This window comes from Nonomuraea bangladeshensis (assembly GCF_039529455.1).
In the GTDB taxonomy this organism is placed as follows: Bacteria; Actinomycetota; Actinomycetes; order Streptosporangiales; family Streptosporangiaceae; genus Nonomuraea; species Nonomuraea bangladeshensis.
This window is the reverse complement of sequence record NZ_BAAAMV010000006.1, coordinates 440,122-552,634: the sequence shown is the minus strand read 5'-3', so window position 1 is coordinate 552,634 and position 112,513 is coordinate 440,122. Positions and strand designations below refer to the sequence as shown.

The 112,513-nt window shown below is 72.7% G+C and carries 103 protein-coding genes, 1 other RNA gene and 2 pseudogenes (2 of these 106 running past the window's edge); 61 read left to right on the top strand and 45 right to left on the bottom strand.

Annotated elements, in window-relative coordinates; genetic code table 11:
- Positions 1 to 71, bottom strand: partial view of a DUF8094 domain-containing protein gene (locus ABD292_RS22025; protein WP_344210094.1) — the start only. The gene continues 961 nt to the left of window position 1, outside the view; 71 of the gene's 1,032 nt are visible here — the first part of the coding sequence; its start codon is at positions 69 to 71; its stop codon lies beyond the left edge, outside the window.
- 47 nt (positions 72 to 118) lie between these two features.
- Between ABD292_RS22025 and prfB the strand changes: the two genes are divergently transcribed.
- Positions 119 to 1,237 carry a peptide chain release factor 2 gene (gene prfB / locus ABD292_RS22020; protein ID WP_344210092.1) on the top strand — a complete coding sequence of 373 codons (1,119 nt, stop codon included), beginning with the start codon at positions 119 to 121 and terminating at the stop codon, positions 1,235 to 1,237.
- Between the two features lie 69 nt (positions 1,238 to 1,306).
- Here the strand turns inward: prfB and ABD292_RS22015 are convergent, their stop codons facing one another.
- Positions 1,307 to 1,498, bottom strand: a complete 192-nt coding sequence (locus ABD292_RS22015; RefSeq protein WP_329584570.1) for a hypothetical protein — start codon at positions 1,496 to 1,498, stop codon at positions 1,307 to 1,309.
- Positions 1,499 to 1,700: 202 nt separating this feature from the next.
- On the opposite strand from ABD292_RS22015, the gene ftsE reads away from it, so the two are divergent.
- The 5 genes from ftsE to ssrA all read left to right on the top strand — a co-directional run bounded on the left by ftsE (position 1,701) and on the right by ssrA (position 6,382).
- A complete protein-coding gene (gene ftsE, locus ABD292_RS22010) occupies positions 1,701 to 2,390 on the top strand; it encodes a cell division ATP-binding protein FtsE (protein ID WP_020541427.1) in 690 nt (229 codons plus the stop codon).
- A 20-nt stretch (positions 2,391 to 2,410) separates the two neighbouring features.
- Positions 2,411 to 3,319 (top strand): permease-like cell division protein FtsX, encoded by a 909-nt coding sequence (gene ftsX / locus ABD292_RS22005; RefSeq protein WP_344210089.1) that lies wholly within the window; start codon positions 2,411 to 2,413, stop codon positions 3,317 to 3,319.
- A gap of 23 nt (positions 3,320 to 3,342) precedes the next feature.
- Entirely contained in the window at positions 3,343 to 3,810 is a 468-nt protein-coding gene (smpB, locus tag ABD292_RS22000) for an SsrA-binding protein SmpB (RefSeq protein WP_344210087.1), read from the top strand.
- A gap of 20 nt (positions 3,811 to 3,830) precedes the next feature.
- Positions 3,831 to 5,684: a penicillin-binding transpeptidase domain-containing protein gene (locus ABD292_RS21995; RefSeq protein ID WP_344210085.1), complete on the top strand. Its 1,854-nt coding sequence runs from the start codon at positions 3,831 to 3,833 to the stop codon at positions 5,682 to 5,684.
- Positions 5,685 to 5,998: 314 nt separating this feature from the next.
- Positions 5,999 to 6,382: a transfer-messenger RNA gene (gene ssrA / locus ABD292_RS21990) on the top strand.
- A 7-nt stretch (positions 6,383 to 6,389) separates the two neighbouring features.
- Here the strand turns inward: ssrA and ABD292_RS21985 are convergent.
- The 5 genes from ABD292_RS21985 to ABD292_RS21965 form a co-directional block, all read right to left on the bottom strand.
- Positions 6,390 to 7,601: a serine hydrolase domain-containing protein gene (locus ABD292_RS21985; protein WP_344210083.1), complete on the bottom strand. Its 1,212-nt coding sequence runs from the start codon at positions 7,599 to 7,601 to the stop codon at positions 6,390 to 6,392.
- 42 nt (positions 7,602 to 7,643) lie between these two features.
- Positions 7,644 to 8,021 carry a hypothetical protein gene (locus ABD292_RS21980; RefSeq protein ID WP_344210081.1) on the bottom strand — a complete coding sequence of 126 codons (378 nt, stop codon included), beginning with the start codon at positions 8,019 to 8,021 and terminating at the stop codon, positions 7,644 to 7,646.
- A gap of 100 nt (positions 8,022 to 8,121) precedes the next feature.
- A complete protein-coding gene (locus tag ABD292_RS21975; RefSeq protein ID WP_344210078.1) occupies positions 8,122 to 8,721 on the bottom strand; it encodes a hypothetical protein in 600 nt (199 codons plus the stop codon).
- A gap of 32 nt (positions 8,722 to 8,753) precedes the next feature.
- Positions 8,754 to 9,491, bottom strand: a complete 738-nt coding sequence (locus ABD292_RS21970; protein ID WP_344210076.1) for a trypsin-like serine protease — start codon at positions 9,489 to 9,491, stop codon at positions 8,754 to 8,756.
- Between the two features lie 93 nt (positions 9,492 to 9,584).
- A complete protein-coding gene (locus tag ABD292_RS21965; protein ID WP_344210074.1) occupies positions 9,585 to 9,983 on the bottom strand; it encodes a hypothetical protein in 399 nt (132 codons plus the stop codon).
- Positions 9,984 to 10,083: 100 nt separating this feature from the next.
- On the opposite strand from ABD292_RS21965, the gene ABD292_RS21960 reads away from it, so the two are divergent.
- The 3 genes from ABD292_RS21960 (at position 10,084) to ABD292_RS21950 (ending at position 12,455) form a co-directional block, all read left to right on the top strand.
- A complete protein-coding gene (locus tag ABD292_RS21960) occupies positions 10,084 to 11,052 on the top strand; it encodes a GlxA family transcriptional regulator (RefSeq protein ID WP_344210072.1) in 969 nt (322 codons plus the stop codon).
- Between the two features lie 283 nt (positions 11,053 to 11,335).
- Positions 11,336 to 11,926: a lipoprotein gene (locus tag ABD292_RS21955; RefSeq protein ID WP_344210069.1), complete on the top strand. Its 591-nt coding sequence runs from the start codon at positions 11,336 to 11,338 to the stop codon at positions 11,924 to 11,926.
- Entirely contained in the window at positions 11,910 to 12,455 is a 546-nt protein-coding gene (locus ABD292_RS21950) for an OmpA family protein (protein WP_344210067.1), read from the top strand. The genes ABD292_RS21955 and ABD292_RS21950 overlap by 17 nt, the downstream gene beginning before the upstream one ends.
- A 4-nt stretch (positions 12,456 to 12,459) precedes the next feature.
- Here the strand turns inward: ABD292_RS21950 and ABD292_RS21945 are convergent, their stop codons facing one another.
- Both ABD292_RS21945 and ABD292_RS21940 read right to left on the bottom strand, forming a co-directional pair.
- Positions 12,460 to 13,548 carry a S1C family serine protease gene (locus tag ABD292_RS21945; protein WP_344210065.1) on the bottom strand — a complete coding sequence of 363 codons (1,089 nt, stop codon included), beginning with the start codon at positions 13,546 to 13,548 and terminating at the stop codon, positions 12,460 to 12,462.
- A 30-nt stretch (positions 13,549 to 13,578) separates the two neighbouring features.
- Entirely contained in the window at positions 13,579 to 15,009 is a 1,431-nt protein-coding gene (locus ABD292_RS21940; RefSeq protein ID WP_344210063.1) for an AMP-binding protein, read from the bottom strand.
- Between the two features lie 461 nt (positions 15,010 to 15,470).
- Here ABD292_RS21940 and ABD292_RS21935 point away from each other — a divergent pair, with 461 nt between their 5' ends.
- Together ABD292_RS21935 and ABD292_RS21930 are read left to right on the top strand one after the other, a co-directional pair.
- Entirely contained in the window at positions 15,471 to 16,367 is an 897-nt protein-coding gene (locus ABD292_RS21935; RefSeq protein ID WP_344210061.1) for a hypothetical protein, read from the top strand.
- Between the two features lie 69 nt (positions 16,368 to 16,436).
- Positions 16,437 to 18,614, top strand: a complete 2,178-nt coding sequence (locus tag ABD292_RS21930) for an acyl-CoA dehydrogenase family protein (protein ID WP_344210059.1) — start codon at positions 16,437 to 16,439, stop codon at positions 18,612 to 18,614.
- Positions 18,615 to 18,621: 7 nt separating this feature from the next.
- Here the strand turns inward: ABD292_RS21930 and ABD292_RS21925 are convergent, their stop codons facing one another.
- Positions 18,622 to 20,490, bottom strand: coding sequence for a hypothetical protein (locus tag ABD292_RS21925; protein WP_344210057.1), 1,869 nt, complete (start codon positions 20,488 to 20,490; stop codon positions 18,622 to 18,624).
- A 41-nt stretch (positions 20,491 to 20,531) separates the two neighbouring features.
- Between ABD292_RS21925 and ABD292_RS21920 the strand changes: the two genes are divergently transcribed.
- From ABD292_RS21920 to ABD292_RS21900, 5 genes are all read left to right on the top strand, one after another.
- Positions 20,532 to 22,082 (top strand): MmpA family trehalose lipid delivery protein, encoded by a 1,551-nt coding sequence (locus ABD292_RS21920; RefSeq protein WP_344210055.1) that lies wholly within the window; start codon positions 20,532 to 20,534, stop codon positions 22,080 to 22,082.
- Between the two features lie 104 nt (positions 22,083 to 22,186).
- On the top strand, positions 22,187 to 22,321 hold the full coding sequence (locus ABD292_RS21915) for a hypothetical protein (RefSeq protein ID WP_329584535.1): 135 nt from the start codon (positions 22,187 to 22,189) through the stop codon (positions 22,319 to 22,321).
- 12 nt (positions 22,322 to 22,333) lie between these two features.
- Positions 22,334 to 23,155 carry a glycosyltransferase gene (locus ABD292_RS21910; RefSeq protein ID WP_344210053.1) on the top strand — a complete coding sequence of 274 codons (822 nt, stop codon included), beginning with the start codon at positions 22,334 to 22,336 and terminating at the stop codon, positions 23,153 to 23,155.
- The gene (locus tag ABD292_RS21905) at positions 23,152 to 24,279 is read left to right on the top strand and encodes a glycosyltransferase family 4 protein (protein ID WP_344210051.1); all 1,128 of its coding nucleotides are present in this window, start codon (positions 23,152 to 23,154) and stop codon (positions 24,277 to 24,279) included. Before ABD292_RS21910 ends, ABD292_RS21905 begins: the two co-directional genes overlap by 4 nt.
- Positions 24,276 to 28,466, top strand: a complete 4,191-nt coding sequence (locus ABD292_RS21900; protein ID WP_344210049.1) for an alpha-(1->3)-arabinofuranosyltransferase domain-containing protein — start codon at positions 24,276 to 24,278, stop codon at positions 28,464 to 28,466. Before ABD292_RS21905 ends, ABD292_RS21900 begins: the two co-directional genes overlap by 4 nt.
- Here the strand turns inward: ABD292_RS21900 and ABD292_RS21895 are convergent.
- Complete coding sequence (locus ABD292_RS21895; protein ID WP_344210047.1) at positions 28,387 to 29,532, bottom strand: acyltransferase family protein; 1,146 nt, start codon at positions 29,530 to 29,532, stop codon at positions 28,387 to 28,389. The two genes, ABD292_RS21900 and ABD292_RS21895, sit on opposite strands and share 80 nt — an antisense overlap.
- Positions 29,533 to 29,700: 168 nt before the next feature.
- Between ABD292_RS21895 and pgfA the strand changes: the two genes are divergently transcribed.
- On the top strand, positions 29,701 to 30,621 hold the full coding sequence (gene pgfA / locus ABD292_RS21890) for a cell envelope lipid trafficking protein PgfA (RefSeq protein ID WP_344210045.1): 921 nt from the start codon (positions 29,701 to 29,703) through the stop codon (positions 30,619 to 30,621).
- A gap of 160 nt (positions 30,622 to 30,781) precedes the next feature.
- Entirely contained in the window at positions 30,782 to 31,888 is a 1,107-nt protein-coding gene (locus ABD292_RS21885) for an NAD(P)H-dependent flavin oxidoreductase (protein ID WP_344210043.1), read from the top strand.
- Between the two features lie 6 nt (positions 31,889 to 31,894).
- On the opposite strand, the gene ABD292_RS21880 is transcribed toward ABD292_RS21885, so the two are convergent.
- The 3 genes from ABD292_RS21880 to ABD292_RS21870 all read right to left on the bottom strand — a co-directional run bounded on the left by ABD292_RS21880 (position 31,895) and on the right by ABD292_RS21870 (position 33,444).
- The gene (locus ABD292_RS21880) at positions 31,895 to 32,299 is read right to left on the bottom strand and encodes a type II toxin-antitoxin system VapC family toxin (protein WP_344210041.1); all 405 of its coding nucleotides are present in this window, start codon (positions 32,297 to 32,299) and stop codon (positions 31,895 to 31,897) included.
- Positions 32,292 to 32,564, bottom strand: coding sequence for a type II toxin-antitoxin system Phd/YefM family antitoxin (locus ABD292_RS21875; RefSeq protein ID WP_344210039.1), 273 nt, complete (start codon positions 32,562 to 32,564; stop codon positions 32,292 to 32,294). Before ABD292_RS21875 ends, ABD292_RS21880 begins: the two co-directional genes overlap by 8 nt.
- A gap of 70 nt (positions 32,565 to 32,634) precedes the next feature.
- Complete coding sequence (locus tag ABD292_RS21870) at positions 32,635 to 33,444, bottom strand: crotonase/enoyl-CoA hydratase family protein (protein ID WP_344210037.1); 810 nt, start codon at positions 33,442 to 33,444, stop codon at positions 32,635 to 32,637.
- 112 nt (positions 33,445 to 33,556) lie between these two features.
- Here ABD292_RS21870 and ABD292_RS21865 point away from each other — a divergent pair, with 112 nt between their 5' ends.
- From ABD292_RS21865 to ABD292_RS21845, 5 genes are read left to right on the top strand one after another with little or no spacing between them, the layout of a single operon-like run.
- On the top strand, positions 33,557 to 35,107 hold the full coding sequence (locus ABD292_RS21865; RefSeq protein WP_344210035.1) for an acyl-CoA synthetase: 1,551 nt from the start codon (positions 33,557 to 33,559) through the stop codon (positions 35,105 to 35,107).
- Positions 35,097 to 35,996, top strand: a complete 900-nt coding sequence (locus tag ABD292_RS21860; protein ID WP_344210033.1) for a Zn-ribbon domain-containing OB-fold protein — start codon at positions 35,097 to 35,099, stop codon at positions 35,994 to 35,996. The genes ABD292_RS21865 and ABD292_RS21860 overlap by 11 nt, the downstream gene beginning before the upstream one ends.
- On the top strand, positions 35,993 to 36,988 hold the full coding sequence (locus ABD292_RS21855; RefSeq protein WP_344210031.1) for a lipid-transfer protein: 996 nt from the start codon (positions 35,993 to 35,995) through the stop codon (positions 36,986 to 36,988). Before ABD292_RS21860 ends, ABD292_RS21855 begins: the two co-directional genes overlap by 4 nt.
- A gap of 1 nt (position 36,989) precedes the next feature.
- The gene (locus ABD292_RS21850) at positions 36,990 to 38,138 is read left to right on the top strand and encodes a thiolase domain-containing protein (RefSeq protein ID WP_329584518.1); all 1,149 of its coding nucleotides are present in this window, start codon (positions 36,990 to 36,992) and stop codon (positions 38,136 to 38,138) included.
- The gene (locus tag ABD292_RS21845) at positions 38,138 to 39,724 is read left to right on the top strand and encodes an acyl-CoA synthetase (protein WP_344210029.1); all 1,587 of its coding nucleotides are present in this window, start codon (positions 38,138 to 38,140) and stop codon (positions 39,722 to 39,724) included. Before ABD292_RS21850 ends, ABD292_RS21845 begins: the two co-directional genes overlap by 1 nt.
- A gap of 22 nt (positions 39,725 to 39,746) precedes the next feature.
- Here the strand turns inward: ABD292_RS21845 and ABD292_RS21840 are convergent, their stop codons facing one another.
- From ABD292_RS21840 to ABD292_RS21825, 4 genes are all read right to left on the bottom strand, one after another.
- Positions 39,747 to 40,169, bottom strand: coding sequence for a hypothetical protein (locus ABD292_RS21840; RefSeq protein ID WP_344210027.1), 423 nt, complete (start codon positions 40,167 to 40,169; stop codon positions 39,747 to 39,749).
- Positions 40,166 to 41,920 (bottom strand): SGNH/GDSL hydrolase family protein, encoded by a 1,755-nt coding sequence (locus ABD292_RS21835; RefSeq protein WP_344210025.1) that lies wholly within the window; start codon positions 41,918 to 41,920, stop codon positions 40,166 to 40,168. The genes ABD292_RS21840 and ABD292_RS21835 overlap by 4 nt, the downstream gene beginning before the upstream one ends.
- A 118-nt stretch (positions 41,921 to 42,038) precedes the next feature.
- The gene (locus ABD292_RS21830; RefSeq protein ID WP_344210023.1) at positions 42,039 to 42,665 is read right to left on the bottom strand and encodes a LysE family translocator; all 627 of its coding nucleotides are present in this window, start codon (positions 42,663 to 42,665) and stop codon (positions 42,039 to 42,041) included.
- A 21-nt stretch (positions 42,666 to 42,686) separates the two neighbouring features.
- Positions 42,687 to 43,550 (bottom strand): LysR family transcriptional regulator, encoded by an 864-nt coding sequence (locus ABD292_RS21825; protein ID WP_344210021.1) that lies wholly within the window; start codon positions 43,548 to 43,550, stop codon positions 42,687 to 42,689.
- A 111-nt stretch (positions 43,551 to 43,661) separates the two neighbouring features.
- On the opposite strand from ABD292_RS21825, the gene ABD292_RS21820 reads away from it, so the two are divergent.
- The 3 genes from ABD292_RS21820 (at position 43,662) to ABD292_RS21810 (ending at position 45,108) form a co-directional block, all read left to right on the top strand.
- Positions 43,662 to 44,192 carry a cysteine dioxygenase family protein gene (locus ABD292_RS21820; RefSeq protein ID WP_344210019.1) on the top strand — a complete coding sequence of 177 codons (531 nt, stop codon included), beginning with the start codon at positions 43,662 to 43,664 and terminating at the stop codon, positions 44,190 to 44,192.
- 95 nt (positions 44,193 to 44,287) lie between these two features.
- Entirely contained in the window at positions 44,288 to 44,884 is a 597-nt protein-coding gene (locus tag ABD292_RS21815) for an ArsR/SmtB family transcription factor (protein WP_344210017.1), read from the top strand.
- A gap of 20 nt (positions 44,885 to 44,904) precedes the next feature.
- Entirely contained in the window at positions 44,905 to 45,108 is a 204-nt protein-coding gene (locus tag ABD292_RS21810) for a hypothetical protein (RefSeq protein ID WP_344210015.1), read from the top strand.
- 12 nt (positions 45,109 to 45,120) lie between these two features.
- Here ABD292_RS21810 and ABD292_RS21805 read toward each other — a convergent pair whose 3' ends face one another.
- Together ABD292_RS21805 and ABD292_RS21800 are read right to left on the bottom strand one after the other, a co-directional pair.
- Positions 45,121 to 45,984 carry a phosphotransferase family protein gene (locus ABD292_RS21805; protein ID WP_344210013.1) on the bottom strand — a complete coding sequence of 288 codons (864 nt, stop codon included), beginning with the start codon at positions 45,982 to 45,984 and terminating at the stop codon, positions 45,121 to 45,123.
- A complete protein-coding gene (locus ABD292_RS21800) occupies positions 45,981 to 46,673 on the bottom strand; it encodes a class I SAM-dependent methyltransferase family protein (RefSeq protein WP_344210011.1) in 693 nt (230 codons plus the stop codon). The genes ABD292_RS21805 and ABD292_RS21800 overlap by 4 nt, the downstream gene beginning before the upstream one ends.
- A gap of 54 nt (positions 46,674 to 46,727) precedes the next feature.
- Here ABD292_RS21800 and ABD292_RS21795 point away from each other — a divergent pair, with 54 nt between their 5' ends.
- From ABD292_RS21795 to ABD292_RS49000, 3 genes and pseudogenes are all read left to right on the top strand, one after another.
- Entirely contained in the window at positions 46,728 to 47,180 is a 453-nt protein-coding gene (locus ABD292_RS21795; RefSeq protein WP_344210009.1) for an NUDIX domain-containing protein, read from the top strand.
- Positions 47,181 to 47,269: 89 nt separating this feature from the next.
- Entirely contained in the window at positions 47,270 to 48,517 is a 1,248-nt protein-coding gene (locus ABD292_RS21790) for an AAA family ATPase (RefSeq protein WP_344210007.1), read from the top strand.
- A pseudogene (locus ABD292_RS49000) lies at positions 48,514 to 49,113 on the top strand (RloB family protein); the annotation flags it as partial. The gene ABD292_RS21790 and the pseudogene ABD292_RS49000, both read left to right, overlap by 4 nt.
- A gap of 238 nt (positions 49,114 to 49,351) precedes the next feature.
- Here ABD292_RS49000 and ABD292_RS21785 read toward each other — a convergent pair.
- On the bottom strand, positions 49,352 to 50,701 hold the full coding sequence (locus ABD292_RS21785; RefSeq protein ID WP_344210005.1) for a M20/M25/M40 family metallo-hydrolase: 1,350 nt from the start codon (positions 50,699 to 50,701) through the stop codon (positions 49,352 to 49,354).
- Positions 50,702 to 50,968: 267 nt separating this feature from the next.
- Between ABD292_RS21785 and ABD292_RS21780 the strand changes: the two genes are divergently transcribed.
- Both ABD292_RS21780 and ald read left to right on the top strand, forming a co-directional pair.
- The gene (locus ABD292_RS21780) at positions 50,969 to 52,351 is read left to right on the top strand and encodes an aspartate aminotransferase family protein (RefSeq protein ID WP_344210003.1); all 1,383 of its coding nucleotides are present in this window, start codon (positions 50,969 to 50,971) and stop codon (positions 52,349 to 52,351) included.
- A gap of 52 nt (positions 52,352 to 52,403) precedes the next feature.
- The gene (gene ald / locus ABD292_RS21775) at positions 52,404 to 53,513 is read left to right on the top strand and encodes an alanine dehydrogenase (protein ID WP_344210001.1); all 1,110 of its coding nucleotides are present in this window, start codon (positions 52,404 to 52,406) and stop codon (positions 53,511 to 53,513) included.
- A 3-nt stretch (positions 53,514 to 53,516) separates the two neighbouring features.
- Here the strand turns inward: ald and ABD292_RS21770 are convergent, their stop codons facing one another.
- From ABD292_RS21770 to ABD292_RS21750, 5 genes are all read right to left on the bottom strand, one after another.
- Positions 53,517 to 54,902 (bottom strand): tetratricopeptide repeat protein, encoded by a 1,386-nt coding sequence (locus ABD292_RS21770; RefSeq protein WP_344209999.1) that lies wholly within the window; start codon positions 54,900 to 54,902, stop codon positions 53,517 to 53,519.
- A 65-nt stretch (positions 54,903 to 54,967) separates the two neighbouring features.
- Positions 54,968 to 55,852, bottom strand: a complete 885-nt coding sequence (locus tag ABD292_RS21765; RefSeq protein ID WP_344209997.1) for an urease accessory protein UreH domain-containing protein — start codon at positions 55,850 to 55,852, stop codon at positions 54,968 to 54,970.
- 64 nt (positions 55,853 to 55,916) lie between these two features.
- Entirely contained in the window at positions 55,917 to 56,669 is a 753-nt protein-coding gene (locus ABD292_RS21760) for a class I SAM-dependent methyltransferase (protein WP_344209995.1), read from the bottom strand.
- A 42-nt stretch (positions 56,670 to 56,711) separates the two neighbouring features.
- Positions 56,712 to 57,359, bottom strand: coding sequence for a response regulator transcription factor (locus tag ABD292_RS21755; protein ID WP_329584486.1), 648 nt, complete (start codon positions 57,357 to 57,359; stop codon positions 56,712 to 56,714).
- Entirely contained in the window at positions 57,356 to 58,471 is a 1,116-nt protein-coding gene (locus tag ABD292_RS21750; protein WP_344209992.1) for a sensor histidine kinase, read from the bottom strand. The genes ABD292_RS21755 and ABD292_RS21750 overlap by 4 nt, the downstream gene beginning before the upstream one ends.
- Before the next feature lie 94 nt (positions 58,472 to 58,565).
- On the opposite strand from ABD292_RS21750, the gene ABD292_RS21745 reads away from it, so the two are divergent.
- Positions 58,566 to 60,299, top strand: a complete 1,734-nt coding sequence (locus ABD292_RS21745) for a gamma-glutamyltransferase family protein (protein WP_344209990.1) — start codon at positions 58,566 to 58,568, stop codon at positions 60,297 to 60,299.
- 7 nt (positions 60,300 to 60,306) lie between these two features.
- On the opposite strand, the gene ABD292_RS21740 is transcribed toward ABD292_RS21745, so the two are convergent.
- A complete protein-coding gene (locus ABD292_RS21740; protein WP_344209988.1) occupies positions 60,307 to 60,975 on the bottom strand; it encodes a TetR/AcrR family transcriptional regulator in 669 nt (222 codons plus the stop codon).
- A 170-nt stretch (positions 60,976 to 61,145) separates the two neighbouring features.
- Between ABD292_RS21740 and ABD292_RS21735 the strand changes: the two genes are divergently transcribed.
- Positions 61,146 to 61,970: an aminotransferase class IV family protein gene (locus tag ABD292_RS21735; protein WP_344209986.1), complete on the top strand. Its 825-nt coding sequence runs from the start codon at positions 61,146 to 61,148 to the stop codon at positions 61,968 to 61,970.
- Positions 61,971 to 62,020: 50 nt separating this feature from the next.
- Positions 62,021 to 62,146, top strand: coding sequence for a hypothetical protein (locus tag ABD292_RS21730; RefSeq protein WP_344209984.1), 126 nt, complete (start codon positions 62,021 to 62,023; stop codon positions 62,144 to 62,146).
- Positions 62,147 to 62,435: 289 nt separating this feature from the next.
- On the opposite strand, the gene ABD292_RS21725 is transcribed toward ABD292_RS21730, so the two are convergent.
- Both ABD292_RS21725 and ABD292_RS21720 read right to left on the bottom strand, forming a co-directional pair.
- A complete protein-coding gene (locus tag ABD292_RS21725; protein WP_344209982.1) occupies positions 62,436 to 62,987 on the bottom strand; it encodes a GNAT family N-acetyltransferase in 552 nt (183 codons plus the stop codon).
- A 47-nt stretch (positions 62,988 to 63,034) separates the two neighbouring features.
- Positions 63,035 to 63,541 carry an Lrp/AsnC family transcriptional regulator gene (locus tag ABD292_RS21720; RefSeq protein WP_344209980.1) on the bottom strand — a complete coding sequence of 169 codons (507 nt, stop codon included), beginning with the start codon at positions 63,539 to 63,541 and terminating at the stop codon, positions 63,035 to 63,037.
- Positions 63,542 to 63,648: 107 nt separating this feature from the next.
- On the opposite strand from ABD292_RS21720, the gene ABD292_RS21715 reads away from it, so the two are divergent.
- Positions 63,649 to 63,963 (top strand): PLP-dependent transferase, encoded by a 315-nt coding sequence (locus ABD292_RS21715; protein ID WP_344209978.1) that lies wholly within the window; start codon positions 63,649 to 63,651, stop codon positions 63,961 to 63,963.
- Here ABD292_RS21715 and ABD292_RS21710 read toward each other — a convergent pair.
- Positions 63,960 to 65,417 (bottom strand): flavin-containing monooxygenase, encoded by a 1,458-nt coding sequence (locus tag ABD292_RS21710; RefSeq protein ID WP_344209976.1) that lies wholly within the window; start codon positions 65,415 to 65,417, stop codon positions 63,960 to 63,962. The two genes, ABD292_RS21715 and ABD292_RS21710, sit on opposite strands and share 4 nt — an antisense overlap.
- A gap of 108 nt (positions 65,418 to 65,525) precedes the next feature.
- Positions 65,526 to 65,699, bottom strand: a complete 174-nt coding sequence (locus ABD292_RS21705; protein WP_344209974.1) for a hypothetical protein — start codon at positions 65,697 to 65,699, stop codon at positions 65,526 to 65,528.
- A gap of 105 nt (positions 65,700 to 65,804) precedes the next feature.
- On the opposite strand from ABD292_RS21705, the gene ABD292_RS21700 reads away from it, so the two are divergent.
- Positions 65,805 to 66,587 carry an SURF1 family protein gene (locus tag ABD292_RS21700; protein WP_344209972.1) on the top strand — a complete coding sequence of 261 codons (783 nt, stop codon included), beginning with the start codon at positions 65,805 to 65,807 and terminating at the stop codon, positions 66,585 to 66,587.
- 3 nt (positions 66,588 to 66,590) lie between these two features.
- Positions 66,591 to 66,908: a DUF3817 domain-containing protein gene (locus ABD292_RS21695; protein WP_344209970.1), complete on the top strand. Its 318-nt coding sequence runs from the start codon at positions 66,591 to 66,593 to the stop codon at positions 66,906 to 66,908.
- 34 nt (positions 66,909 to 66,942) lie between these two features.
- Here the strand turns inward: ABD292_RS21695 and ABD292_RS21690 are convergent, their stop codons facing one another.
- From ABD292_RS21690 to ABD292_RS21670, 5 genes are all read right to left on the bottom strand, one after another.
- Positions 66,943 to 67,131 carry a hypothetical protein gene (locus tag ABD292_RS21690; RefSeq protein ID WP_344209968.1) on the bottom strand — a complete coding sequence of 63 codons (189 nt, stop codon included), beginning with the start codon at positions 67,129 to 67,131 and terminating at the stop codon, positions 66,943 to 66,945.
- A 111-nt stretch (positions 67,132 to 67,242) separates the two neighbouring features.
- Positions 67,243 to 67,935, bottom strand: coding sequence for a hypothetical protein (locus tag ABD292_RS21685; protein WP_344209966.1), 693 nt, complete (start codon positions 67,933 to 67,935; stop codon positions 67,243 to 67,245).
- Positions 67,928 to 68,464 (bottom strand): RNA polymerase sigma factor, encoded by a 537-nt coding sequence (locus tag ABD292_RS21680; protein ID WP_344209964.1) that lies wholly within the window; start codon positions 68,462 to 68,464, stop codon positions 67,928 to 67,930. The genes ABD292_RS21685 and ABD292_RS21680 overlap by 8 nt, the downstream gene beginning before the upstream one ends.
- 100 nt (positions 68,465 to 68,564) lie before the next feature.
- Entirely contained in the window at positions 68,565 to 69,635 is a 1,071-nt protein-coding gene (locus tag ABD292_RS21675; RefSeq protein WP_344209962.1) for a protein kinase domain-containing protein, read from the bottom strand.
- Between the two features lie 57 nt (positions 69,636 to 69,692).
- A complete protein-coding gene (locus tag ABD292_RS21670; protein WP_344209960.1) occupies positions 69,693 to 70,565 on the bottom strand; it encodes an arylamine N-acetyltransferase family protein in 873 nt (290 codons plus the stop codon).
- 72 nt (positions 70,566 to 70,637) lie between these two features.
- Here ABD292_RS21670 and ABD292_RS21665 point away from each other — a divergent pair, with 72 nt between their 5' ends.
- The 7 genes from ABD292_RS21665 (at position 70,638) to ABD292_RS21635 (ending at position 80,271) form a co-directional block, all read left to right on the top strand.
- Positions 70,638 to 71,321, top strand: a complete 684-nt coding sequence (locus tag ABD292_RS21665; protein ID WP_329584468.1) for a response regulator transcription factor — start codon at positions 70,638 to 70,640, stop codon at positions 71,319 to 71,321.
- Positions 71,318 to 74,767: a DUF4153 domain-containing protein gene (locus ABD292_RS21660; protein ID WP_344209957.1), complete on the top strand. Its 3,450-nt coding sequence runs from the start codon at positions 71,318 to 71,320 to the stop codon at positions 74,765 to 74,767. Before ABD292_RS21665 ends, ABD292_RS21660 begins: the two co-directional genes overlap by 4 nt.
- Positions 74,768 to 74,775: 8 nt before the next feature.
- Complete coding sequence (locus ABD292_RS21655) at positions 74,776 to 76,377, top strand: N-acyl-D-amino-acid deacylase family protein (protein WP_344209955.1); 1,602 nt, start codon at positions 74,776 to 74,778, stop codon at positions 76,375 to 76,377.
- A 54-nt stretch (positions 76,378 to 76,431) separates the two neighbouring features.
- Positions 76,432 to 77,499 (top strand): alanine racemase, encoded by a 1,068-nt coding sequence (locus tag ABD292_RS21650; RefSeq protein WP_344209952.1) that lies wholly within the window; start codon positions 76,432 to 76,434, stop codon positions 77,497 to 77,499.
- A 15-nt stretch (positions 77,500 to 77,514) separates the two neighbouring features.
- Positions 77,515 to 77,895 (top strand): RidA family protein, encoded by a 381-nt coding sequence (locus tag ABD292_RS21645; RefSeq protein WP_091080659.1) that lies wholly within the window; start codon positions 77,515 to 77,517, stop codon positions 77,893 to 77,895.
- 9 nt (positions 77,896 to 77,904) lie between these two features.
- Positions 77,905 to 79,101 (top strand): hypothetical protein, encoded by a 1,197-nt coding sequence (locus ABD292_RS21640; protein WP_344209947.1) that lies wholly within the window; start codon positions 77,905 to 77,907, stop codon positions 79,099 to 79,101.
- 189 nt (positions 79,102 to 79,290) lie between these two features.
- Complete coding sequence (locus tag ABD292_RS21635) at positions 79,291 to 80,271, top strand: MBL fold metallo-hydrolase (RefSeq protein WP_344209945.1); 981 nt, start codon at positions 79,291 to 79,293, stop codon at positions 80,269 to 80,271.
- Here the strand turns inward: ABD292_RS21635 and ABD292_RS21630 are convergent.
- Together ABD292_RS21630 and ABD292_RS21625 are read right to left on the bottom strand one after the other, a co-directional pair.
- A complete protein-coding gene (locus ABD292_RS21630; RefSeq protein WP_344209943.1) occupies positions 80,268 to 80,807 on the bottom strand; it encodes a TetR/AcrR family transcriptional regulator in 540 nt (179 codons plus the stop codon). The genes ABD292_RS21635 and ABD292_RS21630 overlap by 4 nt on opposite strands.
- A gap of 5 nt (positions 80,808 to 80,812) precedes the next feature.
- Positions 80,813 to 81,430 carry a LysE family translocator gene (locus ABD292_RS21625; protein ID WP_344209941.1) on the bottom strand — a complete coding sequence of 206 codons (618 nt, stop codon included), beginning with the start codon at positions 81,428 to 81,430 and terminating at the stop codon, positions 80,813 to 80,815.
- A gap of 102 nt (positions 81,431 to 81,532) precedes the next feature.
- Between ABD292_RS21625 and ABD292_RS21620 the strand changes: the two genes are divergently transcribed.
- Positions 81,533 to 84,283, top strand: a complete 2,751-nt coding sequence (locus tag ABD292_RS21620) for an ATP-binding protein (RefSeq protein ID WP_344209939.1) — start codon at positions 81,533 to 81,535, stop codon at positions 84,281 to 84,283.
- 9 nt (positions 84,284 to 84,292) lie between these two features.
- Here the strand turns inward: ABD292_RS21620 and ABD292_RS21615 are convergent, their stop codons facing one another.
- Together ABD292_RS21615 and ABD292_RS21610 are read right to left on the bottom strand one after the other, a co-directional pair.
- Complete coding sequence (locus ABD292_RS21615) at positions 84,293 to 85,702, bottom strand: hypothetical protein (RefSeq protein ID WP_344209937.1); 1,410 nt, start codon at positions 85,700 to 85,702, stop codon at positions 84,293 to 84,295.
- 38 nt (positions 85,703 to 85,740) lie between these two features.
- Complete coding sequence (locus tag ABD292_RS21610; RefSeq protein WP_425565139.1) at positions 85,741 to 86,691, bottom strand: AraC family transcriptional regulator; 951 nt, start codon at positions 86,689 to 86,691, stop codon at positions 85,741 to 85,743.
- Between the two features lie 124 nt (positions 86,692 to 86,815).
- Here ABD292_RS21610 and ABD292_RS21605 point away from each other — a divergent pair, with 124 nt between their 5' ends.
- The 6 genes and pseudogenes from ABD292_RS21605 (at position 86,816) to ABD292_RS21580 (ending at position 92,701) form a co-directional block, all read left to right on the top strand.
- Positions 86,816 to 87,373, top strand: coding sequence for an NADPH-dependent FMN reductase (locus ABD292_RS21605; protein WP_344209933.1), 558 nt, complete (start codon positions 86,816 to 86,818; stop codon positions 87,371 to 87,373).
- A 27-nt stretch (positions 87,374 to 87,400) separates the two neighbouring features.
- Positions 87,401 to 88,189 carry a MerR family transcriptional regulator gene (locus ABD292_RS21600; RefSeq protein WP_344209931.1) on the top strand — a complete coding sequence of 263 codons (789 nt, stop codon included), beginning with the start codon at positions 87,401 to 87,403 and terminating at the stop codon, positions 88,187 to 88,189.
- Between the two features lie 44 nt (positions 88,190 to 88,233).
- On the top strand, positions 88,234 to 88,719 hold the full coding sequence (locus ABD292_RS21595; protein ID WP_344209929.1) for a MarR family winged helix-turn-helix transcriptional regulator: 486 nt from the start codon (positions 88,234 to 88,236) through the stop codon (positions 88,717 to 88,719).
- Positions 88,720 to 88,827: 108 nt separating this feature from the next.
- A pseudogene (locus ABD292_RS21590) lies at positions 88,828 to 89,718 on the top strand (LLM class flavin-dependent oxidoreductase); the annotation flags it as partial.
- A gap of 12 nt (positions 89,719 to 89,730) precedes the next feature.
- Entirely contained in the window at positions 89,731 to 91,911 is a 2,181-nt protein-coding gene (locus ABD292_RS21585) for an LLM class flavin-dependent oxidoreductase (RefSeq protein WP_344209925.1), read from the top strand.
- A 34-nt stretch (positions 91,912 to 91,945) separates the two neighbouring features.
- The gene (locus ABD292_RS21580; protein ID WP_344209923.1) at positions 91,946 to 92,701 is read left to right on the top strand and encodes a methyltransferase domain-containing protein; all 756 of its coding nucleotides are present in this window, start codon (positions 91,946 to 91,948) and stop codon (positions 92,699 to 92,701) included.
- On the opposite strand, the gene ABD292_RS21575 is transcribed toward ABD292_RS21580, so the two are convergent.
- Together ABD292_RS21575 and ABD292_RS21570 are read right to left on the bottom strand one after the other, a co-directional pair.
- Complete coding sequence (locus ABD292_RS21575) at positions 92,684 to 93,658, bottom strand: threo-3-hydroxy-L-aspartate ammonia-lyase (RefSeq protein WP_344209921.1); 975 nt, start codon at positions 93,656 to 93,658, stop codon at positions 92,684 to 92,686. The genes ABD292_RS21580 and ABD292_RS21575 overlap by 18 nt on opposite strands.
- Positions 93,659 to 93,701: 43 nt before the next feature.
- Positions 93,702 to 94,598: a hypothetical protein gene (locus ABD292_RS21570; RefSeq protein ID WP_344209919.1), complete on the bottom strand. Its 897-nt coding sequence runs from the start codon at positions 94,596 to 94,598 to the stop codon at positions 93,702 to 93,704.
- A gap of 153 nt (positions 94,599 to 94,751) precedes the next feature.
- Between ABD292_RS21570 and ABD292_RS21565 the strand changes: the two genes are divergently transcribed.
- Positions 94,752 to 95,723 carry a helix-turn-helix transcriptional regulator gene (locus tag ABD292_RS21565; protein WP_344209916.1) on the top strand — a complete coding sequence of 324 codons (972 nt, stop codon included), beginning with the start codon at positions 94,752 to 94,754 and terminating at the stop codon, positions 95,721 to 95,723.
- Between the two features lie 5 nt (positions 95,724 to 95,728).
- Here the strand turns inward: ABD292_RS21565 and ABD292_RS21560 are convergent, their stop codons facing one another.
- Positions 95,729 to 96,085 (bottom strand): STAS domain-containing protein, encoded by a 357-nt coding sequence (locus ABD292_RS21560; RefSeq protein ID WP_344209914.1) that lies wholly within the window; start codon positions 96,083 to 96,085, stop codon positions 95,729 to 95,731.
- 133 nt (positions 96,086 to 96,218) lie between these two features.
- On the opposite strand from ABD292_RS21560, the gene ABD292_RS21555 reads away from it, so the two are divergent.
- The 9 genes from ABD292_RS21555 (at position 96,219) to ABD292_RS21515 (ending at position 109,824) form a co-directional block, all read left to right on the top strand.
- Positions 96,219 to 100,385: a SpoIIE family protein phosphatase gene (locus ABD292_RS21555; RefSeq protein WP_344209912.1), complete on the top strand. Its 4,167-nt coding sequence runs from the start codon at positions 96,219 to 96,221 to the stop codon at positions 100,383 to 100,385.
- Entirely contained in the window at positions 100,382 to 100,690 is a 309-nt protein-coding gene (locus ABD292_RS21550) for an STAS domain-containing protein (protein WP_344209910.1), read from the top strand. Before ABD292_RS21555 ends, ABD292_RS21550 begins: the two co-directional genes overlap by 4 nt.
- Before the next feature lie 47 nt (positions 100,691 to 100,737).
- Entirely contained in the window at positions 100,738 to 101,082 is a 345-nt protein-coding gene (locus tag ABD292_RS21545; RefSeq protein WP_344209908.1) for an ArsR/SmtB family transcription factor, read from the top strand.
- On the top strand, positions 101,066 to 103,720 hold the full coding sequence (locus tag ABD292_RS21540) for an HAD-IC family P-type ATPase (RefSeq protein WP_344209906.1): 2,655 nt from the start codon (positions 101,066 to 101,068) through the stop codon (positions 103,718 to 103,720). The genes ABD292_RS21545 and ABD292_RS21540 overlap by 17 nt, the downstream gene beginning before the upstream one ends.
- Positions 103,721 to 103,763: 43 nt before the next feature.
- On the top strand, positions 103,764 to 104,429 hold the full coding sequence (locus ABD292_RS21535; protein ID WP_344209903.1) for a rhomboid family intramembrane serine protease: 666 nt from the start codon (positions 103,764 to 103,766) through the stop codon (positions 104,427 to 104,429).
- 214 nt (positions 104,430 to 104,643) lie between these two features.
- Positions 104,644 to 105,111, top strand: a complete 468-nt coding sequence (locus ABD292_RS21530) for a DoxX family protein (protein ID WP_344209901.1) — start codon at positions 104,644 to 104,646, stop codon at positions 105,109 to 105,111.
- 46 nt (positions 105,112 to 105,157) lie between these two features.
- Entirely contained in the window at positions 105,158 to 107,380 is a 2,223-nt protein-coding gene (locus ABD292_RS21525; RefSeq protein ID WP_344209899.1) for a PucR family transcriptional regulator, read from the top strand.
- A gap of 143 nt (positions 107,381 to 107,523) precedes the next feature.
- Positions 107,524 to 108,885, top strand: a complete 1,362-nt coding sequence (locus ABD292_RS21520) for a type III PLP-dependent enzyme domain-containing protein (protein ID WP_344209897.1) — start codon at positions 107,524 to 107,526, stop codon at positions 108,883 to 108,885.
- A 15-nt stretch (positions 108,886 to 108,900) separates the two neighbouring features.
- On the top strand, positions 108,901 to 109,824 hold the full coding sequence (locus tag ABD292_RS21515; protein WP_344209894.1) for an aminoglycoside phosphotransferase family protein: 924 nt from the start codon (positions 108,901 to 108,903) through the stop codon (positions 109,822 to 109,824).
- Between the two features lie 4 nt (positions 109,825 to 109,828).
- On the opposite strand, the gene ABD292_RS21510 is transcribed toward ABD292_RS21515, so the two are convergent.
- Together ABD292_RS21510 and ABD292_RS21505 are read right to left on the bottom strand one after the other, a co-directional pair.
- The gene (locus ABD292_RS21510) at positions 109,829 to 111,400 is read right to left on the bottom strand and encodes an amidohydrolase family protein (protein ID WP_344209892.1); all 1,572 of its coding nucleotides are present in this window, start codon (positions 111,398 to 111,400) and stop codon (positions 109,829 to 109,831) included.
- 106 nt (positions 111,401 to 111,506) lie between these two features.
- Positions 111,507 to 112,513, bottom strand: partial view of an ABC transporter ATP-binding protein gene (locus ABD292_RS21505; RefSeq protein WP_344209890.1) — the 3' portion only. It continues 727 nt past the right edge of the window; the window shows 1,007 of its 1,734 coding nt (coding positions 728-1,734); its start codon lies off the right edge, out of view; its stop codon occupies positions 111,507 to 111,509.

Genomic DNA, 112,513 nt, shown 5'->3' with positions numbered 1-112,513 from the left:
GAGCAGGCGCCCGCCCCGGCCAGGACGCCGGCGGCGAGCGCCAGGAGCCACCGTCGCCCGTATGCACGCACCTCGCCATGTTATTGGGGCCCGCGACGGTCGCGTACCCTTGGGAGACGTGGCAGGCATCGATCCGGCAGAAGAGATCAACGAGCTCGCGGGCACGCTCCGCAGCATCCAGGACGTGCTCGACCTCGACGCGATGCGCAAGCAGATCGAGGAGCTGGAGCAGCAGGTCGCCGCGCCCGACCTCTGGGACGACCCCGAGCAGGCCCAGAAGGTCACGAGCAAGCTCTCCCATCTCCAGGGCGAGCTCAACCGCGTCGACGGCGTGGCCCGACGGCTCGACGACCTCGGCGTCCTCTACGAGCTCGCGGCCGAGGAGGGCGACGCCGACACGCGCGCCGAGGCCGACAAGGAGCTGGAGTCGCTGCGGTCCGACATCGGCGCGCTGGAGGTCCGCACCCTGCTGTCGGGCGAATACGACGCCCGCGAGGCCCTGGTCACCATCAACGCGCAGGCCGGCGGCGTCGACGCGGCCGACTGGGCCGAGATGCTGCTGCGCATGTACCTCCGGTGGGCCGAGCGCAAGGGCTACTCCACCGAGGTCTATGACACCTCCTACGCCGAGGAGGCCGGCATCAAGTCGGCCACCTTCACGATCAAGGCCCCCTACGCCTACGGCACGCTGCGCGGCGAGCACGGCACGCACCGCCTGGTCCGCATCAGCCCCTTCGACAACCAGGGGCGGCGGCAGACCTCGTTCGCGGGGGTCGACATCGTCCCGGTCGTCGAGCAGACCGACCACATCGACATCAACGAGGACGAGATCCGCGTCGACGTCTACCGCTCCAGCGGTCCCGGCGGCCAGGGCGTCAACACCACCGACTCCGCCGTGCGCATCACCCACCTGCCGACCAACATCGTGGTCTCCTGCCAGAACGAGCGCTCGCAGCTCCAGAACCGCGCCACCGCCATGGCGGTCCTGCAGGCCAAGCTGCTGGAGCGCAAGCGGCAGGAGGAGGCCGAGAAGATGTCGGAGCTGCGGGGCGCCACGACCACGTCGTGGGGCACGCAGATCCGCAACTACGTGCTGCACCCCTACCAGATCGTCAAGGACCTGCGCACGGGCACCGAGGCGGGCAACCCGACGGCGGTGCTCGACGGCGACCTCGACGAGTTCATCGAGTCGGAGATCCGGTGGATGCGCCGGCAGGAGTCGGGCGCGGCCGAGTGAGGCCCGGCCGCCCGGGATGAGCGGGCGGGCTGAGCGCCCGTCCTGAGCGGCCCGTCCTGGGTGATCCGCCTAGCGGACGACCAGGTGCTCGGCCGCGAGCGTCGCGAAGAGCAGGACGACCAGCAGCACGGCGATCAGGGCGGGCGAGAGCCCGGCGAAGCCGTGCTGGTGCATCCGCTCGCGGTTGGCGCGGCAGAGCGGGCAGCGGCCCTCGATGACGGGGTGGGCGCACTGCGCGCATACGAGGTGTTCGCAACTCATGTCAGCCCCAAGTCTAGCCGCACAATCGTTTTGTTTCCGTTATGGACGTTCCATGCCAGTCTTCCCCCTAGACTGTCGTCTGGCCAATCGGAACGTCGATCATTGGTAAAGCGACGGCCGCCGAGTGGCCGGTGGCGGGAAGTGGGCATGTGCCACCCTCGCTTCCGTCCTGACCCCTAGACTGGCATGCCGTGATGCTCTCGTGATCCATTTCGATAATGTCACCAAGGTCTACGCCAACCAGAACCGGCCCGCTCTCGACCACGTCTCCGTTGACGTGGACAAGGGCGAGTTCGTGTTCCTCGTCGGCCCTTCGGGGTCAGGCAAGTCCACGTTCCTGCGCCTGGTCCTCAAGGAGGAGCGGCCCAACTCCGGGGCGATCCACGTCGCCGGCAAGGATCTGGCCCGCCTCTCCAACTTCAAGGTGCCGCACCTGCGCCGCCGCATCGGCTGCGTCTTCCAGGACTTCCGGCTGCTGCCGAACAAGAACGTCTACGAGAACGTGGCGTTCGCGCTCGAGGTCATCGGCAAGCCCCGGCGGTTCATCCGCAAGGTCGTGCCCGAGGTCATCGAGCTGGTCGGCCTGGAGGGCAAGGCCCACCGCATGCCCGACGAGCTGTCCGGCGGCGAGCAGCAGCGCGTCGCCATGGCCCGCGCGTTCGTCAACAGGCCGATGATCCTGCTGGCCGACGAGCCCACGGGCAACATCGACCCCGCGACGAGCATCGGCATCATGAAGGTGCTCGACCGCATCAACAGGACTGGCACCACGGTCGTCATGGCCACTCACGACGCGGCCATCGTCGACTCCATGCGCAAGCGTGTCGTGGAGCTGGAGGACGGCAAGATCGTCCGTGACCAGTCGCGTGGCGTTTACGGCCAGGCGTACTGACAGGGAGCTGTAGACAGAACATGCGGGCGAACTTCATCTTCTCCGAGGTCTGGATCGGCCTCCGTCGCAACCTGACCATGACGATCGCGGTGGTCATCACCGTGGCGGTCGGAATGGCGATGCTGGGCGTCGGCCTGATGATCAACGCCCAGGTCGGTCTGATCCGCGGTTACTGGGACGACAAAGTCGAGGTCTCGGTCTTCCTGTGCACCAAGGGCTCGGCCGTGCAGACCTGCAACGGCAAGGCGATCACGCAGGCCCAGACCAACAAGCTCCAGGAGCACCTCAAGGGCACCCCCGGCGTCAAGGAGGTCTTCTACGAGGACCAGGCGTCCGCCTACGAGAACTTCAAAGCGGCCTTCGCCTCCAACGAGGCCCTGGTGAAGGCCACCAAGGTCGAGGACATGCCGACCTCGTTCCGGATCAAGGTGGCCGACCCCAACAACTACGCGTCGGTCATCCAGGCGATCCAGGGCCAGCCCGGCGTCTCCCAGGTGACCGACCAGAAGCAGCTCGTCGGGCCGTTCTTCCAGATGCTCGACAAGCTCGCCTACTACGCGCTGGCGGTCGCGATCATCCTGGTGCTGGCGGCGGCGCTGCTCATCGGCAACACCGTCCGGCTGTCGGCGTTCAACCGGCGGCGGGAGACCGGCATCATGCGGCTGGTCGGCGCCTCCAACCTCTACATCCAGCTCCCCTTCATCATGGAGGGCGTGATCGCGGGTCTCATCGGCGGCGTCTTCGCGGCGGTCATCCTGATCGTCACGAAGGTCATGCTGTTCGAGGAGCTCGGCCGCTTCGTCGGCGGCCCGACGGCGCAGCTCGGCTGGGACACGGTGGCGCAGACGATCACCTTCACCATGATCATCGGCGTGGTGATCTGTGTGCTCGCGTCGTTCGTCACCCTCCGCCGATACCTCAGAGTGTGACGGAACGCCGGTAAAGTCGAAGCATGCCACGTGAGACCGGGCGGAAGGTCATCGCCCAGAACAAACGCGCTCGGCACGATTACCACATCGAGGACACCTTCGAGGCGGGGCTCGTGCTGCAGGGCACCGAGGTCAAGTCGCTCCGCGAGGGCCGCGCCTCGCTCGTCGACGGCTACGCCAGCATCGACGGTGACGAAGCGTGGCTGCTCAACGTGCACATCCCCGAATACGCGCAAGGGACGTGGACCAACCACGCCGCCCGCCGCAAGCGCAAGCTGCTGCTGCACCGCAAGGAGATCGACAAGCTCGCCGTCAAGACCAAGGAGGGCGGGCTGACGATCATTCCGTTGTCGCTGTACTTCAAGGACGGCCGGGCCAAGGTCGAGATCGGCCTGGCCCGCGGCAAGAAGGACTGGGACAAGCGGCAGACGCTGGCGGAGCAGCAGGCCAAGCGGGAGATGGCCCGCGCCCTGCGCTACCGCAACCGATGAGAGGCGCGACACCGCCAGCGATGAGACGCGCCCGCCGCACCCTCTCCGCGACCGTCACCCTGGCGATCGCGTGCACCACGCTGACCGGCTGCTTCGAGGAGCCGTCACCGCACGACGCGGTGCGTGACTTCCTCGTGGGCTGGCAGAGCGAGGACTACGACCTGGCCGCCGGCCGCACCGACGGCGACCAGGCGACCGTACGCAAGGCCCTGTCGGACGCCAAGCTGGAGCTCGACGCGGCCTCCTTCCGGTTCAAGATCAAGAGCGTCACCGTGACCGGCGAGGAGTCCAAGGCCGACTTCCGCGCCGAGGTCGACCTGGGCGAGAACAACCCGCTCTGGGAGTACGACGGCGTGCTGCCGCTGCACCTGGTGGACGGCTCATGGAAGGTGCGCTGGTCGCCGTCCGTGCTGCACCCCCAGCTCAAGGAGGGCGAGCGCTTCGCGGTCGACATCGGGCCCAACCCGCGCCAGCCGGTCGTCGACCGCACCGGCGACCCGCTGCAGACCGACACCGTGCTCTACGTCGCCGGCGTCTACCCCGCCCAGCTCGGCGACCGGGCCGAGGAGGTCGTCGACAAGCTGTCGGAGATCACCGACTACGCCCGGGACCGGCTGTTGAGCCGCATCAGGTCGTCCCCGCCGGACAAGTTCGTGCCCCTGGTGACCTTCGGGCGCGCGCGCTACCAGGCGCTGCAGAGCAAGCTCAACATCCCCGGCATCAAGGTCGAACCCCAGGACCAGCCGGTCAACCCCGACGCGCCCCGGCAGATCGTCGGCACCGTCAGCGCGCTGACCCCGGAGACCGAGCAGAAGCTCGGCGGCCCGCAGCGGGCCGGCGACTCCGTCGGCAAGAGCGGCCTGCAGCAGGCCTACCAGAACTACCTGACCGGCTCCACGGAGACCAAGGTCATCACGCTCGACCTCAAGACCGGCAAGGAGGTCGCCCGGCTCAAGGAGTGGCCGGGCCGGCAGAACGTCTCGGTCAAGACCACCCTCGACCGCAGCGTGCAGGCCGCCGCCGAGCAGGCCGTGGCCGACTCCGCCACCAGCTCGCTCGTCGTGGTGGACAAGAACTCCGGCGAGATCCGCGCGGTCGCCACCAAGGGCATGCACCAGGAGAAGGACGCACTGGCCGGCAAGTTCCCCGCCGGCCCGGCGTTCTCGATCGTGGCGGCCGACGCGCTGCTCAAGGCCGGGGTGAGCCCCAAGCAGCGGCTGAGCTGCCCGGCCGAGCGCACGGTCGGCGGTGCCAGGTTCGTGCACGCCGGGCAGCTCGGCGCCAACACGTCGGGCACCTTCCAGGAGAACTTCGCCAAGGGCTGCGTCACCGCGCTCGCCTCGCTGGCCCGCCGGGTCAAGGCCGACGACCTGCGCAAGAGCGCGGAGGCGTTCGGGGTGGGGCAGTCGTGGCGGCTGCCGCTGAGGTCGTTCAACGGCTCGTTCCCGTCGCTGACCGGCGACGCCGACAAGGCCAAGGCGATCGCGGGCCAGAACGTCCAGGTCAGCCCGCTCGGCATGGCGCTGGTCGGGGCGGCGGTGGCGTCCGGCACCTGGCGTCCGCCCGTGCTCGTCACCGATCCCAAGTCGTCCGACGCCGCCACCGACAAGGCGCCAATCGTCCAGCCCGACCCCGTGCCGATGGACGCGAAGGTGCGCACGGCGCTGACCACGATGATGCGGGCCGGCGCGCTCAGCACGCCGGCGCTGGCGCAGCAGCAGGCCAAGGTCTACGGCGTGACGGCGACGGCGGGCAACCAGCTGACCTGGTTCGTCGGCTGGCAGGGCGATCTGGCCGTGGCGGTGCTGTCGAAGAACTACAACGCCTCGGCCGTCGCGGGGAGCTTCTTCTCGGCCCTTCGCACCTCTCCGTGAAAAGGTCGTGACGGCGAGCAACCATCGGCTGCTCGCCGAGCGTCTTCCTTAGTGACTGGGCCCGCTCGGGGGGTTGCGGTCCCAGTCGCCGTGATGAGATCAGGGCTTCATCTCGGGGGAAGCCCTGCCGTCCGGACCGGCTCGACCCTGCCGGTCGGCCCCCGGGAGCGTGTGCTTGTGCGCCGCGCTCCCGGGGGTTTCGGCATGTTCGGGGCGGTCGCGCCACGGGGAATTAAGTTGGCGTCAGAGGCGTTGTGCCGTGTAGATTCATGTTGCTCACCTCACTTCGCGTGGGGTGTGTTGACAACTGCACAGGGGGTGACTGGCTTCGACTTCGACTTTGCAAGCCAGGTGAAGCGGGCCGAGGACTGCGGACATAACCTCGTTAATCCTGTGACCGCAAACAACAAGTGCCAACTCTAAGCGCACTGTGGTCGGCCAGGACTCCCTGGCCCTCGCTGCCTAAGTAGCGAAACCACTGTCAGCCCGGGAGTGCCTTCGGCCCGGTGTCTGGCATCGTCAGAAGGCTCAACCGATCAACCCGGCCACGGGGGCGATCGGGAAATCTAACAGTGGCTGAGCCCGTCGGCGACTCGCCTGCGTGATCGCCGGGGCTGAGAAAAACACAGCAGGCTGCGCCCGGAGAAGCCCTGACTTGGGGTTGAAGGACGCGGGTTCGATTCCCGCCACCTCCACTCATCTGCATCAGCGACGGCGGTGTCCCTTGGGGACACCGCCGTTTTCGCGTTTCAGGCAGGCCCTCACGGCGGCCACCAGGTTCGCCGCTCGCGGGTCCTGCGGGTCGTCCTCGATGCGGTTCATCACGTAGGCGAAGGCGAGGCCGGTCGCCGGGTCGGCGTAGCCGATCGAGCCGCCGTGGCCGGAGAAGCCGAAGGCCGTGGGGGAGTGCCAGAAGGCGTCCGGGGTGGGCAGGCCGAAGCCGGTGGCGATCCGCACCGGGACGCGCAGGATCCGGTCCACGCCGCTGACCTGCTCCTTCGTGGCGGCGGCGAGCGTGGCGGGGGTCAGGACGCGGTGGCCGTCGACCTCGCCGATGAGGGCCGCGTAGAAGCGGGCGAGGGCGCGGGCGGTGCAGACGCCGTTCGTGGCCGGCATCTCGGCGTGCAGTTCCTCCGGGTCGTCGTGGTTCAGCGGAGGCGCGAAGAGGGTCACGGCGCGCGTGGTCAGCGAGGCGGGGTCGGCGAAGGCGGCCATGATCTCGCGCATCGGCTCCGGGATCGCGTCGAGGTCGACGGCGGACAGGGCGGCGAAGTCGATCGGCGTGGTGACGAGCCGGCTCACCCGGTGCGCCTGCGACCTCGGCAGGCCGATCCACAGGTCCAGGCCGAGCGGCGCGGCGATCTCCTCGGCCAGGAACGTGCCGAGGCTGCGCCCGCTCACCCGGCGGACGACCTCGCCGACCAGCCAGCCGTAGGTCTGCGCGTGGTAGCCGTGGGCGGCGCCCGGCTCCCAGTACGGCCGCTGCGCGGCCAGCGCCTCCACCACGGGTGTGCCGGCGATCGCGTCGGCCCTGGTGAGCGGGCGGTCCACGGCGGGCAGCCCCGCCTGGTGGGTGAGCAGCCACCGCACCGGGATATGACCCTTGCCGTGCGCGGCGAACTCGGGCCAGTAGCGGGCCACGGGCGCGTCGAGATCCAGCTCCCCGCGCTGGGCCAGCAGGAGGGCGCAGGCCGCCGTCACCGCCTTGGTCGTGGAGAAGACGACCTGGAGGGTGTCGCGTTCCCAGGGCCGGCCGGTCGCCGGGTCGGCGAGGCCGCCCCACAGGTCGACGACCGGGCGGCCGTGCAGGTAGACGGCGACCGCCGCCCCGGCCTCGCGGCCGCCGGTCAGGTTGGCCGCGAACGCCTCGCGTACGGGTTCGAATCCCGGCGCGGTGTCTCCGCCGATCTCGGGCATGCGTCATCGCCTTCCGTTGCTTCGCGTGATGGGACGCGGAGGCTAGCGGCGCCACTTCCCGACCACCCAGGCGCACAGCTCCTGCTCGGTCATCTCGGGGAACTCCGCGGCGAACGTGGCGAGCGCGCGGACCGCCTCGTCACGGGTGAGACCGCGGGCCGCCGCCTCCTTGAGGTATTCCTGGCGGGCCAGCGTGGGCCGGCCCCCGCCGGAGCCTCGGCCGGGCAGGCCGTCGCGCCAGCGCACGATGTCGGTGACCCGCTCGGGACGCCAGCCCGGGGCGCCGTCGACCTCCACGTCCGGCTCGGGGAAGGGATGGTCGGACCCGGACGGGTAGCGGGTGCGCCACTTGTGCACCGCGTGCCTGCTCACCCCCAGCGCCTCGGCGATGCCGACGACGCCCAGGTAGGGGATGGGCATGGGTGCACCTGCTTGTCGGTCCGGGCCTCCTTCGCGGATCTCCAGTAGTACCACTGCCGGTGCCCTGCCTTCGACGGCCGGGCGCCGAAAACATGGTCTCTCATCGAGACGATGTTTTCAAGGTGCCGAGGATGATGACCGGGCCCTCTTCCTCGTCGAAGCGTTCGCTGTCGATGGCGACGCCCGTCGACGCCTCGACGAAGGCGAGTGCCGCCGCGCGGCGGCCCGTGTAGTCGTCGCGGGGAACGGTGGCGAGGAGTTCGTGCAGGCCGGTCACCGCGGCCGGGTCGCCTTCCTCGGTGATGTGGTCGGCGAAGTGGAAGCGGTCCACGCGCGTTCTGATGCGGCCGCCCGCCGCGTAGAGGAGGGTGCTCTGGCCGCTGAAGTTCCAGCTCGTCAGCCATACCCGGCAGTCCTCGCTGAGTGCGGCGACGATGTCGTCGGAGGCGGGGAAGCCGGACCAGTCCAGGAAGCCCCAGGCGCCGTCGCCCTCGAAGGCGAAGATCAGCTCGCCGTCGGCGTTCGCGTTGGCGTCCACGGGGTCCGGCACGATGCGCTGCTCGGGGTCGTGGCCGCCGTTGAGGCGCCATAAAACGTCGTCGCAGGTCAGGTGCTCGTCGAGGGGCTGGACGACGAGCCAGCAGAGGCTTTCTTCCAGCCAGCCGCGACGCCGGAGGAGGTCTCGGTAGTAGTCGATCACCCGGTCAGCGTTCCATGGGAACGGCCGCCGCGTCAGCGCGGGAGGGTGACGTACTTGCCGAGGAAGGTGCGGGCCGACTGGCTGTCGAGGCGGTAGTCGTAGTTGGTGCCCTTGCAGGCGTCGTCGGCGCCGCTGATGGAGGTGGCGACCAGCAGGTGCGAGTCGGGGCCGCCGAGGAAGTTGGGGCCGCCCGAGTCGCCGAAGCAGGTGCTGCCGTCGCTCTTGACCGACATCGACAGGTTCAGCCAGCGCTTGGTCATCCCCTTGTAGGAGATGGACGCCTGGTTGCGGGTGTCGGTGTAGTGGTAGACCTCCTCGCGCGCCTTCTTGGCCGGCGCGAGGGAGCCGTACCCGACCGGGGTGAAGCGGGTCAGCTTGCCCTCGGCCTTGAGGCGGTCGAGCAGGCCGGGGGCGGGGAGCTGGGCGGGGCGGATGCCGGTGACGGGCTGGTCGAAGACGACCACCGCCATGTCATGCAGGTCCGATTTCTCGTTGAACCGAGGGTCCGGGATGAACCGGCCGCTGTGGAGCGCGCTGCCGGGCTTGTACTGGGCGGAGAAGGTGACCTTGGCGGTCTTCTGTCCCTTCTCGCCGCAGTGGGCGGCGGTCAGGAAGACCGTCGGGGAGACCAGGGTGCCGGTGCAGTACGTCCAGGTGCCGTCGGCGTGCGGCCGGTCGGCGACCATGGCGCCCACCTCGGGGTGGGCGGCACCGTCGGCCGAACCGTTCGTGATGGCGGCCGCGGGCAGGGCGGTGGCGCCTGTCAGCAAAGTGGCAGCAATCATGACAAATGGGACATAACGCATCCACAAAGGGTAGGCGACACCCTGCCCAAAGTGGTAATGGCGGCGTCCCCGGGGTCGTCAGTGGGCGCAGCCCGCGTACTCGTCGAGGCGGCGCAGCATCGCGGCCAGCATGAGCGGGAACATGGCCACGTGCGCGAGCGTCATCATCGTGCCCGCGTCGATCCAGCCGAGCCACAGCATCGGGAAGAGCGGCACGACCGGGACGAACATCGCCGCGCACATCTCCAGCGTCGGGGCCCAGCCGTGGCGGCGGAAGCGCATCCACGCGGCCATGCCGATCGACATGTTGAGCGCCATCACCAGGTAGCCCAGCTCGGGCTGCGCGCTGTGGGAGACGCCGAGGCCGAGCACGTCGAGCAGCGCGCCGAGGGCGAACATCCCGGCGAACATCGCGATGATCATCTCAAGGTAGTGGAGGGCGAATCTGCCCCAGTTGCGGGTGGTCGTCGTGGTCATGGCTCCGACTGTCCACGGGGCGGGCGGGGCGGGCCAAGGCGGGCGGCCGGACAAGTCCGGAAACTTGGGGTCCTGGTCCTTAAACCCTAGAGTCGAGGGCATGGACGTCCGGCGGGTGGTCGTGGTGGCGTACGAGGCGGCCTCGCTGCTCGACCTCGCCTGCGTCACCTCCACGCTGGAGGAGGCCAACTGGCACGGCGCGGCGCCGTACTACGAGGTGCGGGTCGCCGCCCCCGGCGGCAACCCCGTCACCTGCGGCACCGGGCTCACCGTCCAGGCGCAGCTCCCGCTGGAGCGCGTCACCGGGCCGCTCGACACGCTCGTCGTCTGCGGCGGCATCGGGTTCGAGGACGCGGCGGCGAACCCGTCCGTCGTGGGCCACGTACGCAGGCTGTCCAGGGAGAGCCGGCGGGTCGCGTCCGTGTGCACCGGGGCGTTCGTGCTGGCCGCGGCAGGGCTGCTCGACGGGCGGCGGGCCACCACGCACTGGCGGGTCGCCGGCGAGCTGGCCGGCCGCCACCCCGAGGTCGCCGTCGACCCCGGCCCGATCTTCCTCCGGGACGGCGACGTCGCCACCTCCGCGGGCGTCACCGCCGCCCTCGACCTCACCCTCGCCCTCGTCGAGGAGGACAACGGCCCCGACCTGTCCCGCACCGTGGCCCGCCACCTCGTCACCTACCTCCAGCGGCCCGGCAACCAGGCGCAGATGAGCATGTTCGTCGCCTCGCCCTCGCCCGCGGACACCCTGGTCAAACGGACCGTCGAGCACATCGGCGGCCACCTCGCCGACGACCTGTCCACCGCCGCGCTCGCCGCCGCGGCCGGGGTCAGCGAGCGGCACCTCACCCGGCTGTTCCTGCGCCACCTGGGCCGGACACCCGGCCGGTACGTCCGCCAGGCCCGCGCCGAGGCCGCCGCCCACCTGCTGGTCTCCACGTCGCTGCCGATGGCCTCGATCGCGGCGCGCTGCGGGTTCGGGACGGCCGAGACGTTGCGGCAGGCGTTCCTCGACCGGTACGGGACCTCGCCCTCCCGCTACCGCCTCACGCAGCGCTCGGCCCTCGGCTGACCTGGCTGACGCGGCTACGCGCTGCGGTGCCCGCTCGGCTGGGCGGCGCTCGCCGATGGTACGGATGGTGCGGTTGGTGTCCTCGTGCGTGCTGTGGAAGAGTTTGACGGTCTTGGCGAGAGCCACCAGGACGCCCGGACGGGCGCGGCCGAGGCCGCGCGGCTCGCCGAGGAGGCCCGGCGGCGGCGATGACCGGGCCGGCGCGCACCGGCTGTGCGGATGCTGAACGCCGCCTCCCCAGGGTCAGCGCCACATCCCCCGAACGACGAAGGTGATCACGACGATGCGAAAGACGATCGTGCTGGCCGTCGCGGCGGCCGCGCTCGCGGGCTGCGGCGCGCTGCCGGGCGCCCCGCAGGGCGGCGGCGGCGAGGAGCGGCGGTCGCGGCCCGTCTCGGAGAGCACGACCGCGTCCGCCCCCGAGCAGCAGCCGACCCAGGAGAGCGCCCCTCCGCAACAGAGCGCGGTGATCGCCTCCAAGGAGACCAAGGTCGGCTCCGGCGACATGTACGGCGAGGCCCGCGTCGACCTCACCGGCCTCAAGCGGCAGGGCAGGACCGCCACCCTGACCTGGGTCGTCACCGCCCTCGACGGCAAGGTCAACGTGCACAACGGACTCGGCACCGGCACGCTGGACTTCACGGTCTCGGGCGTCGCCCTCATCGACCCGGTCAACGCCAAGCGTTACCGCGTCGCCCGCAACGGCACCGGCGCGGACGCCGAGTGCGTGTGCTCCGGCACCCAGGGGCAGTTCCTGGAGAAGGGCGAGGCGTCCACGCTGTACGCGGTCTTCGCCGCCCCGCCGGCCGACGTGAGCACGATCAATGTTGAGATGCCGGGTATCGGGGTGTTCACCGATGTTCCGATCGCTTAGCGCGGCCCTGGTCCTCGCCCTGGCGTCCCCGACCCCGGCGCCCGAGCCGCCGGCCGGCGCCACCGGGGTCGTCGAGGACCTGGTGCTGCCGGTCGAGGACATCATCGGCGAGGTCGAGTCCATGGACGGCACCGAGAGCGAGACCAAGCAGGGACGCCAGGTGACCCTCGCGGTGACCAGCGACGTGCTGTTCGCGCTGGACAAGTGGCGGCTCACGGCCAAGGCCAGGCAGCGGCTTGAGCAGGTGGCCGCCAAGGTCGACGCGGAGAGCGCGGGCGGTGTCGTCAGGATCGAGGGCCACACCGACGACCAGGGCACGGACGCCTACAACCTGACGCTGTCGCGCCGCCGCGCGCAGGCCGTCCAGCAGGCCGTACGCGGCCTGATCACCGTCCCGGGCGTCACCTTCCAGGCCACCGGGTACGGCGAGAGCCGCCCCAAGCTGCCCAACCTGGTGCAGGGCAAGCCGGTCGCGGCCAACCGGGCGAAGAACCGGCGGGTCGAGATCGTCTTCACCGCGAAGCGGTAGCCGGTCAGTCCCCGGGAAGCTGCCCCAGGGTCACCGTCAGGGTCGCACGGGAGCCGTCGGAGCGGATGATCCCCACCTTGACCTGGGTACCCGGCTGCAGGGTGGCGATGGTCTCGGTCAGGTCGGCGATGGTGGGCGTCTCCTTGTCGTTGACCGAGACGATCACGTCGCCGGTCTCGATGCCGGCCTTGGCCGCGCCGCCGCCCCGCTCCACGCGGGCCACCCCGACGCCGGCCGGCTGCCCGTCACTGCCGAGCACCGTGCTGCCCCGGATGCCGAGCGCGGCCCTGCGGCTGTTGGTGACCTTGCCGTTCTTGATGATCTGGTTGGCGATGTCGACGGCGGTGTTGCCGGGGATGGCGAAGCCGATGCCGGGGGCCGCGCCGCCGCCGAGCTCGGGGAGGGTGGCCGCGAGCGTCGGGACGCCGATCACCTGGCCGGACAGGTTCACCAGCGCGCCGCCGCTGTTGCCGGGGTTGATGGCGGCCGAGGTCTGGATGGAGTTGGCGATCGTCGCGCCGGGGGAACCGGCCTCCTGCGGCTCGGACACGGTACGCCCGACCGCCGAGACGATGCCCTCGGTGACGCTGCCCGACAGGCCGAGCGGGTTGCCCATGGCGAGCACGATCTGCCCGACCCGTACCTTCGAGGAGTCCGCGAACGTGGCCGGCCGCAGCCCGTCGGGGTTGTCCACCTTGATCACGGCCAGGTCGCCGGTGGCGAAGGAGCGCACCAGCCGCGCCTTGCGGTCCGCGCCGCCGGTGGCGAAGGCGACGCTCATCTCGGTGGCCTCGCCGACCACGTGGGCGTTGGTGATGATGTGGCCCGCGTGGTCGAAGACGATGCCGGAGCCGAGGCCGACCTTGGTGTTGATCTGCACGATGGACGGCAGGACGTTCGCGATGACCTGCTCGTACGCCGCCTCCAGGGCCTGGGCGGGGCCGCTGCCCGCCTCGGTCGCCCCGGGTGAGGTCGCGCCGGGTGACGTCGCGGTGGGCGCGGCGGACGGCGAACGCACTCCGGTGGCGGGGAGCGTTCCGCAGCCCGCGAGCAGCACGGCGGCTGCGGCGAGTGCCGCGGCGGTCCTCCTCATGGGCTGCCTCATGGCAGTTGTGTGCCCCAATCAGTGCGAAAGATACGCCTCCCGGACATTCCGCCTACTGAGCTTGCCGGTGGGCGTACGCGGCAGCGACTCCCGGTACTCGATCACCCGCGGATGCTTCAGCCGCGCCAGCCGGGGCACGCAGTGCCGCAGCAGCTCGGCGGTCAGCTCCTCGGAGCCCGTCACCCCGGGCGCCGGCTGGACCAGCGCCACGACCTTGTGGCCCCACTCCGGGTCGGGAACGCCGATCACGGCCACGTCCGCGACCGCCGGGTGCTCCAGCAGCGCCGCCTCGATCTCGGCGGGATAGATGTTCACGCCGCCTGAGATGATCAGATCGGTACGCCGGTCGAGCAGGAACAGGTAGCCGTCCTCGTCCAGGTAGCCGATGTCGCCGGGCGTGTAGTCGCGCCCGCGCATGGCGGCGGCCGTCTTGTCGGGGTCGCCGTGGTACTCGAAGCGGTTGATGCCGCCGATGTAGACGAGGCCGGGCTGTCCGGGCGGCTGCTCCTCGCCGTCCTCGCCGACGATCGTGAAGCGCATGCCGTCCAGCGCCCTGCCGACCGTGCCGGGCCGCTCCAGCCACTCCTGGGACGACACCATGGTGGCCACGGCCGCCTCGGTGGAGCCGTAGTACTCCCACAGCACCGGGCCGAGCCAGTCGATCATCGCCTGCTTGACGGCGGGCGGGCAGAAGGCGGCCCCGTGGTAGAGGTGGGTGAGGGACGACAGGTCGTACGACTCCCGGTCCGGCACGGCCAGCAGCCGGTGGAACATCGTGGGCACCATGAAGGCGTTCGTCACCCGGTGCCGCTCGACGAGCCGCAGCGTCTCGGCGGCGTCGAACCGCTCGGGCGCCACGATCGCGTGCCCGAACTGCAGCGCCATCATGGCCTGCCCGTACGGCGCCGAGTGGTAGAGCTGCGAGCACACCAGGTGCACCCCGCCCATCGGCAGCCCGAAGTGCCGCCAGCTCTTGCGCATGAGGATCGGGTACAGCTCCTCGGGCGTCAGCTCCAGCAGCCGCCGCCGTACGCCCTTGGGGCGGCCGGTGGTGCCCGAGGTGTAGAGCATCATGGAGCCGGCCCAGCGCTCGGCGGGGGCGGTGTCCGGCTGTCCCTCGGCCAGCTCGGCGACCGTGAGGGCGTCGGGGGAGACCACCACCTTGGCGCCGCAGTCGGCGATGATGTAGTCGATCTCCTCGGCGGTGAAGTGCCAGTTGACCGGGACCAGGTAGGCGCCGATCTGGTACGTCGCCAGCATCATGGTGAGCGCGTCCCGGCCGTTCTTCAGCACGGTCACCACGCAGTCTCCGCGGCGGACGCCGCGCGAGGCCAGGCCGTTCGACGTCTGGTTCACCCGGGACAGCAGGGCTCCGTAGGTGAGGCCGTCGTCGCCCAGGAGGGCGGGACGATCCGGGTCTTCGGCGGCGATCTCGTAGAAACCCCTCATGTAGCCAGACCTTACAGAATTAGATTCTGCTGCGGCTATAGAGGAAATAACCCGCTCTGCGGTGACGTAACCTCAAGGTCATGGCGGACGTCGGAGATCAGATACCCTCCTCGAACTCACCCACCACTCCGTTCCGCAAGGTCGTCCTGCCGCCGGCCGAGGAGACGGTGCAGACCCAGCGACCCCCCGCGGCCCCACCCCGCCCCCAGCCCCACCCCACCCCTCAGCCCCCGTCCGGCCCGCAGCCGCAGCCGCAGCCGGGCCCTCAGCCGCCGTCTGGGCCTCAGTCCCCGCCGCAGCCGCCATCGGGGCCTCAGTCCCGGCCGCAGGCGCCGTCCGGGCCTCAGCCCCGGCCGCAGGCGCCGTCGGGTCCGCAGCCGCCGTCGGGTCCGCAGGCGCGCCCCCGGCCGCCGTACGGGCCGCAGCCGGCGTCCGGGGCGCAGAAGCGGGCCGCGCAGCCCATGCCCCCGCCCGCCCTGCGGCAGCCGGGGGTGTCGCCGTTCCCGGGCGGCCGGTCCGAGGACCTGGCGCTGGGCGGCGGCGTGCCGTCGGCGCCGACGCTGCCGCCCGTGCCGCCGGTGCCGCCCCGGCGCGGCCTCGGCGACATCCCGATCAGGGTCGTCTACCTGATCGGCGCGATCGTCGCCACGATCGCCGCCGTCCTGCTGGTCTTCGTGGTCTTCTCCGGTGACGTCCCGGCCAACCAGCAGCCGTCCGGGGACGAGGGCGTCGTCCGCGTCGCCCCGCTGCCGTCCGCCTCCGCCGCGCCGAGTGCACAGCCCTCCGCCTCGGCGACCCCGTCGGCGAGCCCGGTCGTGCTGCCCCCGGTCCCGGCGAGCAGGGCGTTGAAGGCGCTCCCCGGCACCCCGGCGGTGGTCGTCGGCACGATCTCCGACAAGACGGCCGGCATCTCCTACCCGAGGCTCGCCGCGCCGTGGCAGGCCAGGTCCTACCCGCCGTACTCGATCGCGCAGCGCATCGGTAAGGCGGAGCTGCCGTACACGCTGATCGCCTCGGCGATGCACCCGGGCGAGTCCCCGGCGAAGAAGCCCAGCTCGGACGCCGACTATCGGGAGCTCGCCACTGACGCGGTCCGCTGGGCGATGCGCACCCAGTACCCGAAGGGCGCGACGGTCGAGTGGACCGCCTCGCAGAAGGTCCCGGTGGGCAAGGGCTGGACTCTCGGCTACAAGGTCACCTACACCGCCGGCGGCAAGAGCCAGGTCGCCCAGGCCCTGGTGACGGTGGTCGAGGTGGGCAAGACGAAGCCGGCCATGCTCCTGGCCTCGATCCCCGAGGCGAACAAGGCGCGCTGGCCGGACCTGAGCACGATCGCCCGCCAGGTTCGTCCGTTGTAAGGCGTTGGCCAGAAGCATCCTCTAGAATATGGTTCCGGTATTGCACCTGGACCTGCTGGAGGATGAGCGATGGCTATCGGATTGAGCGAGGAGCACGAGGCGCTCCACGAGTCGGTGAGCGGCTGGGCCAAGCGGAACATCACCAGCGACCTCCTGCGCGCCGGCGCCGAGGGACGCCCGCCGTTCTGGTCCGGCCTGGCCGAGCAGGGCCTGCTCGGCCTCCACCTGCCCGAGGAGAACGGCGGCTCCGGCTACGGCCTGCTGGAGGCCGCGGTGGCCGTCGAGGCGCTGGCCGAGCGGATGGCGCCGGGACCGTACGTGCCGACCGTGCTGGCGAGCGCGGTCATCCACGCGAGCAAGCGCCACGAGCTGCTGGAGCGGCTCGCCGACGGCACTCTGACCGCCGCCGTCGCCCTGACCGGCGCGCTCACCGGCAGCAGCGCCGAGGACGGCTCGCTGACCGTCTCCGGCGCCGTCGAGCCGGTGCTGGCCGGCGCGCTCGCCGACGTGCTCGTGCTGCCGGTGGCGACGCCCGACGGCGAGCGCTGGATCGCGCTGGACGCCGTCGCCGCGACCGTCACCGAGCAGAAGTCGCTCGACCTGACCCGCGCGGTGGCCAAGGTCGAGGTGGCCGAGACCGTCGTGCCCGCCGACCGGGTGCTGGAGGGGGTCGAGAGCGCCGACGTACGCCACCTCGCGGCGATCCTGCTCGGCGCGGAGGCCGCCGGCCTCGCCTCCTGGTGCGTCACCGCGGCCGCCGACTACGCGAAGGTCCGTGTGCAGTTCGGCCGCCCGATCGGCCAGTTCCAGGGCATCAAGCACAAGCTGTCGCGCATGCTGGTCGCGCTGGAGCAGGCCCGCGCCACCGTCTGGGACGCCACCCGCGCCGACGGCAAGGAGCTCGCCTACGCCGCCGCCGTGGCCGGCGTGATGGCCCCCGACGCCGCCGTGCAGTGCGCGAAGGACGCCATCCAGACCTTCGGCGGCATCGGCTACACCTTCGAGCACGACGTGCACCTCTACTACCGCCGCGCGCTCACCCTGCGCGCGCTGCTCGGCTCCTCCGCCGACTGGGCCGCCGAGGTCACCGCGCTGGCGCTCCAGGGCGTCACCCGCGAGATGGAGCTCGACCTGCCCGAGGACGCCGAGGCGCTGCGCGAGTCCATCCGCGCCGAGATCGCGGAGATCGCCCAGCTCGAAGGCAAGGAGCAGAAGCGGGCGCTCGCCGAGCGCGGCTTCGTCATGCCCCACCTGCCCCGCCCCTGGGGCCGCGACGCCAAGCCGCTGGAGCAGGTGCTCATCGCGCAGGAGCTCAAGGCCGCCAAGGTACGCCTGCCCGCCCTCATCATCGGCGCCTGGGTCGTGCCGTCCATCGCCGTGTACGGCACCCAGGAGCAGCAGGAGCGCTTCCTGCCGAAGACGCTCAGCGGCGAGATGATCTGGTGCCAGCTTTTTTCCGAGCCCGGCGCGGGCTCCGACCTCGCCTCGCTGCAGATGAAGGCCGAGAAGGTCGAGGGCGGCTGGAAGCTCAACGGCCAGAAGATCTGGACGTCGGTCGCCCACGTCGCCGAGTGGGGCATCTGCATCGCCCGCAACTCCAGCGAGGGCTCCAAGCACGAGGGCATCACGTACTTCCTGGTCGACATGAAGGGCCCCGGCGTCACCGTGCGCCCGCTGACCGAGATGACCGGCGAGAACCTGTTCAACGAGGTCTTCCTCGACGACGTGTTCGTGCCGGACGACCTGGTCGTGGGCGAGGTCGGCGAGGGCTGGAAGGTGGCGCGCAACACGCTGTCCAACGAGCGCGTGTCGCTGTCGTCCGGCTCGGGCGGCACCGGCTCGTCGGTGCCCGACCTGCTCGGCCTGGTGGGCCGGCTCGGCCGCGAGCTGACGCCGGTCGAGGCTCAGCGGGTGGCCGAGGTCGTCTGCGAGGGCCACTCGATCAACGCGCTGTCGCTGCGGGTCACGCTCAAGCAGCTCGCCGGCACCGAGCCGGGCGCGGACGCCTCCGTGCGCAAGCTGCTGTCCACCTCGCACGCCCAGCACGTCTCGGAGACCGCCGTCGAGCTGCTCGGCGCCGCCGCGACCGCCGCGGCGGACATGAAGCTGGGCGACGCGGGCTACTGGAACCGGGCCGTCCTCGCCACCCGGGCCATGACGATCTACGGCGGCACCACCGAGGTGCAGCTCAACATCATCGGCGAGCGCATGCTCGGCCTGCCCAGGGACCCCGAGCCCGGCAAGTGACACGCGGCTAGCGCTCGACCGGCTGCGGCGGGACGGCGGCGGCCGTCTCGTCCGCGGCCGGCACGCCGACCCTGATCTCGCCCACGCACGTGGTGCCACCGCCCACCGTGCGGAGGGCGAGCTCGGGGCCGCCGCCGTCGAGCGTGGCGTACGTGATGCCCAGGTTCGGGCCGGCGGGCACCGAGGTCCTGGCGAGGCCCATCCGCACCTCCAGGGTGGTGGCCTCGCCGTTCAGGTAGGAGATCTGGACGACCTGCTCGCCGCCCTTCGGCGGGGCCGGGATCGGGAAGCGCACCTCCGTCCCGCCGACCGGGCGGCACGCGGCCCCTGCCGGGATCGTCGTGCCCGTGAGGCGCACCGGGCGCAGCCGTCCCTGGGCGTCGAACATCCGGGGGACGGAGATCGGCCCGGCGAGCCTGCGTGCCCAGGTGACGTGGTGCCGTGAGGCCGGGTCGACGACCTTCGAGTGGCGGGCGTAGTCGTAGAAGAACAGCGGGAACGCCACCTTCTCCGGCACGTACGCGTCCAGCACGACCGTGCCCGCGGGCACCCGCGCCAGCGCCGCCTCGGCGGTCTCCACGTAGCTCTTCACGTTGCGGCCGAGCGGCCGGTCGGCGTAGGCGGCGACCGACCAGACCGAGCTCACCGCCACCACGGCGGCGAGCGGCGCCCAAACCAGCCGGAAGGGGCCGACCGGCCGCAGCCACGGCTCCGGCTCGCCCGCCACGGGGATGAACGCCAGCCCGATGACGATCGCCACGACCATGGCGGTCGAGGAGAGGTAGCGCAGCTCGTACCCGCTCAGATCGGGACCGAGCAGCTCGATCCGGCCGAGCATGATCGGCGCGACGTCCGCCAGCAGGAAGTAGCCGAGCAGCGCCGCCCACGCCAGCCAGGCCCGCCGCCGCAGGCGCACCGACACCGCCACGGCCGCGACGGCCACGGCGAGGCTCGCCCACATCAGCGGGGTCGGGGTGGCGGCCAGCGCGTAGTCCTCGCCGATCGGCTGCCAGCGCCAGGGCCCGCCGAGCGAGGTGGGGATGAGCGAGCCGGTCAGCAGCGTCCAGACCGACTTCGCGGCGACCTCTGCGCTCGGCAGCGAGATGGGCGAGGTCTGCTTGGTGAGCTGCACGGTCGTGAGCAGCTGGTGCAGGAAGAGCACCGCGTACGGCACCAGCACGGCCAGGTAGAGCGCCCACACCCGGAGCAGCCGCCGCGCCCCGCCCAGCCAGCCCACGGTCAGCACGAAGGCGAGCACCGGGATGAACGGCGCCTTGACGAAGAACACCATCCCGAACGCCGTCCAGGCCGCCGCCGCGACCGCGTGCCGTAAGCGCCCGGTGCGTACGCAGAGCACGTGCGAGGCGAGCGCCATCGGCAGCGCGATCTGGAACGGCAGCGTCTCGGCCACGACGGCCCACCAGGACAGCCCGGAGATCGTCATCGGGGTGACGAGGGCGAACCCGAACGGCACCAGGATCGCCGGTCGCGGCCCGAACAGCACCCACAGCAGCCGCAGCAGCGCCAGCCCGGCCGCCGCCTGGAGGCCGAGCGTGAGCACGTGCGCGAGCACGTCGTTGTGGACGCCGAGCCGCCCGAGCGCCCAGTGGATCGCGAACGCGCCCGGCATCAGGTGGCCGTAGTCCACCCGCATGAGGTAGTCCCAGGTGAACCCGTTCTCCAGGCCCCTCGCGAGGAACATGAAGTCGTCCTGGCGGAAGTACGTCCTGTTGACCAGGCCGGCCTTCCACACCAGTTGCACGGCCACCATGACCAGCCCGGCGGCGAGCACGGCGTCGCCGCCGCGCAGCCACGGGCGCCCCCCGGCGCTCGCCACGCTCTCCATCACCCCGTCCTCCCGGCGCAACTCAACCATGTCGGGACATAGTGGTGGAAGTGCTGTGATGTCATAGCCGCATGTCGCAGACGACCCGAGCCGGGCTCGCCGCCGCCCTCCTCGGGCTGGCGCTCGGCTGCCTGGCCCTCGGCCCCGGGCTGGGATGGGGGTTCGTGCTGCTGCACGACATGGTGTTCGTGCCGGATCCGGCGTTCTCGGCCTGGACGTTCGGGCTGGCGGGAGGCGCGGCGCGGGTGGTGCCCAGCGACGCCGTGGTGACCGCGCTGGCCCAGGTGCTGCCCGCCGAGCTGGTGCAGAAGCTGATCCTGCTCGGGATCTTCGTCCTGGGGTGCGCGGGGGCGGCGCTGCTGCCGCCGTCGGCCTCGCTCGGGCCGCGGCTGGTGACCGGCGCGTTCTACGTGTGGAACCCGTACGTGGCCGAGCGGCTGCTCATCGGGCAGTGGGCGCTGCTGCTCGGGTACGCGGGGCTGCCGTGGGTGGTCCGGGCCGTGTGGTCGGGGCGGCGGCGCGCGGTCGCGATCCTTCCGGCCGCCGTGGGCGGCTTCGCGGCGATGACGGTCACCGCGCTCACGGCCCTCCCTCTCGCCCTGGCCCGCCGTGGGTGGCGTGAGCTGATCGTCACCGCCGGGGTGCTGGTCGCGTTCAGCCTGCCGTGGCTGGTGGCGACCGCGCTGCGGCCCGTTGGGCTGGCGGGGGACCCGGTGGGGATCGAGGCGTTCGCGGCGCGGGCCGACACGCCGTTCGGGGCGGTGGGGAGCCTGCTGTCGCTCGGCGGGATCTGGAACGCCCGCGCCGTGCCGCCCGGCTACGAGACCTGGGCGGGCGCGGTGGCGCGGCTGCTGCTGGTGGTCGCCGGGGTGGTGGCGTTCCTGCGCTCCGAGCTGCCGTTCCGTCGCGGGCTCGCCGGGGCGGCGCTCGTCGGGCTCGCCGTGGCGTGCGTCGGGGTGAGCGAGCCGGGGCGGGTGGCGTACGAGCAGGTGGTGGGCTGGTGGGGCGGGTTCGCGGTGTTCAGGGACGCGCAGCAGTTCATCGCGCCTCTGGCGCTGGTGGCGGCCCTCGGCCTCGGGACGCTCACCGAGCGGGTGACGGGGCGCGTGGCGGGGCGCAGGGCGTGGGTGGGGGCGATGGCCCTGGTGCCGGTGGCCGTCCTGCCCACGCTGTCCTGGGGCGCGCTCGGGACGCTGGACGCGGTGGCGTACCCGTCGAGTTGGAGCGCCGCCCGCGCGGTCATCGCGCGTGACCCGGAGCCCGGCGACGTGCTGGTGCTGCCCTTCGAGTCCTACCGGCGCTTCCCCTGGAACGGCGGCCGCCCGGTGCTCGACCCGGCCCAGCGCTTCTTCGCCGTGCCGGGCCGGCGGGTGGTGACGAACGACGCCGTACGGGTCGGCGAGCTCGTCGTGAAGAGCGAGGACCCGCGCGCCGTTGAACTAGAACACGTACTAGGAGGGCCTTCGCCCGACCTGGCGGGAGCCGGAATCCGCTACGTGATAGTCAACGCGGGGACAGTTGAAGAGCGGGCACGGTTTGCCGTATGGCTACGCAGAGCACACGTTCTGGTCCAGGACCGTGACCTGCGGTTGTACCGGGTTGACGGGGCGGTAGGCCACTGAGCAGGCAGTTTGTTAAGATTTGGCCTAGCTACTTCCGAGTAGCAAGAATTGGTTCTAAGTTGGGTGCGGCCCCGCTCCTGTCTGCCCGCCGAGGAGGAAGTTCCGTGATCAAGGTCCTCTTAGCAGCGATCATCGGCGTCGCCGTAGCGGCCCTCGTGGCGACGGTCACCACGGTCTCCTTCACCGGCGCCACCGCGACGCCGGTCAACCAGCCGCTCTACAACTACGGCGACCGGTAAGGCCGGATCAGCATGCCGCCCTCTCCGCAAGGGGACGGCGGGACGAGCCGACCACCACTGCTTGAGATCGTCGTTCCGGCGCACAACGAGGAACGGCGTCTTCCCGGGGGGCTCCTGCAGCTGTGCGCGAAGCTTGCCCGCATGCCGTTCCCGGCTGCCGTCATAGTCGTCGACAACAACAGCACGGATCGCACCGCGGAGATCGTCGAGAACTGGCCGGCCGGGCCCGTACCGGTCCGGCTCATCCCTTGCCCGATCCCGGGCAAGGGCGCCGCCGTGCGGGCCGGGCTGCTGGAGACCGGCGCCCCGTTCGTCGGCTTCTGCGACGCCGACATGGCGACCGACCTGGACGCCATCGACGCGGCGCTCGGCCTGCTGCTGTCCGGTGAGCGCGTCGTGATCGGCTCACGTGCCCACGAGGGCTCCGTCGTGGAGAACCGCCACAGCAGGGTCCGCGAGCTGGGCGCCGCCCTGTTCCGTGCCCTGGCCGGCGCGCTCGTGCCGGGGGTGAGCGACACCCAGTGCGGCTTCAAGTTCTTCGACGGCGTGCTCGCCCGCGAGGTCGCCGTGCTGCTCCGCACGCCCGGCTTCGCCTTCGACGTCGAGCTGCTCGCGCGCTGCGCGGCGGACGGCTCGGAGGTGCACGAGATCCCCGTGCGCTGGCTGGACGTGCCGGGGTCGTCGTTCTCGCCGGCCCGTCACAGCTTCGGCATCGTGCTGGAGATGGGACGCATCTGGCTGCGGCTGCGCCCGAGGCCGCGCCTCAGGCCGCGGCACGCCGTGCACCCGGCCTGGGAGCCGCCGGCCGCCCCTGACCCCGTCGGATATCCGTGAAGATCGCCTTCGTCAACTGGCGTGACCCCTGGCACCCCCAGGCGGGCGGCGCCGAGACGTTCGCCTGGGAGCTGGCCCGCCGCCTCGCGGACGCGGGCCACCAGGTGTGGTTCGTCACGGCGCGCGCGCCCGGCCAGCGCGGCAAGGAGGTCGTCGAGGGCGTGCGCTTCGCCCGCATGGGCGCGACGTACACCGTCTACCCGCTGGTGCTGATCTGGCTGCTGGTCCGGCGCGGGCGCTTCGACGCGGTGGTGGACTGCCAGAACGGCATCCCGTTCTTCACGCCGTGGGTGGTGCGGCGGCGGACGAAGGTGGTCTGCGTCGTCCACCACGTGCACGACCGGCAGTTCGGCGTGCACCTGCCGGGGTGGCTGGCCGCCTTCGGGCGGTTCCTGGAGGGGCCGGTGTCGCGGTGGAGCTACCGGCGGCACCCGAGCGTGGCCGTGTCGCCGTCCACCGAGCTCGCCATGCGCGAGCGGCTGGCCTGGAAGGGGCCCATCCACATCGTCCCGAACGGCGTCAGCGTCGCCGATCCGGGCGAGGTCGCCAGGAGCGCCGAGCCCCGGCTGGTCTGCCTGGGGCGGCTGGTCGCGCACAAGCGCGTGCACCTGCTCCTCGACGCCGTCGCCGAGCTGCGGCGGCACCGGCCGGACCTCCAGGTGGACGTCATCGGCCGGGGGCCCGAGGAGGAGCGGCTGCGGGCGCGGCTGCCCGAGGGCGTCACCCTGCACGGCTACCTGCCCGAGCGGGAGAAGAGCCGGCTGGTCGCGCGGGCCTGGCTGCACGTCAGCGCCTCGCAGGGCGAGGGGTGGGGGCTCAGCGTGCTGGAGGCGGCGGCGCTCGGGGTGCCGACCGTGGCCTTCGACGTGGACGGGCTGCGCGACGCGGTACGGCCCGGCGAGACCGGGTGGCTGCTGCCGGAGGGGGTCGAGGGCACCGGGCTGGCCAAAGGCATTGCCGGAGCACTCGACGAGGTGGACGACACTTATTCCGTGAAATGTCGGGAATGGGCTGACCGATTCTCCTGGGACCGCAGCGCCGAACGGCTTCTCGCCGTGCTGGAGGGCCGCGCCCCAGGCGAGGGCTCCTCCGACCTCGGCGAATGGGCCGGGGAGGAGCGATGAGCCGGCCGCCGGCCACCGACAAGCTGGTCTGGGGCCGCCCCGGCACCGGCCGCGTCACCGGCTCCGACAGCGCCGGCTCGAAGACAGCCGCCCCCAAGGCCGCCGGCCCCGCCCCCAAGGGCGGCGCGCGGGCGCTCGGTGAACGGGCCTGGCGGCGCTGGTGGCTGGTCATCTGCTGCCTCGGCTTCGGCCTGCTGGCGTTCACCACCAAGCCCGGCCACCTGATCTCCGACACCAAGATGGACCTCGCGCTCAACCCGGTCGGCTGGCTGGAGCGCGCCGCGCACCTGTGGGACCTGCAGCACTTCGGCCAGCTCCAGAACCAGGTGGCGGGCTACATCTTCCCCATGGGCCCGTTCTTCGCCCTCGGCGACCTCGCCGGGGCGGCCCCGTGGGTGACGCAGCGGCTCTGGCTCACGCTGCTCATGTGCGTGGCCTTCCTCGGCGTGGAGCGGCTGTCCGGGCAGCTCGGCCTCGGCACGCCGGGCACCAGGATCGCCGGGGCGCTGGCGTACGCGCTGGCCCCGCGCACCCTGTCCATCCTCGGCGAGATCTCCATCGAGTGGCTGCCCGCCGCGATGCTGCCGTGGATCCTCATCCCGCTGCTCACGGCCTCCGAGACGGGCCAGCGGGCGCGCGGGGCGATCAGGTCGGCGCTCGCGGTGGCATTGTGCGGCGGCGTGAACGCGGTGGCGGTGCTGGCCGTGCTCGTGGCCCCGGTCCTCTACATCCTGACCCGGCCGCGCCCGGTGCCGCGCTGGCGGCTGCTCGGCTGGTGGAGCGCCGCCGTCGCGGTCGCCACCCTCTTCTGGTGGCTGCCGCTGCTGCTGGTCGGCAGGTACGCCTTCTCGTTCCTGCCGTACACCGAGACCGCCGGCACCACCACCCAGGTCACCTCGCTCACGAACGTCCTGCGCGGCGCCTCCGACTGGGTGCGCTACCTGCCCGTGAACGGCGTCTTCGAGCAGCCACCCGGCTTCGCGATCGCCACCTCGGCCACGATGGTCGTGGTCACCGGCGTGCTGGCCGCGCTCGGCCTGGCCGGGCTGGCCCGCCGCGACCTGCCCGCGAAGGGGTTCGTGCTGGCGCTGTTCGTGGTGGGCGTGGCCGCGCTGGTGGCCGGGCACATCAGCGCGCTGGAGCCGATCACCGCAGAGCCGGTCCGCTGGCTGCTGGACGGGCCGCTCGCGCCGCTGCGCAACCTGCGCAAGTTCGACCCGCTGGTCCGGCTGGCGCTCGCCTTCGGCCTGGCGCACCTGCTGGCGCGGGCCCGGCTGCCGCTCCGCACGCTGGCCGCCGTGGCCGCCGCCGCGCTCGTGCTGCCCGTCTTCAACCAGGGGCTCGCCGCGCCCGGCGACTTCGAGGACGTGCCGCCGTACTGGCGGCAGGCCGCGTCCTGGCTGGACGAGAACGCCGGCGACGACGGCGTGCTGCTCGTGCCGGGCGCCAAGTTCGCCGAGTACGTCTGGGGCCGCCCCATGGACGAGCCCCTCCAGGCGCTGACCACCGCCCGCTGGACCACCCGGCGGATCGAGCCACCGGGCTCGGTCGGCCTGACCCGGCTGCTCGACGTCATCGACCAGCGCCTGGCCGCCGGTCACGGCTCGGCCGGCGTGACGGCGGTGCTGCGCCGCCTCGGCGTGCGCTACCTGCTGGTACGCAACGACCTCATGCGGCAGAACCTCCAGGGCGCCTGGCCGTCCCGAATCTACGAGGCGCTGCGCGAGACGCCCGGCGTCAAGCTCGTCCGCTCCTTCGGCGACCCCGTCGGCGACCGGCAGAGCGACGACGCCCAGCACTCGCTCGACCCGGCCTTCCCGGCGCTCGACCTGTACGAGGTCTCCGACGCGGCCGACCTGGTGTCCGTGCAGTCGGCCGCCGACGCGGTGGCCGTGCGCGGCGGGCCGGACTCGCTGCTCGCGATGGGCGACCTCGGGCTGCTCGGCGACGCCCCGGTGCTGGTCGGCGGCGACGCGGGCAAGCGCGAGCTGCCCACCGTCGTCAGCGACGCGCTGCGGCTGCGCGAGCGCTCGTTCGGCGAGCTGCGCTCCAACCAGTCGCCCACGCTCACCGCCGACCACAAGGCCGACTTCGAGGGTGTACGCGCGCTGGACCTGCTGGAGGACGGCTGGCTGGACGACACCGCGACCGCCGAGTACCACGGCGTCTCCGGCGTCACGGCCTCCTCCTCGATCGCCGACCCCGACGCGGTCGCGGGCAGCGGCGACCCGAGCAGGGGCCCGTGGGCGGCCATGGACGGCAACGTCGCCACCGGCTGGGAGACCAGCGGCACCAGCCGCCCCGAGGGGCAGTGGCTGCGCGTGGACCTGCCGGCGCAGCGGCGGATCGAGCAGGTCCAGGTCATGTTCGGCTCCGGTTTCCTGCTCGGCCGGTCCGTCACGCGGGTGGCCGTCGAGACCGACTCGGGCAGCCTGACGCAGGACGTCCGCGACACCACCGACCCGCAGTGGCTGCGGGTGCCGGAGGGCCCGGCGACCTGGCTGCGGATCAGGATCGTCGCGACCGGCTCGGAGGGGTGGAGCTACGGCCAGCGGGCCGGCGTCATCGAGCTGTCCATCCCCGGCGTCGTGGCCGAGCGCACGATCAGGCTGCCCGGCACGGGCGGCGACGCGTACGTCATGGACCAGGGGCTCGACGCCCGGTCCGCCTGCATGCGCAACCAGGTGCGGTGGGTGTGCAACGACGCGGTGCTGACCAAGCACAGTGAGGAGACCGGCTTCGACCGCACGTTCACGGCCCCGGCCGCCGAGGCCGTGAACGTACGCGGCACGGCCGTGCTCAAGGACTCCGCGCTGGCCGACCGCTTCACCCGCGTCACCACCGGGCTCACGCAGGTGACCGGCTCGTCCCAGCTCACCGACGATCCGGTGGTCTCGCCGCGCTCGGCGTTCGACGGCGACGCGAGCACCACCTGGATGCCGGCCGCCGAGGACACCCAGCCGACGCTCACGCTCACCTGGAAGGGCGAGAAGACGATCTCGCGGATCAAGCTGGGCCGCCCGGCCGGCGACCGCATGCAGCCGCTCGACGTGGTCGTCACCGGCGACAACGGCATCGCCCGCGCCGGCCGGGTGGACCAGGAAGGGAACCTGACCTTCCGGCCGCTGCGCACGACCGAGCTCAAGCTGCGCTTCACGCCCTACTCCAAGCGGTTGCAGCTCACCGAGCTGGTCGTGCCGGGCCTCGACCCGGTGACCAGGCCCGCCGACATCCCGCTGCGGCTGCCCTGCGGCTTCGGCCCCACGATCGAGGTGAACGGCACGCCCATCGCGACCAAGGTCGCGGGCACCCACGCCGACCTGCTGGAGAAGCGGCCCGTACGCATCCAGGGCTGCGCGCGGGCCGAGCTGAAGGCCGGGGACAACCGGGTGCGGGTGGCCGGATGGGACTCGTTCACGATCGACGACCTCGTGGTCGGCCGGCTGCCGGACGAGCCGCGCGGCGTCGAGGGCGCCGCGGTGCGCGGCATCTGGACGGCCTCCGAGCGCGAGGTCAAAGTGAGCGCCCCGAAGGACGCCTTCCTCGTCGTCAACGAGAACTTCAACGCCGGCTGGCGGGCCCGGGTGGACGGGCGGACGCTGCGGCCGGTGCGCGTCGACGGCTGGAAGCAGGCGTGGGAGCTGCCCGCGGGCACGTCGGGGACCGTGCGGCTGGAGTACGTGCCGGACCGCGCCTACGGGCTCGCGCTGGCGTACGGGATGGCGGGGATCGCGCTGCTCGCGCTGGGCGCGCTGGTGCTGCGCGGGCCGCGTCCCGAGCACGTACGCGAGACCGCCCCGGCAGGGAGGGCGCGCATGTCGCGGCTGCGGGCGCCGTACGCGGTCGTGCTCGGCCTGGCGTTCGGCGGCTGGGTGGCGAGCTGGCAGGGCGCGCTGGCGGTGCTGGCGGCGATGCTGGTGACGTTCGCGCTGCGGGCCAGGCGGCTGCCGGCGCACTGGCTGTCAGCCGGGCTGTTCGGCGTGGCGACGGCGTCGCTGGCGGTCCACCTGGTGCTGCGCGAGCACGGGATCGACCTCGCGGTGCTGATGGACCACGTGCCGCAGCTGCTGTCGTCGGCGGCCGTCGGGGCGCTGTTCGGTCAGCACGTCACCCGGCCGGCGCGGCCGGCGCCGCCTCCCGGGCTGCCGGCCGAGGAGCAGGTGCTGGCCGGCGCCGGCTCAGCCTGAGGGCGGTGGCCTCGACGAGATGGTAGCTCCCCACGCTGAGCAGCAGCGTCACGATGAACGACAGCACGGCCACACTCGGGAAGTCGCCCTGGAACGGCTGCGCCCCGGTGAGCTTGAGCTGCAACGTGATCACCGGCGCGTGCCACAGGAAGAAACTGTAGGAGATGCGGCCGAAGTAGGCGACGACCGGGTTGCCGAGCACCCGGTGGCGCAGCGAGTCCGCGCGCGGCGCCAGCGCGAACGGCGCGACGAGCAGCACCGCGACCGCCGCCTCCAGGCTCGTCCTGAGCAGCGACTCGCCCAGGGTGGGCAGCGTGAGCGTGCGCGGGCCGGCGAGGCCGGTGCTCAGCACCCCGTACAGCAGGAAGGCCAGCACGAGGAGCTGCGGCGCGAGCGCGTCGATGGCCCGGCTCTCCTTGAGCCACACCGACAGCACCGCCATCGCCATGCCGCAGGCGAAGAAGACCAGATGGTACGGAAGCCAGAGCCCGAACTCGGGCCGGTCGGTCAGCCGGGCCACGACGATGGTGGCCACCGAGACCAGCGGCAGCAGGCCGATGCCGGTCAGCAGCCGCACCGGCCGGTTCCCGCCCCGCGCCCACCGGTCGAGCGCCCAGGCGAGCAGCGGCAGCGCGACGTAGAAGGCCATCTCGATGGGCAGCGTCCACATCTGGTAGAGGCCGTCGGGCGTGGGGTCGCCGGGGAAGTAGTTCTGCAGCAGGAGCAGCCACTTGACCCAGCCGGTCCAGTCGAGGCCGCCCCACGCCCAGAGCGTCAGCGCGGTCACCAGCCAGTAGACCGGCATGACGCGCAGCACCCGCCGCCACAGGTACGTGACGGGCCGGGGGCGCTCGGTGCCCTCGATGGCCGCGCGCGCCCACGGGCGGTAGAGGAGCAGGCCGGACAGCAGGAAGAAGATGGGGACGGCGATGCCGAGCCGCGCCATCAGCCAGGCGTACATGCCCTCGCGGTACATCACGCCGGTGTTGCTCCCGACGTGCAGCAGCCAGACGCCGAGCGCGGCGCAGGCGCGGACGCCGTCGAGGGCCGCGTCCCTGTTCTTCATCCCTGTCCCCACCTCCGCGGATCCGTGCCGGGAAACCACGATAGAACTTGTTTCTATCGATTTGGTGACGGAGGGAGGCGCGGCGGTGACGCGCACCACCCCCTGTCATACTTTGTTGCTCGACGATCAGACCTGATGACAACACGTTCTACAAATGCGGAGGCCTCGATGGGTCGTATCTCCACGCTCGTCCTCATCGGGTTCGGAGCTTTCTTCATCGCACTGGCCCCGTTGGTGAAATTCTGGGCGGCCGAGAAGATCATCTCCGCGCCGGCGAACCAGTTCGGGATCTCCCGGCTGGAGGCCAAGCAGGCGCAGTACTTCTCCCTCCAGGACCTGAAGGTCCTCACCGGCGACCTCGACATCATCGTCACCACGCGCGGCGACGTGAAGGAGGCCAACTCCGACCGGGTCGTCTGGGACGAGGCCACAGTCGTCAACGACGTCACCAACAGCCGCCCGCAGATCGACCTGTCCGAGCGGCGCAGCGCCTTCAACCGCTACACCGGCGTCGCCGTCAACTGCTGCGGCTCCAGCGTCGACAAGGCTCCGGTGCAGCTCGAGGGCCAGATCTACAAGTGGCCGTTCGACGTGGAGAAGAAGACGTACAAGGTGTTCAACGCGCAGGCGCAGAAGGCCTTCGACGCCACCTTCGTCCGTGAGGACAAGGTCGACGGACTGCCGGTGTACGTCTTCGAGCAGGCCGTCCCGCCGACCAAGACCGAGACCCGCACCGCCCCCGCGAACGTGCTCGGCATGACCGGCACCACCGGTGACGTGCAGGTCGACCGCTGGTACGACGGCAAGACCACCTTCTGGATCGAGCCCGTCACCGGCTCGCCGGTCAAGCAGGAGGTGCAGCGCCACGAGGTGCTGAAGACGCAGGACGGCGTGGAGCGCTCGGCGGCCTTCATCGGCACCGCCGTGATGACCGACGAGACCGTCGACGGCCTGGTCAAGAACGCCCAGGAGGGCAAGAGCCAGATCAACCTGCTGCGGAACATCATCCCGCTGGTGGTGCTCATCGTGGGCGTGGCGCTGGTGCTGGCGGGCGTGGTGCTGGGCCGCCGCCGCCCGGCCGCCGCGTGAAACAACGCGCCATTTTAAGGCCCGCCGAAAGGCGGGCCTTTTTCTTTTTTCGAGATCGATATAGAACGTGTTATAGACGAAGGTTACTCACCGGTACCGACGAAAGGTTCTAGTGTAGAACACGTTGCAGTTCGCGTTGTGCCGGACGTATTGTCGGGCCATGCGGACACGTGTCACGGACATGTTCGGTATCGAGCTCCCGATCTTCGCGTTCAGCCACTGCAGGGACGTGGTCGCCGCCGTCAGCCGCGCGGGCGGCATGGGCGTGCTCGGAGCCCTCTACTTCACCCCGGAAGAGCTCGAGATGGAGCTCAAGTGGATCGACGACCACGTGGACGGCCGGCCGTACGGCGTGGACGTCGTCATGCCGGCCTCGTACGAGGGGGCCGACTTCGCCGCCGACGAGCTGGTCGGCCGCCTCCAGGCGATGATCCCCGAAGGGCATCGCTCGTTCGTGGAGAACCTGCTGGCCGAGCACGGGGTGCCCCCGCTCTCGGCGGACGCCGACGCGGGACGGGTGCTGCTCGGCTGGACGGACGCCACGGCCCGCCCGCAGGTCGAGGTCGCCCTCCGCCACCCCATCGCGCTGCTCGCCAACGCCCTCGGCCCGCCCCCGGCCGACGTCGTCGAGCTGGCCCACTCCCACGGCGTCAAGGTGGCGGCCCTCGCCTCCACCCCCCGGCACGCGCTCAAGCAGGTCGAGGTCGGCGTGGACGTCGTCGTCGCCCAGGGCACCGAGGCGGGCGGGCACACCGGCGAGATCTCCACCATGGTCCTCATCCCGCAGGTGGTGGACGCCGTGGACGTGCCGGTGCTGGCCGCGGGCGGCATCGGCAACGGCCGCCAGATGGCCGCCGGCATGGCGCTCGGCGCGGAGGGCGTGTGGACCGGCTCCCTGTGGCTCACCGTCGAGGAGGCCGACACGCCGGAGATGGCCAAGCGCCGCATCCTGGAGGCCACCTCCCGCGACACCGTCCGCTCCCGCAGCTGGACCGGCAAGCCGGCCCGCCTGCTCAGGAACGAGTGGACCGAGGCGTGGGAGTCCGCCGAGTCGCCGGGCACGCTGCCGATGCCCCTGCAGTTCATGCTGGTCTCGGACGCCCTGCGCCGCATCGGCCGCTCCGACGCCGCGGAACTGGCCACCTTCCCGGCCGGCCAGATCATCGGCCTCATGAACCAGGTCCGCTCCACCAAGGACGTCATCTTCAACCTGATGGAGGAGTACGGCGAGGCCCTGGAACGCCTGGAACGCATCACGGAGGACTGACCGCCGTCACACAGGTACGACGGTCACCAGGCTTTCGAGCCCCACGAAGTCATCGGTGTTACGTGTGTAGAGAGGCATTCCCCGGCTTGAGGCGATGGCGGCGATCATGAGATCCATCCGCCTCGGCCGGGGACCCCGTTTCGCGGCGAGGGTCAGGGCGACCAGGCTGCCGTAACGAGCTGCCGCTTCGGCGTCAAAGGGCAGCGGCTCGAAGTCGAGGACCGCCGCGCCCAGCTTCTCCATGCGGGTTGCTCGGGCGGCTGGACTCCTAGCCATCGCCACCCCCTGCTGCAGCTCGGCGAGAGTGATGGCTGTGAGCTCCGGCGCTGCGGGCAGATCGGCGGGTGAGATCTCGGCGAGATCTATGTAGACACAGGTGTCGATGACGCCCGAGTTGGGACGATCAGCCACGCCGGTCCCAAGGGTCGTCGTAGACACGGTCGTCACCGAACACCTCGTCTGCCTCGCTGCGCATCTCCGCGTAGTCGACGTGCGGAAGCCGTCGATGCTTGGCGACCAGCTCTTCTGCACTCAGGCGGCGCTTGCGCGACAGCGGCCGAATTTCCGCGAATTCGATCCCGTCGCGGGTCACGCGAAAGATCTCGCCTGCCGCTACCTCGCTCATGACGGCGGATGGGTTGTTCCCGAGCTCACCTTGAGTGATGACCTTCAACACACACCTACCGTAGCCTCGCGTAACTCACCGTGCTACCGATTCTAGGTCTCAGCGGCCTCATATAGCTCGTTCAGTGGCCCTGGTAGTTGGCCGGGCGCTTCTCGCGGAAGGCGCGGGTGCCTTCCTTGGCGTCCTCGGAGCCGATGACCGGCCAGCCGAGGTCGTCGGAGACCTTCAGGGCCTCGGGTTCGGGCAGGCCGAGGGTGTCGCGGTAGGTGCGGAGGATGGCCTGGACGGCTAGGGGGCCGGAGGCGGCCACGTCGTCGGCCAGTTCGCGGGCCACGGCCAGTGCCTGTCCGTCCGGGACGACGCGGTTGACCAGGCCCATCGCCAGTGCTTCGGCGGCCGTGACGGCGCGGCCGGTCAGGAGGAGGTCCATGGCGTGGCAGTACGGGATCTGGCGGGGGAGCCGGACGGCGCTGCCGCCCATCGGGAAGAGCGCCCGCTTGGCCTCGAAGAGCCCCAGCGTGGCCGACTCGGCCACCACCCGCAGGTCCGTGCCCACCAGCAGCTCGGTGCCGCCGGCGACCGCGTAGCCCTCGACGGCGCAGATGATCGGCTTGGTGGGCAGGTCCTCGCGCAGCAGGCCCTTCCAGTGGAAGTTCGGGATCCTGGCGGCCCGCGCCTGCACGTCGGGGTCGGTGGACGGCTGGCCCATGGCCTTGAGGTCGGCGCCGGCGCAGAAGGTGCCCTCGGCGCCGGTCAGGATCGCGACCCTGACGTCCGGCTCGGCGCTCGCGTACGCCCAGGCCGAGGCGAGGCCGATCAGCATGTCCGAGGAGAGCGCGTTGCGGGCCTCCGGCCGGTTCATGGTGACGACGAGGACGTGCCCGTCGCGTTCGACCCGGCAGTGGGGGGTGCTGATCGGCAGGAGCTCCACGATGCCTCCGAAGTCTCGTATCAAGCGCTTGCTACGCACTTCGCCCCAGGATACGCTCCCAGCAGCAAACGAGAACAGGTTCCTGTTTTTTCGTCGGCCGCGAGGAGCGCACATGGGCACGCTCGGTTTCTGGAGGCTCGCGCAGGCGGATCCCGATTGGATCGCCGCCGTGGACCCCGACGGCGCGGAACACCGCGCGGGCGACCTCCTGGCCCGGGCCAACCGCCTCGTCCACGGCCTGCGCGACGAGCTCGGGCTCCAGCCCGGCGACGGCGTCTGCGGCCTGGTGCCGAACGGCGCCGACGGCCTCGTGCTGTACCTGGCCGCGCTCCAGGCCGGCTGGTACTACACGCCGGTCAACTGGCACCTCACCGGACCGGAGATCGCCTACATCGTCTCCGACAGCGAGGCGAAGGCGTTCTTCGTGCACCCGCGCTTCCTCCAGGAAGGCGCGCGGGCGGCCGAGGCCATCGCCCCCGAGCGCCGCTTCCTCATGGGGGAGGGGACGGACGGGTTCCGGCCGATGCGCGAGCTGACCGACGGCCGACCCGGCACCGCGCCACCCGACCGCACCGCCGGCCTGACCATGCACTACACCTCCGGCACCACCGGCAAGCCGAAGGGCGTACGCCGCCCGCTCAGCGGCCTGGACCCGGACGACGGCGCCGAGCTGATGACGTTCCTGCTGGGACTGTTCGGCGTCACCCCGGGACGCCCCAACGCGCACCTGGTCACCTCGCCGAGCTACCACACCGCCGTCACCCAGTTCGGCGGCACGGCCCTGCACATGGGCCACACGCTCGTCTACATGGACCGCTTCGACGCCGAGGAGCTGCTGCGCCTGTGCGAGCGGCACCGCGTCACCAGCTCCCACATGGTGCCGACGCACTTCAAGCGGCTGCTCGCGCTGCCGGAGGAGACCCGGCGCGCCTACGACCTGTCCTCGCTCACATGGATGATCCACGCCGCCGCCCCCTGTCCCGTCCCGGTGAAATGGGCGATGTTGGAGTGGTGGGGCGACTGCGTGTACGAGTACTACGCGGCCACGGAGGGCGGCGGCACCCTCGCCACCCCCGAGGGCTGGAAGGCGCACCCGGGCACGGTCGGCACGGCCTGGCCCATCAGCGAGCTGCTCATCGTGGACGAGCAGGGCGAGCCGGTCCCTGCCCGCACCCCCGGCACGATCTACATGAAGATGCTCGGCGCGTCGTTCGAGTACAAGGGCGACCCGGACAAGACCGCCGCCAACCGCCTCAAGGACCACTTCACCGTCGGCGACATCGGCTACCTCGACGAGGACGGCTTCCTCTACCTCTGCGACCGCAAGGCCGACCTCATCATCTCGGGCGGCGCGAACATCTACCCCGCCGAGATCGAGAACGAGCTCATGATCCACCCCAAGGTCGCGGACGTGGCCGTGTTCGGCATCCCGGACGAGGAGTGGGGCGAGCAGATCAAGGCCGTCGTCGAGCCCGCCCCGGGCGCCGAGCCGGGCCCCGAGCTCGCCGCCGAGCTGCTGGCCTCACTGGAGGGCCGGCTGGCCCGCATGAAGTGGCCGCGAACGATCGACTTCATCGCCGAGATGCCCCGCGAACCGAACGGCAAGCTGCACAAACGCAAGCTTCGCGACCCGTACTGGGAGGGACACGACCGTGCCATCTGATCCGCTGGTCGCTCAGCACGTCCTGGAGTTCCCCGGCGGTTACACCCGCTCGACCGGCCCGGTGGTGGGCCGCTTCCTCACCGAGCTGCGCGAGCGCCGCATCGTCGGCGTGCGGACGAGCGAGGGCGGCGTGCTGGTGCCGCCCCTGGAGTACGACCCCGCCACCGGCGAGCCCGTGACCGGCGAGTACGTCGAGGTCGGCCCGGCCGGCACGGTCACCACCTGGACGTGGGTGCAGGAGCCGCTCGACTCCCACCCGGTGGACGTCCCCTTCGCCTGGGCGCTGATCGCGCTCGACGGCGCGGACACGGCGCTCGTGCACGCCGTCGTCCCCGAGCACCCCAAGGCCATGCGGGCCGGGATGCGGGTCCGGCCGGTGTGGCGGGAGCAGCCCACCGGCCACATCACCGACATCCGGCACTTCGCCCCCGAGGTCACGAAGATCGTCTCCCCGGTCCGCGCGGAGTACCGGCTGCGGGCGGGCGGCTCGCTCGGCGTGTTCCTGGCCGGCGTGGAGCGCGGCGTGCTGCTCGGCGGAAGGTGCGAGCGGTGCGCGAAGGTGTACGTCCCCTACCGCACCTTCTGCCCCGAGTGCGGAGGCCCCATCCCGGACACCCTCGAACTGCCCGACACCGGGACGATCACCACGTTCGCCATCAACAACCTGCCCGATCCGCGGGCGCCCGAAGTGCCCTTCGTGTCGGCGTACATCCTGCTCGACGGGGCCGACCTCCCGATGATCGCGCTGGTCGCGGGCGTGCCCGCGCACGAGGTGCGGCAGGGCATGCGGGTGCGGGCCGTGTGGGTTCCCGAGAGCGAGCGTACGGCGTCCATGGCGAACATCCGCTGGTTCGCCCCCACCGGCGAGCCCGACGTGGAGCTGTCATGAGAGAGGTAGCGATCGTCGCGTTCGCGCAGACGCGGCACACCGACCACGACACCGGCCTCAGCGAGCCCGAGCTGATCCTGCCCGTCATCAACGAGGTGAAGGAGCGCACCGGGCTCACCCGGTTCGGCTTCACCTGCTCGGGGAGCTGCGACTACCTGGCGGGCGCGCCGTTCTCGTTCGTCTCGGCGCTCGACGCGCTGGCCGCCTGGCCGCCGATCTCCGAGAGCCACGTCGAGATGGACGCCGCCTGGGCGCTGTACGAGGCATGGGTACGCCTCCAGCACGGCGACATCGACTCGGCCCTCGTGTACGGGTTCGGCAAGACCTCGCTCGGCGACCTGCGCACCATCATGACGTTGCAGCTCGACCCGTACTATCTGGCCCCCCTCGGCCTCGACCAGCTCTCCTACGCCGGGCTCCAGGCCGCCGCACTCGGCGCGGAGCGCGCGGAGCTCGACGAGATCGTACGCCGCAGCCGGGCGGACGGACGGGCGAACCCGTACGCGCTGGACCTGCCCGACCCCGAAGGGGACGGGCTCGTGGCGCCGCCCATCACCGACGGCGCGGCGGCGGTCGTGCTGGCCGCCGGCGACCTCGCCACCCGTCTCACCTCCAGCCCCGCCTACATCAGGGGCCTCGCCCACCGTATCGAGCCCCACTACCTGGGCATGCGGGACCTCGCCCGGTCGGCCTCCGCGGCCGACGCCGCCCGCGCCGCCGGCGTCGGCAAGGGCCCGGTCGAGGTGGCCGAGCTGCACGCCCAGTTCGCGCACGAGGAGATCATCCTGCGCGAGGCGCTGGAGCTGACCGGCGACACCGTCGTCAACCCGTCCGGCGGCCCGCTCGCCGCCAACCCCGTCATGGCGACCGGCCTCATCCGCATCGGCGAGGCCGCGCAGCGCATCCTCGACGGCCGCAACCACCGGACCGTCGCGCACGCCGCCGGCGGCCCCTGCCTGCAGCACAACCTCGTCACCGTCCTGGAGGGCTGAGATGGGCAACCGCTGTGCGGTCATCGGCGTCGGGCAGACGCACTACACGACCCGCCGCCAGGATGTCTCGATCGCCGGGCTGGTGCGCGAGGCCGCGGTGCGGGCACTGGAGGACGCCGGGCTGACGTTCAAGGACATCGACGCCGTCGTCATCGGCAAGGCGCCGGACCTGTTCGAGGGCGTGATGATGCCGGAGGCGTACCTGGCCGACGCGCTCGGCGCGGCCGGCAAGCCGGTCATGCGGGTCCACACGGCCGGCAGCGTCGGCGGCTCCACCGCGCTGGTCGGCGCCTCGCTCATCCAGGGCGGGGTGCACGAGCGGGTGCTGGTCGTGGCCTTCGAGAAGCAGTCGGAGTCCAACGCCACCTGGGCGCTGTCCACGCACCTGCCGTTCAGCGCCTCGCTCGTGGTGGGGGCGGGCGGCTACTTCGCGCCGCACATCCGCGAGTACATGCGCAGGACCGGCGCGCCCGGCCACATCGGCACGCTCGTCGCGGTCAAGGACCGGCTCAACGCGCTGAAGAACCCGTACGCGCACCTCAAGATCCCCGGCATCGACCAGAAGATGGTCGAGTCCACGCCCATGCTCTGGGAGCCGATCCGCTACCTGGAGACCTGCCCGTCCAGCGACGGCGCCTGCGCCATGGTGCTCGCCGCCGAGTCGGCCGTCACCGGCACGCCCGCCTGGGTGCACGGCACCGCCATGCGCTCGGAGCCGATCTTCCGCGCCGACCGCGACACGGTCAGCCCGCAGGCGGGCAAGGACTGCGCCGCCGACGTCTACCGGCAGGCCGGCATCACCGACCCGCGCCGGCAGATCGACGTGGCCGAGGTCTACGTGCCCTTCTCCTGGTACGAGCCCATGTGGCTGGAGAACCTCGGCTTCTGCGCCGAGGGCGAGGGCTGGAAGCTCACCGAGTCCGGCGCCACCGCCCTCGACGGCGACACCCCCTGGAACGCCTCCGGCGGCGTGCTGTCCAGCAACCCGATCGGCGCGTCCGGGCTCATCAGGTTCGCCGAGGCCGCACAGCAGGTGCGCGGCCAGGCCGGCGAGCACCAGGTGGACGGCGCCCGCACCGCGCTCGGCCACGCCTACGGCGGCGGCGCCCAGTTCTTCGCCATGTGGATCGTGGGACGGGAGAAACTCTGATGGAGTTCAACCACGCGGACCTGTTCGAAGGGCTGGCGGACGCGATCCCCGACCGGGTCGCGGTGATCTGCGACGCCGACCGCCGCACCTACGCCGAGCTGGACGCCGAGGCCAACCGGCTCGCCCACTACCTCGACGGCCTGGGCGTCGGCCCCGGCGAGCACGTCGGGCTCCAGCTCTACAACGGGCTGCCGTACGTCGCCGGGATGCTGGCCGCGCTGAAGCTCCGCGCCGTGCCGATCAACGTCAACTACCGCTACGTCGAGTCCGAGCTGCTCTACCTCTACCGGGACTCCGACATCCGGGCGCTGATCTACGACGTCGAGTTCGAGCCGCGCGTCGCCGCCGTGGTGGGCGAGGCGCCGCTGCTGGAGCACCTGATCGCGGTCGGCGGGCCGCCGTCGATCGGCTCGGCGGTGACGTACGAGTCCGCGCTGGAGAGCGGCAAGCCGGAACGGGGCTTCCCGCAGCGCTCCGGCCAGGACGTCTACATCATCTACACCGGCGGCACCACCGGCATGCCGAAGGGCGCGATGTGGCGGGTGGAGGACCTGTTCTTCGGCTTCGGCGGCGGCAACCCCGGCGGCGAGCCGCGGGCCACCCCGCAGGAGGTCATCGACGAGGCGGTCAAGGCCGGGCCGATGACGATGATGGCGGTGCCGCCGCTCATGCACGGGGCGGCGCAGATGGCCACGTTCATCACCTGGTGCATGGGCGGGACCACGGTGTACGTCCGCAAGTTCGACCCCGACGAGGTCTGGCGGACCGTCGAGCGCGAGCGCGTGCTCACCGTCAACATCACCGGCGACGCCATGGCCAGGCCGCTCGCCGAGGCGCTGGCCACGGGCTCGTACGACGTGTCGTCGCTGTTCGTGGTCAGCTCGACGGGCGCGATCCTGTCGGGCGCGGTCCGCGACCGCCTCCAGGAGCTCCTGCCGAACGTCATGATCCTCGACAACTTCGGCTCCACGGAGTCCGGCTACACCGCCTCCGCCGTCGCCGGGTCCTCGCCCGAGAAGGGCCTGCGCTACCAGCCGAACGCGGTGGTCCGGCTGGCCGTGCTTGACGAGGCGGGCCGCCCGGTCGAGCCCGGCTCGGGCGCGCTCGGCACCGTCGCGCGGACGGGACGGGTCGCGTTCGGCTACTACAACGACCCCGAGAAGACCGCCCGCACGTTCGTCACCGACGAGCAGGGCACCCGCTGGCTGCTCACCGGCGACCTCGCCACCGTCGATCCGGACGGCACGGTCAACGTGTTCGGGCGCGGCTCGCAGTGCATCAACACGGGCGGGGAGAAGGTGTTCCCCGAGGAGGTCGAGGCGGTGCTCAAGGGCCATCCCGGCGTGTTCGACGCGGTGGTGACCGGGGTGCCGGACGAGCGCTGGGGCAACCGGGTGGCGGCGGTCGTCGAGCCGCGGCCTGGGGCCGATCTCACGGCGGAGGAGCTGGACGCGCACTGCCGCACGCTGCTGTCGGGGTACAAGGTGCCGCGTTCGTACGCGTTCGTGGACCAGATGGTCCGCTCCCCGGCGGGGAAGGCGGACTACCGGTGGGCGCGGGAGACCGTCGAGGCCGGCGAATCCTGAGCCGGCCCCGACGGTCTCCCGGTCAGCCGAAGTTGATCCAGGCCCGGGTCGTGCCCGTTCCCGGCGCGACGTCCAGGTAGTCGGCCCGGCCGTCGCCGTCGATGTCGGCGAACTGGATCCTGGCGCCCTCCACCAGGACCCCGCTCGCGACCTCGCCGCCCGGCATCCAGTACCAGTCGCCGCCTCCTGGCTTGGGCCCGCCGTTCCGCCAGACCTGCACGGAGCTGTCGTAGGGCTGGGTGCCGGTGTGGTTGTCGTCGAAGCGGCCCATGAGGAGGTAGTCGGCGGACCGGCTGCCGTGGAGCGGGGCGAAGCGGACCCGGTGGCCGGGCTGGCCGACGCCGCTCGCGATGGTGCCCTGGGGGAGCCAGTACCAGTCGCCGCCCCCGGGCTTGGGGCCGCCGTTGAGCCAGGCCTGGACGGAGCTGTCGTCGTTGACCTTCACGTAGTCGGCCCTGCGGTCGCCGTCGAGGTCGGCGAAGCGGATGTGGCTGCCCGGCGCGCCGACGCTGCCCGCGATGGTGCCTTGGGGAACCAGAACCAGTCGCCGCCGCCGGCGGGCTCCTTGGGGTTGGGGCCGCCGTTGAGCCAGGCCCGGACCGAGCTGTCGGCGTTGACCTGGAGGTGGTCGGCCCTGCCGTCGCCGTCGAGATCGGCGTAGACGACCCTGCTGGTGTCCCCGCCGTACGTCCCGGACGCGATCGTGCCCTGCGGGACCCAGCCTCTGACGGGGGCCGGAGCCGGGTTCCCGCCGCCGGGCGCGCCGATCCAGCCGGCCCGCGCCACCTGCACCAGGCCCTGGTAGAACGCCCCCGCCATCTTCAGATAGCCGGAGTCGTTCGGATGCAGGAGGTCGGCCAGGTCGGTGAGCGTCACCGTGGTCAGGTTGACCAGGTAGACGTGCTTGCCGGCGGCCCACCGCGCCCCCGCCTCCAGCCGGATCGCCTCGTTGAACCGCAGGATCCGCTCCTGGGTCGGACCCCAGCCGGACGGGACGACGGTCGAGACCAGGACGGTCACGTCGGGGGCGGCGCGGAAGATCTGATCGATGAGGGCCCCGAGCCTGGCCGGCGCGCCTGCCGGGTTGTCGTTGTTGTTCAGGTCGTTGGTGCCGATGTGCAGCAGCACCACGTTGGGCCGGTACATGGCCAGCGCCGCGTCGACGACGCCGGCGAGCTGGGAGATCGTCCAGGCGGGGTGCCCCTCGTGGGCGTCGGGCGCCGGGCCCGAGCGTTGTGAGCCGACGAACGTGACGCCGGCCCCGTCGTCCTTCAGCAGGTTGTGCAGCGCCGGCCGGTAACCGCCGCCGTTCGAGCTGCCCGCGCCGTGCGTGATCGAGTCGCCGAGCGGCATGATCCGCAGCTCCCGCTGGAGGTTCGAGGAGACCCCGGCCCAGGCCGCCGTCTCCTCGGCGATGAGCCGCTCCAGCTCCTCGAACCGCCAGCCGAGATTCTCCACCCGCTCGGCGACCACGCCGCCGAACCAGCGGTCGAGCCAGGGCACCTGGGCCCTGATCCAGCCGCCGGCCTTCTTGATGGACGTGGCGAGCTGGGCCTTCGCCCACGGGGCGAGGTACTTCTCCCACAGGACGCCGCCCGCCAGCCCGAGGATCCCGGCGATGATGATGTCCCTGGTCGCCTCGATGGTGCCCAGGGTTCCCGCGAACGTGTGCGTCATGATCGCCGTCATGATGCCGGTCACGGTGGTCTGGAGCGGGGTGCAGACCAGCGGGATGATCGCGGCGCCCACGCCGCTGGACGTCAGGAAGCCGATGCACAGCATCCTGAGCCCGTAGCCGATGATCCAGCCGATCGCCGTGGCGGCGATGTCCTGCCAGAAGCTGGAGGTGGTGATCTCACCGGCCGGGATGGTGAGGACCAGCCCACTGCCGTTGGAGGTCAGGTTGACCGTGCCGGCGAAGTTGGGCCACACCGAGGTGTCCACCCGTTCGTGCACCGGGACCGAGCCGTCCGCGACGGCCTGCTTGAGCGCGCCGCCCAGGCCGCCGTGCTCCCTGATCTCCGCCTGCACCTCGGGGACCAGGTCCCGCAGGACGGCAGGGCTCAGGCCGAGGTCGGCGGCGTTGAGGGTGATGGTGACGTCCCGGTCGGCCGCTCGCGCCGGCAGGGCGGGGGCGAGGCACACCACCATCACGACGGACAGCAGGGAGATCAGGAACCGACGCGTTCGTAACATCTGCCACCTTGCTCCGTGGGAACGATGACCGCTCGGAGAAGGTATCGCCGGTCACGAGATGGAGATCAAGAAGCGGATGGCCGGCAGGTGAACCCTGGGTGGCGCGTCCCTCGGCGCGTCAGGCCTTCTCGGCCGTGAGCCAGGCCGCCAGCCCGAGATAGACGACTCCGCTGCCCACCTCCAGCCGCCGCTGCGCCCGCCGGGAGGCCCGCAGCCGCCCGGCGAGGGCTGAGGCGAGCATCGCGTACGTGCCGTCGGAGGCCATGCCGAGCGCGATCCACAGCAGCCCGAGCAGCAGGATCTGCGGCCCGAGGGGCCCGGCGGCCGGGTCGGTGAACTGCGGCAGGAACGCCAGGAAGAAGATCGCCGTCTTCGGGTTGAGCACGTTGACCACGACCCCCTCCCAGAACAGCCGCCGCTTCGACTGCACCCGCAGCTCCACGGCCTCCTCGCCGCCGCCGCGCCGGACGAGGTTGCGTACGCCGAGCCAGACCAGGTAGGCGATGCCGCCCCACTTGACCACGGCGTAGGCCGTGGCGGAGGCGGCCAGCAGCGCGCTGAGGCCGAGCGCCGCCGCGGCCACGTGCACGACCGAACCGGCGTGCACGCCCAGCACGCTGATCAGCCCCGCGCTGCGGCCCTGGGCGACGCTGCGGGTGACGATGTAGAGGACCGCGGGTCCCGGCACCACGAGCAGGCCGAGCGTCAGCGCGCAGAACAGCGCGAGAGTCGCGACATCAGGCATACATGCATCATAAGAAGGGCGTCAACGACTTTTCCTCAGCGTGTGGAGCAGCGCCTCGACGGGCGGCGGGTGGGGCGGCTCGCCGAGGACGGCGGCGTACACGTGCCGGCTCGAACCGGCGATCTCGGCGACCTCGACGCCCGGGTGGCGGTGGGCGCGCAGGGCGAGGCCGGGCAGCATGGTGAGGCCGAGGCCGGACGCCACCAGCGCCTGCACGGCCACGATGTCGTCGCTGGTGAACGAGACGCGCGGGGCGAAGCCCGCCCTGGCGCACACGTCCAGGAGGTGAGTGCGGCAGCGTTCGCAGCCGGCGATCCAGGAGGCGTCGGCGTGCGCCGCCAGGTCGCCGTCCACCGGGCGGTCGGCGACCAGGTAGCCGGGGTCGTCCATGAGGGGGATCATGGTGATCCCGCGTTCCTCGGGGGCGGTGTCGTCATAGCGGAAGATCACGGCCACGTCGGCGCGGCCGGCGCGCAGCAGCCGCAGCGCCTCTGGCGGCCCCGCCTCGGTGAGGTCGAGCCGGAGGCCGGGATGGCCGGCCTTGAGCACCGTGACCGCCCGCGGGACGAACGTCCCGAGCGAGGAGGGGAAGGCGGCCAGGCGCACCCGGCCGGCACGCAGGCCCACGTGGGCGGCCAGCTCCTCGGCGGCGTCGTCGAGCCGGCCGATGATCTCGGCGGCGCGCTCGGCGAGCAGCCACCCGGCCTCGGTCAGCCGGATGCCCCGGCCCACGCGCTGCACCAGCCGGGCCCCGGTCTCGGCCTCCAGCCGGGCCAGGTGGTGGCTCACGGACGGCTGCGAGTAGTGCAGCTCCTTGGCGGCGGCGGTGACCGAGCCCTTGCGGGCGACCGCGAGGAGAACCCGGAGGCGGACGACGTCCAGCATTCATCAACCATATCTATGGGTGAGCCAGAACACTTCTGTTGGACCTATCGATACCGGCGGTAGCACTGTGGAGAGGGAAGGACCACCGTCTGCTCTCCCTGAAGGGCAACCATGGAAGTCGCCGTGACCGCACTCGCCAGGCCGGGTCTGGAGCCGCTCGTCAGCGGCATCTCCGCCGTCGTGGCCCGGGGCCTGGACCCCGAGCGCACCGCGTACGCCGCCGCCGACGTGTTGCGCGAGCGCCTGCCCGGCCCCGGCCTGCTCACGCCGGAGGAGCGGGCGGGCAGGCCCGACACGTACGTCTCCCACCTGCTCCACGCCGAGGAGGGCTTCTCGATCGTCGGCGTCGTGTGGCGGCCGGGCCAGGTCACCGTGATCCACGACCACGTCTCCTGGTGCGCGTTCGGCATCCTGAGCGGGGTCGAGCACGAGACCCTTTACCGGGACATGGGCGACCACCTGCGCGAGCTCGGCCGGACCGACAACCGGCCTGGCGAGGTCAGCGGCTTCGCGCCGCCCGGCGACATCCATAAGGTGGTCAACACCAGCGCCGACGTCGGGGTCTCCGTGCACGTGTACGGGGCCGACCTGAGGCGGCTCGGCAGCAGCGTGCGCCGCGCCTACGACCTCCCTGTGCGATGAGTTCCTGACGCCCCGCCGGTCTCCATGGCGGGACGCGATGCCGGGGACGCGCAACTTTATTTGCGCAAATTAATTTTCGCATCTACGGTGGAGTCATGGCCACCGAGAAGACGCGCCACGTCCGCGACCTCGACACGCTCAAGGCGCTCGGGCACCCGCTGCGCATGAAGCTCTACCGCGCGCTCTACGTCGCGGGCACGGCCACCGCCTCCCACCTCGCCGACCAGGTCGACGAGGCGGTGAGCCTGGTCAGCTACCACCTGCGCAAGCTGGCCGCGCACGGCCTCATCGAGGAGGCGCCGGTGGCCGGCGGCGACGCCCGCGAGCGCTGGTGGCGTCCAGTCGCCGAGAGCATCTCCACCAGGGACGCCGACTTCCGCGACAGTCCCGAGGAGGTCGCCGTCCACGCCGCCGTGAGCCGCGCCCACACCCGCCAGCAGCACGAGATGTACGAGGGCTACCTCGACGCCCAGATGAGCTGGGAGCCCGGCTGGCGCGACGCCGCCTTCTCCTCCGAATACCTGATGTGGCTCACGCCCGACGAGCTGCGCGGCCTCGGCGACGAGCTGCGCGAGCTGGCCGACCGGTGGCGGGCGCGCGGCCGATCGGCCCGCGAGGCGGGCGACACCGAGGGGCGCGAGAGCGTCGCACTCCACATGTACGGCTTCCCGTTCCGCTCATGGCGGCCATGACACCGACCAGGAGGAACCCGATGGACCCCGACCTCTACCTCTACGTCGAGCGAGCCCGCGCCCGCGAACTGCGCGCCGAGGCCGCCCGCCACCGCGCGACCGTCCGCCCCCGGCCGGCGCCGGGCCCGCGTCCCTGGCGCGCCCGGCTCGGCTGGGCTTTGGTCGAGACGGGCCTGCGCCTCGTCCACACCGGCACGCCGCCCCGCCACGCGACCGACCACTGACCTCGCACTGCGTCAGCGATACTCCGCCAGGCCGTCCGCGAGCTCTTCTTCGTCGCCGTCGCGGACGGCGTAGAGGGCTTGCTGCAGGGCGAACGTGCCGCCGATCGCGGCGATGCGGGTCAGGAGTCCGTGGTCTGGCCGGCCGCCCAGGGCGAGCACCCGCTCCAGGAGCTGAGGACCGTGGCCGGCACGGATGGCCGCGAGGTCCTCGGCGGGGTCGCCGAGTGCGACGTCGTCCCAGTCGAGCACTCCGGAGAGGCGCGGCAGGCCGTCCTCCCACTCCCACAGGATGTTCTCGGCGCCGAGGTCGCCATGCGCCACCGCTTCGGTGAGGTGGGGAAGGCTGTCGAGTGCCGCGAGTTCCCGCTCGGCCCGTAGGCGTCCGCTGGGGGACATGAGCGGGAACAACTCCGCGCGAACGTCCTCCGCGAACCGCCGCCACCGGCCTTCCGGTGCTTGAGGGAGAACCGCTCGTGCCGTTTCGTCCGCGCCGGCGCGGGCCAGTGCCGACAGCAGCGCGACACACTGCGCGGCCACGGTGTCCACCACGTGGGCGTCGTCGAGCGCGTCGGTCTTCAGCGGCTCCCCCGGAAGACGGCTGAGCACCAGGAAAGGCGTCTCGCCGGTGCCGGGGGCGCCGCCGTGGAGCAGCGGTTCAGGGATGCGGAAACCGAGGTCGAGACCGTCGAGCGCGCGTAGCGCGGTCACCCGCTCGGGCAACCGGGCGGCCGCCGACCGGGTGCGGGGCAGGCGTACGACGCGGTCCGAGCCGATGACCACGATGTGGAACTGCCCCTGACGCACGGCGAGGTCGTCCGGATCGTCGTCGGGCAGCAGACGGCTCAGCAGAGCGCGATGCGTCGTACGGATGCTCACGGGTGTTCTCTGGACCCTTCGGTGGTGGTCGGAGGCGATGTGCGTGCGGCCCGGCGCAGCTCGTCGTGACCGAGGAAGCGGAACATGCTCTCCCCGGCCGCGAGCGGTCGCGGGCGCCCGGTGAAGCGGTGGGCGCCGACCCCGTACCCGGCCTGCGGCGGCGACACCCACTCCAGGGCGAAGCCGTCCTCCTCGAACCACGTGCGGATCCGCGGCACCAGATCCGGCTCCTCGCGGTGCCGCGTCCAGACGACCGTGCCGCCCACCGCGCACAGCTGCGGGAAGAAGCCGACGGTCCGCCGGACGTCGTCGTCGCTGATGTTGCCGAAGATGCCGCAGGCGAGGACGAGGTTCGCGGGCGCCAGGTCGGCGTACTCGTCGGTCAGGGAGGCGTCCGCCTCGACCACCTCGACCCGGCCGAGCCCGGCCGCCGCGGCGGCGCTCCGCGCGAGGTCGCAGTTGGCGGGGTCCAGCTCCACCAGCCGCGCCCGTACGTCGTCGCGCCGGGGGTGCTCCGCCAGCACGGGGATGAGGTCCCGCCCCTGGCCCGCGCACATGCTGATCACCCGCAGCGGCCCTGCGGGCGCGGCGTCCAGCGCCGCCCTGACGCGCTCCTGGACCGCCACCAGCCGCCGCGCCAGCGATGAGTCCGGCCGATCGTACTCGTCGTGCCACTCGTTCCAGTCCATGACGCGACACTATGTCCCACAGGACCCGAACGATCTAGAGAGAGAAGGAGCGCGGTGACACGGCTTCTCGCCCGCGTGTGGAGGATGCTGGGCGGCCGGCTGCGGTGGCGGCTGGTGTGGCTCACGCACGCCACGTTCATGATCGGCGTCACCGGCCTGGTCCGCGACGACGAGGGCCGGCTGCTCGTGCTGCGCCACCGGCTGTGGCCGGAGCGCCGCCCCTGGGGCTTCCCCACGGGCTACGCCAAGCGGGGGGAGACGTTCGAGGAGACCGTCCGGCGCGAGGTCCGCGAGGAGACCGGCCTCGACGTGCGCGTGGGCCGGCTGCTCCGGGTGCGCAGCGGCTACGCCCTCCGCGCCGAGCTCGCCTACGAGGCCGTCCTGACGGGCGGCACCCTGAAACTGGACCCCCTGGAGATCCTGGAGGCCCGCTGGTGCCAACCCGGCGACCTCCCGGAGGGCCTCCAGCCCGCCCACAGGGAGCTGGTCGGGCTTGCTGGCACCTGAACCAGGCGCGTCATAGACTCTTTCGTGCAGGTTTTCCGCGCCAGATGGAAGATGGCGTGTCCCGACGGCGCTTTGACGAGAGGCTTGCGGTGCTCATCAAATTCCGGCTGGCCAATCATCGCTCGATCCGCGACGAGCAGGAGCTCTCCCTGGTGGCGACCGAGTTCAACGAGGGCACCGCCCGGCAGAGCGGGCTCCGGCACAAGGGGCGCGAGCTGTCGGTGGTGCCGGTGGCGGGCGTCTTCGGCGCCAACGCCTCGGGGAAGTCGAACCTGATCAGCGGCCTGCGCTTCATGCGGGACGCGGTGCGGGAGTCCTTTGCCGACTGGGCGAAGGCGCCGGAAACGGTGCCGAGGGAGCCGTTCAAGCTGGACCCCGCCTGCCGCGAGGAGACCAGTCTCTTCGAGGTGGATCTCGTCCTCGGGGACGAGCCGGTTCGCTACACCTACGGCTTCGAACTGTCCGACGAGCGCGTGGAGGCGGAGTGGCTGCACGCCTACCCGCATGGCCGGCGGAGCGTCTGGTTCGATCGCGAGGCGGCACGCCCGCAGGAGGAGGGCGGCGAGTTCGTCTTCAGGGGCAGCGGATTCAGGGGCCGCAGAGACGACCTCGTGGCCCTGACCCGTCCGAACGCCCTGTTCCTCTCGGTGGGCGCCGCGCTCAACGACCCTCAGCTGTCGGCGGTGTACGCCTGGTTCGTGAAGAGCCTCTACCGCGTCGAGCCGGAGCCGCGCCTGACGAATTTCCTCCTGGCCCGGGCCGAGCAGGACGCCGCTTACCGCCGCCGGATCGGCGGCCTGCTGGCCGCGGCCGACCTCGGGGTCACCGGCATCGACGTGGAGGCCAAGAGCGGCGAGGTCAGGCTCCTGCACCGGTCCACGGCCGGCCGCGACGTCCCGCTGGACTTCCACACCGAGGAGTCGCTGGGGACGCACGCCTGGTTCACCTTCCTCGGCCTGCTGCTGACGACCCTGGACGAGGGCTCGCTCCTCGTGGTCGACGAACTGGACGCCAGCCTGCATCCCACCCTGGCCGCCGAGGTCGTACGGATACTCCAGGACCCGGCGGCCAACCCGCGCGGTGCCCAGCTGATCTTCACGACCCACGACGCGACGTTGCTGGGCAACGCGGTTCTCGACCGGCCTCTGGGGCGGGATCAGGTCTGGCTCACGCTGAAGAAACGCTCTGGGGAGACGGAGCTGTACTCGCTGACGGAGGCGAAACCACGCAAGGAGGAGAACCTGGAGCGCGGCTATCTGCGGGGACGCTACGGCGGTGTGCCCCGGGTCACCGCTGGTGAGCTGGCTCGCGAGTTCTCCGTTCTGGAGGGCTCGTGACGAGCAGATCCGAGAGGCCGAGGCCGGAGCGTCGCCGCAGGCGCGGCCATCCCGACGACGAGCGAGGGCTGGAGCGCAAGTCGGGCACGCGGTCACGGGCGGTGCGGGTGCTGTACGTGGCCTGCGAGGGCGAATCCACGGAACCGGACTACCTCCGCTACCTCAACGAGCGGTTCGGCGAGGGCGACGGCCAGGCCGGGGCGCCGTTCCGGATCCAGCCCGTCTACCGGCGCAACGGGATGTCGCCGGCGGAGACGGTGGCGGCGGTCCGCGAGTTCGCCGCCGAGGACGAGGCTTGGGCGGTCTTCGACCGCGACGAGCACAACGACATCCCGCAGGCGGTCAAGCAGGCGGCCCGGTCGGGGGTAGAACTGGCCTTCTCGCACCCATCGTTCGATCTGTGGTTGCTCCTGCACTTCCAGCCGTTCTGCGGAGCCCAGAGCGGCCGGAGCAAGATCGTTGTCGAGAAGCTGCGGCAGGTGAAGGAGACGGACGCCTTCAAGGACTACGACAAGAAGAACGACAAGAGCCTCACAGGGGCTCGCCGCGCGGCCCTGTACGGGCTGGAAGGCAGAGCGGTCGCTCGGGCGAAAAAACTGGTGGACGCGTGTGCCCACGGCGCGTGCCGGGCGGCCCAGGCCGACACCAGCGCGGCCGATCGCGACCGGTCCATGTGCTCCACCGAGGCGTGGGCAGCCCGCTCGGGTCATGCTCCGACTGCCCGCTGCTCAGGCGAGATCCGTCGACGGACGTCTGGCGGCTGCTCGTCTCCCTGGGCATCTGCTGACCCGGCCCGTGGACCGATGAGGTCCCCGAGCCGGGTGCCGAGCGAGGTCAGGCCGCGCTGGGGGAGCCGAGTTCCAGGAGGAACAGGGCCTCGGCGGTGGCGACCTTGCGCAGTTCCTCCAGGTCGACCCGCTCGTTGGGGGCGTGGCAGCCGGCGTCCTCGTCCTCGGCGCCGAACAGCAGGATCTCCGCCGCCGGGAACTGCTTGAGCAGGGTGTTGACCAGCGGGATGGAGCCGCCGGCGCCGACGTCGCGCGGCGGGCGGCCGAAGGCGCGCTCCATCGCCCGGTTGAGCGCGGCGCGGGCGTAGCCGCCCGAGTCGGCCTGGAAGCCGGAGCCCACCGTGAAGTCGCCGAAGCCCACCTGGACGCCCCACGGGGCCACCTGGCGCATGAAGTCGACGACGGCGTTCACGGTCGTCTTCGGGTCACCGGCCGGGGGGACGCGGACCGTCACGCGGGCCCGCGCCACGGGCTGCACCGCGTTGATGGCCTGCGCCACCGTCGGCACGTCGAGGCCGGTGACGGTGATGGCGTAGGACGACCACAGGCGGTCGGCGAGCGAGCCGGAGCCCACCAGGGACACCCCGTCGAGCACCCCCGCCGTCTTCCTGAACTCCTCCTCCGACGGCCCCTGGCCGAGGAACGAGCCCCGCGGCAGCCCGGGGACGCGGATGTCGCCGTTGTCGTCGTGCAGCGCGGTCAGCATGCGCATGAGGGCGGCCAGCGCGTCGGGGGCGGCGCCGCCGGCCGAGCCGCTGTGGACGGACTCGCGCAGCGTGCGGACCTCGACGGTGAAGGCGGCCATGCCGCGCAGCGAGGTCGTCACCGCCGGGTCGCCGACGCGCGGGTTGCCGGTGTCGGCGACCACGATGGCGTCGGCGCGCAGCAGCTCGGGGTTGCGCTCGACGAACGCCTCCAGGCGCTCGCCCGCGTACTCCTCCTGGCCCTCGACGATGACCTTGATCCCGACCGGGAACCGGCCGCGGAACGCGCGCAGGGCGGCGACGTGCGACATCACGCCGGACTTGTCGTCGGCGGTGCCGCGCCCGTAGAGGCGGCCGTCGATGAGGGTCGGCTCGAACGGGGGCGTCCGCCAGGCGTTGAGGTCGCCGGCGGGCTGCACGTCGTAGTGCGCGTACAGCAGCACGGTGGGCGCGCCGGGCGGGGCGGGGGCCTCGGCGTAGACCGCCGGGTAGCTGCCCTCGACGGGGACCTGCTGCACGCGCGGCAGGCCGGCCGAGCGGAGCAGTTCCTCCGTCACCGCGGCGGCGGCGAGCACGGGCTCCTCCGGGTGCCCCGGGAATGCGACGGAGGGGATGGCGGCCAGCCGCTTGAGGTCCTCGACGGTCTGGGGCATCGAGGCGGCGACGGCGCTCTCTATCTGGTCTGGAGTCACTGGGACGCTCCCCCGGGGGTCGTTCTCGTCGAAGCTGGACAGTTTGCCACTCATTGGATCACATCCGCCCGCCTATCTGGGACGCAACCCGGTAAACGGGACGAAACGGACATGCTCCATCGCGTTAATCTACATGCGGATTTCGTTGCCGTTACATGGTGCTTCTGCGGATCTCGATTTTCCTGCACACTGCTACGACCGATTCGCTTGGCAAACGATCGGTGAGCATGCAGACTTGGGCTAGCTGAGAGACGAGGGAAGATAACGATGACGCAGCCGGAACACGACGTCCTGAAGGCCGCGCAAGACCACCTTTGGTTGCACTTCACCAGGCACAGCGCCTACGAGCAGTCCGAGATCCCGACCATCGTCCGCGGTGAGGGGTCCTACGTCTACGACATCCACGGCAAGCGCTACCTCGACGGCCTGGCCGGGCTCTTCGTCGTCCAGGTCGGCCACGGCCGCCAGGAGCTGGCCGAGGCCGCCGCCAAGCAGGCCCAGGAGCTGGCCTTCTTCCCTCTGTGGTCCTACGCCCACCCCAAGGCCGCCGAGCTGGCCGAGCGCCTGGCCGCGCAGACCCCCGGCGAGCTCAACCGCGTCTTCTTCACCACCGGCGGCGGCGAGGCCGTAGAGACCGCGTGGAAGCTCGCCAAGCAGTACTACAAGCTCGTCGGCAAGCCGCTCAAGCACAAGGTCATCAGCCGCCAGATCGCCTACCACGGCACCCCGCAGGGCGCGCTGTCGATCACCGGCATCCCCGCGTTCAAGCAGATGTTCGAGCCCCTGGTGCCCGGCTCGGTCCGCGTGCCCAACACCAACCACTACCGCGCCGACGAGATCACCGGCGTCCCGGGCATGACCCCCGAGGAGTACGGCATCTGGGCGGCCGACCGCGTGGCCCGCGCCATCGAGATGGAGGGCCCCGACACCGTGGCCGCCGTCTTCGCCGAGCCCGTGCAGAACGCCGGCGGCTGCTTCCCGCCGCCCCCCGGCTACTTCCAGCGGCTGCGCGAGATCTGCGACGAGTACGACGTCCTGCTCGTCTCCGACGAGGTCATCTGCGCCTTCGGCCGCCTCGGCACCATGTTCGGCGGACAGAAGTTCGACTACGTGCCCGACATCATCACCTGCGCCAAGGGCATGACCAGCGGCTACTCGCCCATCGGCGCGATGATCGCGCACGAGCGGCTGTTCGAGCCGTTCAAGGACGGCGACACCATGTTCGCCCACGGCTACACCTTCGGCGGCCACCCCGTCTCGGCCGCCGTCGCCCTCGCCAACCTCGACATCTTCGAGCGCGAGGACCTGCTCGGCCACGTGACCAGGAACGAGCCGCTGTTCCGCCAGACCCTCGACGACCTGCGCGACCTGCCCATCGTCGGCGACGTGCGCGGCTCCGGCTACTTCTGGGGCATCGAGCTCGTCAAGGACAAGGCCACCAAGGAGACCTTCGACGCCGCCGAGTCCGAGCGGCTGCTGCGCGGCTTCCTGTCCAAGGCGCTCTTCGACGCCGGGCTCTACTGCCGCGCCGACGACCGCGGCGACCCCGTCATCCAGCTCGCTCCCCCGCTGATCGCGGGTCCGCAGGAGTTCGAGGAGATCGGCTCCATCCTTCGTGGTGTCCTCACCGAGGCGTGGGCCCGCATCTGACACCCCTCAGCCCGGCACGACGGCGTGCCGGTACCCGAAAGGATGCACCGCCATGAAAATCGGCGTCCCTGCCGAGGTCAAGAACCACGAGTACCGCGTGGCCGTCACACCCGCAGGCGTCCACGAGCTGGTACGCAACGGCCACGACGTCATGGTGCAGAGTGGTGCTGGCCTCGGCTCGCACATCACCGACGAGGAGTACCTGTCCGCCGGCGCGAAGATCCTCGACGGCGCCGACGCCGTCTGGGGCGAGGCGGACATGGTCCTCAAGGTCAAGGAGCCGATCGCGGAGGAGTACCACCGGCTCCGCGAGGGGCTGGTGCTGTTCACCTACCTGCACCTCGCGGCCTCCCGGCCGTGCACCGACGCCCTGCTGTCGGCGGGGACGACCGGCATCGCGTACGAGACCGTCCAGGTCGGCAACGCCCTGCCGCTGCTCGCCCCGATGTCGGAGGTCGCCGGGCGGCTCGCCCCGCAGGTGGGCGCGTACAACCTCATGCGCTTCAACGGCGGGCGCGGCATCCTGCCGGGCGGCGTGCCCGGCGTGGCCCCGGCCAAGGTCGTCGTCATCGGCGGCGGCGTGTCCGGGCTGAACGCCGCCCAGATCGCGGTCGGCATGGGCGCCGAGGTCACCGTCCTCGACACCAACATCGACCGGCTCCGCCAGATCGACGCCGTCTACCAGGGCCGGCTGAAGACCCTCGTCTCCACCCGGTACGCCATCGAGCAGGAGGTCCTCCAGGCCGACCTGGTGATCGGCGCGGTGCTGATCCCCGGCGCCAAGGCCCCGACGCTGGTCTCCAACGACCTGGTCAGCCGCATGAAGCCGGGATCGGTGCTGGTGGACATCGCCATCGACCAGGGCGGCTGCTTCGAGGACTCGAGGCCGACCACGCACGCCGAGCCGACGTACCAGGTGCACGGGTCGGTCTTCTACTGCGTGGCCAACATGCCGGGCTCGGTGGCCCACACCTCCACCCACGCCCTGACCAACGCGACCCTGCCGTACGCCGTCAAGCTGGCCAACCTCGGCTGGCGCGAGGCGCTGCGGGCCGACCAGGCGCTCGCCGCCGGCCTCAACACGCACGCCGGCCTGCTGACCAACCAGCCGGTCGCCGAGGCGCTCGGCCTGGCCTACACGCCGCTCTCCGAGGTGCTGTAGGGCTCACTCCAGCCCGAGCCGCCCGCGCAGGTCGCGGGCGGTGGCGAGGACGTGCTGGATCTCCGCCGGGCTCGGCCACGGCGCCGCGCCCGGCCGCAGCAGCGTGCCGCGCACCGACGCCAGGTGCTCGATCGAGCTGCGGTGCGCCGCGGTGCGCCGCACCAGCCAGCTCACCACGTCGGAATGGTCGTGCAGCGGCCGGGTCATGAGGTCCCAGGTGGCGAGGATCTCGGTCAGCTCGGCCGCGTCGAGCGCCTCGCCGCCCCGCCGCCCGGTCGTGAGGGCGGCCAGCTCCGCCCGCGCGGCCAGCTCCGGCTCGGCGGGGCGGGCCCAGACGGGCGGCGGCGGGTCGGACAGCCACTGGTGCGCCTCGACCTGCTCCCCGGAGGCCGTCAGCAGCCCGCCCAGCTCGACCGCCGCCTCGCGGTGGCCGGCCTGCGCCGCCTGCCTGAACCAGTGGCGGCCGCCGGCCAGGTCGCCGAACTCGGCGATGAGCAGCAGGCCGTAGGTGAAGGCGGCCTCGGCGTCGCCGCCCGCCGCCGCCCGCCCGAACCAGTGGCCGGCCGAGGCGGTGTCGCCCAGCTCCACGCAGACGAACCCGGCCATGCGCTGGTCCTCGGCCCGGCCGGCGTTCGCGGCCCGTTCGTACCAGGCCCGCGCGGTGCGGAGGTCGCCGCGGGACAGCGCGATGCCGCCGAGCCAGGAGGCCGCGCCCGGATGCTCGCTCCGCGCGGCCAGCCGGTAGTAGGCCTCGGCGCCCTCGGGGTCGCGCTCCGCGTCGAGGTAGAGGCCCATGCAGTAGGCCGACTCGACGTGCCCGCCCCGCGCGGCCGACTCCCACCAGTGCACGGTCTCCTCGTCCTCGCCCGCCGCGTACGCCAGGAAGCCGAGGTCGTGGGCGGAGGCCGTGTCGCCGGCCGCCGCCGCCCTGCGGTGCCACTCGCGCGCCGCGGCCTGCTCGCCGGCGTCCTCGCAGACCAGCGCCAGGCGGCGGGCGGCCACGCGGGAGCCGGCCCTCGCGGCGCGCTCGAACCAGCGCCGGGCGGTCTCGACGTCGCCGCGCTGCTCCAGCAGCAGCGTCGCCAGGTTGGCGGCGGCCTCGGCGTCGCCGGCGAGGGCGGCGGCCTCGTACCAGGTGAGCGCCTCCACCAGGCTGCCGTGCTTCTCGTGCCAGATGCCGAGGTTGAAGGCGCTGTCGACGTTGCCGCCCGCGGCGGCCAGCTCCCACCAGTGCTTGGCGGACACGCGGTCGCCGTGCTGGGCGTAGAGCTTGCCGAGCCGGTGCGCGGCCTGCGGGTCGCCCGTGCACGCGGCGGTCAGCAGCTCGGGCTCCTCGCCCATCCGCGGCGCCGGTACGGCGGGCGCCGCCACCTCTCCTTGCCAGGCCATAGGCCACAGGGTGGCACGTGATCGCCCGATCGCGAACCGTAATCGCCGACAACGCGCGGCTGGTGTCACCGGAAGTCGAGAAAACCGGTGAACATGCCCATGCCGCAGGCGTAGCGGAGCCTGCCGGGCGGCTGCGGCGGCAGGTGGACGGTGGCGGGGAGCGCGACGTCGCGCCCGGCGATGACGACGGTGCCGGTGCAGCCCGGCTCGGCCACCCTGAAGTCGACCTCGACCGGCACGCCCGCCGGGAGCGTCACCGTGAACGGCCGGTAACCGGTGCGCGTGGCCCACACGGTCACGGTGGCGGAACCCACGGCGGAGCTCGCCTCCGGCGCGGCGGCGGGCAGCCAGCCCGCCAGGTTGAGCCCGGTCCCGGCGGTCCACAGCCCGGCGGCGATCGCGACCACCCCGGCGACCCTGGACAGCCGGGTGCGGGAGACGCGCCGCAGGACGTAGCCGAGCAGCGCGAACGCGGGCGCGCTGCCGAGCACGAACCCCGCCATCGCCGCCGCGCCGGCCGGCGGCGAGCCGCTGGAGACGGCGATCATCTCCACGCCGAGCGTCATCCCGCACGGCACGAGGATCGTGGCCGCGCCGAGCAGCGGCGCCTTGAACCGGGGGACCTCGCCCGCTTCCTGGGCGGCGCAGTGCCCGCGCCGCAACATCCGGACCGCGAACCCGACCACCACGGCGCCCGCCGCGACGAGCAGCGCCGCGCGGGCCGGCGGCGGCAGGCTGACGGCCGAGCCGAGCAGCCCGAGCAGCGCCCCTGCCACGGTGTACGAGGCCAGCCGCCCGGCCAGGAACCACCCGACCGCGGCCCGGTCACCGCCCCGGCCGACCAGGCCCACGAGCAGGCCGCCCTGGGTGGCGGCGCACGTCGCGGTGCCCGCCACCAGACCCGCGGCCACTCCACCGGCGAGCAGGGCGGCGGCGGCCTGGGCGCTCATACCCCGTACGGTAGACCGGCCCGGCGGACGCGGCCAGTGACAGATGTCGTACGGTTCGTGACGTTTAAGGGCTGCGTGCCTCGATGAGGAACCGGGCGGAATGGGCGACGAACGGACCTTCGGCCTCGATGCGGTCGTGCAGGGCGCGCAGCTCGTTCGCGTACCGCTCGGGCGAGAAGCCCGGCACGATCCAGATCACCTTGCGCAGGAAGTAGATCACCGCGCCGATGTCGCGGAACTCCATGCGCAGCCGTTCGCTCCGCAGGTCGACGACCTCCAGGCCGGCGGCCTCGGCCTCCTCCCTGGCCCGCGCCGGCTCGCGCGTCCAGCTGCCGTACGGGCCGAGGAACCACTCGGCCAGCTCCCCGGCCGTGCGCGGCCCGACCTGCTGGGAGAAGAAGGACCCGCCGGGGCGCAGCACCCGGGCGATCTCCGCCCACTGCGTGTGCACCGGATGCCGGCTGGTCACCAGGTCGAAGAGGCCGTCGGCGAACGGCAGGCGCGGGCCGTCGTCGGCGGCGGCCACCACCCTGACCCCGCGCGGGCGCAGCCGGGAGTCGGCCAGCTTCAGGTTGGGCGGCCAGGACTCGGTGGCCACGGTCACCGGCGGCAGCGTCGGCACCCCGGCCAGCACCTCGCCGCCGCCGGTCTGCAGGTCGAGCGCGGCCCGCGCGGCCGCCATCCGCCCGGCGAGCAGGCGGGAGTAGCCCCAGGAAGGTCGTTCCTCGGTGGCCCGGCCGTCGAGCCAGGAGAAGTCCCAGCCGTCCACGGAGACCGTGCTCGCCTCGTGGACGAGATCGTCATAGGAGCGCCGCATCCTCCGACCATGGCCTGCGGCGGCCCCGTGGATCAACCGATTTCACAGCCACCCGGGCCGCACCAGGCCCGACTCGTAGGCGATGACGACGAGCTGCGCCCGGTCGCGGGCGTGCAGCTTCATCATCGTCCGGCTCACGTGGGTCTTCGCCGTGGCCGGCGACATGAAGAGCTTGGCGGCGATCTCGTCGTTCGTCATGCCGGTGCCGACCAGGGCCAGCACCTCCCGCTCGCGCTCGGTGAGCTGGTCGAGGCCGCCGGCGGCGACCGGCTCCTTGGCGCGGCTGGCGTACTCGGCGATCAGGCGGCGGGTCACGCTGGGCGACAGCAGCGCCTCACCGGCCGCGACCACGCGGACGGCCTGGATGAGCTCGGCGGGCTCGGTGTCCTTGACCAGGAAGCCGCTGGCGCCGCTGCGCAGGGCCTCGAAGACGTACTCGTCCAGCTCGAAGGTGGTCAGGATGATGATCCGCGGCCCCTCGGGCATCTGGCGGGTGGCGGTCAGGCCGTCGGTGCCGGGCATCCGGATGTCCATGAGGACCACGTCGGGACCGTGCCGCTCCGACAGCCGCACCGCCTCGGCCCCGTCGCCGGCCTCGGCCACCACGGTCATGTCCGGCTGGGCGTCGAGCAGCGCCTTGAAGCCCGCGCGGACCAGCGCCTGGTCGTCGGCCAGCAGCACCTTGATCATGGGGTCGTCTCCTCGGGTAGGGGCAGCCGGGCCTCCACCTGGAAGCCCGTTCCTGCGGGGGCGGCGACGAGCGAGCCGCCGAGCGCGGCGGCCCGCTCGCGCATGCCGGGGATGCCGTTGCCGCTGCCCTCGCCGGACAGGACGGCCGGCGCGGTCGCGCCGGTGTCGGTCACCCGGATGACCAGCTCGCGCTCGCCGTACTCCAGGCGCACGGTGACCGCCGAGCCGGGGGCGTGGCGGGCGGCGTTCGTCAGCGACTCCTGCACGATCCGGTACGCGGCCCGTTCCACCGCCGGCGGCAGCGAGCGCGAGCCGGCCCGCTCCAGCTCCACCTCCAGCCCGGAACGTCCGATCAGCTCCTCCAGCCGGTCGAGCCCGGCCGTGGGGGAGCGCGGCGCGCCCTCGCGCAGCACGTCCAGCACCCCGCGCATCTCGCCCAGCACCTCCTTGGAGGCGGTCTTGATGGTGGCGAGGGCCGTCCTGGCCTGCTCCGGATGGTCGTCGATGAGGTGCAGCGCGGTCGCGGCCTGCACGTGGATGAGCGAGATGTTGTGCGCCAGCACGTCGTGCAGCTCCTGCGCCATGACCAGCCGCTCCTCGCTGGCCTGGCGCCGGCTCTCCTCCTCGGCCGCCCGCTGCTGCTGGGCGCGGCGCTCGCGGGCGATCCTGACCAGCTCGGCCGCGACCATCGTGAGCAGGATGAACGAGGAGACCGCGAGGTCGTGGAAGAGCCCCCGCTGCGGCTGGCTCGTCGTCCACGCGTAGGCGATGAAGGCCGCGAGCGACGCCCCGGCGAGGATCCACGCGGCCGGCCTGCGCCCCCGACCGACGAGCTGGAACAGCATGACGATCGGCGAGATGAACACCCCGCCGTAGGGGTAGCCGCCCCCGATGTAGAGAAAGGTGGCCGCGAACGTGACCACGGCCGTGGGGACCGGGTATCTGCGGTGCAACGCGATCATCAGCGGTCCGACCAGCAGCAGCGCGTACGCCCACGGGTCGAGCGGCGCCCTGAACGCGCGCTGCCCGTAGGACGCCCCCTGCGACAGCACGACCTGGAAGACGGCCGTGATGAGGGCGAGGTAAGGGGCGAAACCGGACTTCGAACGCACGCCCCAACGCTAGACGACCGCTCTGACCTGCGCATCACCCCGCAGTCGCAGGGGGCCCTACCGCGACGGGCGTAGCTGGTGTTACGTGGGGAACATGCGTCCAGTGCTCCTTCCTGCAGCAGCAGTCCTCATCGCGTTCGTCCCGGCCGCCCCCGCCGTGGCCGCGCCCGCCGAGCCTCAGCAGAAGGTTCCGGTCGCCACGGGGTACGGCGGCGCCGTCGCCACCGTCGACCTCGACGCGACCAAGGCCGCCATCTCCGTGCTGCGGAGAGGCGGCAACGCCGTGGACGCGGCCGTGGCGGCCGGGGCGGTCCTGGGCGTCACGGAGCCGTACTCGGCCGGGCCGACCGGCGGCGGCTTCCTGGTCTACTACGACGCCGCCCGCCGCAAGGTCCACACCATCGACGGCCGGGAGACGGCGCCGAAGGCGATGACCGCCAGCTCGTTCGAGGGCATCCCGTTCGAGGAGGGCGTCACCAGCGGCCTGTCGGCGGGCGTGCCCGGCACCGTCGCCACCTGGGACCTCGCCCTGCGTCGCTTCGGCACGCTCTCGCTCCGGCAGGCGCTCCAGCCCGCGATCGAGGTGGCCTCCAAGGGCTTCGTCGTGGACCAGACCTTCTACGACCAGACCGCCGCCAACGCCGCCCGCTTCAAGGACTTCACCTCCACCGCCAAGCTCTACCTGCCGAACGGCGCGCCGCCGCCCGTCGGCTCGGTCTTCCGCAACCCCGAGCTCGCCGAGACCTACCGTGAGCTGGGCAGGCGCGGCCCCGGCTGGCTGTACGGCGGCCGGTTCGGCGCGGAGATCGTGGCCACCGTCAAGCGCCCGCCGGTCACCCCCGGCAGCACCCGCAACGTCCGGCCGGGGCTGATGGAGCTGTCGGACCTGACCGCCTACCGGGCCCTGCTCCGCGAGCCCACCAAGGTCTCGTACAAGGGCCTCGACGTGTACGGGATGGCGCCGCCGTCCTCCGGCGGCTCCACCGTCGGCGAGGCGCTCAACATCCTGCAGGCCCTGCCGCACGTGGGCGTGCACGAGTACCTGGAGGCGTCGAAACTGGCGTTCGCCGACCGCAACGCCTACGTCGGCGACATTCCGGGCGTGCCGCTGAAGGAGCTGCTGTCCGACGGCTTCGCCAAGGAGCGCGCCTGCCTGATCGGCGACCAGGCGCTCACCGCCCCTGTCGCGCCCGGGAACCCGGACGGCTCGTACGGCCCCTGCGCCCAGCCCACCGGCACCGCGAGCCCGACCGCGAAGGAGGGCCCCGAGACCACGCACCTCGTCGTGGCCGACCGATGGGGCAACGTCGTCGCCTACAACCTCACCATCGAGTCCACCGGCGGCAACGGCATCGTCGTGCCGGGCCGCGGCGTGCTGCTCAACAACGAGCTGACCGACTTCACCTTCGGCCCCGCCCCCGGCGACCCCAACCTGCCCGGCCCCGGCAAGCGGCCCCGCTCGTCGATGGCGCCCACGGTGGTGCTCAAGGGCGGCAAGCCGGTGCTGGCGCTCGGCTCGCCCGGCGGTTCGACGATCATCACGACCGTGCTGCAGATCCTGCTCAACCGGTACGACTTCGGCATGGACCTGCCGGCCGCGCTCGCCGCGCCCCGCGCCACCCAGCGCAACACCGCGCAGACGCAGGCCGAGCAGGCGTTCCTCGACGCCTACCGCGCCGAGCTTGAGGCCCGCGGGCACCAGCTCGTCCTCAACCCGGAGATCGGCGCGGCCACGGGGCTGGAGTTCCTCGGGCGGGACAAGGTCCAGGCCGTGGCCGAGCCGAGCCGGCGCGGCGGCGGCAGCGCGATGGTGGTCCGGTCCAGATGATCGATTCCTAGGGGCTGTCGGCGCTGCTCGGCTTCACCTCCGAGCGGCGCCGGCTGCGCTGGCTGTCGCCAGTGGGACGAATGTTCGAGCCGGTGTTCGCCGGTGCGAGACCGGCCAGAACGGTATCGACGATGATGCTGATGTGATCCGCGTCGGGAGTCCGCTGACGTATCAGCCAGTGGTAGTAGGCAGGGCCGTAGAGCAGCTCGATGACGAGGTCAGGAGCGAGCTCAGGGCGGATCTGGCCTCGGCGTTGCGCGCTCTGGATGCGCTGGGTGGCGGCGCTTGTGAGGTGGCTGATGAGGCGGTCCCACAGGGCGCGCGCGAGTTCGGGATCCTGCTGCGCCTCACCGATCAGGGCGGCGTAGTGAGGGCCGGTGTCCGGGCGGAAGACGGTGCTGGTGGCAGCCATGATCTGCGTCTTGAAGTCGGCGGCCACATCTCCGGTGTCGGGGAAGGAGGCGTCCACGGCCATGGCGGACAACAGCCCGTCCAGCAGAACGGCGGATTTGGAGGGCCACCACCGATAGATGGTGTTCTTTCCGACCCCGGCGCGGGCGGCGATGCCTTCGATGCTCAGCTTCCGGTAGCCGACCTCCCGGCACAGCTCCAGGGCGGCTCGGACGATGGCTTTGGCTGATTCCTCGTTGCGGCGTTCGGGGCGTCGGGTCGGCATGCCCTCAGCATAACCGCCAGGCGGCACGGATCGTTCCGTGTTGACTCGTGAGGGCGGCTGCCACATACTCAAGGCGGAACGGATCGTTTCGCATCGCCTCGGGCGGGTCAGCCAGCATGTCTGGCACCTGTCAAGCGCTCCAAGCAATCCAGCGAGAAAGAGGGATACCCATGTCAGACAGCATCACCACGATCGCCGCGTCCGTGGTGCAACGGAACGGTCAGGCAGTGAACACCGACGATCTGACACCACTGGCCTTCGCGGGCTATGCCCACTTCACCGCCATGCAGGTGCGGGAGGGCAAGGTTCGAGGTCTTGACCTGCACCTGGAGCGGCTGCGCTTCGCCTCGGTCGCGTTGTTCGGACAGGCGCTGCCCGACGATCGGGTGCGGTCCCATCTGCGAACGGCGCTGGAGGCGGCACCGGCCGATCTCTCACTGACGGCCACGGTGTATTCGCCGGCGGGTGAGTTCACGGTGGCCGGCGCCGATGTGGAACCCGAGGTGCTGATCCGTACGGGCCCGGCCGCGTCCGGCCCGCAGGGACCGTTGACCTTGACCACGGTCGAGTACGAACGAGTCCTCCCCGCTGTGAAGCACGTCGGCGAGGTCGCGAAGACGTACTTCCTTCGCGAGGCCGTGGCGCAAGGCTTCGATGACGCCGCCTTCGTGGACCGCCGCGGCAGACTCAGCGAGGCGTCGATCTGGAATCTGGCCTTCTGGGACGGCTCCGCCGTGGTGTGGCCCATCGCCGAGATGCTGACCGGGACCACCATGAGCATCGTCCGCCGGCAGTTGAGCCACCTCGGGATTCCCCAGCGCGACCAGGAGGTCAGGCCGACGGACCTGCCGTCGATGGCCGGAGCTGTGGTCATGAACTCGTGGACTCCGGGAGTGGCCGTTCACCGCATCGGCTCAACGGCGTTGCCTGAAGCGCCGTCCTTTGTGGAGTTGCTTCACCGCGCCTACAAGAACGAACCACTCACCTCGCCGTAAAGCCGGTTCAGTCGGCCGGGCGTCCGGCCGAAGCCGGCGACCCTGGCTCGATGGCTGCCCGGCCGGGCAGCCGCCAGGCGCTGGCCTCCGCCACCGTCGCCCGCGAGCTCATGCCCTGCTTCGTCGGCGACGGCACCGAGCTCCAGGCCTGCGTTCTCGACCACCTCAGAACCTGAACCGGCCGCCACTCTGGCCGGCCCTCTAAGGAGAAGTGGGTACGCGCCTGTGAGGATCATCAGGCCACCGAGCAGCGCGGCCGCGTGAATGCTCTCGCCGAGTGGGGGACGCCGCCGGTGTCAGACTTCTCCGTGTCCACCAGCCGGGCATGCACCGTACGCTCTATGCCGCCATCCGCCAGGGCGCTCGCCGCCATCCACTGGTCGGCTGCGTCCTGGACGCCTTGACCGCCAGTGCCGGCACGTTGCGGCCTCTGCTCCTGCGTCCACGTTGAGGACGCGGCTCACGTCACCGTCCTGGGGATCGCCACTCGGCGGCGAGGACCGCCCAGAGCTGCTTGTCGTGGCGCGCGCCCTCGTACGGCCAGGCCTCGCGTCGCACGCCCTCCAGCGTCATGCCGAGCCGCCGGGCCACCGCTGAGCTGCGGTCGTTGTCGGCCCGGCAGTGCCACTCGGCACGGTGCAGCCCCCGGGACGTGAACGCCCAGTCCAGCAGCGCGCCGCACGCCTGCGTGATCAGCCCGTGGCCCTCGGCGGACGGCTCCAGCCAGCAGCCGATCTCGCACGAGCCGGCAGCGGCATCGAAAGCCGTGAACATCACCCCGCCGACCAGCAGCTCATCCCGCCAGATGCCGTACAGGCGGGCGCCGTCGGCGGCCTGGCGCTCGGCGTATCGCTGGAGCGTGGCCCGCGCCCCGTCCACGTCGTCGGTGACGAACGCGGGGCCGACCCAGGGACGGATGTGCTCGCGGGCTCGATCCAGATGATCGGCGAAGGCCTCGGCGTGCCAGACCTCCAGCGGCCCGAGATGAGCACCGTCGCGCAGCGGCAGCGAGAACATGAGAAGCGCTCCATTCGCTTGACAAGTTGTTGTTGTGCCCGCGCTGATCATCGTTCGGCCGATGGGGCGGATCCCGGTTCGAGCAGGAGGGCCGTGAGGTCGACGTCGGACGGGGTCACCACATCGGACAGGACGAGAAGGGTCGTGGTGCGTCCGATGCCGGTGAGGCTGTCGATCAGCTCTTCGAGATGGGCCGGGTTCCGGGCGGCCACCTCGATGACGTAGCAGTCGTCGCCGGTGACGTGCACGCAACTGAGCACATGACCGAGGGAGAGCAGCTTCTCGCGCAGCCCGTGAGCGCGGGCGTTGGGCTGGTGGGGGCGCAGGCGTACCTGCGCGCGCAGCGGGAGGCCGAGGCGGGCCGGGTCGATCCGGGCCGCGTAGCCGGCGATCACGCCGCTGGTCTCCAACTTGCGGAGGCGGTCGGCGACGGAGGGCCGGCTGAGACCGACCTCGCGCGCGAGATCGGTCAGGCTCGCGCGGCCGTCCTTGGCGAGCCGGGCCAGCAGCGCGAGGTCGGTCGCATCCAGATCGCCCCGTTCTCCCATCTCCATCGCTGGCTTCCTTTCGACGGCCCACACGCCATAAACGCCTTCCTTCTGTAGGTATTGTAGCAAAATCTTCTTCGTTCGGGAGCTGTTGACCCGTTACGGTCTTCCTCGTGAAAGACAGCGACTGGGATGTGCAGACGCGGTTGCTGGTTGGCGGCCATGCCGGCCGCGCGGGGCCGGCGATCCGGCCGGTGGCCTTACCGGTGTACGAGACGGCCTCGTTCGAACTGCCGGGCGTGGCCGAGGCGGCAGCGCTCTACGGCGAGGACGCGCTCGGCGAGGCGTTCACCTACAGCCGTTACGCCAACCCCACCTGTGCCGAGCTGGAGCGGCGGGTCAGCGCCATGGAGGAGGACGCGGGCGCGGTAGCGACCGGCTCCGGCATGGCCGCGATCGCGCTGAGCGGGGCCTCGTGCAGCCTCTAGTAGATGAGCTCGTAGTCCTCGGGCTTCACCCTTCTCGTACGCGCCCAGTACTCGAAGGTGAAGCCCGGCCAGATCGTCCGGTTGACGCCGTGCTCGTCCAGATACCAGGAGCGGCAGCCGCCGGCGTTCCACACCAGGGGGTCGAGGCGGGCGCGCAGGCGGCGGTTGAAGGCCGCCTGCGCCTCCTGGCGCACGTCGAGGGCCCTCGCCCGGGTCCTCGACAGCAGGCGCAGGCACTCGACGACGTACCTCGCCTGTGACTCGATCATGAAGACGACCGAGTTGTGCCCGAGGCCGGTGTTGGGGCCGAGCAGGAAGAACAGGTTGGGGAAGCCGGAGGCGGCGATGCCGTGGTACGCCTCGACGCCGTCCTTCCACGCGTCCTGGATGCCGAGGCCGCCGCGGCCGAGGATGTTCTGCTCGGTGAGGGCGTCCACGACCTTGAACCCGGTGCCGTGCACGATGACGTCGGCCGGGTGCTCGCGGCCGGTGGCGTCCACCAGGGAGCGCTCGCGGATCTCGGTGACCGGGTCGGTGACCAGGGAGACGTTGTCCCTGGTCAGGGCCGGATAGTAGTCGCTGGAGATCAGGACGCGCTTGCAGCCGATCGTGTAGTCGGGGGTGAGGGCGCGGCGCAGCTCCGGGTCGGGGACCTGGTTCTCCAGGTGGCGAAGGGCCTTCCGCTCGTGGGCCTTCATGAGGCGCGGGTGGACGGCGAAGCCGAGCGCCCTGGTCTCCAGCGCCCAGTAGATGCCGTACCGCAGGGCCCTGGCCGCGCCGGGCAGGCGGAGCAGCCGCCGGGCGCGCGGGGAGAAGGCGAAGTCGGGCTTGGGCTGCAGCCACGGGGGAGTGCGCTGGAAGACCGTCAGGTGGGCGGCGCGCGGCGCGATCTGGGGGACGAACTGGACGGCCGAGGCGCCGGTGCCGATGACGGCGACGCGCTTGCCGGTCAGATCGGTGGAGTGGTCCCAGGTGGCGGAGTGGAAGGCGGGGCCGGTGAACGCCTCCCGCCCCGGTATATCCGCATATTTCGGGATGTGGAGGGCGCCGATCGCGGACACCACCGCGTTGGCCCGCAGCGTCTCCCCGTCCCCGGTGGTCACCGTCCAGGAGCGGCGCTCGTCGTCGTACGCCAGGGCCGTGACGGTCCTGCCGTGGCGGATGTGCGGGGTGACGCCGTACTTGTCGGCGCACGCGCGCAGATAGCGCTGGATCTCCTCCTGCGGGGCGAACATCCGGGACCAGCCGGGATTGAGCTCGAAGGAGAAGGAGTACATGTGGGACGGGACGTCGCAGGCGCAGCCGGGATAGGTGTTGTCGCGCCAGGTCCCGCCCGGTTCCCCGGCCTTCTCCAGGATGACGAAGTCGTGGTAGCCGGCTTCCTTCAGCTTCACGGCCATGCAGATCCCGGCGAAGCCGGAGCCCACGATGACGATCCCTGGCTGCTCACCCACGCGAACCTCCTATTGGACGCTTCGTCCAATGTAGGTCATCGAGGGGCCTTCAGGGAACGGCGAAAACCCGCCACGGCGTCGCGGCGGGTCGGCCTGGCCGGACGTTGCCTACCGGAGGAACAGGAAGGCGGCGACGCCGATGATCACGATCGCCGCGACCACCGCGATGATGGGCAGCAGGGGCGACTTCTTGGGCGTGGCCTCGGACTCCTGCTCACGCGCGTTCGCGAAGGCGCGGAAAGCCTGGGTGTTGCCCGCAGGGTCGATATGCTGGTCAGACATGGGCGCAAGCCTAGCGGCAACGACTGTGCCGTTTGCGGCTTTTTGCGCGATTCATCGGGGTGGGTCCATGACGGGACCGCCCCCTCCGGCGGATAGCTTGTAAGCATGCTCAGGACCCTTCTCTCGCCCCGCCTCGTCGGGTTGCACCTGCTCACGATCGGGGTCCTGATCGCGTTCGTCTTCCTCGGGCGCTGGCAGCTCGGGGTCTTCGAGGAGTCGGGCCGGCCGCGCGCCGCCGCCGACCCCGCGCCGGTGCCCGCCGCCACGCTCGCCCCGCTGGCCGCCCAGCTCACCGGCGACGTCGTCGGGCGCAGGGTGACGGCCGAGGGCTCCTACGACCCCGCCCGCCAGCTCCTCGTGGCCGACCGCCGCCCCGACGTGGACGCGCCGGGCGGCAAGGCCTCGCAGGACGACGGCTACTGGGTGCTCACGCCGCTCCGGCTCGACGACGGCACGCTGATGCCGGTCGTGCGGGGCTGGGTGGCGCGGAGCGACGACCCGGCGGCGGCCGACGTGCCGCAGGGCCGGGTGACGGTGACCGGCCGGCTGAGCCCGCAGCAGGGCACCGACAGCGTGCAGCGGCGCGCCACGGTCCTGCCCGCCGGGCAGGTGCAGACGGTCTCCACGGGCGAGCTGGTCAACCTGTGGGCCGGTCAGAAGGTGCGGCCCGGCTTCGTGGTCGCGCAGCCGCCGTCCGGCTCGCTGACGCAGGTGGCGATCTCGCCGCCGGCGACCGAGGGTGCGCTGACCTGGCGTAATCTGGCTTATGCCGCTAACTGGTGGATCTTTGCAGGGTTCGCCGTTTTCATGTGGTTCCACTTCGTACGGGATGCCGTACGGACGGATCGAGATCGTGGCAAATCCCCTGAGATGGCTCTGGAAGGTTAAAACGTGGAATCGGCTCTGAAGCCCTTCCGGGTGCTCGCCTACGTCGTCGGCTGCATGCTGCTCATCCTGTGCGCCGCCATGGTGCTGCGCTACGGCTTCGGCAACCCCACCCTGTCGAAGATCACCGCACCGATCCACGGCGGGCTCTACATGCTCTATCTGGTCGCGGTCATGAACCTCGGCATGAAGGCGCGCTGGTCGTGGCCCTACATGCTGGGCGTCATGCTCGGCGGCACCGTGCCCTTCCTGTCGTTCTTCATCGAACGCAAGGTGACCGAGCGCGTCCAGTCGGCCGCCGCGCCGGCCGCGGCGGAGGCCTGAGTCCCCTGCGGGACCGGCCCCCGCCGCCCGGAGCTCAGCGGCCGATCCCGCGCCGGCGCGCCCTCTTCAGCCGCTCGCGCTGCGAGGGGTCGAGCATCAGGTAGCCGACCACCGGACCGCCGACCACGAGCAGCACCACCGCCAGGGCGACCCACTTCGAGAAGAACAGCGAGACCAGGACGGCGATGCCCGCGCCGATGGCGTATTTCTGGATTGGCGACATCCTCTTCCTCCGAACGCGGAGCGCACGCCCCGCCTCTTCTCATATTCTGCGTCGCCGATCCAACGAGCGGGACACCTTGGGGGTTCCCCTTCGCGATGTATCGCGAAGGGGTCAGTCTCTGTCGTACGCCGCGACCGACCAGGCCCCGGGACGCTCGCCGAGCTCGGCGGCCAGCCGGTCGGCCGCCTTCGGGCCGGACAGCTCGTGCTTCCCCTCGCACGCGTCCTTCGACGGGCACGCGCCGCGTCCGCGCGCGACGGGCGCGTCAGGGGGGAAGACCCAGACCGTGACCTCGTGGTCGCGGCCGAGCCAGCCCGGCTCGTACGCCTTGTCCGCGAGCATGCTGAGCCCGCCGCCGGGGCCGCAGGTGCCGGCGGCGCTGCTCGTACCCTCATGGGTGAAGAAGATCGAGCCGGGCTCCTGGCAGAAGATGACGAGCTTGACGTTCTCGCTCGTGGGGCGGAAGCGGAGGCGCGCCTTCGTCGCCGAGCGCGGCCCGGCCGTCGCCGCCAAGAGGTTCAGCCCCTTGTAGGCGCGGGGCGGCTCCTCGAAGGCCGGCGGGGGCGAGGGCGGGGACGCGGGGCCGGTGACGACGGTCAGGTTCGACACCGCCATGACGACGGCCGTGACGACCGCCGCGGTGGCGAGGGCGGCGCCCGCCGTCCAGCCCCAACCCCGGCGCGGGCGGGCCCGGCGTGTCGCGCCCTGGCGGGTGGCCAGCCGCGCCCGCGCCCTGGCCACGGTCTCGGCCGAAGGCGGCGGCTCGTCCGGGATCGCCTGGGCGAGCAGGGTGATCTCATCCATCGTGGCTCCCCTCCAGCGGGTTGACGTCGCCCAGCGCCGAGCGCAGGCGCTTGCGCGCCCGGCTGAGCCGGGACGCGACGGTGCCGTACGGGATCTCCAGGGCGGTCGCGACCTCCTGGTGGGTGAAGCCGCCCAGCGCCACCAGCAGCACCACGTCCCGGTCGCCCCTGTTCAGCCTGGCAAGCGCCCCCGCGAGCCTGCCGGTGAGCGCGCCGGCCGTGACCCGCGCGAGCGTCGTGTCCTCGTGGCTGTGCGCCTCGCGCTCCACCGTCCGGCTGAGCGCCCTCCAACGGCGGACCTCGCTGCGGTGATGCCGTGCGATGAGCTTGGTGGCGATGCCGTACAGCCAGGGTTTGACGTCGCCGCGCGACGGCTCGTATCCGCCTTGCGCGGCGACGAGGAAGACCTCGCCCGCCAGGTCGTCGGCGTCGTCCCTGGAGAGCCGCCTGGCGATGTAGCGGTGGATCTCCGAGAAGTACGTGTCGAAGATCTGGTCCAGGTCCAGCACTGGATGGGTGGGTGCGTTCATGCGGGCGGCCTCGACGGCGTTCGTGCTGGGGTCACGCGTGGTTCTCCGTTCGGTTGCGCTGAAACGGTCACCACTGATTGCCCGAAGCCCCGGATCGCTTTCACCGGCCGATCGCGCTCAGCCCGGCGGCGACCTCCTCCAGGGACGGCCGCGTCGCGGGATCGGGCGACAGCAGCCGGAACAGCAGCGGGCCCAGCACGCCGGCCCGGGTGATCGGCGCGCCGGGCGCGGGCGGCCGGCCCTCCAGCGCGGCGTACAGCGTGGCCCCCAGCGACCACAGGTCGGCCGCCGGGCTGGGCCCGCCCTCCGGGGCCGCGTACGCGGGCGGCGTCCCCGACCGCACGGACGGCAGCAGCGTCGCCCGGCCGCGGTCGTCCACTAGAACGTTCCCGGGGTGCACCCCGCCGTGCGGCCCCTGCCCCTGGCGCAACCGCTCGGTCACCGCCAGGCCGATCGCCGCCACCTCGGCGCGCGGCAGCGGCCCGAGCGCCTCGATGAGCCGGTCCAGCGGCCGGTCCACGGCCAGCCGCTCCAGCGTCTCGCGGATCACCTCCACCGGCGGCGGGCCCGACGGGTTCAGCATCGCCCTGACCAGCGACCTGAACGGCTCGGGACCGGCCGCCGGTGACGCGCCGGGCGGCCGGCCCTCGACCGCGAAGTGCAGCGTCGCCCCCAGTGACCACAGGTCGGCCGACGGCCAGGTGCTCCGGGTCGGCAGCCCGAACCCGGTCAGCATCGCCCGCCCGCCCGCCGTCAGCAGCACGTGGCCCGGCTCGACGTTGCCGTGCACGTACGACGCGGCGTGCGCGGCCGTCAGCGCCGCCAGCACGCCCACCCCCGCCCTGGCCGCCTGCACCACGGGAAGAGGCCCGCGCGAATTCACCGCGGACTCCAGCGTCGTCCCCGCCACGGGCTCCATGACCAGCCACGGCGCGTCGTCCTGCGTCACCACGTCGAGCACCCGCACGATCGACGGATGCCGCAGCGCCGCCGCCGCGCGCGCCCGGTGCAGCGCCGCCGCGCGCAGCTCGGCCGGCAGGCGCAGCTCCCTGACCGTCACCTCACGGCGGCCGGACTCGTCGAAGGCCGGGCGCTCAGGGCCCGCCGCCGAAGGGTCGAGCAGGCGGTAACGACCGGCCGGCTTGCCGGGCCCTCCCATGTCCAGGTGCACGACGACCTCCACGTCCGCCCGGAACCATCCAGCCCCGCACCCTTCCGCTCGCGGCCGTCACGTCGCCCGGCCGGCCAGCCAGGACTCGTGCGCGCTGTACAGCCTGCGCCACAGCCGGTCCTTCTCCTCCGCGCTCACGTCGTCGAGCGGCAGGACGAAGACGTCGGCGAGGGCCGCGAAGTAGTCGCGCGCGGTGTCCAGGGTGAGCTCCTGACCGCCCGTGCCGCCGATCCTGGACGAGCCGATCCTGGACAGCGTGAGCCCGCGTAGCTGGTCCACGCCCGACCCGTCGCGCCGCGACACCGAGCAGATCCGGACGAACCCGGACTCCGGCGACGTCGTCAGATGGTGGTGCTGTTTCTCGAACGCGGACATCTCCGCCGGAGCCGGACCGAAGTCCATCCCCAGGAACGAGCCACTCGGATCGTGGTCGAGCCGCCATCCGCCGGGCGCGATCTCCGACGGGCGCAGCCCGTACGTGAACGGCCCCTGCCGGTAGGCGCCCGCCACCAGCGGCAGCGGCTCGTGCAGGGCGTCGCCGAGCCCCACGTCAACCAACCACTCGCCGCCCGGGTTCTCCGGCGAGGGCAGGCCGCGGGCCGTGAGCACCAGGTGGTTGGCGCCGACGTTCGGCTCGTCGCCACGCGACTGCACGCCGCCGACGTGCCGGGTCACGTCGTAACCGAGCGCCGCCAGGAGGGAGTGGAACGCGCCGTTCAGGTGGAAGCAGTAGCCGCCCCGGCCGCGCACGATGCGCGCGACGGACTCGGCGGGGTCAACGGACGTGGGACGGTCGAGCCAGATCTCCAGAGCCTCGTAGGCGACCTTCTCGACGTGCGCGGCGTGCAGGGCGCGCAGGTTGTCGGCGGTGGCGGGCGCGCCGAGCAGGTGGGGCAGGCCGATGCGGCCGAGGTAAGCGGCGATGGTCACCTGCCAAGTCTGCACTGTATGTGCACGCTTAAGGAGGTGTGGTCTGCACAGCCCGCTTCTACGCTTCCGTACGTGGCAGAGCAGCGACGCATTCTCGTGGTCGAGGACGACCGGACGATCGCCCTGGCCGTACGGAACCGCCTGGCCGCCGAGGGGTTCGACGTCCGGGTGGCGGGCGACGGGCAGGACGCCCTCGTCCAGTACGCGAGGGCCGAGCCCGACCTGGTGATCCTCGACCGGCTCCTGCCCGGCCTGGACGGGCTGGAGGTGTGCCGGCGCATGCAGGCCGCCCGGCCGGTGCCCGTGCTCATGCTGACCGCGCTCGGCGACGAGACCGACGTCCTGGTCGGGCTTGGCGTCGGGGCCGACGACTACCTCGCCAAGCCGTTCAGCATGCGCGAGCTCGTCGCGCGCATCCACGCGCTGCTGCGCCGGGTGGAGCGGGCCGCCCAGCTCGCCGCCGAGGACACCGTGATCAGGGTGGGCGAGGTCGAGATCGACACCGCCGCCCGCCGGGTGTTCGTGCGCGGCAGCGAGGCGCAGCTCACCCGTACCGAGTTCGACCTGCTGCGGCGGCTCGCCGAGCGGCCTGGACAGGTCTTCGAGCGCGACCGGCTGCTGTCGGACGTGTGGGGCTTCTCCGAGGCCGCCGCCACCAGGACGGTCGACAGCCACGTACGGGCGCTGCGCCGCAAGCTCGGCCCCGACGTCGTACGGACCGTGCACGGCGTCGGCTACGCCCTGGTACGGCGATGAGGCCGCTCGACTTCCTGGGGCGGATCAAGGTCAAGCTCGGCATCGTCATCGTGCTCGCCGTCGGCACCGCCTTCGTGGTCAACGAGGTCGGGATCAACTCGGGGCTGTCGCGCGAGGTGCGTATCGCGGTCGCCGTCGTGCTGGCGCTGATCATGGTGCAGCTCCTCGCCATGGGGATGACCAAGCCGCTGCGCCAGATGGCCCGCGCCGCCCAGACCATCGCCAAGGGCCACTACAAGCTGCGGGTCAGCGCCACCTCCCGCGACGAGGTGGGCGAGCTGGCCAGGGCGTTCAACGCCATGGCCGCCGACCTCGGCGAGGTGGACCGCCAGCGGCGCGAGCTGGTCGCCAACGTCAGCCACGAGCTGCGCACGCCCATCACCGGCCTGCGCGCCGTGCTGGAGAACGTCGTGGACGGCGTCTCCGCGCCCGACCCCGTCACCATGGCCACCGCGCTCGCCCAGACCGAACGGCTCGGCCGGCTAGTCGCGCAGCTCCTCGACCTGTCCAGGCTGGACAGCGGGGCGCGGCTCATCGAGGCCGAGGCCGTCACCCTCGCGCCGCTCGTCGACCAGGCCGTGCGTGAGGCCGGGCTGGCCAGGGAGGACGTCGTGATCCGCGCCGAGGTGCCGCCGGGACTGGTGGTGCGGGCCGACCCCGACCTGCTCGCGCAGGTCCTCGCGAACCTCCTGGACAACGCCGTACGGCACAGCCCGTCCGGCGGGGTGGTCACCGTCAGCGGGGCGGCGCACGGGGCCGGGGTACGGGTCGCCGTCGCCGACCACGGGCCCGGCATCCCGGAGGCGGAGCGGGGGCGGGTGTTCGAACGGTTCTCCCGCCTGGACTCCGGGCGGGCCGCCGACTCCGGCGGGGCCGGGCTCGGGCTGGCCATCGTGAAGGAGATCGTCGAGCTGCACGGGGGAGCGGTGCGGATCGACGAGGGGGCGGGGTGCCGCATGGTCGTCGAGTTACCAGGGAGGACGATGCCGGAGTCGGCTCAGGACGCTCCCGTGCGGGTGGACGGTCTTTCGCCGCCGACCGAGGCCGGGGGTGCGGTGGCCGCGGAAGGCGGGCGGGCGCCCCTTGCGGTGGAAGTCGGCGAACCCGTGCTGGAGCCCGCGGCCGAGGGCCGGACGCCCGTTGCGGCTGGGGTCGTGGCTCCCGGTCCGGGGGTGGGGGTGGGGGCGGGGGTGCCCGTGCCGTCGCCGGGTTCGGGGCTCGTACGGGTGGTCGGCGGCGGGGTTGTCGGGATCATGGTCGGTTTCCTGCTAGGGATCTTCGCCGCCGTGTTCGTCAGCGTGGCCGTCTCGGACGGGCTGGCGCTCGTGACGCTCGTTCTGTGCACGGCGGGGGTGGGCGCGTTCGGCGCGGCCCTGGGCGCGGGCTCGGCCCGGCGGGCGGCGGCGCTGGCGTACCAGATGGCTCAGGTGGCGCGGCCGGTCCATCCGGCGCGACCGATGACATATGCGGGACAGGAAAGCGGGGCTGCGATGAGCACAGAGGGACAACCGACGGATTCCCCGGCGACACCCGGGGAACAAGCGACGCAAACCGGTCCCACTACGACGCCGGCCACAGCTGCGACGCAGGGCGCAGCGGCGACGCCGGGCGCAGCGGCGACGCCGGGCGCACCCGTGACGCCTGGTCCAATGGCGGCGACGGGCAGCGCGGCCGTGACGCCGGGCGCGGCGGTGACCGCAGGCACGTCCGCGATGCCCGGCACTTCCCAGCCCACACCGCCCGCGCAGCCCGCGCATGCCGCGGCGGCCACGACGCCGAGGCCCGGGGGTCAAGCTTCCGGGCAGCCGGTGGGGGTGTCCGAGGCTGTGGGGCCGGTGTTGTGGGGTGGGGTTCCGATGGGGCAGGCGCCGGGCGGGCCGGAGGGGCGGGGGGCGGCGGGTCATGGGCCGCCGTCGTACGGGCCTCCGTCGTACGGGCCGCCCTCGCACGGGCCGGGTTACGGGCCGCCCTCGTACGTTCCGCCGCCGTTGTTTCCTCGGCCCGAGTTGCCCGCGCCGCCGCGCTGGCTGTTGCCGGCGGCCGGCGGGGGCGGGGTGTTCGCGGCCGTGGCGTTGCCGGAGGCGCAGGTCGGGCTGGGGATCGTGCTCGTGTCGATGGTGCTCGGCGCGGCGGCGCTGCCGGCCGTGGCCAGGCGGATGACGCCGTGGTCGGTGGCGTTCGGGCTCACCGCGTACGGGCTGATCTCGATGGCGGCGGTGCGGGACGCCGACTGGCTGGTGGGGATCCTGCTCGTGGCGGGGGCCGGGCTGGGCGCGCTGGCGGTGTCGGGGGCCGGGGCCGGCTGGCTCGGGGTGCTGAGGGGCGGCCTGTCGGTGCTGCTGGCGCTGGGCCCGGTGCCGTGGTTCCTGGCCGGGCCGTTGAAGAAGCTCACGGCCCGGCGGCGGGTGCTGCCGACCGTGGCGGCGCTCGGGATCACGGCGGTGCTGCTGCTGGTGTTCGGGTTGCTGTTCGCCTCGGCGGACGCGGTGTTCGCCTCGTACGCCGAGCGCCTGGTGACCGCCCCCGCGTGGGCGGAGTCGATACCGGGGCGGATCGTGCTGTTCGTGCTGTTCGCCGTGCTGCTGGCGGCCGTGGTGCTGGTCGCGTTGCGGCCCGTGAACGACCCGGTGGGCCCGCAGCGGAAGTTCGCGGTGAGCAGGAGCGTGTGGCTGGTGCCGCTCACGGCGGTGAACCTGCTGTTCGCGTCGTTCGTGGCGGTGCAGATCACGGCGCTGTTCGGCGGCGACACGCTGGTGCTGCGGACGGCCGGGCTGACCTACGCCGAGTACGCCAGGCAGGGCTTCTTCCAGCTCGTCGTGGTCAGCGTGTTCGTGCTCGGCATCGTGGCGGCGGCGGCCGGGCTGCTGCGTACCGGGCGGCGGGAGCGCTGGGTGCTGGCCGGGCTGCTGGGCGTGCTCTGCGGCCTGACCATGGTGGTGCTGGCCTCGGCCCTGCACCGGATGAACCTCTACACCGACGCCTACGGCCTGTCCCGGCTGCGGCTGTCGGTGCAGGCCACGGTCTGGTGGCTGGGGGCGGTGTTCGCGCTGGTGCTGCTGGCCGGGGCGGCCCGCCTGACGGGACGCGGCTCGGGCTGGCTGCCGCGGACGATCGTGCTGGTGACGGGGCTCGGGCTGGGCGCGTTCGCGCTGGTCAACCCGGATCTGCGGGTCGCGGCCACGCAGGTCGAGGTGCGTGGCGTCGCCAACCTGGACTCCGACTACCTGGGCGATCTCGGCGCGGAGGCGGTGCCGGCGCTCGACCGGCTGCCGGAGCCGCAGCGGAGCTGCGTGCTGGCCGACGTGGTCTCGGCGAACGAGCTGGACCGGCCGGACCCCTGGAACGGCTGGAATCTGGCCCGCGCGCAGGCCCGCGACCTGCTGGCCGCGCACCCTGTCTACAGGAGGGCGGATTGCGGCCAGCGCCGGTCGTACTCCTCTGATTGAATCTCGGGGTGAGCTTCGACGTGATCATCCGGGGCGGCAGGGTGCTCGACGGCACGGGAGCCCCGCCGTTCCGGGCCGACGTGGCGGTGAGCGGCGACCGCGTCGCGGCCGTGGGCCGGCTGGAGACCGCCGAGGCGGCGACGGTGATCGACGCGAGCGGCCGGTTCGTCGCGCCGGGGTTCGTCGACTGCCACGCGCACGGCGACGCGGCCGTCTTCGACCCGGCGGTGCAGCGGGCCGCGCTGCGGCAGGGGGTGACGACGTTCGTGCTCGGCCAGGACGGCCTGTCGTTCGCGCCCGGCTCGGCCGAGACCGTCGCCTACGCCTCCCGCTACTTCGCCGCCGTCAACGGCCCCCTGCACGAAAGCCGGCTGAGGGCGGGGGCGCCGGGTGAGGGCCCGCCGTATGAGGAGCCGCTGCCCGAGGGGCCGCTGCGTGAGGGGCCGCTGAGCGTCGCGGAGTTGCTGGGCTCCTACGACCGGGCGGTCGCGGTCAACACCGCCTACCTGCTGCCCCACGGCACGATCCGCTACGACGTCATGGGCCCCTCGTCCGCCCCGGCCTCCGCCGACGACCTGGCCGCGATGCTGAGGCGGGTCGAGCGCGGCCTGGCGGAGGGCGCGGCCGGGCTGTCCACCGGGCTGGAATACCTGCCGGGCCGCTACGCCGACGCCGAGGAGCTGGCCGCGCTGTGCCGGCCGCTCGGCGGCCTCCCTTACGTCACCCACATGCGCGCCTACGGACCCGGCGCCGGGGTCGGCATGGCCGAGGTCGTGGACATCGCCTCCCGGTCGGGCGCCGCCGTGCACGTCTCCCACCTGCACGGCCCGGCCGACGTGCTGCTGCCGCTGGTCGGCGACGCGCTCGCCCGCGACGTCGACCTGTCCTTCGACACCTACCCCTACCTGCGGGGCAACACGATCCTGGCGATGGTGGTCCTGCCGCCGTCCGTGCCCGCCGCCGAGACCGGCCGGGCGCTGGAGCTGATCGCCGCCGCCGACCTGGACGAGTGGTGGCCCGGGCTCGACGCCACCTGGCCCCGGCTGACCGTCTCGCACGCCCCCGGCATGGAGTGGACGGAGGGCCTGACCGTGGTTGCGGCGGCCGAGCGGGCGGGGGTGTCCCCGGCCGAGCTGTGCCGCCGCCTGCTCATCGAGACGCGGCTGGAGGCGGGCGTCGTGTCGGCCCGCCCGGACGAGGGGCCCGAGGGGGAGCAGTCCGTACGCCGCATGCTGCGCCACCCGTCCCACACCGGCGGCTCCGACGGCATCTACGTCGGCGGTCATCCGCATCCGCGCGGGTTCGGGGCCTTCGCCCGGTTCCTCGGCCGGCATGTCAGGGAGCTGGGCGACTGGACGTGGGAGCAGGCCGCCGTGCACCTCGCCGCGCATCCCGCCCGCCGCTTCGGGCTGAGCGACCGGGGGCTGGTGCGTACGGGGTTCGCCGCCGACCTGGTGGTGATCGATCCGGCCACCGTGGCCGACCGGGCCACGTACGCCGAGCCGCGCGAGCTCGCGACCGGCGTCGCCGACGTGCTCGTGTCGGGCGTCCCGGTGCTGGCCGGGGGCGAGCTGACCGGGGCACTCCCCGGCCGCGCGCTACGTCCCTGACCGCCGCCGATCATGATCACTGTAATAGGGTCGGACGCGGATGGAGGGGGTCCCGTGTCTGCAGTGCTCTTCGAGGGCGACTACGAGTTTCCGCTGATGGTGGTGCGCCGGGACGCGCTGGAGCACAACATCGCGACGATGGCGGCCTTCGCCCGCGACCACGGCATGGAGCTGGCGCCGCACGCCAAGACGCACCTGTCGAAGGAGATCGCGGAGCTGCAGCTCGCGGCGGGCGCGTGGGGGCTGACCGTGGCCGACACCCGCCAGGCCCGCGCGGTCCGGGCCTTCGGCGCCCGGCGGATCGTGGTGGCCAACCAGGTCGTGAGCGGGGCCGGGCTCGACTGGGCGGCGGCGGAGCTGGCGGCGGATCCCGGATTCGAGTTCCTGAGCTTCGCCGACTCCGTGGCAGGCCTCGACATCCTCGCCGAGCACGCCGGGGAGCGGCCGTTCCGGGTGCTGGTGGAGCTGGGGCACGCGGGCGGCCGGGCCGGGTGCCGCACGCTGGAGGAGTTCCTGCGGGTGGCGGCGCACGCGGCGAAGACGCCAGGGGTCGAGGTCGCCGGGGTGGCCGGGTACGAGGGCGGCCTGCCGGACGCCCACCACGTACGGAAATATCTGGACACGCTGACCGAGGCCCTGGAGCACCTGCGCGTCCGCAACCCGATCCTCTCCGTCGGCGGCAGCCAGTGGTTCGACGTGATCGGGCGCGAGCTGGCCGCCGTCCAGGCCCGGATCCTGCTGCGCAGCGGCGCGTACGTCACCCACGACGAGGGCTACTACCGCGAGCGCACCCCGTTCACCCGCATCGGCGGCGAGCTGCGCCCGGCGCTGGAGGTGTGGGCGTACGTGCTGTCGGTGCCGGAGCCCGGCCTCGCGATCGTCGGCATGGGCAAGCGCGACGCCCCCTACGACGAGGGCCTGCCGATCCCGCACCGCGACGGCGTGACCGTGCTCAAGATGCAGGACCAGCACACGCTGCTGCGCGCCGACGGGCTCGTGCCCGGTGACCTGGTGTCCTTCGGCATCTCCCATCCCTGCACGGCTTTCGACAAGTGGCGGATGCTGCCCGTGGTGGACGAGGACTACCGTGTCGTAGGCACGCTCAGCACCGATTTCCACTGACTTTTGGAGCGTTACGTGAAAAAGGAGCTTCGCACCAGCGAAGGCGCCGCCCCCATCGGCGCCTACTCGCAGGGCCTCGTGGTGGGCGACTTCGTCTTCACCTCGGGCATGGGGCCGCTCGACCCGCACACCGGTGAGCTCGTCGGCGACGACGTGGCCGCCCAGACTCATCAGGTCATGCGCAACCTCGGCGCGATCCTCGCCGCGCACGGGCTCGGCTTCGACGACGTGGTGAAGTCCACGGTCCACCTGCAGCACGTCGAGCGCGACTTCGCCGCCTACAACGAGGTCTACAAGTCGTACTTCAACGCTCCCTACCCCGTGCGCACCACGGTGGGTTCCCAGCTCCTGGGCATCCTGGTGGAGATCGACTTCGTCGCGCACAAGAGCGCGTAAAGTTCGCTCGTGGACAGTTCGGTATACGTCTTCGCCGAGGATCTGCGCGGTGAGGGCGTCGAGCGGGTGCTCGACAGGATCAGCGGGTATGGCGTCGCCGGCGTCACCGTCGGTGTCGCGCACCACGCCGCCCGCGACGTCACCCCGCACGGGCTGTCCAGGCTGACCGTACGCCACGACGCCGCGCACTTCACCCCGCCGGCCGAGCTGTTCGACGGCCGGCGGCTGTGGCCGGTGCCCGGTCACGCCGCCGTGCTCGACGGCCTGCGCGAGGCGTGCGCGAAGCGGTCCATGAAGCTGCACGGCTGGACGGTCTTCCTGCGCAACGCGACGCTCGGCACCGAGCATCCCGACGTCACCGTACGCGACTGCTTCGGCGACCGCGGCTCACCCGCCGACCTGTGCCCCGCCCACCCCGACGTGCGCGAATACGCCGTCGCGCTGGCCAGAGCCGTCGCGCGGCTCGGCGTCGAGAGCGTGGTGGCCGAGGCGCTGCACTTCCAGCCGCTCGCGGCCGAGCGGTCGTTCGTGCCGCTCGGGCCTATGGACGCCTACCTGTTCGGCCTCTGCTTCTGCGACTACTGCCTGCGCCGCGCCGCCGACCTGGGCGTGGACGCCGAGATGGCGCGCGAGGAGTGCGCGCGCATCGTGGGGCGGGTGCTCGACGGCGACCCGCCCGCGCAGGGCGAGGTGACCCGGGCGGCGCTCACCGCGTACGCGGGGCCCGACGTCGTGGCCTACGCCCGCGCCCGCTCGGAGACCGTCACGACGCTGGTCTCGGAGGTGGCCTCGGCGGTCGCCGAGGAAGGCTCCAAGCTGGTGTTCATCGACTCCACGGGCGCCGTCAAGGGCTACGCCGACGGTCTGCCCACGCCCGGCCTGGCCGCGCACGACGCCTGGCAGCTCGGCGTCGACCTGGTGGCGCTGGGCGATCTGGTGCCGGCGTTCGGCGTGCTGGCCTACGCCCGCGACGCGGCGCGGGTGGCCGACGACGTGGGCGCCTACCTGCGCTCGGTCGGCAAGGACCGCGAGGTGCGGGCGGTGCTGCGGCCCGGCCATCCCGACAGCGACTCGCTCGACCGGCTCGTGGCCAAGGCGCGGGCGGCCAAGGCGGCGGGGGCGCTCGCGGTCGACTTCTACGCGTACGGGCTGGCCCCGCATCCGGTGCTCGACCGCATCCCGGCCGCGCTCGCCGAAGCCCTCTAGACGGGGGAAGCGGCCCCGCGCACCGGACCGTGCGGCCCTGACCAGCTTCGATATTCGCTTCCTTATCGCTGGGCCTCCCATACCACTATTGGACGTCAGTGATCACCTCTGGTCTGCTGGGCCTGCATCGACGTCCATCGGGGCCGGTCGCATCGAGTTCCGCAGCCCCTGAAAGCAGGTGTCCCACCCATGTCCTTCGGACAGTCCGTTCCGTCTCGCCGCGCGTTGCTGGCCGCGGCTGCCCTCCTGCCGCTGGCGGGCCGCCCGGCCGAGGCGTCGGCCGCCGCCCCGGAGAGCGCGCAGCGCTACTACGACCGCGCGGCCAGGCTGGCCGGCCAGGACCCGGTCCTGCGGGCCCTGGTCAAAGCGCTCGGGCCGGACCTGACGATGCCGACCGCGAAGCCCCTCGCACCGATGCGGATCTTCGACGACGTCGCGGTGCTGGGCACCAGCTTCGTCCAGGCCACGGCGCTGCTCACCTCTCGGGGCGTCATCCTCATCGACGCGATGGGCTCGCCCGACGACGCCGAGAAGATCATCGTTCCGGGGCTGCGCGCCGTGGGCGCGGACCCCGCCCAGATCAAGTACGTGGTGGTCGCCCACGGGCACGACGATCACTTCGGCGGCGCGCAGCTCCTGGCGGACCGGTACGGCGCCCGCGTCCTGATGAGCCGGGCCGACTGGGACCTCGTCGCCGCCGAACGCCCCGCCAACGCGCCCAAGCGGGACCTGGTGATCGCCGACGGACAGAAACTCACCCTCGGGGACACCACGGTCACCTTCCACCACACTCCCGGGCACACGCCGGGCACCGTCTCGCCGATCTTCCCGGTGCGCTGGAAGGGGCGCCGGCACACCGCGATGTTGTGGGGCGGCACCAATCCGCCCGCCGCGATCGAGGGCAAGCGCGCGACCCTGTCCTCCGTCCTCGCCTTCGCGGCCACGATGCGGCGGGCGGGGGTGGAGGTCGAGCTGAACAACCACGGCGGGGCCGACCACGGCCTGGCGCGCATCGAGGAGCTGCGCGCCGACCCGACGAGGACGGCGAACCCGTTCATCATCGGCCGTGCCAGGGCGCAGCGCTTCATGAAGGTCATGGAGGTCATGCTGCGCGGCCGCATCGCCCAGGATCAGGAGGCGGCCGGCGGCCAGGCTCCGCGCAGGAGCTAGACGCCGTCGAGCAGGGCCGAGACGACCTTGGCGGCGAAGTCGTCCGGCGCGCGCAGCCCGCGCAGGACCACCCGCGCCCACACCGCCCCCGCCAGCAGGTCGATCACCAGCATCGGATCGGCCGAGGCGGCCAGTTCGCCGCGCCGCGCGGCCCGTTCGAAGATCTCCCGCTCCTTCGCGAGGCGGTCGGCGAAGAAGTGGCGGGCGTCCAGCTCCGGGTGGCGGACGGCGGCGGCGAGCGCGGCCAGCGCGATGTCCGCGGCCGGCGGCTCGGTGAGCAGCCGGATCACGCCCTCCACCAGCGCCACGAGGTCGCCGCGCAGGCTGCCCGTGTCGACCGGCTCGAACCCCAGCACGTCGGACTCCACCAGCGCCGCCCCGAGCAGCGCGGCCTTGGACGGCCACCACCGGTAGATCGTCGTCTTGTTGACGCCCGACCGCTCGGCGACGCCCTCGACGGTCAGCCCGTCGTAGCCCTTCTCGGCGACCAGCCGCAACGTCGCGTCGAAGATCTCCTGCTGTTTCCTCGGGGCCATGCGCCTCATTTTCTCCCGGCGAACGCCGTGGCCACGCCGAGACCCAGGTAGACCACGCCGCTGAGGCGACGCAGGGTCCTCGCCCGGCTCCGCAGCCGGCCGCCGAGCGCGCCGGCGGTCCAGGCGTACACGAGGTCCGAAAGCAGGCCGAGCAGCAGCAGCGTCAGGCCGAACAGCACGATCTGCAGCGCCGGCGAGCCCGCCTCGGGACGGACGAACTGCGGCAGGAACGCCAGGAAGAACAGCGCCACCTTGGGGTTGAGCACGTTGACCAGCATCCCTTCCAGGAACACCTTGCGCAGCGGCTGCGGGGGCGGCGTGGCGCCCTCCTCCTGCCCGCCGCCGGTGAACGCGCGGAAGGCCAGGTAGCCGAGGTAGGCCACGCCCGCCCACTTCACGACCGCGAACAGCGTCGCCGACCGCGAGATCAGGTACGACAGCCCCGCCGCGGCGGCGGCGATGTGCACCAGCGTGCCGGCCTCCACGCCGAGGGCGCTGGCCAGCGCCGCCGTCCGGCCCTGGGCCAGGCCGCGGGCGGTGATGTAGAGGTGGTTCGGGCCGGGGATCAGCACGAGGGCGAGCGCGGCGGTGACGAAGAAGGCGTACGCCGTGAGGGAGATCACGGCTCCGAAGCATAGGTCGGCTTTGGTCCTGACGTCCGGGCCAATGGGAAGCCGATTTTCCGGACCAAATAAGGTGTCGGCCCGGCGTGGCATAGTTGTGGCGTGAACGGACTTCTCGTCGGGCGCTCGGTTGAGCTGGACAGACTCGTGCGGGTGCTGGAGTCCGCCACAGAAGGCACGGCCGGCGTCGCGCTCGTCGGCGGCGACGCGGGGATCGGCAAGACCCGGCTGGTCGGCGAGCTGGTGACGCGGGCCCGCGAGCGGGGCTTCCACGTGCTCGTCGGCCAGTGCGCCGAGCTCGGCGACGCGCTGCCCTACCTGCCGCTGGCCGACGCGCTGCGCGGCGCCGAGCCCGCGGTGCGGGAGTCCGCCGCCGCCCACCCCCTGCTGGGCCAGCTCCTGCCCGGCACCGAGAGCGCGCCCTCCGCCGGGCTCACCCAGCAGCGGCTGTTCGGCTCGCTGCTCGGGCTGCTGGCCGACGTACAGCCGGTGCTGTTCGTGATCGAGGACCTGCACTGGGCCGACCGCTCCACCCGCGACCTGCTGGTCTTCCTCAGCCGCATGCTCCAGGCCGAGCAGGTCTGCGTCATGGGCACCTACCGCACCGACGACCTGCACCGCCGCCATCCGCTGCGGTCGGTGCTGGCCGAGCTCAAGCGGCTGCCCACGGTGACGGGCGTGGAGCTGGGGCCGCTCAGCTCGGGCGATCTGTCAGACTATGTCGCCACGATGGGCCGGGTGGGCGCCCAGGAGCTGGGCGAGATCGTCGCGCGGGCCGACGGCAACCCGTTCTACGCCGAGGAGCTGTTCGCGGCGCTCGCGGAGGGCGACAATCTGCCCGACGGGCTGGCCAGCCTGCTGATGTCCCGCGTCGAGGTGCTGTCCGAGGAGAGCCAGCGGGTGCTGCGGGCCGCCGCCGTGGCCGGCCGCCGGGTGGAGGACGAGCTGCTGCGCGAGGTGTCCGGGCTGCCGCTGGCCGAGTTCGAGGAGGCGGTCAGGGAGATCGTCTCGCGCGGGCTGCTCCGGGTCGACGGCTTCGGCTACACCTTCCGCCACGCGCTGCTGCAGGAGGCCGTTTACACCGACCTGCTGCCCGGCGAGCGCACCCGGCTGCACGCCGCCTTCGCCCGCCTGCTCACCGCGCCCGCCGAGCTGGCCCACCACTACCTCGCCGGCCACGACCTCGCGGGCGCGCTCAAGGCGTCCGCCGAGGCGGGCCGGCTCGCCGAACGGCTGGGCGCGCCCGCCGAGGCCCACAGCCACTACGACCGGGCGCTCAGCCTGTGGGACCAGGTCGAGGACGCCGCCGGGCTGACCGGCGAGAGCCGCGCCGCGCTGGCCTTCCGCAGCGCGATCATGGCCGCCGACAGCGGCGACAACCACCGCGCCGTGGTCCAGCTCCGCGCGCTGCCGCCCACGTCCGAGGTGAGCGAGCGCCTGGCCTACTACCTGTGGGAGACCGACGACCCGGCCGGCGCCATCGCCGCCGCCGAGCGCGCCGTCGCGAGCGCCGACAACGACGCCGACCTCGCCCGCGCCCTCGCCACCCATGCCCGCACCCTGTTCTGGAGCCCGCGGCTCAAGGAGGTCGAGGCCCTCGCCACCCGCGCGCTCGACACCGCCCGCGCCGCCGGGGCCGCCGACGCCGAGGTCGGCGCGCTGCTCACGCTGGCCACCTACCGCGAATACCACGGCGACATCGCCCGCGCCCACGAGCTGATCGAGACCGCCTCCGGCCTCACCACCTGCGACCTCGCGATGGACCTGCGCGCCCGCTTCCACCACGCGCGCATCCACTACGAGCAGGGCCGGCTCGACGACGCCGCCGAGGTCGCCGACGACGGCATCAGGATGGCGCTCGACACCGGGCTCAAGTGGAGCACCTACGGCACCGACCTGCGCTTCCTGCGCTTCCTCATCCACTACGTGGCCGGCGAGTGGGACCAGGCCGAGGCGGTCGCCGCCACCTTCCCCGTGCGGGTGGGCACCCAGCCGGAGGCCACGCTGTCGTCGTTCTCGCTCTTCGTCGAGGTCGGGCGGGGGCTGCCCGGCGTGGAGAGCCGGCTGAGCTGGCTGCGGCCCTTCTGGTCCGACGACCTGGTCGCCTACATGTCCCGGGGGCTCGCCGCCGACCACGCGCTCTGGCAGGGCGACCCCGTGGCGGCCCTGGAGCACGTACGCGCTGCGCTGGCGCCGCTCACTCCCGGCGAGGCGGGGGCGATCCGGCTGTCCGCGCTCGGGCTCGCCGCCATGACCGAGCTCGGCGACTTCGACCGGGCCGAGGCCGACGACCTGCTCGAACGGGCCCGCTTCGCGGTCGAGCACGGCCCCGCGGGCCAGCCCGGGCATCTCGGGCCCGAGGGGCTGGCCTGGGGGCTGCGGGCCGAGGCCGAGTGGCACCGCGCCCACGGGCGGCACGACGTCGAGCTGTGGCGCCGGGTCGTCGCGGCCTTCGACTTCGGCTTCGTGTACGAGGTGGCCCGCTCCCGCTGGCGGCTGGCCGAGGCCCTGCTGGTCCACGGCGAGCGCGAGGCGGCGCAGGCGGAGTGGGAGCTGGCGAGGGAGACGGCGGGCAAGCTGCGGGCGACGCCGCTGGAGAACGCGCTCACCGAGTTCGGCCGCCGGGCCCGCTTCGGCGGCGGGGGCGGGCCCGGCGGTCCGGGCTCGCTGACCGCGCGCGAGCTGGAGGTGCTGCGCCTGGTCGCCGAGGGGCTGACGAACCGGGAGATCGCCGAGCGGCTGTTCATCGCGCAGAAGACGGTGAGCGTGCACGTGTCGAACATTTTGGCCAAGCTGGAGGCCGCCACCCGCACCCAGGCCGCGGCGTCCGCCCGCCGGGCCGGGCTGCTGTAGCCCGTCCCGTCAGCTCGTCAGGGCCTCGCCGCGCATGACGAAGTAGTTCGCATGGTCGGTCTGCAGGTACGCCTGGAACTTCGACGCCTTGGCCTTGGCCGCCGAGCTGTCCGCGGTGACGATCGTGACCAGCACGTACTTCAGGGCCGAGCCGGACAGGATCTTGCCGTACGTGTACTTCTTGTGGGTCTTGTCCGTACGCCATTTCACGGCGTCGGAGGTGAGCTTCTGCAGGCGGTTGGAGGCGCTCTTGGCGTCGGCCGTGGACGGGAAGGCCATGATGAGCTGCACCGCCTTGAGGTGGCCGCCGTACGCGGAGTAGGCGAGCTGGACGGCGCTCTGGCAGTCGTACTTGGCCAGCACGCCCTCGCCGTCCACCGCGTCGCACGTGTCGTAGGTCCAGCCGGCGACCTTCTGGGCGGCGAACTTGACGCTGCCGAGCTGGAAGTTCCAGTCCTTGAACTCGTCGTGCCGGAGCGGGGAGTCGGCCGAGGAGGGCGGGGCGGTCGTGGATGAGGGGCTGGGGTCCGGGTCGGACGTGGGGGCGTCGGACGGGGCCGCCGACTGCTGCGGCTCCGACGGGGCGGGGGTCGGGGCGGTGGTGGTGAGGGCGGTCGTGGTGGCCGGGTCCGCGCGGTTGAGGTAGGCGATCACGCCGACGGTGCCGCCGCCGAGGAGGAGCACGCCCAGGACGACGCAGAGGGTGATGATCAGGCCGGTGTTGCGGCGCTTGGGCGGAGGGCCGTACGGAGGGTACGGCCCGTACGGGTTGCCGCCCGGGGCGGGTGGCTGGCCGTACCCCATCGGGACGGCCTGCGCCCCCGAAACCCCCTGCGGCTGCGGGTGCCCCTGCTGCTGCCCGGGGCCGTAACCCTGCCCGGGCCCGTAACCCTGTCCGGGGCCGTAACCCTGTCCCTGCGGGTGGCCCTGCCCGGGAGGGAAGCCCGGAGCGGGCGGGTAGCCCTGTCCTTGAGCCGGGTCGTGGCCCGGTCCTGGGGCGGGAACCCCCTGGCCCGGAGGGAAACCCGGGGCGGGCGGGTAGCCCTGTCCCTGCGCCGGGTCGTGTCCCGGTCCCGGGACGGATGCTCCCTGGCCCTGGCCGGGGGCGGGGGCGTGCTGGTGGGGTGGGAAGGCGGGGCCCGGTGGCGGGGGCTGGGTCCCTGGGGTGGCGTATGCCTGGGGGCCCGGCGGCATGCCGTACTCCTGTGGGGTGGCGTACGCCTGGGGGGCCGGCGGCTGGCCGTACGCCTCGGCGGTGGGCACGTATCCCTGCTGCCCGTAGGGAGGCTGGGCGGGGCCGGGGTCCGGCTCTTGGCCCTGGCCGGGCGGCGGGCCGTATCCCGGTCGGCCAGGTCCCTGTGCCTGCGGGCCCCACTGTCCTTGCTGGTGGGGCTGCGGAGGCTGAGGAGGGTATGCCATCCCTCCATTGTGGGGCAGTTCATCACCATTTGCCCCAGCTACCCGTCCAAAGCCGCCTTGTTCTCCGCGCACGCCTGCCGCTGGTAACGGCCGGGCGCGATCCCGAACTCCCGCTTGAAGGCGTTGTTGAACGCGAACTCCGACCCGTAGCCGACCCGCGCCGCCACCTCCGACACCGGCACGTGGTCCTCGCGCAGCAGCCGGGCCGCCACGCCCATCCGCCACCACGTGAGGTACGTCAACGGCGGCTGCCCCACCAGCTCCGTGAACCGCCGCGCGAACCCGGCCCGCGACAGCCCCGCGCGGCCGGCCAGCTCGCCGACCGTCCAGCGGTGCGCCGGATCGTTGTGCACGGCGTCGAGCGCCTTGCTGATCGACGGGTCGGCCAGCGCCAGCGCCCACCCCTTGTGATCGCACACGCCCGGCGACGTCTCGAACCAAGCGCGCAGGATGAGGAGCTGGAGCATGTCGAGCAGGGACGTGACCACGGTGCCGCCACCCGGCCGGGGCGTGGCGATCTCGTTGCCGAGCAGCTCGACGGTGGCCCTGAGCTCGGGGTGGCGGCCGAGCGTCGTCGGCAGGTGGATCACCTCGGGGAGCGCGCCGAAGATGGGGTGGGCGCGGGCCGGGATCGTGCGGTAGGAGCCGTAGACGGTGACGGTCTCGGCGCCCGTGCCCCCGCACGCCGTCAAGGAGGACAGCGCGCCCCCCTCGCACGGCTCGCCGGCCTGCTCGGTGAGCGGCGTGTCGAGGCTGTCGGCGAGCGCGTATCCGTGGCCGTGCGGCAGGAACACCACGTCGCCGACGCTCAGCGCCATCGGCTCGCCGCTCGGCGGGATGAGCCAGCACGACCCGCGCAGCACCACCTGGAACGCCGCGGATCCGGGCTGCGGCGGGATCGCCACTCCCCAGGGGGCCCGCCAGGTGACGCGGGCCGAGACCGGCCGCCCGATCCGCATGAGGGCGACGACATCACTGAGCATGTCCACCCCGCAATCTAACCACGTAGACGATGAAGCAAAAAGTAGAGCCGCTGAAGCATTCATACGCTCTGCGGTCCGGCCTACGGTGGTGTGCGCACCGCGACAGTCACTGAAGGAAAGGCGCGTTGTCATGATCAGAGTAGGCATCATCCTCGGCAGCACCCGTCCAGGCCGCAACGGCGAGGCGGTGGCCCGCTGGGTGCACGATCTGGCCGTCAAGCGCGGCGACGCCACGTACGAGGTGGTGGATCTGGCCGACTTCGAGCTGCCCCACCTGGACGAGCCGATGGCGGCGGCCTCTGGCGACTACCGGCATGAGCACACCCGGCGGTGGGCGGACAAGATCGCGTCCTTCGACGCGTTCGTCTTCGTGACGCCTGAGTACAACCACTCCTTCCCCGGGGTGCTCAAGACGGCCGTCGACTTCCTGTACGCCGAGTGGGGCAACAAGGCCGCCGGCTTCGTCGGCTACGGCGTGGACGGCGGGGTGCGGGCGGTGGAGCACCTGCGGCACGTGCTCGCCATGCTCGGCGTCGCCACCGTGCCGGCGCAGGTCACGCTGTCGTACTGGACCGACTTCGAGAACGGCGTGGACTTCCGCCCGGCCGCCATGCACGAGGAGCGCCTCGGCATGGTCCTCGACCAGGTCCTCGCCTGGGGCGGCGCCCTCCTGCCGCTGCGCGCCTGAGGTCGCGGGGAGGGCCATGCTTGAGTCGTGGACGGAGATCTCCTGCCGATCGGGCAGTTCGCCAGGCTCAGCCGGTTGAGCGTCAAGCAGTTGCGGCACTACGACGAGCTGGGGCTGCTGCCCCCTGCGTACGTGGACGCCGCCTCCGGCTACCGCTACTACCGGCGGGCGCAGGCCAGGCAGGCGCTGTCCATCGGGCTGCTGCGCTCGCTGGACGTGCCGCTGCCGGTCATCGCCGAGGTGCTGGGGGGCGCGGCGGACGCCCTGGTGGGGGTGCGCGAGACGCTGGAGGCCGAGCTGGCCCGGCGGCGGCGGACGCTGGCGACGCTGGAGCGGGTGATGGCCGACGGGCTGCCCGCCACGCCGGTGCGCGTCGTCACCGAGCCGGACCGGACGGTGGCGGTGGAGCGCGAGAGCGCGGCCGGGCCCGCCGACGTGGGCCGCGCCACCTCGGCCGCGATCGCCCGCCTGCTGCGGGCGCGGCCCCGCACCGGCCCGCCGCGGCTCGTCGGGCTGTTCCCTGTCGAGCTGGAGGACGCCTTCGAGGTACGGGCCGGGCTCGTCGTCGATCCCGGCGACCCCGCGTGGGAGGGGGCGGGCGTCGGCCTGGAGAGGCTGCCCGGCGGCACGTTCGTGTGCGCGACCCACGTCGGCCCGTACGACCAGATCATGCTCACCACGCACGCCGTCCTGGCGTGGTGCGCCGAGCGAGGACATCCGCTGCGCGGGCCGATCCGGGAGGTGTACGTCTCGGACCCGGCCACCACCGAGCCCGACCGGCTCGTCACCCACCTCATGCTTCCTCTGGACGCCTGACGAGTGGTCGGGCAGATGGTCGGCCCAGCAGTATATTGCGAAGTATGACCGTCGAGGAGAAGGCAGACGAGCGCGACTTCGGCTGGTCCCTCGGTGTGCTGCTGCGCGCCCTGCACGGCTCGATGGGCCGGGTGCTGAAGGACCTTCCGCACGGTCCGCGTGGCTACCAGACGCTGTCCACCGTCGTCCACGGCGACCAGCCGAGCCAGCTCGCCCTGGCCGCCCATCTCGGCATCGACAGGACGGTGATGACGTACCTCATCGACGACCTGGTGGAGGCGGGGCTCGTGGAGCGGCGGCCCAACCCCGCCGACCGGCGGCAGCGCAAGATCGTGCCCACGGAGCAGGGGGTCGCGGTGCTGCGCGACCTGGAGCGGCAGGTGCGCGCGGTCGAGGACCACGTGCTGCGGTCGCTGTCGCCGGAGGAGCGGGAGGCGTTCAGGGGCCTGTTGCGGCGGGTGGCGTGCGGCGTGGCCGACGTGGACGCCGGCACCGACCCCTGTGACGTCGTGGACGAGCTGCTGGGCTGAACCCCCGTAGCGGGCGCAGGGAGGGAATACTGCTCCGAGATGTGCGGTTTGACAACACATCTCCACCGCATACGGTTTGTGGAGCCGCACATATCCCGAGGGGATCACATGCCTGACTACGGCCACGACCTGACGTTCGGGTCGTTCATCACGCCCGCCAACGCCGCGCCGGAGCAGGTGGTCGGCCTGGCGCGGGAGTCCGAGGACGCGGGGCTGGACCTCGTGACGTTCCAGGACCATCCGTACCAGCCGGGCTTCCTCGACACCTGGACGCTGCTCAGCTACGTCGCCGCGCGCACCGAGCGGGTGCACGTCTCGGCCAACGTCACGAACCTGCCGCTGCGCCCGCCCGCCGTGCTCGCCCGCGCGGCGGCGAGCCTCGACCTGCTCAGCGGGGGGCGGTTCGAGTTGGGGCTGGGCGCGGGGGGCTTCTGGGACGCGATCGAGGCCATGGGCGGGCGGCGGCTCACCCCGGCGCAGGCCGTGGGCGCGCTCGACGAGGCGATCGACGTCATCCGCGGCTTCTGGGACGCGGGCAACACCGGGCGGTTCCGCGTGGACGGCACGTACTACCAGGTCAACGGGGCCAAGCGCGGGCCCGCTCCGGCGCACGACATCGGGATCTGGCTGGGGGCCTACAAACCGCGCATGCTCCGCCTCGTCGGGACGAAGGCGGACGGATGGCTGCCGTCGCTGTCGTACCTGCAGAGCCTCGACCAGCTCGACGAGGGCAACGCGATCATCGACGAGGCGGCGCTGGCCGCGGGGCGGGAGCCCGGCGCGGTGCGCCGGCTGCTCAACATCGGCGGGCGCTTCGGCCCGCCCAGCGACCGGCTGCTGTCGGGGCCGCCCCGGCAGTGGGCCGAACAGCTCGCCGCGATCTCCCTGCGGTACGGGATCGGCACCTACATCGTGATGGCCGACGACCCGGTGACGTTGCGGACGTTCGGCCAGGAGGTCGCGCCCGAGACGCGCCGGCTCGTGGCCGCCGAGCGCGCGGGCAGGTGAGCGATGGACTACGGGCAGCCGTTGCGTTTCGGGACGCGGATCGCCGCCGGCGGGCCGGCCGAGGAGGCCGTGGCGCGGGCGGCGCTGGCCGAGGAGCTGGGGCTCGACCTCGTGCTCTTCGCCGAGACCTCCGAGGGCGTGGACGCGTGGACCTCGATGAGCTGGGCCGCGGCGCGGACCACGCGCGTCAGGATCGCCGCCGGGCCGCTGGACGGGGCCGCGCGCCCGCCCGCCGTGCTGGCCCGCGCGGCGGCGAGCCTCGACCTGCTCGCCGGCGGGCGGCTTGAGCTGGGGCTGAGCCCCACCGGACGGTGGGACCCCCGTGAGGGCGTCCAGGAGCTGCCGGCCGAAGAGGCGGCGGCAGCCCTGGAGGAGGCCGTCGAGATCATCCGCGGCGTCTGGGCGGAGGGCGAGTCCGCGCCGCTCCGCTTCGCCGGCGAGCACTACGAGGTGGCGGGCGCTCCTCGCGGTCCCGCGCCCGCCCACAACATCCCGATCTGGGTCGCGGGCACGGAGCCCCACGCCCTGCGCCTGGCGGGGACCACGGCCGACGGCTTACTGTTCCGGCTCCAGGACGACCTGGCCGGGGTCGCCGCCGCGCAGGCGGCGGTGGACGAGGCCGCGCGGGCCGCGGGGCGTGACCCCCGGGAGATCGAGCGTGTCGCGGTCCTGCCCGCCGGCGCTGCCGAGCTCATGGAGGCGCTGGCGGTGGAGCACGGGGTCGGGACGTTCGTGCTCGACGACCCGTCCGAGGCCGACCTGCGCGACTTCGCCGCGCGACTCGCCCCGGCCCTGCGCGAGAGCGTGGCGGGGAAGCGCGCGGCCCGCGGGATCGGCGAGGCCAGGGTCGCCCGCCTCGGCCTGCGGTCCCGCCGCCATCCCGGCATCGCCTACGACGCCGTCCCCGCCCATCTCGAACGGGTCGAGCCGGGCGACGCGGGGTATGCCCGCGTCCGCTCCACGTACATGCGGGGCGGCTCGCCCGGTCTGGTCCTGCGGCCCGGCACGCCCGCCGAGGTCGCCGACGCGCTGGCCTTCGCCCGTACGCAGCCGGTCAAGCTGGGGATCCGCAGCGGCGGCCACGGCATCAGCGGCCGTTCGACCAACCACGGCGGCATCGTGCTCGACGTCTCCCGCCTGAACACGATCGAGGCGCTGGACAAGGCCACCCGCCGGGTACGCCTCGGTCCCGGCGCCCGGTGGAGCGACGTGGCGGCGGCGCTGGCCCCGTACGGCTGGGCGCTCACCTCCGGCGACTACGGCGGGGTCGGCGTCGGCGGCCTGGCGACGGCGGGCGGCATCGGCTGGCTGGCCCGCGAGCACGGCCTGACCATCGACCATCTGCGGGCCGTCGAGCTGGTGCTCGCGGACGGCAGCCTGGTCAGGGCCGACGACACCGAGAACGCCGAGCTGTTCTGGGGCGTGCGCGGCGCCGGCGCGAACTTCGGCGTCGTGACGAGCTTCGAGTTCGAGGTGGACGAGGTGGGCGACGTCGGTTTCGCGCAGTTGATCCTCGACGCCTCGGACCCGGCGGCGCTGCTGCGCGACTGGGGAGCGGTCGTCGAGGCCGCGCCGAGGGACCTCACCAGCTCGCTCATCCTCGGCCGCCCGCAGCCCGGTCAGCCGCCGATGGCCCAGGTCATGGCCGTGGTGGACGCCGACGACGCGGAGACGGTGCTGGACCGCCTGCGCCCGCTCGCCGCCGTCGCGCCGCTGCTCGACCACAGCATCCAGATCCTCCCGTACGCGGCGCTGATGAACGTGCCGCCGGGGCCGCACCACGGCCAGGGCGAGCCGGTCAGCCGCTCCGCGCTCGCCGACCACCTCACCCCCGAGCTGGCCGAGGCCGCCGCCCGCCTGGTCGCGAGCGGTCAGACGTACTTCTTCCACATCCGGGCGGCCGGGGGCGCGGTCTCCGACGTGCCCGCGGACGCCACCGCGTACGCGGGCCGCTCGGCGAACTTCTCCCTCGCCGCCTTCGGCTCCAGCAGGTCAGGGCTGGACCGCCTCTGGGACGCGATGCGCCCCCACTTCTCCGGCCTCTACCTCAACTTCGAGACCGACACCCGCCCGGAACGCCTCCACGACGCCTTCCCCGAGCCCACCCTGAGCCGCCTGCGGGCGCTCAAGCGCCGCTACGACCCCGGCAACGTCTTCCGCGACAACTTCCCGATCACGCCTTGACCTCAGGTCGACCTGAGGTCGCAGGCTGGAGGGCATGCCCGAGACGAAGGAACAGATGGAGGCGCTCGTCCGGCGGCTGGACGCGGTGGATGCCCGGCCAGGGGCCGCCGCGCTGCGCGCCCGGTCGTACGAGCTGCTGGAGCTGTCGGCCGGGGCCGGCGTGGTGGACGTCGGCTGCGGAGCGGGGCGCGCGGTCGCGGAGCTGGCCGGGCGCGGGGCGCGCCCGGTCGGCGTGGACGTCAGCGCGGAGATGCTCGCGGTGGCCCGTCACCGCTGGCCGGAGGGCGACTTCCGGCTCGGCGACGCCTGCGCGCTGCCGCTGGAGGACGGCTCGGTGGCGGGATACCGCGCCGACAAGGTCTTCCACGAGCTGGCCGAGCCGGCGCGGGCGCTGGCGGAGGCGCGCCGGGTGCTCGTGCCCGGCGGCCGGGCCGTGCTGGCCGGCCAGGACTGGGACACCTTCGTCATCGACTCCGACGACCCGGCGCTCACCCGGCGGCTGGTGCACGCCCGCGCCGACCTGGTGACCGCGCCCCGGGCCGCCCGGCGGCAGCGCAACCTGCTGCTCGACGCCGGGTTCTCGGACGTGCACGCGGAGGTGCGCACCGAGGTGTTCACGGACGCGGCGATGCTGCCGGTGCTGGCCGGGCTCGCCGCGGCGGCCCGCACGGCCGGCGCCGTCGACGCCGATCAGGAGACGGCGTGGGTCGCCGAGCAGCGCCGGCGCGCCGAGACGGGCCGGCTGTTCCTGGCCCTGCCGATCTTCGTCGCGTCAGGGGTGAGCCGCTAGGAGCTCCGCGAAGCGACCGACGTCCACGTTGCCACCCGAGACGATCACGCCGACGCGCCGCGGCGGCTCACCCAGCCGCCCGGCCAGCAGCGCGGCGAGCGGCGTGGCGCCGCTCGGCTCGACGACCGTCTTCATCCGCTCGAACGCCGTCCGCATCGCCTGCCGGATCTCGTCGTCGGAGACCAGGGCGACCTCGTCCACCAGACGCCTGTTGATCGAGAACGTCAGCTCGCCGGGGATCTCGGCCGCCATCCCGTCGGCGATCGTGCGCGGGATCGGGATCGACACGCGCTCCCCGGCGGCCAGCGAGCGCCTGGTGTCGTCGCCCGCCTCGGGCTCCACGCCGATCACCCGGATGCCGGGCAGCAGCCCCTTGGCCGCCGTCGCGCTGCCCGCGATCAGACCGCCGCCGCCGATGGGGACGACCAGCGCGTCCAGCTCGCCGACCTCCTCGATCAGCTCCAGCGTCGCGGTGCCCTGACCGGCGATGACGTGCGGATGCTCGTACGGCGGGATGAGCGTCAGCCCGCGCTCGGCGGCCAGCGCCTCCCCGATCGCCACCCGGTCGCCGGTGTAGCGGTCGTAGGTGACGATCTCCGCGCCGTAGCCGGCGGTGGCCTCGCGCTTGAGCCGCGGGGTGTCCTCCGGCATGACGATCACCGCGCTGCTGCCCAGCTCGCGCGCGGCCAGGGCGACGGCCTGGGCGTGGTTGCCCGAGGAGTAGGTGGCGATGCCCCGCGCGAGCTGCTCGGGCGTCAGCCGCGAGATCGCGTTGTACGCGCCGCGGAACTTGAACGCCCCGACCCGCTGGAGGTTCTCGGCCTTGACGAAGACCTCGGCCCCGGCCAGCGCGTCGAGCGTGCGCGAACGCAGCACGGGCGTGCGGTGCGCGACCCCCTTGAGCCGGGCCGCGGCGTCACGGACGTCGTCGAGGGTGACCGGGAGTGCGTCGGGCATCAGTGCTGCTCCTCGTGGCGGGGAGACCCACGATAGCGGGAGGTCAGCCGGTGGTCTCCTCGGCCAGGGTGCCGCAGCGGAAGCCGGGCTCGCGGTCCGGGTCGAGTTGCAGGTTGCCGAGGTTCGTGGTCGACATCGAGCGGCGGAAGGTCTCCTGCTTGTCGCAGTCGTAGAACACGTAGGTGTTCTCCTTCTCGCCGAGCAGCATCATCCAGCGGCCGTCGTAGAGCGGCTTGTCGGTGGCGGCGTCCCGCAGCACCGCCCACTGGTCCTGGAAGCCGACATAGCCGAGCAGGTCGTTGGCCTGGCCGGTCTCCTGCACCTCGATCGCGCCCTTGACCAGGCTGAGGATCAGCACGAAGCCCAGTCCGAGCCCGGTCAGCGCGGCCACCAGCACCGTCATTCCCGCGCGGCCCACCCGCTTGCGGCGCAGCAGCCGGAACGGCACCAGGAAGGCGAGCACGCCGAGCCCCACGGCGACGGCGACCATGAGCCCCAGGGTCAGGTCGGCGACCAGGTTGAACAGTCCCCAGTACGTCGCCCCCGACCACAGCGCGGCCAGCGCGGCCACGATCCACGGGCGCTCGCGCAGCCGCCTGAGCAGCCGGCCGGCCGCGCCCCGCGTGACCCTGTCGATGAGCCAGCTGAGCCCGACCAGGACGCCGATGGCCGGGATGAGCGCCAGCAGGAGCAGGATGAGCGTGCCCATGAGCCGGCCCAGCAGGACGGACTGGTCGATGCCGGCCTGCTGCGGGTTGACGCCGAAGACCCAGTAGACCTGCTCGATGCCGAGGTAGAGCACGGCGTACAGCGCGACGCCGACCGGCACCACCACGGCGCCGATGCGCTCCAGGACGGTGAGGACACCGCCGCCGTCCTCCTGCTCCGGCGCGGTGGGAAGTGGCTCCCGGACCTCGGTGAGCGTTGAGGGGGAATGCATGGGGGTGTCCCTTTCGAATCGTGCGGGCGTCCGTGACGCCGCGCCGATGCTACAGCGGACAAGTTCCGAAATATTGAACTTTCAGCCACATGAGAAACCGCGTGTTAGGTTCCCTTCCGGACGTTCCCCTTCCGGATCAGCAGCGGAGGCCCCATGGAGCCCGGCGCGAGCCCCACGGCGCGGGCCCTGATGACGCTCGACCTGCTCCAGGGCCATCCCGGCATCACGGCCGACCGGCTGGCCGGCCGGCTCGGCGTCTCCGAGCGCGCCGCCCGCCGCTACATCGGCATCCTGCGCGAGGCCGGCATCCCCGTCGAGGCGGTCCGCGGCCCGTACGGCGGCTACCGGCTCGGGCGTGGGCTGCGGCTGCCGCCGCTGACGTTCACCGCGGCCGAGGCCCTGGGCCTGGTCATGGCGGTGCTCGACGGCCACCACGACGCGGGCGACCCGTCCGACCCGGTCGGCAGCGCGCTCGGCAAGATCATGCGGGCGCTGCCCGAGCCGGTGGCCGCCCAGGCCGAGGCGGTCCGGCGGACCACGGCGCCCGTGCCCGACCGCGCGGCGGCCCGCCCGGACCCGGGCATCACGGCCGCCCTCGTCCAGGCGTGCTCGGCCCGCCGACGGGCGCGGCTCGGCTACCGTTCCGAGGCGGGCAACGAGCGGACGATCGAGGTGGACCCGTGGGCGGTCGTCGTCCGCCACGGCCGCTGGTATCTGCTGTGCTGGTCCCACACCTCCGCCGGCCGCCGCGCCTACCGGGTCGACCGGGTCGGCGACGTGCACGTCCTCGACGTCCCCTTCGAGCCGCCCGCCGGGCTCGACCCGGCCGCCGTCCTGGAGGAGCACCTGGCCGTCGGCTGGGACCACGAGGTCGAGGTCGTCGTCGAGGCCCCCGCCGAGCGGGTGGCGGGCTGGCTCTCCCGCGTCATGGGCCGCCCGGAACCGCTCGGCGCCGCCACGACCCGCCTGGTGGGCAGCACGAACAACCCGGCCTGGTACGCCGAGGAGCTGGCCAGGCTGCCGGTGGCGTACCGGATCGTGAGATGTCCGGATCTGGTGCGGGCGGCGCGGGCCCTGGGGGAGCGGCTGCTCGCCGCGAGCGCCGGGCCCGCGGACCCGGGCTGACCGCGCTACTGCAGCGCGGCGATGGCCAGGTCGCGGCTGTCGTAGAAGGAGAGCAGCCGGTCCAGGCCCATGATCTTGAAGACGTGGGCGATGTCGGGCTCCATCCCGGCCAGCGCGAGCCGGGCGCCGGCCTCCTGGGCCCGCTGGTGCGCCGTCACCAGCACGGAGATGCCCGTGGAGTCGCAGAACGGCAGCGCCGACAGGTCGATCACCAGCCCGTCGCCGGGCGCGAGCGCGACCTGGTCGAGAGCCGCCTGAAGACGCGGCGAAGTGTGGTGGTCGAGGTCGCCGGCGACGACCAGCACATGGATGCGAGCCGAATGCGGTTGGTAGGTGACGGTCAGACCGGGATCCTGCTGCACCGAGGCTCCTGAGAGAGGGGTGTGGGTCCTCGCGCCTGGGGGAGAGGGGCACGAGCCATGGGGTGATCTGCCCTATTCTACGTACTGGCGAGCTGGTGTCTGACCTGCCCGGCAACGAACGAAAGGGTCTCGTGTGGCACGCGACGACGCTGAACGCGGCCCGGTGCCGGCGGCCGGGGCCGGGATCTTCACCGTGGACGACGAGATCGGCCGCGACCTCGCCGTGGTGGACTGGCGCGCCACCCCGCTCGGCCCCCCCGAGGAGTGGCCGCAGAGCCTCCAGACGGCCGTGAGCATCCTGCTGTCGTCCCGCTTCTCCATGTGGATGGCGTGGGGGCCGGAGCTCACGTTCTTCTGCAACGCCGCCTACCGCCGCGACACGCTCGGCAGGAAATACCCGTGGGCGCTCGGCCGCCCGGCCAGCGAGGTGTGGGCGGAGATCTGGGACGACATCGGCCCCCGCATCCACACCGTGCTGGACACGGGCCGGGCCACCTGGGACGAGGCGCTGCTGCTGTTCCTGGAGCGGGCCGGCTATCCGGAGGAGACCTACCACACCTTCTCCTACAGCCCGCTGCGCGACGACGACGGCGCCGTGGTCGGCATGCTCTGCGTGGTCAGCGAGGAGACCGAGCGGGTCGTCGGCGAGCGGCGCATGGCGACCCTGCGCGACCTCGGCTCCGACCCCAGCGTGGTGCGCACCGAGCAGGAGATGCTGGCCTTCGCCTGCCGCCAGCTCGGGCACAACCCGCAGGACCTCCCCTTCACCCTCACCTATCTGTTCGACGACGACGGCGGCGCGCGGCTGGCCGAGGCGACCGGCATCCCGGCCGGGCACCCGGCGGCCCCATCCGTTCTGCCCGCAGGCGACCCCGACCCGGTGTGGCCGCTCGCCGCGCCGGCCCGGGGCGAGACCGAGCTGGTGGCGCTCGACGGCGCGCCGTTCGCCGGCCTGCCGTCCGGGCACTGGAGCGAGCCGCCCACGCAGGCGCTCGTGGTGCCGCTGCTCCAGCAGGGCGGCGCGCCGTACGGGTTCCTGGTGGCCGCGCTCAACCGGTACCGGCCGCTGGACGACGGCTACCGCGGCTTCCTCGAGCTGGCCGCCGGCCACGTCGCGGCCGGCATCTCCTCCGCCCGCAGCTACCAGGCCCAGCAGCGGCGGGCCGAGGAGCTGGCCGAGCTGGACCGGGCGAAGACCGTGTTCTTCTCCAACATCAGCCACGAGTTCCGCACCCCGCTCACCCTGATCATGGGGCCGGTGCAGGAGCTGCGCGGCGCGCTCGCCGACGGCGCCCCGCAGGTCCGCCAGGACCTCGACGTCATCCACCGCAACGCGCTGCGCCTCGGCAAGCTCGTCAACACGCTGCTCGACTTCTCCCGCCTCGAAGCCGGCCGCATGCAGGCCCGCTACGAGCCGGTGGACCTCGCGGCCGTCACCGCCGAGCTGGCCAGCGTCTTCCGCTCCGCGATCGACAAGGCCGGGCTGGAGTTCGTGGTCGACGTCCTCCCGCTCCCCGAGCCGGTCCACCTCGACCGGAGCATGTGGGAGAAGGTCGTGCTCAACCTGCTGAGCAACGCGCTGAAGTTCACCTTCGACGGCTCAATCGGCGTCAGCGTGCGCGAGCACGACGGGCACGCGGTGGTGACGGTCACCGACACCGGCATCGGCATCCCGGCCGAGGAGCTGCCGCGGCTGTTCGAGCGGTTCCACCGGATCGAGAGCGCCCGTTCGCGCTCCCACGAGGGCAGCGGCATCGGGCTGGCCCTGGTGCAGGAGCTGGTCGGCCTGCACGGCGGCACCGTCTCCGCCGAGAGCACCGAGGACGAGGGCACGACGTTCACCGTCCGGCTGCCCTTCGGCGTCGCGCACCTGCCTCCCGGCAGCATCATCGCGCCCGGGGCGGCGGAGACGGTCACGGCCGGCGCCGACCCGTACGTCCAGGAGGCCCTGCGCTGGCTCCCCGAGGACGACGAGGCCGCCCAGGCGGCGGCCGAGGTCCCCGCCGTGGCCGGCGTGCCGGCTCCGGACGGCGGCCCGGCGCCCCGCGTGCTGATCGCCGACGACAACAGCGACATGCGCGAATACCTCCTCCGGCTGCTCAGGGGCGCCGGCTACCAGGTCACCGCCGTCGGCGACGGGCTGGAGGCCCTGGACGCCGTCCGCGCGGACGCGCCCGACCTCGTGGTCAGCGACGTCATGATGCCGCGCCTCGACGGCCTGGCCCTGGTCTCGGCGCTGCGGTCCGACCCGCGCACCGCCGGCGTTCCGGTGCTGCTGCTGTCGGCCCGCGCCGGCCAGGAGGACTCGATCGAGGGCCTGGAGGCGGGCGCCGACGACTACCTGGTCAAGCCGTTCTCCGCCGCCGAGCTGCTGGCGCGGGCGCGGGCCAACGTGGAGCTGGCGCGGATGCGCAACCACCACACCCGGTGGCGCAGCGCCATGATCGACTCGTTGCAGGAGGGGTTCTTCGTCACCGACGAGACCGGCGCGGTGATCGAGGTCAACTCGGCCTTCACCGACATCCTCGGCTACGGGCCCGAGGACCTGCCGTACACCCCCGAGCACCCCTGGTGGCCGGACGCCGACGCCGATCCACAGGCGCACGCGCAGGTCGCCGAGGCGTTCGAACGCATGATGCGCGAGGGCAGGGGCAGCGTCGACGTCCCCGTCACCCACCGGGACGGGCACCACGTGTGGATCACGGTCACCTTCAACGCGGTCACCGACCCCGACACCCGCCGCCGCCGCGTCGTGGGCACGGTGCGCGACGTCACCGCCGAGCACTACCTCGTGCAGCGCGAGAGCGCGCTCGCCGCGCTCAGCATGCGCGTCTCCCAGGCCGGCAACCTGACCGACGCCCTGGCCGGCGGGCTGGAGGCGTTGCAGGAGGTGTGGCGGGCCCGGCAGGTGCTCGCCGCCGTGTGGAACGACGGCCGGCCGCTCGGCCTGGTCCGCGCCCCCGCGGGCGGCGACTGGCCGGACCTGCCGGAAGAGCTGCGGGAGAAGCTGACGGCGCTGCGCGAGCAGCCGCCACTCCGCCCGGTCGCGCCCGGCGCGGACGGCGCCGGCATCACCCTGGAACACCCCGAGGGCCTGCTCACCGTCTGGGTGGACCTGGGCCAGAACCGGCCCTTCACCGGCGAGGACCAGACCCTGCTCGCGCTGCTCGCCGGTCACCTCGGCCAGGGACTGCACCGGGTCCACCAGCTCGACCAGCAGCGCGAGGCGGCCGTGGCGCTCCAGCGGGCCATCCTGGGCCCGTCCGAGCTGCCCGACGGCTTCGCCGTCCGCTACGAGCCGGCCGGCCGCCCCCTGGAGGTCGGCGGCGACTGGTACGACATCGTGCCGCTGGCCGAAGGGCGCATCGGCATCGTGGTCGGCGACTGCGTGGGGCGCGGGCTGGAGGCCGCCGCCGTCATGGGGCAGCTGCGCAGCGCCTGCCGGGCCCTGCTGCTCCAGGACGCCGGCCCCGCGCAGGTGTTCACCGCGCTCGACCGGTTCGCCGCGCTCATCCCCGGCGCCAAGTGCACCACCGCCTTCTGCGGCGTGCTCGACACCGTCACCGGCGACCTCGTCTACTCCAGCGCCGGCCACCCGCCCGGCATCCTCGCCCACGCCGACGGCAGCACCGAGCTCCTCCAGGGCGGCCGGTCGGCCCCGCTCGCGGTGCCGACGGGCAAGGCGCGGCCGGAGGCGAGGTGCACCATGCCGCCCCGGTCCACGCTGCTCGTCTACACCGACGGGCTGGTGGAGCGGCGCCGGCGTCCGCTGACGGCCGGCATCGACGAGGCCAGCGCGGCCGTGCAGGCGGGCCGGGCCACCCCCATCGAGGCGCTCGCGAGCGAGGTCATGGCCAGCCTCACCCCGGACGGCGGCTTCAGCGACGACGTCGCGCTGCTCCTCTACCGCCAGCCCGCCCCGCTGGAGGTCGCCTTCCCCGCCGAGTCCAGCCAGCTCGCCCCCGTGCGCGCGGCGCTCCGCGACTGGCTGAGCCGCTGCCAGCTCGCCCCCGCGCAGCTGCAGAACGTGCTCGTGGCGGCGGGCGAGGCGTGCGCCAACGCCATCGAGCACGGGCACCGCGACGCCCCCGGCCGGACGATCCGCCTGCGGGCGGTCGCCACCGGCAGCGGCCTGCGCCTCACCGTCACCGACACCGGCCGCTGGAAGATCCCCGAACCCGAGGCCAATCCGCACCGCGGACGGGGCGTCGCGCTCATGCGCGCCCTGATGAACGAGGTCACCATCCAGCCCGGCGCCGCCGGGACCACCGTCGACCTGCAGACGAGGATCTCCCGATGACCGCACCTCTCACCGTGGTCGCCTCGCAGCGGCCGGACGGCACCCTGGTCCTCGCCTGCGCGGGCGAGATCGACATGAGCAACGCCGGCGCGCTGGACGAGGCCCTGGCGGGCGCCGACGGCGACGGCACGGTGCTGGTCGACCTGAGCGCGGTCGAATATCTGGACAGCGCGGGCCTGACCGTGCTGTTCTCCCACGTCGAACGCATCCGGCTGGTCGCCAACCCGCTGCTCGAACCCGTACTGACGATCTCAGGGCTGGCCGACCTCACCACCGTCGAGGGCCTCACCGACGACGGCCGGTAGCGGCGGTGTTCCCAGACTTGACCGCTGCCGGGAGTAAAAGGGGGAAGATGGCGGCCAACGAGAGGCTCGACCCGCCGGCCGAGGTGCTCGACCAGGCGGCGGCCGTGTTCGGGCTGCTGTCCTCGCCGTCCCGGCTGCACATCGTGTGGGCCCTCGCGCAGGGCGAGTGCGACGTGTCCGGGCTGGCGGAACGGGTGGGCGGCGCGCTGCCCGCGGTCAGCCAGCACCTGGCCAAGCTCAAGCTGGCGGGCCTGGTCCGGTCGCGGCGCGAGGGCCGCAGGGTGGTCTACCTCATCGACGACCAGGACATCGTGACCACGGTGCAGGGCCTGGTCGGCCGGCTCGCCGAGCGGCGGGGCCCCGGGGAGCACGCCCGTGGTCTGGGCGCCTGAGGCGGCCGACACCCCGCTCCGGGTCCTGCGGCGGCTGGAGACCGGTCCGCGCGGCCTCGTGACCGCCGACGCCGAGGCGCGGCTGCTCGACCACGGCGAGAACGTCGTACCGTCCCGGCTGCCCCCCACCTTGCCGCGCCGGCTGCTCCGCAGCGTGCGCGACCCGTTCACGCTGGTGCTGCTGGGGCTGGGGCTGGTCAGCGCGCTCATCGCGTCCTGGGCGACGGCGGGCGTCATCGTCCTCCTGGTCGCGGTGAGCTGCCTGCTGCGCTCCAACGGCGAGCATCGCGCCGACCGCTCGACGGCCGCGCTGCGCCGGCTGGTCGCCACGACGACGACCGTACGGCGGCGGGCGACGAAGGACGCCGAGCCGGAGGAACGGGAGATCCCCGCCGACCAGCTCGTGCCCGGCGACGTGATCAAGCTGGGCCCCGGCGACCTGGTGCCCGCCGACGCGCGGCTGCTGCGGGCCAACGGCCTGACCGTGCACCAGGCGCAGCTCACCGGGGAGTCGGCGCCGGTGGCCAAGCGGGCGCTCGACCTGCCGGACGGCGACGAGCACCTGCTGTGGCAGGGGAGCAGCGTGGCCTCGGGCAGCGCGCTCGCCGTGGTGACCGCCACGGGAGCCGCCACCCGCTTCGCCGGCGCCTACGCCGGGCCCCCGCCAGGAACGCGGCCAGGAACGCGGTCAGGAACGCGGTCAGGAACGCGGTCGGGATCGCGGCTCTCCCGGCGGCGGGGCGCGCGGCGGACGTCGGCTTTCGACCGGTCCGTGTACGGGCTCTCCTGGATCCTGGTCCGGGGGATGCTGGTCATCCCGCCGGTCGCCCTGGTCGCCAACGCGGTGCTGCGCGGCAAGGGGCTGGAGGCGCTGCCGTTCGCGGTGGCCGTGGCGGTCGGGCTGACGCCCGAGATGCTGCCCGTCGTGGTGACCACCGTCCTGGCCAGGGGGTCTGCGCTGCTGGCGCGGCGCGGAGTGATCGTCAAACGGCTGTCCGCGCTGCCCGACATGGGCGCGATCGACGTCCTGTGCATGGACAAGACCGGCACGCTCACGCGCGACCGCCCGGTGCTGAGCGGGTCCGTCGGTCCCGGCGGGCGGCCCGACCCCGAGCCGCTGCGCTGGGCGGCCGTCAACGGCCTGGTGACGCTGCACCTCGCCGACCCGCCCGCCCCCGACCCGCTCGACGAGGCCATCCTCGCCGGCGCCCCTGAGCTGGGCGAGGTCGAGGGGCTGGACGCGGTGCCGTTCGACCCGCTGACCCGGGTGTCCCGCGCGCTCGTACGGGACGGCGAGGACGTCGTCGTGGTGGTCAAGGGCGCCGTCGAGGCGGTGCTGGAGCGGTGCGCGATCGGCGAGCGCGAGCGGCGGCGCGCGAGCGCCACCGCCGCGGCGCTGGCGCGGTCCGGCGCGCGCGTCCTGGCCGTGGCCCGCGGGGCGGCGTCCGTCCCCGGCCCGGACGCCGTGGCGCGTGGGGCCGCGTCCGTCCCCGGCCTGGATGCCGGGGCGCACGGGGGCGCGTCTCAAGTCGGCTTGGACGCCGTGGCCCGCTGGGGGGCATCCCCTCCGGCCGGTCTGGACGAGGTCGGCGAGCGCGGGCTCACCCTCGTCGGCTTCGTCACCTTGGCCGACGAGCCCTCCCCGGACGCCGCCGCAGCCCTCGCGGTGCTGGCCCGCCGTGGCGTCAAGGTCAAGATCCTGACCGGCGACCACCCGGGCACGGCGGCCAGGATCTGCCGTGAGCTGGGCCTGGAGGCGGGCGAGGTGGCCGACGCGGCCGGCCTCACCGCCGCCATGGCCGAACGGGCCACGGTGATCGCCCGCTGCACGCCCGAGCAGAAGGCCCGCGTGGTACGCGCCCTGCGCGCCGCCGGGCACACGGTCGGCTTCCTCGGCGACGGCGTCAACGACCTGCCCGCCATGCGCGCCGCCGACGTCGGCATCTGCCCGCGCGCCGCCGTGGACGTCACCCGCGAGGCCGCCGACGTCGTGCTGGCCGGCAAGGATTTGTCGGCCATCGGCCAGGCGGTCGTCGTGGGCCGGCGCAGCAGCGGCAACATCGTCACCTACTTGCGCATCGCCCTGTCCTCGAACCTGGGCAACGTGATCGCCATGCTGGTCGCCGGGCTGGCGCTGCCGTTCCTGCCGATGCTGCCGGTCCAGGTGCTCGCCCAGAACCTCTGCTTCGACGCCGCGCAGCTCGCCCTCGCCTTCGAACGGCCGGGCCCGGCCGTGCTGCGCCGCCCGTTCCGGCTGCGGCGGCAGGCCGTGCTCCGCTTCATCACGGGGTTCGGCCTGGTGAACGCGGGCGTCGACCTGGTCACGTTCGCGGTGCTGACCCGCGTCCACGGCACGCACGACGAGTCGGCCTTCCACACCGGCTGGCTGGTCGAGAACGTGCTCACCCAGGCCGCCATCATGTTGCTCCTGCGTCCCGTCGCGCGGGTGTCGCGCCCGCTCGGCCTGGCCACGGGCGCGCTCGCGGCGGCCGGCCTGCTGCTGCCGATCTCGCCGCTCGCGCCGGCGCTGGGGCTGGTCGCGCTGCCCGTCACGAGCCTGTTGTGGCTGCTGCTGGTGCTGGTGCTGTACGCCGGGGTGCTTCTGGCCCTGACTACCCGTACGAGACGCAAGCCGTGATACTTGGTCCGCCCGGTGCATGATCGACCAAGGGAGCGGACCGATGGAGTCCAGGGGCCAGACGGCCGAAATCATGATCGCGGAGGCCCGCAAGGCGTTATGGGTGATGGTCGGGTTCCTGGCCGTCATCTGGGTCCTGCAGATCCCCAACTGGCTGTCCGGCTACGCGCTCAGCCGTGAGTACGGCGTGCAGGCGTGGAACCCGGAGACGTTGCCCGGCATCATCTCCTCGGCGTTCCTGCACTGGAGCTGGGAGCACATCGAGGGCAACTCCGGGCCGCTGTTCGTCTTCGGCTTCCTCGCCGCCTATCGCGGTGTGGCCAAGTTCCTCAGCGTGACGGCGCTCATCGTCCTGGTCAGCGGCCTCGGGGAGTGGTTCACCGCGGACCCGGACGCCGTCGGGGCGGGGGCGAGCGGCGTCGTCTTCGGATATTTCGGGTACGTCCTGGTCCGCGGCGTCTTCGACCGGCACCTGATCGACATCGTGATCGGCGTGGTCATGGCGCTGTCCTTCGCCTACCAGTTCACCGGGCTGCTGCCGCAGGAGGGGATCGGCTGGCAGGCGCACCTGTTCGGGTTCCTCGCCGGCACGCTGGGCGGCTGGATCTTCCGCGACCGCAGGGCCGCCGCCCTCAAGCCCGCCGCCTCGCCCGCTTCCGGCGGCTCGCGTTCGTCCCTCCACAAGGAACTGGACGACCTCGGTCTCTGAGCGCGTACGCCCGGCGGAGTACGCGCCCCGGGCGCCCGACGTGGTGATCGCCGTCCCCTAGGGGCGGGCCCCTGAGGACCGGGGCGGTAGACCCTGACCCCGCCGTACCCGTGGCGGCGTAGCAGGAGTGCCGCCCGAGGCCGGATGTCCGGCGCCTCCCGATTCAGGAGTCTTGAGCACGACGCAAACGACTTCTTCAGACAGGGAGCGCGACATGACCGCCGCCATCGAGACCATGCTCTCCAAGCTGGCCGCCTGGCTCAGCCGGCACAGCATCGACATCCTGCGGATCAGTCTCGGGCTGGTCTTCGTGGCCTTCGGGACGCTCAAGTTCTTCCCGGGGGTGAGCCCGGCCGAGGCGCTGTCGGTGGCCACGCTGGAGCGGCTGTCCATGGGCCTGCTGTCGGGGTACGCGGCGCAGGCCGTGATCGCCGGGCTGGAGGTCTTCATCGGCCTCACGCTGGTGACGGGCCGGCTGCTGAAGACCGGGCTGGTGGTGATGGCCGGTGCGCTGGCCGGGTTCTTCGCCCCGTACGTGCTGTTCTTCACCGACCTGTTCCCCGGTGCGCCCACGCTGGAGGCGCAGTACATCTTCAAGGACATCGTCCTCGCCGCCGCGGCCCTGGTGATCGGCGCCCGCGCCCTCGGCGCCCGCCTGGTCCCTGCCCGCGCCGCGCTGTGAGCCCCGAGTGCTGGGGAGGTCAGGCCACTTCCGTATGCTCCCCGGCATGACCGCCCGCGCCACCCGTGACACCGGACTCACCCTGCGCGAGCTGCTCGCCTTCGACGAGGGCGGCATCCTGCGGCTGCTGCTCGCGCCCTCCGGGCAGGACGTGGCCATCACCGGGATGATCATCGGGGAGGAGGGGGCGGCCCGCTCGTACGCGGGGCGGATCGTGCTGGCGGTGGGGGTGCTGCCGTCGGTGCACGACTTCGTCCGCGAGGCCGCCGGGCGCGGGGCCGCCGCGGTCGTGCTGCGCGATCACCCCGGCCTCGACCCCGAAGACGTGCCCGGGGAGGCGGGAGCGCCGTCCGTGGTCGCGGTCGCGGAGCGGGCCGGCGTCGCGCTGCTCGCCCGCGCCGCCTGGGCCGACTGGGACGACGTGGCCACCCTGGTGCGCTCGGCCGCCGCCTACGCCGGAGCCGGGCGCGGGGACCGGATGGCCGACGTCACGGCCGGCGGCGGGCTCGCGGCGCTGGCTTCGGCGGTGGCCGAGTTCACCGGCGGGTCGATCACCATCGAGGACACCGCGTTCCGGGTGCTGGCCTACTCCGCCATCGGGCCCGAGGCCGACGAGCTGCGCCGCTCCACCATTCTCGGCGGCCGGGTGCCGGACTGGCGGGTGGAGGAGCTGCGGCGCAGCGGCCTGCTGCGTACGTTGTGGTCCTCGGACGAGGTGATCCACCGGCCCGCCGACGGCTCCAGCCCGGAACGGCTCATCATCGCCATCCGCAGCGGGCGGGAGATGCTCGGCTCCATCTGGGCCGCCGCGGACGCCGGCCGCCCGTTCACCGAGGGCGCGGCGCGGGCGCTGCGGCGGGCGGCCGAGGTGGCGGTGCCGTACCTGGTGCAGCACCGGCTACGGGAGAGCGGCGCGCGGCGGCGCGAGGAGCACGCGCTGCGCGGGCTGCTGGGCGGGCGCGGGGACATGAGCACCCACGCCTGGACCCTCGGCCTCGCCCCGGACCTGCCCTGCGCAGTCGTCATCGCCGACCCCACCGACCCCGCCAACGCTGTGAACCCCCAGCCCACCGCCCCCGCAACTCCCACCCCGCCCCCGCCGATGACTGCCGCGCCGCCGGCCGGTTGGTCCGTCGCCTCGCCCCTCGCGCCGCCCGCCGTCGCGCCCGGGACCCCGTCGGATGCCGCCCCGCCGGCTGTCCCGCCAGCTGCCCCACCGGCTGTCGACCCGTCTGTCGCGCCGTCGGCTGCCCCGTCGTCGTCTGCCGCGCCGCCGGCTGCCATGCCCGCTGAGCCGCCGGTCGCGCCACTCACCGCCGCGCCCGCCGTCACCCCTGCCGCCTCGGCGGGTGCGCCGAGGGCCGGTTGGTCCGTCGCCCCGGCGGCGGTCCCGTCCGCCGACCCGTCCGTCGGCGCGGTCGGGCAGCGGGAGGCGGGGTTGGAGCGGGTGATGGGGTTGTTGGCCGTGCAGGCCGCCTCCTACCGGGCCGGGATTCGGGTGTTGCGGGACGGGGGGCGGGTGATGGCGCTGGTGCCGGTACGGCGGGGGGCTGAGCGGGATGTGCTCGCCCTGGCTCGTGAGCTGGACACCCTGGCCGCCTCACTGGGAGGTGCGGGGCCGGTGTTCGTGGGGGCGGGCCCGATCGTGCCGTCTCCGCTGCGGGCCGCCGACTCCCGCGCGGACGCCGAGCTGGTCGTCCGGGTGCTGCGCGAGCGGGCGGCGAGCGCCGCGCAGGACCCGGCGGCCGGTGGCGGGCCGACTGGTGGCGGGTCGGCAGGCGGCAGGTCGGCCGGTGGTGCACGGGCCGGTGGTGCACGGGCCGGTGGTGGACGGGCCGGTGGTGGACCGGCCGGTGGTGGACGGGCCGGTGGCGAGTCGGCCGGTCGCGGGTGGGGCGCCGGTGAGCAACGGGCGGCTGGGGAGGGGCCGAGGGTGCGGCGGCATGCGTCGGCGGCTGAGTTGGGGGCGGCTCTGGATGTGCAGCGGGTGTTGGACGCGGTGTGGCCGGTCTGGGAGCGGGGGAGCGGGCCGGTGTACGACCTCGTGCGGGGCGATCTCGCGGCGGGTGGCGAGCTGGTCCGTTCGCTCGCCGCGTACCTGGACGCCTCCTGTGACGTCGGCCGCGCGGCCAAGCGGCTGGTCCTGCACCCCAACACCCTGCGCTACCGCCTGCGCCGCGTCCGCGACCGGTACGGCGTGGACCTGGACGACCCCGACACCCGGCTCATGCTCACCCTCGCGGTCCGCCTGGCCACCCGCCCGCGCTGACCTGATCCTTTGGCCGAACGGACAGAACGGTCCGTGACCTTTGGCCTGCCGGACGAAGACGATCGACGGTCGCATGCCCGAATCTGTTTTCGTACCCATCCGAAAGCCACGCACCCCCCGTGTCCGTCCAGGAGCCCCGTACCGTGATCCACGGCAGTTCCACGCTCTCCCCCGCCCGCACCACCGCCGACCGGGTGGCCGATGTCGTCCGGCACGCGGTCAGGACCGGCGCGGTCGGCCCGGCCCACCCGGTGGCCGGGTTCGTCGACGTCGAGGGGGTGCGCGACTCGGTCGCCGCCCTGCGCGAGGCGTTCGCCCCCGCGCCCCGGGTGCTGCACACGTTCGCCGCCAAGGCCGCGTCCCTGATCCCGGTCCTGCGGCTGCTCGCCGAGCAGGGCATGGGCTGCGAGGTCGCCAGCCCGGGCGAGCTGCGTATCGCGCTCGATGCCGGGTTCGCGCCCGGCGACATCGTCCTCGACTCGCCCGCCAAGACGCGTGCGGAGCTGGCCGAGGCGCTGGCGCTCGGGGTCGCGGTCAACGCCGACAACCTCGACGAGCTGCGCCGCATCGACGAGCTGCGCGCGCCAGGGTCCGCGTCGGTCGTCGGGCTGCGGGTGAACCCGCAGGTGGGCGGCGGCTCCATCGGCGCGATGAGCACGGCGACGGCCACGTCCAAGTTCGGGGTGACGCTGCGCGACCCCGGCAACCGCGAGCGCGTGGTGCGCGCCTTCGCCGAGCGTCCCTGGCTGACCCGTCTGCACGCGCACGTCGGCTCCCAGGGCTGCCCGCTGGAGCTGATCGCGGCGGGCATCGCGGAGACGTACGCGCTGGCCGAGGAGATCAACGCCGTCCTGGGCGAGCGCCGGATCACCAGCCTCGACATCGGCGGCGGCCTGCCGGTGAACTTCGCCGACGACGAGACCACCCCCACCTTCGCCGAGTACGTGGCCGCGCTCCAGGCCGCCGTCCCCGGGATCCTCGACGGTCGGTACGCGCTGGTCACCGAGTTCGGCCGCTCCCTGCTGGCCAAGAACGGCTTCATCGCCGCCCTGGTCGAGTACACCAAGGACGCGGGCGGGCGGCGGATCGCGATCACGCACGCGGGCGCGCAGGTCGCGACCCGGACGGTGTTCATGCCGGAGGCGTGGCCGCTGCGGGTGGCCGCGTTCGACGCCGACGGGCTGCCCAAGGACGGCCCGCTCCTGGCGCAGGACGTGGCCGGGCCGTGCTGCTTCGCCGGGGACGTGGTCGCGCACGCCAGGGAGCTGCCGGAGCTGGCGGAGGGCGACGTCGTCGTGCTGCGCGACACCGGGGCCTACTACTTCTCGACGCCGTGGGCGTACAACAGCCTGCCGTACCCGGGGGTGCACGGCTTCACGGTCGCGGACGGCGGTGAGGTGCGCCTGGCCACCGTACGGCCCGCGCAGACCCTCGACGAGATCGCGGCGACCAGCGGCCTGGCGTACGCGGGCGCACTGGGCGGCCTCCTGGAGTCGGCCGTCTGACCTAGGCTGGCAGTCGTGGCCGAGTTGATCACCGTCGATGTTCCTGAGGCGTTCGCCGCTTCCTACGGCAGGCAGGGCGCCGAGGCGCGGGCGTGGCTCGCCGAGCTGCCCCGGGTGGGCGGCGAGTTCCTGGACCGCTGGGAGCTGCGGCCGGACGGTCCGCCCGCTCACGGCATGGCGTCGCTGGTCCTGCCCGTGCTCCGGGCCGACGGGACGCGCGCCGTGCTGAAGCTGCAGCAGCCGCGGGAGGAGACCGCCGGCACCGCGGCCGGCCTGCGGGCGTGGGACGGCGACGGGATCGTGCGCCTGCTCGACCATGACGAGAGCAGCGCCACGCAGCTGCTGGAGCGGCTGGACGCGGCCAGGCCGCTGTCCTCGGTCGCCGACGACACCAAGGCGCTGCGGATCCTGGCCGAGCTGATGGCACGGCTGACCGCGGTGCCCGCCCCGCCGGGCCTGCGGCGGCTGTCGGACATCGCCGCCGCCATGCTCGACCAGGTCCCGGAGGCGGTGCGGGCCCTGCGTGACCCCGCAGAACAGCGGCTGGTGCGCACCTGCGCGTCCGCCGTGGCCGAGCTGACGGGTGAGCCCGGCGACCGCCTGCTGCACTGGGATCTGCACTACGACAACGTGCTCGCCGGGGAGCGGGAGCCCTGGCTGGCGATCGACCCCGAGCCGCTGGCCGGCGACCCGGGGTTCGAGCTGCTGCCGGCGCTCGACAACCGGTGGGACGAGGTGGAGGCCACCGGTGACGTGGCTCGCGCGGTGCTGCGGCGCTTCGACCTGCTGACCGAGGTCCTCGGCCTGGACCGGGACCGGGCGATCGGCTGGACGCTCGGCCGGGTGCTGCAGAACGCCCTGTGGGACGTCGAGGACGGCAAGGCGACGCTGGGACCCGCCCAGGTCGCCATCGCCGACGTCCTACTGAGCCGGCGGTAGGAGCTCACGACGTGGCGGCCTCCCACGTCCGCAGGTACGACTCCGCGCCCGCCGCGAGGTCGCGGACCAGGTCTGGGCCGGCGAGGTGCCGCATGTCCTCGATCCAGTCGGGGACCAGGCCGTAGTGGGCCACCCCGTCCACGTTGACGTCCCAGACGCGTTCGCCGGTGCGCGGCCGGTCCAGCACCACGCTCCCGTCGTAGGAGGTGAACGGATACGTCACCGGGTTCGCGGCGTTGCCGGCGCGCGGTCCGGGCAGCCGGCCCATGCCGTTGACGTCGAGCCCGTAGCCGTAACCCGGCACCTGGTAGCGCTGCCGCAGCGGCGCGGTGCGCCGCCACTCCGCGACGAACTCCGTGGCGTCGTGGCCGTACTGGGTGACCATGCCGCCGAGGGCGTAGATGCGGGGGAGGAAGTTCGGGTCGGCCCAGCTGTGCGAGGAGACGACGCCGGGGTAGCGGGCCGCTTCCAGCAGGTCGAGCGTACGGCCGGCGGCCTTGACGCTCATGTGGTCGAGCTCGATCAGCATGCCGCGCCTGATCATGCCCTGGACCATGTACTCGCCGAGCGCGGTCAGGCCGCGGGTGTTGCAGTGCGGCGCCGGCGGATAGAGCGGCAGCGACACGCCGGGCGGGAGCAGCCGGACGATCTGGTCGGGGAGCACGCCGGCCGGGTCGATCGTGTTGTCGTGCTCGGGGCCGGTGCAGGTGCGGGCCTGCCAGAACGAGCCGGTGCCGAGCAGGTTGCCGACGTTGACGATCGCGCCCTGGGTGCCGGAGTCGAAGCGCACGCCGCACAGCGCGTTGTCGTACTTGTGGCAGACGAACATGGTGCGCACGCCGAGCGCCCGCATCTCGTCCAGACCTTGGTCGATCTGGGCCTTGGTGCACTGCGGAACGCCGAGGATCTGGCGGCAGCCGAACGGCTCGGAGGTCTCGACGCCGAGCACGACGGCCAGCTTGCCCGCCCCGATCACCTGCCTGGCCTCCGCGGGGTCGGCGACGATGCGGAACCAGCCCCGTCCGGGGCCGCCCGACTCGGCGTCGATGTGGGCCTGCAGCTCGCGGGCGCGCTGCGCCTGGAGCCTGATGGAGGTCATCTCGTCGCAGGAGTACTTCTTCAGCGGGTAGATGGCGCAGAGCTGCCGGTTGGCCACCAGGTGGTTGACCAGCACCCGAAGCCCGCCCCGCCAGGCGCGCTCGACCCAGGTGTAGTACGCCTGCTGGTGGGTCAGCGAGTCGTGCGCCGGCCAGTCGCGGAAGGTGGGCCAGCCGACGGGGTCGTGGGTGCCGGTGGGGGAGCCGGTGCGGGTGAAGTTCTCGTACCAGGCGAGCCGGCCGTCCGGGTAGTGGTCGGGGCAGTCGGCCAGGGCGCGCGCGATGCCGCCGGGATCGAACGGCTTGCCGCACATCAGCATGCCGCCGAACGTCTCGTACGAGAACAGATGGCTGTGGCCGTCGACGAAGCCGCTCACCGGAGCGGGGGAGGCGGCGGCGGCGGGAGCGGGGGAGGCCGGCGCGACCAGCGCGCCGGCCAGGAGGAGGACGGCCGCGGCCGTCCTGAGCGTGTGGAACACGGGGACCACCTCCCAGGCGGGGTGACCGGGGTCGCCGTCAGCATCCATCGCGCTCGCGGGCTCGGCAAGACGAACATGAGCCTCACTCGTCTAACGGTTCGGCAACTCAGCCGTCCTCATGGGGGCGGTGGTCGGTCCAGGCCGACCAGTGGGCGGCGTACCGGCCGCCCGCGGCACGCAGGTCGTCATGCGAGCCGCGTTCCACGACCCGGCCGTCCTCCATCACCACCACGCTGTCCGCCGTGGCGGCCTGGGTGAGCCGGTGGGCGACGATGAGCGCGGTACGCCCGTCCACGGCCCGCTCGACCGCCCGCTCCAGCACGCGGGCGCCGACGCTGCCCGCCTCGGCCGTGGCCTCGTCGAGCACCGCCACCGCAGGGTCGGCCAGCACCAGCCGGGCCAGCGCGAGCTGCTGCCGCTGGGCGCCGGTCAGGCGGTGCCCGCCCGCGCCGACGACCGTCGCGAGGCCGTCGGGCAGCGCCTCCGCCCAGGCGAGGGCGTCCACGGTGGCGAGGGCCGCGCGCAGGTCGTCGTCGGTGGCGTCCGGGCGGGCGAGGCGCAGGTCGTCGGCCAGCGTGCCGGCGAAGACGTGCACCTCCTGGGTCACCATGGCGACGCCGGGCGGCGTCTCGACGGTGCCGGCGGTGGGCTCGTGGACGCCGGCGACCAGCTTGGCCAGCGTGGTCTTGCCCGCGCCGCTCGCCCCGACCAGCGCGACCCGCTCGCCGGGGCGGATGTCGAGGTCAACGTCGTGCAGCACAGGGTCGCCGGGCTCGTACGCGTGGGCGAGGCCGCGCACGCTCACCCCGCCTCCGTTCTGGTCCCGGACAGGTACGGGGCCGGCGGGTGCGGCGTCGGCCACGCCGACGACGCGGGCCAGGCTGGCGGTGGCCGCCTGGGCGTCGTCCAGCAGGGCCAGGGCGGTGTTGATCGGGCCGAAGAGGTTGTGGAAGTACAGCGCGGCGGCCGTGGCGGTGCCGATCGTGGCCGAGCCGTCGCGGACCAGCAGCACCCCGGCCGCGAGCACCGCGGCCAGGCCGACGTACTCGGCGACGTGGAGGCGGCTGTAGAAGCGCAGCATCAGCCGCACCCCGCGCATCGTCAGCTCCACCG

What these genes read in the sequence shown, in the direction of transcription:
- ABD292_RS21700 (WP_344209972.1), top strand. Translation starts at nt 65,805, where the DNA reads ATGCTCAGGACCCTTCTCTCGCCCCGCCTCGTCGGGTTGCACCTGCTC.
- ABD292_RS21550 (WP_344209910.1), top strand. Translation starts at nt 100,382, where the DNA reads ATGACCGCACCTCTCACCGTGGTCGCCTCGCAGCGGCCGGACGGCACC.
- ABD292_RS21635 (WP_344209945.1), top strand. Translation starts at nt 79,291, where the DNA reads ATGTCCTTCGGACAGTCCGTTCCGTCTCGCCGCGCGTTGCTGGCCGCG.
- ABD292_RS21580 (WP_344209923.1), top strand. Translation starts at nt 91,946, where the DNA reads ATGCCCGAGACGAAGGAACAGATGGAGGCGCTCGTCCGGCGGCTGGAC.
- ABD292_RS21910 (WP_344210053.1), top strand. Translation starts at nt 22,334, where the DNA reads ATGCCGCCCTCTCCGCAAGGGGACGGCGGGACGAGCCGACCACCACTG.
- ABD292_RS21980 (WP_344210081.1), bottom strand. Translation starts at nt 8,021, where the DNA reads ATGCCCATCCCCTACCTGGGCGTCGTCGGCATCGCCGAGGCGCTGGGG.
- ABD292_RS21950 (WP_344210067.1), top strand. Translation starts at nt 11,910, where the DNA reads ATGTTCCGATCGCTTAGCGCGGCCCTGGTCCTCGCCCTGGCGTCCCCG.
- ABD292_RS21685 (WP_344209966.1), bottom strand. Translation starts at nt 67,935, where the DNA reads ATGGATGAGATCACCCTGCTCGCCCAGGCGATCCCGGACGAGCCGCCG.
- ABD292_RS21660 (WP_344209957.1), top strand. Translation starts at nt 71,318, where the DNA reads ATGAGGCCGCTCGACTTCCTGGGGCGGATCAAGGTCAAGCTCGGCATC.
- ABD292_RS21985 (WP_344210083.1), bottom strand. Translation starts at nt 7,601, where the DNA reads ATGCCCGAGATCGGCGGAGACACCGCGCCGGGATTCGAACCCGTACGC.
- ABD292_RS21940 (WP_344210063.1), bottom strand. Translation starts at nt 15,009, where the DNA reads ATGAGGGGTTTCTACGAGATCGCCGCCGAAGACCCGGATCGTCCCGCC.
- ABD292_RS21705 (WP_344209974.1), bottom strand. Translation starts at nt 65,699, where the DNA reads ATGTCTGACCAGCATATCGACCCTGCGGGCAACACCCAGGCTTTCCGC.
- ABD292_RS21810 (WP_344210015.1), top strand. Translation starts at nt 44,905, where the DNA reads ATGGACCCCGACCTCTACCTCTACGTCGAGCGAGCCCGCGCCCGCGAA.
- ABD292_RS21845 (WP_344210029.1), top strand. Translation starts at nt 38,138, where the DNA reads ATGGAGTTCAACCACGCGGACCTGTTCGAAGGGCTGGCGGACGCGATC.
- ABD292_RS21815 (WP_344210017.1), top strand. Translation starts at nt 44,288, where the DNA reads ATGGCCACCGAGAAGACGCGCCACGTCCGCGACCTCGACACGCTCAAG.
- ABD292_RS21780 (WP_344210003.1), top strand. Translation starts at nt 50,969, where the DNA reads ATGACGCAGCCGGAACACGACGTCCTGAAGGCCGCGCAAGACCACCTT.
- ABD292_RS21585 (WP_344209925.1), top strand. Translation starts at nt 89,731, where the DNA reads ATGGACTACGGGCAGCCGTTGCGTTTCGGGACGCGGATCGCCGCCGGC.
- ABD292_RS21755 (WP_329584486.1), bottom strand. Translation starts at nt 57,359, where the DNA reads ATGATCAAGGTGCTGCTGGCCGACGACCAGGCGCTGGTCCGCGCGGGC.
- ABD292_RS21955 (WP_344210069.1), top strand. Translation starts at nt 11,336, where the DNA reads ATGCGAAAGACGATCGTGCTGGCCGTCGCGGCGGCCGCGCTCGCGGGC.
- ABD292_RS21865 (WP_344210035.1), top strand. Translation starts at nt 33,557, where the DNA reads ATGGGCACGCTCGGTTTCTGGAGGCTCGCGCAGGCGGATCCCGATTGG.
- ABD292_RS21565 (WP_344209916.1), top strand. Translation starts at nt 94,752, where the DNA reads ATGGAGCCCGGCGCGAGCCCCACGGCGCGGGCCCTGATGACGCTCGAC.
- ABD292_RS21575 (WP_344209921.1), bottom strand. Translation starts at nt 93,658, where the DNA reads ATGCCCGACGCACTCCCGGTCACCCTCGACGACGTCCGTGACGCCGCG.
- ABD292_RS21745 (WP_344209990.1), top strand. Translation starts at nt 58,566, where the DNA reads ATGCGTCCAGTGCTCCTTCCTGCAGCAGCAGTCCTCATCGCGTTCGTC.
- ABD292_RS21530 (WP_344209901.1), top strand. Translation starts at nt 104,644, where the DNA reads ATGACCGCCGCCATCGAGACCATGCTCTCCAAGCTGGCCGCCTGGCTC.
- ABD292_RS21965 (WP_344210074.1), bottom strand. Translation starts at nt 9,983, where the DNA reads ATGACCACGACGACCACCCGCAACTGGGGCAGATTCGCCCTCCACTAC.
- ABD292_RS21615 (WP_344209937.1), bottom strand. Translation starts at nt 85,702, where the DNA reads ATGGCATACCCTCCTCAGCCTCCGCAGCCCCACCAGCAAGGACAGTGG.
- ABD292_RS21630 (WP_344209943.1), bottom strand. Translation starts at nt 80,807, where the DNA reads ATGGCCCCGAGGAAACAGCAGGAGATCTTCGACGCGACGTTGCGGCTG.
- ABD292_RS21960 (WP_344210072.1), top strand. Translation starts at nt 10,084, where the DNA reads ATGGACGTCCGGCGGGTGGTCGTGGTGGCGTACGAGGCGGCCTCGCTG.
- ABD292_RS21605 (WP_344209933.1), top strand. Translation starts at nt 86,816, where the DNA reads ATGATCAGAGTAGGCATCATCCTCGGCAGCACCCGTCCAGGCCGCAAC.
- ABD292_RS21885 (WP_344210043.1), top strand. Translation starts at nt 30,782, where the DNA reads ATGCGGACACGTGTCACGGACATGTTCGGTATCGAGCTCCCGATCTTC.
- ABD292_RS21925 (WP_344210057.1), bottom strand. Translation starts at nt 20,490, where the DNA reads ATGGTTGAGTTGCGCCGGGAGGACGGGGTGATGGAGAGCGTGGCGAGC.
- smpB (WP_344210087.1), top strand. Translation starts at nt 3,343, where the DNA reads ATGCCACGTGAGACCGGGCGGAAGGTCATCGCCCAGAACAAACGCGCT.
- ABD292_RS21595 (WP_344209929.1), top strand. Translation starts at nt 88,234, where the DNA reads ATGACCGTCGAGGAGAAGGCAGACGAGCGCGACTTCGGCTGGTCCCTC.
- ABD292_RS21525 (WP_344209899.1), top strand. Translation starts at nt 105,158, where the DNA reads ATGACCGCCCGCGCCACCCGTGACACCGGACTCACCCTGCGCGAGCTG.
- ABD292_RS21900 (WP_344210049.1), top strand. Translation starts at nt 24,276, where the DNA reads ATGAGCCGGCCGCCGGCCACCGACAAGCTGGTCTGGGGCCGCCCCGGC.
- ABD292_RS21735 (WP_344209986.1), top strand. Translation starts at nt 61,146, where the DNA reads ATGTCAGACAGCATCACCACGATCGCCGCGTCCGTGGTGCAACGGAAC.
- ABD292_RS21720 (WP_344209980.1), bottom strand. Translation starts at nt 63,541, where the DNA reads ATGGAGATGGGAGAACGGGGCGATCTGGATGCGACCGACCTCGCGCTG.
- ABD292_RS21895 (WP_344210047.1), bottom strand. Translation starts at nt 29,532, where the DNA reads ATGAAGAACAGGGACGCGGCCCTCGACGGCGTCCGCGCCTGCGCCGCG.
- ald (WP_344210001.1), top strand. Translation starts at nt 52,404, where the DNA reads ATGAAAATCGGCGTCCCTGCCGAGGTCAAGAACCACGAGTACCGCGTG.
- pgfA (WP_344210045.1), top strand. Translation starts at nt 29,701, where the DNA reads ATGGGTCGTATCTCCACGCTCGTCCTCATCGGGTTCGGAGCTTTCTTC.
- ABD292_RS21945 (WP_344210065.1), bottom strand. Translation starts at nt 13,548, where the DNA reads ATGAGGAGGACCGCCGCGGCACTCGCCGCAGCCGCCGTGCTGCTCGCG.
- ABD292_RS21850 (WP_329584518.1), top strand. Translation starts at nt 36,990, where the DNA reads ATGGGCAACCGCTGTGCGGTCATCGGCGTCGGGCAGACGCACTACACG.
- ABD292_RS21855 (WP_344210031.1), top strand. Translation starts at nt 35,993, where the DNA reads ATGAGAGAGGTAGCGATCGTCGCGTTCGCGCAGACGCGGCACACCGAC.
- ABD292_RS21830 (WP_344210023.1), bottom strand. Translation starts at nt 42,665, where the DNA reads ATGCCTGATGTCGCGACTCTCGCGCTGTTCTGCGCGCTGACGCTCGGC.
- ABD292_RS21725 (WP_344209982.1), bottom strand. Translation starts at nt 62,987, where the DNA reads ATGTTCTCGCTGCCGCTGCGCGACGGTGCTCATCTCGGGCCGCTGGAG.
- ABD292_RS21820 (WP_344210019.1), top strand. Translation starts at nt 43,662, where the DNA reads ATGGAAGTCGCCGTGACCGCACTCGCCAGGCCGGGTCTGGAGCCGCTC.
- ABD292_RS21935 (WP_344210061.1), top strand. Translation starts at nt 15,471, where the DNA reads ATGCCCCCGCCCGCCCTGCGGCAGCCGGGGGTGTCGCCGTTCCCGGGC.
- ABD292_RS21825 (WP_344210021.1), bottom strand. Translation starts at nt 43,550, where the DNA reads ATGCTGGACGTCGTCCGCCTCCGGGTTCTCCTCGCGGTCGCCCGCAAG.
- ABD292_RS21760 (WP_344209995.1), bottom strand. Translation starts at nt 56,669, where the DNA reads ATGCGGCGCTCCTATGACGATCTCGTCCACGAGGCGAGCACGGTCTCC.
- ABD292_RS21690 (WP_344209968.1), bottom strand. Translation starts at nt 67,131, where the DNA reads ATGTCGCCAATCCAGAAATACGCCATCGGCGCGGGCATCGCCGTCCTG.
- ABD292_RS21770 (WP_344209999.1), bottom strand. Translation starts at nt 54,902, where the DNA reads ATGGCCTGGCAAGGAGAGGTGGCGGCGCCCGCCGTACCGGCGCCGCGG.
- ABD292_RS22015 (WP_329584570.1), bottom strand. Translation starts at nt 1,498, where the DNA reads ATGAGTTGCGAACACCTCGTATGCGCGCAGTGCGCCCACCCCGTCATC.
- ABD292_RS21920 (WP_344210055.1), top strand. Translation starts at nt 20,532, where the DNA reads ATGTCGCAGACGACCCGAGCCGGGCTCGCCGCCGCCCTCCTCGGGCTG.
- ABD292_RS21570 (WP_344209919.1), bottom strand. Translation starts at nt 94,598, where the DNA reads ATGCATTCCCCCTCAACGCTCACCGAGGTCCGGGAGCCACTTCCCACC.
- ABD292_RS21680 (WP_344209964.1), bottom strand. Translation starts at nt 68,464, where the DNA reads ATGAACGCACCCACCCATCCAGTGCTGGACCTGGACCAGATCTTCGAC.
- ABD292_RS21835 (WP_344210025.1), bottom strand. Translation starts at nt 41,920, where the DNA reads ATGTTACGAACGCGTCGGTTCCTGATCTCCCTGCTGTCCGTCGTGATG.
- ABD292_RS21740 (WP_344209988.1), bottom strand. Translation starts at nt 60,975, where the DNA reads ATGCCGACCCGACGCCCCGAACGCCGCAACGAGGAATCAGCCAAAGCC.
- ABD292_RS21800 (WP_344210011.1), bottom strand. Translation starts at nt 46,673, where the DNA reads ATGGACTGGAACGAGTGGCACGACGAGTACGATCGGCCGGACTCATCG.
- ABD292_RS21535 (WP_344209903.1), top strand. Translation starts at nt 103,764, where the DNA reads ATGGAGTCCAGGGGCCAGACGGCCGAAATCATGATCGCGGAGGCCCGC.
- ABD292_RS21930 (WP_344210059.1), top strand. Translation starts at nt 16,437, where the DNA reads ATGGCTATCGGATTGAGCGAGGAGCACGAGGCGCTCCACGAGTCGGTG.
- ABD292_RS21545 (WP_344209908.1), top strand. Translation starts at nt 100,738, where the DNA reads ATGGCGGCCAACGAGAGGCTCGACCCGCCGGCCGAGGTGCTCGACCAG.
- ABD292_RS21765 (WP_344209997.1), bottom strand. Translation starts at nt 55,852, where the DNA reads ATGAGCGCCCAGGCCGCCGCCGCCCTGCTCGCCGGTGGAGTGGCCGCG.
- ftsX (WP_344210089.1), top strand. Translation starts at nt 2,411, where the DNA reads ATGCGGGCGAACTTCATCTTCTCCGAGGTCTGGATCGGCCTCCGTCGC.
- ABD292_RS21995 (WP_344210085.1), top strand. Translation starts at nt 3,831, where the DNA reads ATGAGACGCGCCCGCCGCACCCTCTCCGCGACCGTCACCCTGGCGATC.
- ABD292_RS21730 (WP_344209984.1), top strand. Translation starts at nt 62,021, where the DNA reads ATGGCTGCCCGGCCGGGCAGCCGCCAGGCGCTGGCCTCCGCCACCGTC.